Origin of the sequence: Amycolatopsis sp. WAC 01376 (genome assembly GCF_003947415.1) — a bacterium.
Lineage (GTDB): Bacteria > Actinomycetota > Actinomycetes > Mycobacteriales > Pseudonocardiaceae > Amycolatopsis.
Genome location: NZ_QHKL01000009.1, coordinates 168335 through 279404 on the forward strand (window position 1 = coordinate 168335; position 111070 = coordinate 279404).

Genomic DNA, 111070 nt, shown 5'->3' on the forward strand with positions numbered 1-111070 from the left:
GGCGGTCATGGCGACCTCCCTGGATTTGCTTGACACGAGTTTACATGCAGTGACAGCATCTGCTTGCACATACATGTACTTTGAAATCACTTCGGAGGGGATCGCGATGACCGAGGATCGAAGCTTCCTGTTCCTGATCGGGAGCGCCCGCGCGGGCGGTAATACGGAGATCCTGGCGAGGCGGGCGGCGAAGGAACTTCCTCGCGCTGTGAAGCAGCGATGGATCCGGACGGCCGAGCTGCCGTTGGCGCCGTTCGTCGACCGGAAACACGACGGCGAGGACTTCGTCGCGCCCGCCGGGAACGAGCGAGCCCTGTTCGACGCGACCATGGCCGCCACGGATCTGGTGATCGCGTCGCCGGTCTACTGGTACAGCGTGTCGGCGTCGGTGAAGCTGTACTTCGACCATTGGGCGGGCTGGCTGGACCAGCCGGAACTCCGCTTCAAGGAGCAGATGCGCGGTAAGACCTTGTGGGGGGTGAGCGCGCTCGCCGAGCAGCCGGAACAGGCGGAACCCTTGATCGGGACCCTGCGCAAAACCGCCGTATATCTCGGAATGCACTGGGGTGGGCAGTTGACCGGCAACGGGAGCCGCCCTGGCGACGTCCTGCTGGACGAGGGCGCGCTCAAAGCGGCCGAGACCTTCTTCGCCGGGGCGGATCTCGTGCGCGCCTGAGCTTCAGGACGTGTGGACGCCGATGCCGCCCCGGCCGGGAGCGAGGTCGTCGCGCAGGACGAGGTGCTCGTCGTAGTCGCCGCCGTTCTGGGAGCGGAACGGGATCGGGTCGCTGGTGGACAGGGTGTGCAGCCTGTCCCGCAGTGTTTCGGCGGCGACGTCGTACTGCTCGGGCGAAACCCGGTCGGCGCCGCAGACCGTGAGCGGAGGGAGGACGGACATCCCGGCGTACCAAAGGGTTCCGTGCTGCAGCGGGAACAACACGTCGTTGATCTCGCCGTTCACGCCGCGTGGTCCGATGGTGGCTTCCGGCGCGCCCGCGGTCAGCAGGACCATGGCGCGTTTGCCGGCCAGCACCCCTTCGCCATAGCGCGACGTCCGGCCGTCGGGGCGTCGCACGCCGTAAGCGAAACCCTTGACGAAAACGCGATCGAACCAGCCCTTGAGGATGGCGGGCATTCCGTACCACCACAAGGGGAACTGGATGATCACGGTGTCGGCCCACGCCAGTTTCTCGTGCTCGGCACGGATGTCCTCGGCGAGTTCGCCGGTCTCGAAGGCGTTCTTCGACGTCGAGCCGACGACGAGCCGATCTGGGGAAGCGGCCCGGCCGAAGTCGTCGGCGTCGACGACCGCCTTCCACTTCATCGCGTACAGGTCGGATTCCCGGACGTCGGCGCCCTGCGCGCGAAGGGTGCGCACGCCTTCGTCGCGCAGCGAGCCGCCGAGGGAACGGGGTTCCGGATGGGCGAAGATCCACAACACGTTCATGTGTCCACCGTCGCGTGGTCCGGCGGCCGACGCGAGTGGCCCGATGGCCAACATATGCAAGAATCAGGCCATGGGCTTTTTCGGGCATCCCGGCCGTCATCGGGTCGCCGTGCTGGTCCGGCATGGAATGCTGGTGATGGAGCTGGGCATCGTCATCCGGCTCTTCGGCACGGCCAAATCGGCCGACGGCGAGCCGCTCTACGAGGTCGTCACCTGCACGCCGGAACCCGGCCAGATCCGGGCCGACGCCGACGTCACCATCTCGGTCCCGCTCGGCCCGGAAGTGCTGGCCGAGGCCGACACCGTCGTCATCCCGGCCTCGTCCACCGAATACGAACCCTCGGGGCACGACCTCACCGAACCGCTCGCGCGGGCGCTGGAGCTGATCCGGCCGGAGGCGAGGATCGCGTCGATCTGCACGGGTGCCTTCGTACTCGCCGCCGCCGGACTGCTCGACGGCCGGAAGGCGACCACGCACTGGCGTTCGGCGCTGGACTTCCAGGCGAAGTTCCCGAAGGTCGACCTCGACCCCAATGTGCTCTACACGGACGACGGGAACGTCCTGACCGCGGCGGGTGTCGCGTCCGGGATCGACCTCTGCCTGCACATGATCCGGTGCGATCACGGGGCCGCGGTCGCGAACGAGGTCGCGCGCGGCACGGTCGTCTCGCCGCATCGCGAGGGCGGGCAGGCGCAGTTCATCCGGCGTCCGGTGCCGGAGCCGCAGTCCTCGTCGACGGCGGCGGCGCGGGCCTGGGCGCTGGAGAACCTCGACCGGCCGCTGACGCTGCGCGAGCTGGCGGCGAAAGAGGCGATGAGCACGAGGACGTTCACGCGGCGGTTCCGGGACGAGGTCGGGATTTCGGCGCTGCAGTGGCTGACCCAGCAACGGATCGAACGGGCCCGCCAGCTGCTCGAAGAGACCGATCTTCCGGTCGACAAGGTCGCCGCCGAGGCGGGGTTCGGCACGGCCGCGTCGCTGCGCCAGCATCTCCAGGCCGCGTTGGGTGTCTCACCGAGCGCGTACCGGAATACCTTTCGTGAAGCCGTCTAGAAATAGCTGACCGCCTGGTAACTTACCCAGAAATAAGTTCCGGAGGTGGTCAGTGTCAACAGCGAAGGCCCTCAAGCTCGCCGAACGGATCCTGTTCGGCGCCGCCGCGATCGGCACGGTGTACTCCGCCAGGACGGGCAACCGGCGGTTGCAACTGGTGACGAAACCGGCCGCGGTCCCCGTGCTCGCGGCTCGCGTCGCCCGGGCACAAACGCTTACATCAGGGGAGAAGGGGCTGCTCGTCGCCGCCTTGGTCGCGGCAGGCGCGGGCGACCACTTCATGGGCCGGTCGCATGAGGACCGTGAGCTGATCAAGGGCGCGACGTCGTTCGGCGTGATGCAGGTGCTGTATTCCGCGTTCCTGTGGCGCCGCGGCGCACGTCCGCGTGCCGCGACCGCGACGCCCCGGCTCGGGGCGTGGGCTGCGGCCGCCGTCGCGATGACGCTCCCGAAGCCGTCTCCGGTGTCTTCGGTGCTTTCGGTCTACGGAGGCCTGCTGAGCACGACGTCGACCCTCGCGGCCGACCCGGCCTTGGCGCCGAAGGCTCGCGTGTCGGGCGGGATGGTGGTCCCGTCGGGTGACCGCCGGACCTGGATCGCCGCCGGCGCGCTGCTGTTCTCCGCGTCGGACCTGGCGATCCTGATCCGCCGCAACTTCGTCACCAGTGAGCGAGTGCGGGCGAACCTCGAAACCTTCGTGCTGACCTCGTATCTGGCCTCGCAGTGGCTACTCGTCGAAGGCATGACCGCGGAGAAGTAGAAAGTTAAGCAGGTACTTGACTATCGCTCGGCGTGGGCGGATAGTTAAGCATGTGCCTAACCAACAGATGGATCAGGTGTTCAAGGCGTTGTCGGACGGCACGCGCCGCGAAATGATCGAGCGCCTCACCCGGGGGCCCGCCTCGGTGGGGGAGCTCGCGCAGCCGTTGTCGATGTCGTTGCCCGCCGTGATGCAGCACCTCCAGGTGCTCGAAGCCTGCGGGCTGGTCCGGTCGGAAAAGGCAGGTCGCGTCCGCACCTGCCACCTCGAACCGGACGGCCTGCGGATGGCCGAGGACTGGCTCGGCGGGCAGCGCACCGGCTGGGAACACCGGCTCGATCGCCTTGGTGGCTTTCTGAACTCCGATGAAGGGAAACGGTCATGACCGTCAAACACGCCACTTTCACCCTCGAACGCGTCTATCCGGTGTCGCCGGAGCGCGTTTTCGCCGCCTGGTCCGATCCCGCCGCGAAAGCAGGCTGGTTCACCGTGCCGGGCGGTGGGCATTCCTTGGACTTCCGTGTCGGCGGCCAGGAGGTCGCCACCGGTCCTTCCGATGACGGGAAGCGGATGGTCTTCGAAGCGCGCTACGAGGACATCGCCGAGAACGAGCGGATCGTCTACGCGGGCACACTCTCCGCGAACGACGTTCTGGCGACCGTGTCGGTCACGACGGTGCTGCTCGAAGCCGAGGCGGACGGAACCCGGCTGACGCTGATCGAGCAGGGCGCCTTCCTTGACGGGCACGAAGAACCGAGCTGGCGGGAACAGGGAACGGGCGACTGGCTCGACAAACTGGGCAAAACACTGTCGCGATGATTTCCGGCAGGATGGGGACATGCTGACCGCTGAGCTGATCGTCGACAGCCATTTCCCGTCGGAACCCGCGCTTTCCCCCGACGGGAAATGGGTGGCCTACCAGGTCTCGACCATCACGAAAGGTGTCCCCGAGATCTGGCTCGCCGCCGTGGACGGCAGCGAGAAGCCGCGGAAGCTGGCCGAAGGGTCCTCGCCCCGGTGGTCCGCGGATGCCCTCTATTTCCTCCGGGACGGTCGTGTCTGTTCGGGGGACGAGGAGCTGTTCGCCTGGGGGAGTGAGATCACCGGATTCCTGCCGCTGCCCGACCGGATCGTGTTCATCGCCGAAGACGAGACGCCCGCTCCGGCCGTCTGGGTCTGGAGTGAGAGTCTTCGTCCGGCGCGGCTGCGGAGCTTCGATCCTCGGACCGGCGAGATCACGACACTGATCGAAGACCACGTCGTCGACGTCGCCTGCCGCCAGGACGACAAGGCGCTCGCCGTGGTGACGTGGCCGACCCCGGAAGCCGACCCCGGCGGGCTCGAACCCCGGCTTTCCTTGCTGGACCTGGAAACCGGTGAGCGGCACGATCTCGGCCGGGCCGTGTTCGAAGCCTCCAGCCCTGTTTGGTGGCGGGACGAGGGCGGCTGGCACATCGCGTACCTCGGGACTCCGGAACGGGTGGGTGGCCGGGCGGTCTTCGACGTTCCCGTGGGAACTGGGGAACATCGGAACCTGACCGAGGAATCGACCTGCCCGGTCAAGCTCGCGCAGGTCGATTCCGGTGCTCCTCTGGTGCTCGTCGCCGACGGGCTCGACACGGCCCTCCATCGGCTCGGCGGCGGCGAAGTGTCGTTCTGGCGCGGGCAAGCGGACGCGCTGGCCTCGAACGGCGAGATCGTCGTCACCGTGCTGAGTACCGCGTATCGGCCGAAAGATGTCCACTGTGGACCGGTGGGTGGGGCGTTGACGCGAGTCAGCGACACGGCGCCGGAGTTCGCCGGGATTTCGTGGGGCTCCCAGGAACGGTTGTCCTACAAGGCGTCCGACGGCCTCACGTTGGACGGCCTGCTCGTCCTGCCGCCGGGAAAGACTCGCGCCGACGGGCCTTTCTCGCTGGTCACACGGGTTCACGGCGGACCGTACGACCGGCACGCGGACCACTTCATGCTCGGCTGGTTCCCGTCCGCGCAGTGGCTGGCCCTGGCAGGGCACGCCGTCTTCCTGCCGAATCCCCGTGGGGGACAAGGCCATGGGCATGAATTCGCCGCTTCCGTCGCGGGACGGGTAGGCCTGGAGGAATGGAGCGATATCGAGACCGGGATCGATCTCCTCGTCGCCGAAGGAGTGGCCGATCCGGAGCGGCTCGGGATCGTGGGCGGGAGTCACGGCGGATACATGACGGCCTGGGCCGTCGGGCAGACCAGCCGGTTCAAGGCGGCGCTGATGGTCGCCGGGATCTGCGACTGGGGAATGCTCGCCGCGACCGGTGAACTCGGTCCGCTGGTGGAATCCGCGCACAGCGGGAGTATCGGCTGGGAAGGGGCAGGCCCGCACCGGCACGATCAGCTCAGCCCGATCTCCTTCGCGTCGAAGATCGAGACCCCCGTGCTGATCGTGCACGGTGCGGAAGATACGAACGTCCCCTTGTCCCAGGCCGAATTCTTCCACCGCGCGCTACGCCACTTCGGCGTCGAACACGATCTCGTCGTGTATCCCGGCGAAGGGCATTCGCTCCGCGGACGTGATCACCAGCTGGACCTGCTCCGCCGGTCTCGCGAGTGGTTCGCGCGGTTGCTTTAGCTCCAGTCGGTCTGCGGTTCCCCGGGGATGTGCGTGCCGAAAGTCCATTCGTAGCCTTCGAGATCGTCGACGCGGCAGCGGTAGTTGCCCCATTCGGTGTTCTCCGGTTTCCAGACCGAAGTCGCGCCGGCTTCGACGGCGGAAGCGAAGACGGCGTCCACGGCCTCTTGCGTCGGAAGGCTCACGTAGAGGCCGTGGCCGACCGTTTCGCCCTTGCGGGCCGGGCGGTCGTAGGCCTCTTCCGCGCTGAACACGATGATCCCGACGCCGCCGAGCCGCAGCTCCGCGTGCTGGATCAACCCTTTGTCGTCGGCGAACTCCATGGTGGTCTCGAAACCGAAGGCGCGTTCGAGCCAGCGAAGCGCCTTCGGGGCATCGTGGTAGGAGAGGTAGGAATGGAGGGAGGCGAGGCGTTCCGTGGTTTCGGTCATGGGCACAGCCTCGCAACCGATGCGGACAACTACGGTCCTGGATTGCCGGCCATCACCAGAGGAGGCGGAGACCGAGCACGGTGATGAGCGCACTGGACGCCAGCGCGGTCACCAGCCGTCCACGGCGTCCGGTCAACGCCTTGCCGAGCACGGCTCCGCCGCCCGCGAGGAACAGTTGCCAGCTGGCCGAAGCGGCGAACGCCGCGAGCACGAAGACCACGTGCTCCGCGCCGCTCGCCGCGGCCATGTCCTCGCTGCCGAGTACGAGCGCCGCGAAGTAGACGACCGTCGTGGGGTTCAGCAACGTGATCCCGAGCAGGCTCACGTACGCCTTCGCCGGGCCGATCGCGACCGGCTGAGTCACCTCGGTTTTGGCGGAGGCGCGGAAGTTCCGGATCCCGGTGAGTCCGATGTGGACGGCCAGTCCGAGCAGTACCGCCACCGAAACCCAGCGCAACGGTTCGGCGATCGGCTCGATGATCGTGATCAGGCTGCCGCCGCCGAGCACCGCGATCAGGGCGTACAGCCCGTCGGCCGTGGCGACTCCCAAGGCGGCGTACGCGCCGATCTTGAGCCCTGCCCGTGCGGTCAGTACCACCAGATAGGTCGCGACCGCGCCCACGGGGATGGCGATGCCATACCCGGCGAGCAGGCCCGCGACGAGCGCGGCGCTCACGGCAGGACTGGTGTCGGCCTCCGCCAGGACCCGGCCTGCTGCTGCACCCGCACCCGTCGGACGACGGAGGACGGGGACAGGAAGGTGCGGGTCGATGTCATGTGGTGAAGGATGCGAACGGACGGCCCCGCGCGCAACACAATTAACGGCGCAGGACGCTCCGCGGATGTCATGAAAGGGTCGTTCAGGACGTTTTTCGTCCTGAACGACCCTTTCATGACATGACTGACGGCCCCGCCTTGCCCGCTCTAGACGACGGCCTGCTCCAGAACGGCGTCCAGATCGGCAAGCAACTTGGCCTTCGGCCGGGCGCCGACGGTCGTCCAAACCGGACTCCCGTCGCGGAAGAGGATCAGCGTCGGCAAGGACATGACGTGATAATTCCTTGCCGTGAGCGGGTTCTCGTCGGAGTTGAGCTTGCGGATGAGCAGCGCGCCGGCGCGTTCTTCGGCGATCTCCGCGAGCACCGGCGCGATCATGTGGCAGGGCGGGCACCATTGCGCCCAGAAGTCCACCAGGACGGGCTTGTCCTGGTCGAGGACGAGTTCTTGGAAGGTTTCGTCGGTGACGACGGAAAGGGACATTCAGGCCTCCTCGGTTCGCGGCACGACGACGCACGGTCCCGGCGGCGTTTTCAACGCGCCCGCCAGTTTGGTCAGCAGGCTGTCCCGCACGTCGTTGAGCCTGGCAAGACAGGCGTCCACCTCGGCGAGTTTGCGTTGGTAGACCTCGATCGAATCGGCGCACGAGTCGCCGGTCTCGTGCCCGGCGCGCAGGCATTCGACGAACGGCCTGGTGTCCTCGAGACTGAGCCCGACCGCTTGCAGGGTCAGGATCTCGTGCACCAGGCGGTAGTCGTCCTCGTCGTACTCCCGGTAGCCGTTCGACGCGCGCCGTGCGTCGAGAAGCCCTTGTGACTCATAGAAACGCAGCGCGCGCGTGGTGGTTCCGGTGCGCGCGGCGAGCTCGCCGATCCGCATGGTCCGAGCGTAAACCTTGCCCTTGGCGTCAAGGCAAACGTTCAGTCGTCGAGATCGACCCGGATGGTGAGGAGGTCCGTGCCGATCGCCCGCACGGCGGCGCTGTTGAGCCTCGGCAGGGCCTTCAGACGGACGCGGGGGTCGTCGCCGGGGAGCAGGTGCGCCGTGCCGGTGTGCCACCGGCCCTTGAGCCGGACCCGGACGCGCGGATCGGCCTGGATGTTGCGGACGTACTGCGATTTCTCGCCGAACTCGGAGACGATCCAGAACTCGCGGCCCACCCTGCGGCCCCCGATCGGCGTCTGCCGGGGCACCCCGGACTTGCGGCCGGTGGTCTCCAGGACCGGCTGATTCGGCAGGCGGACGAGGATCGGGTTGCCGACGTGGCGCTGGAAGGTCGTGGCCACCCGGTGCTTGATCTCGTGATAGCGGGACATGGCTCCAGGGTGCCCTACGCTCGGCCCATGGTGAACGAGTCCGACGTGGACCTGGGGGACGGGACCACCCTGCACACGTACGACACGGGCGGCGCCGGTCCGGTGGTCTTCTGGCACCACGGCACCCCGAACATCGGCGCCCCGCCCGCCCCGCTGTTCCCGGCCGCCGCGCGGCTCGGACTGAGGTGGGTCTCCTACGACCGGCCCGGTTACGGCGGCTCGTCGCCGCGACCCGGCCGAGACGTCGCGTCGGCGGCGTCGGACGTCGGGAAGGTCGCCGACGCACTGGGGATCGAGCGGTTCGCGGTCTTCGGGCATTCCGGTGGCGGACCGCACGCGTTCGCCTGCGCGGCTCTGCTGCCGGAACGGGTCTCGGCGATGGTCGCCGTCGCGAGCATGGCCCCGTACGACGCCGAAGGGCTGGACTACTTCGCCGGCATGAGTCCAGCAGGAGTGGGCGCTCTGACGGCCGCCTTGGCGGGACGGGAGGCCAAGGAGGACTACGAGGCATCGGCCGAATACGACGCCGAGATGTTCACCCCTTCGGATCACACGGCTCTTGCCGGTGACTGGAAATGGCTCCTCGAGGTCGTCGGCCCCGCGGTCGAGGGCGGCCCCGGCGGACTGATCGACGACGACCTCGCGTACGTCGCGAAGTGGGGCTTCCAGCCGTCCGATGTCACGGCCCCGGTGCTGCTCCTGCACGGCGGCGCGGACCGGATCGCGCCGCCCGCGCACGGCGAGTGGCTGGCCCGGCAGTGCGCCGCGGCCGAGTCGCGCACTTTTCCCGAGGAGGGGCACATTTCGGTTCTTCGCCACGGGGAGGCCGCGCTCGAGTGGCTGGCCGAGCGCCCGTGACTTCGCGTCGGTGCGCGGATGGCGATTTCGCGTGCTTGGACGGACGACACGCGTGATCAGGCGGACGACACGCGTGTTCGGACGGACGACTCGCGGCGGAATCCGGGCGCGCGCGTGTCGTCCATCCAGACACGCGTGTCGTCCGCCTGATCACATGTGTCGTCCGGCGGAACGCCCAAAACACTCACGACCCCACAGCACCGAAGGCGGCGTGCAGCGCCTCTTCGTACTGCTGCCGCGAGAACGTCAGCACACCGATGGCGTCGTAATTCCATTCCCGGTACGTATTGCGAAGACCCGACCAAGTCACCGTCTCGGCGTCGGTCGCGATCTTCACCACCAACGCCCAGCATTCGACGATGCCGCACGAGCACCCCAGCAGCAGGCGTTCGTCGTCTTCGGCGCCGTGCGGAATGTCATCCGGTGCTTCCCCGAGGAGATGCTCGGCGGAACAACCGGTCACGGGACTGTAGTCCCCGGCGAGCAAGGGGGCGGGTTCCGGCGCGAACTCCTCGGCGCGCTCCTGCTGTTCCGCGAGCGCGTCGGGAAGTTCGGCCCGGCGCACCAGTTCCAGGAAGGAGACGCCATCGATCAGCAGCTCGAGCGCGGCTGTCGTTCGCCCCTTGGCCGATCGACTTGTCACGTCGGAGAACCTGCGGAACTCGATCGAACGCATGGGCGCCACGGTAACCGCCGGTGCCGGGGCCAGAGGGTGGTTTGGCCGGTTCAGGCCGCGGGCCGTCCGGCGCCGGTGTAGTCGTCGCCCTTCGAGTGGTAAGTGTGGATCTGGATCGCCTGGCCCTGGGTGGGCGCGTTGATCATCAGGCCGTTCCCGAGGTACAGCCCGACGTGATGGATCCGCGTCGCCGGGTTGCCGTAGAACACGAGATCGCCGAGTTTCGGTTCGCCTGGCACCTGCGGCAGCGCCCGGAACTGGCTGTCCGCGGTCCGCGGGAGCGCGACTCCGGCTTCGTCGTAGGACGCCTTGGTCAGTCCGGAGCAGTCGAAGCCCGCCGCGCCGGCGTCCGGTCCGTTGCCGCCCCACACGTACGGGAGGCCCAGCTGGCCGAGGGCGAACCGCGTCGCCTTCACAGCGGGGCTGGCGGATCGCGCCGGGTCGAGGGACAGGGTCGCGTACAGCTGCGCGTTGCCCAGGACGCGCTGGCGGAACAGTTCGGCCTCGTTGCCCTTGCCGCCCTGGTAGCCGGCGATCGCCTTCCACCAGCCGTTGCCGCCGCCGAGGTCGGCGCCGGAAGCGCACAGTGCGCGGCCGGCGGCGACCGAGGCGGAGTCGGGGTCGGTGAGCGCGGGTTTCGCGATCCCGGGGATCGACGCGCCGTGCTTCTTCCACTGCTGTGCCGTCAGGCCGAGGGGGTTGTCGCCGCCGCGTCCGTGGTTCGAGCTCGCCGCGCCGACCCCGGCCAGGGTGACCCAGGACAGGTGGCAGTTCGGCTGCTCGCCGCGCAGCGCCAGTTCACCGTTCGCGTAGCCGATGAGCGACTTCGCCGGGATGTCGAGCGGCCCGGCCAGTTTCGTCGCCCACTCTTCGAGCGGCCGGACGCCCTTCGGTGTCTCCTGGGCCTTGACCGGCGCGCTGACTTCGAGGACCGACGGACCCGCGCCGCCGCCGACGGTGGCCGGATCCTGTTTGGCGGCCGGGACCGGGACCGGCTGGTTCCCGCCGGCCGGTGCCGGATCGTTGCCGCCGGCGAGCAGCCAGCCCGCCGTCGCGAGCCCCGCGACCAGCGGGAGAGCGACCAGGCCGCGCATCGCCACGCCGTGCGCCCACGACTTCTTCTTGCTGTTTTCGGGCGCGCTCGGGGCGGAATCGGGCTCGGTCACGCCGTCCAGGTTATTGGAGACCACCTCTGCGTAACGAGCGAACGCCTTGCACGTTAGGGGGACTCTCATATTCTGGACGAATGAGTGAGACGGGAGCGCTCGACGCCGGGCGTCTGAGTGCCGCGCTGTCCGGCCGGTACGCCGCGATCCAGGTCGTGGCGAGCACCGGGTCCACCAACGCCGACCTGCGGGAAGCCGCCGCGAAGGGGGCCGAAGACCGCACCGTGCTGATCGCCGAGGAGCAGACGGCCGGCGTCGGCCGCCGCGCCAGGCAGTGGTCCTCGCCGAAGGGATCCGGCCTCTACGTCAGTGTGCTGCTGCGGCCGGACGGGGTTCCGTTCAGCAATTTGGGTTCACTTTCCGTGGTCGCCGGTCTCGCGGTCCGGGAGGTCGCCGCGAGTGTGGGTGTCGACGCCGTCCTCAAGTGGCCGAACGACGTCTTGGCCGGTCCCGGGCGCGCGAAATGCGCGGGCATCCTGGCGGAGGCCGCCGCCGGTGACGAGACCACCGTGGTCCTCGGCATCGGCCTGAACGTGTTGCCGCTCGGCGAGAACGTCCCGGCCGGGCCCGGTGGCCTGCCCGCGACCTCGCTGGCCGAGCAGGGGGCGACGGAGACCGATCGCGCCGAGATCGCCACGCGGCTGCTCACCGGTTTCGACGAGCTCGAACGCCGCTGGCGGCTCGCCGGCGGATCGCTGGCCGAGGCCGGTCTGCTCGGGGACTACCGGCGGCACTGCGCCACGCTCGGCCAGGATGTCGAGGTCCAGCTGCCCGACGGCTCGGCGCTGACCGGCCGTGCCGCCGACATCGATCCCGCCGGCCAGCTCCAGGTCGACGTTCCCGGTGGTGAGCGGTACACGGTGTTCGCCGGCGACGTCGTGCACGTCCGGCCCGCCGGGGCCTGATCCGTGCGTCTCGATTTCCGGCGTCTCCTCTTCCGCCGGGACCGTTCGCCGGTACGGTGAGCTCACCAGCGCCGAACATACTTTTGGGAGCGTCCGCCGTGGCCTATCCGGACGATTTGCTCAGCGAAAACGAGCACGTCGTGGTGCACAGTCACCCGCATTTCAAGATGCTGATCTTCCCGTTCCTCGCGCTGATCGTCACCCTCGGCGTGGGCATCTGGCTGGCCGTGATCGCGAAGGAGGCGACGGCCCCGTGGGACCTGATCTCGGAGATCGCGATCGCCGCGGTCGGGCTCGGTCTCGTCGGATGGCTCTTCCTCGCTCCGTTCGTCCGCTGGCGCACGACGCATTTCATCGTGACCACGGATCGGCTGATCGCCCGTGAAGGTGTGCTCAAGCGGACCGGGATCGACATCCCGTTGTCGCGGATCAACAGCGTCCAGTTCGAGCACGGCCTGCTGGACCGCGTGTTCGGCTGCGGCACGCTGGTGATCGAGTCCGCTTCGGACGAACCGCTGAAGTTCGACGACATCCCCAAGGTCGAGCGCGTGCACACGGTGATCTACCGCGAAGTCAACGACAACCCGTACGACGACTTCGCGCCGCCTGCCGCGGGCGCGCCGCAGCAGACCGAACCCCTGCCGCCGCAAGGGCCCCCGCCGCGCGGAAACCGGCGGCGTTGATGGGCACCCGAGAGCTGGGGCTGCCCGACCGCGTCCCGTCGGCCGCCGCGTTGCCGGAACGGGTGACGATCTGGGAGGTCGGTCCGCGTGACGGCCTCCAGAACGAGAAGGCGATCGTCCCGGTCGAGGTCAAACTCGAATTCCTGGACAAACTCGCCGGTGCCGGGCTGACCACGCTGGAGGCGACCAGTTTCGTGAGCCCGAAATGGGTGCCGCAGCTGGCCGACGCCGAGCAGCTCTTGGCCGGGCTCGAAAAGCGCGAGGGCGTCCGGTATCCGGTGCTCGTCCCGAACGAGCGCGGGCTGGACCGGGCACTGGAAGCCGGGGTCTCGCATATCGCGATCTTCGCCAGCGCCACCGAGACCTTCGCCAAGAAGAACCTCAACTCGACGGTGGACGACCAGTTCGCGATGTTCGAGCCGGTCGTCACCCGGGCGCGGGCCGAAGGTCTCGACGTCCGCGGGTACGTGTCGATGTGCTTCGGCGACCCGTGGGAGGGCGCCGTCCCGGCCTCCCAGGTCGCCGGAGTGGGTAAGCGGCTCCTGGACCTGGGCTGCTCGCAGCTCTCGCTCGGGGACACCATCGGCGTCGCCACCGCGGGCCAGGTCGAGGCGCTGATCGGGCAGTTCGCCGACGTCGGGACCCTGGCCGTCCATTTCCACGACACCTACGGCCAGGCACTCGCGAACACGCTGGCGGCCCTGCGCTGCGGTGTGTCCACTGTGGACTCGTCGGCCGGTGGGCTCGGTGGCTGCCCGTACGCCGAATCGGCCACCGGGAACCTCGCCACCGAAGACCTCGTGTGGATGCTCGACGGTCTCGGCGTCGAAACCGGTGTCGACCTCGACGCGCTGGTGGCGACGAGCAAGTGGATGGCCGGGAAGCTGGGAAGGCCGAGCCCGTCCCGGGTGGTCAACGCGCTCGCCGGATGAGGTTCGCCGAACTCACGGACGAGACCTGTTTTCGCCCTCGTCGAACGCCGCTTGCCCGCGCGGGCCTTGATGCGCTTTCGGGTATCCGCCGACGAGAACGCCGGTCGGCGCTAAGGTCGTAACGCGTCCTGTCCGCTGCCTCCCCCGTCACCGGTGGGGTTCGATTCCTTGGGGGAGGTGCGGTGACCGATCCGAGCGAGGCCGGAACGGGCCCGATCCGGCTGCCCGTCCACTACGACGACGCCCCGACACCACCGCACGGGGCGCGCGCTCCGTACGCGCCTTCGCCGTGGCCGCCCGCGATGGCGCCGTTGCGGGTGCCGTTCCCGCCCCGGCCCGTCGCCCCGCCGCCCATGGGGGCTTTGCGGACCGAACGGGAGAGCGTGATCGCGCTGTTCCTCGTGCACATGTTCCCCATCGGGCATCTGCCGGTCGCGATGGGGAAACCCGCGCGCCAGTTGCCGCTCCCCGAAGGCGGTTCCGGCCCGCAGGATCACCCCGAAGCGGACTTGCTGGACGATCTGGACGCGTTGTCACACGTCAGCAGCGGCTTCCGGCGATCGCCGACGACTCCGGCCGTCGCGCCCCCGCCGGCGTTGACCAGGGGACACGACCCGTGGGGCGGAACGTCCCAAGAGGACTGGACGGCGCGCTTCGCCGGAGAAAACGGTTATCTGTGGCCGCCCGCCGAACTCTTTCCCGAGGGCGGCATCGACCCGGCGACGCCGACGATGCTCGAAGCAGGCACTCATCTCGACCGCTTCGGGGATCAGCACGGCCGGGTGTTCGCCGAGGACGGGACCCTGTTCCCGATGCGCTCGCTGCCGCCAGGCCAGGTCACCACGTACCGGCGTTACCGCGTCGTCCGGCCGCTGCCGGTCTGGCGATCGGTGACCGCCGAATGGTTCGGCCAGCCGGGCGGCGGGGTGCGCTTTCGCACGGTGCTGGGCGCCGATGAACTCGTCACGCTGGGCTACCTGGCGGACGTCACGGGGGAGGTTCGGTGAACACGGGGACGATCCTGCGGTGGCTGGCCGCGTTGGGTGTGCCTGCCGAGGTGGTCTCGGTCGGCGCGGAGACGGACAACGCCTGGTGCCTCATGCGCACCGAGGAAGAAGACGCCGAGCCCGCCTGGGAGGTCTTCTGGCGTGAGCAGGGCAACCGGTACGACTGGGCGCGTTTCACCAGCGAACAGGTCGCCTGCCACTACCTCTTCGGCCGCCTCGCCTGGTCTCAGGTCGCGCGCGGCGCCGTCGGCCTGCTGCCCGGGGCGCAGTGACACGCGCGTTCAGCGCTTCAGGATCGCCAACACCTCGTCGTGGAGCAGGCCGTTCGTCGACAGCGCCGAGCCGTTGTCATAGCGCGCTTCGCCGTCGAGGTCACTGAACCGGCCACCGGCTTCGGTGACCAGTACCTGGGCGGCAGCGACGTCCCACGGGTTCACGATGCATTCCGCGGTGACGTCGAGCGCGCCCTCGGCGACCAGGCAGTGGTGCCAGAAATCGCCGAAAGCGCGGGTTTCCCAGCACGCGTCGGCGAGGTCGAGGTACTTCTCGCGGGAGTGGTACTTCGACCACGAGTTCAGGTCCGTTGTGGACAGATACGCGTCTTCGAGCGACGCGACCTTCGACACCGAGATACGGCGCTCACCGGCGGAGTCGCTCATCCAGGCACCGTCGCCGGCTGCGGCCCACCAGCGGCGGCCGAGCAGCGGCGCGCTGATCATCCCCACCACGGGGGTGCCGTCTTCGACCAGCGCGATCAGCGTCGCCCAGACCGGGACGCCGCGCAGGAAGTTCTTGGTCCCGTCGATCGGGTCGAGCACCCAGGCGCGGCCGGTCGCCGCGGTGCCGCCGCGTTCCTCGCCGAGCACCGCGTCTTCCCGCCGGTCGGTGGCGAGGATCGCGCGGATGGCGTCTTCGACGGCGGTGTCGGCGTCGGTCACCGGCGTCCGGTCGGGTTTGCGCTCCACGGCCAGGTCGAGCGCGCGGAACCGGGCGGTGGTGATGGCGTCGGCGGCGTCGGCCAGCCGGGTGGCGAGTTCCAGATCATTCTCGTAGCCAGGCACGGTCACGATGCTTTCACGCCCGGCAGTCGTAGAGTTGGCCAGGTGAGCATGGTGCTACTCGCCGAGGACGACCCGGCCATCGCCGATCCGCTTTCCCGCGCACTCCAGCGGGAGGGGTATGACGTGCGTGTCGTCGGCGACGGTCCCGCCGCGCTCGATGCGACCGAGAGCGATCGGGTGGACCTGCTGGTCCTCGATCTCGGCCTGCCAGGAATGGACGGGCTCGAGGTGTGCCGCCGCTTGCGCGCCAGCGGCACCGAGGTGCCGGTGCTGATGCTCACCGCGCGCACCGACGAGGTCGATTTCGTGGTCGGGCTCGACGCCGGCGCGGACGACTACGTCGCCAAGCCGTTCCGGCTCGCCGAACTGCTGGCCCGTATCCGGGCGCTGCTCCGCCGCCGGGCCCCCGACGTGCTCGAAGCCGGGGGAGTGCGGATGGACCTCGGTGCCCGGATGGTCACCGTGGACCTGCACGAGGTGCAGCTGGCGAACAAGGAGTTCGAGCTGCTCCGGGTGCTGATGAGCCGCGCCGGGCAGGTGGTCAGCCGCGACGAGATCCTCGCCGAGGTGTGGAACGACCTCGAATCGAAGACCTCGAAGACCCTCGACATGCACATGTCGTGGCTCAGGCGGAAGCTCGCGATCGCGGCCGACGAAGCCGCCGGCCGAGCGGGCAAACCCGGCGGGAACGGCGACGGCGAACGGCGGATCGCCACGGTCCGCGGCGTCGGCTTCCGCTTCAACGCGGAATAGCATGCGCCGTCGCATCCTGCTGGCGATCCTGCTCGCCGTCGCGGTCACCGCGGCGGTGCTGGGCATCCCGCTGGGGATCACCGCCTGGCAGCTGGTCGAGAACCTCAACCGCGAAAACCTCGCTTCGTCGGCCCGCGGGATCGCGGCGACACTGGACAACGAGATCGCCGTCGGCCAGCCGATCAACCTCGACCTGGTCCGGGTCGCCGTTCCGCAGGGCGGTTTGCTGACCGTCCGCGCGCAGGGGCAGATCGAGAAGCGGTACGGCTCCGACCCCGGCTCGGACGTGGTGTCCGAGCGGGCGCCGATCGCGTTGCACGGCGAGGTCGAGCTGGCCGTGCCCGCCGGGCCGATGCGCACCCGCCAGACGCAGGTGACGTTGCTCGTGCTGTTGCTGGTCGTGCTGTCGGTGGGCACCGGAACGGTGGTCGCGACGGTGACCGCGCGAAGGCTCGCGAAACCGCTGAGACACGTCGCGGATCGCGCGGTCAAACTCGGCGGCGGCGACTTCCGGCCGGATCCCAAGCGCTACGGCGTCGGCGAGCTCGACATGGTCGCCGAAGCGCTGGACGCGTCCGGTTCGGCGCTCGCGCAGCTCGTCCAGCGGGAACGCCAGCTCGTCGGCGATGTCTCCCACCAGCTGCGGAGCCGGTTGACCGCGTTGCAGCTGCGGCTCGAACCACTCACCGTCTACCCCGACCAGGACGTCGTCGACGAGGCGAAGGCCGCGCAGGAACAGGCGGACCGGCTCGCCGAGGCCCTCGACGAGCTGCTGGCCGCCGCGCGGGCGGCGCGGGAGGTCGGCGCGGAGCCGGTGAGCCTGCAGGAAGTGCTCCCTGAGGTCTCCGAAGAGTGGCGACAGCTGCTTCGCGCCGAAGGCAGGCATCTGCGGATCCGGGTCACCGACGGGCTGAGAGCGAGGGCGACACCGGGCCGTTTGCGGGAGGTCGTCGGCGTCCTGCTCGACAACGCGCTCCGGCACGGCGCGGGAACGGTCACGCTCGCCGCGCGGCGTGGCGACACCGAGGGCACCGTCGTCATCGAGGTCGCCGACACCGGCTCGGGCGTGCCCGACGAGCTGGCGCCGCACATCTTCGAACGCGGCTTCTCCGGCGGCGGCTCGACCGGCGTCGGGCTCGCGCTCGCCCGCGCGCTCATCGAAGCCGACGGCGGACGGCTGGAGCTGTCGAGCAAGCAACCCGCGGTGTTCAGTCTCTTCCTGAAGGTGCCCCGGCCGGGGGATGTGGCCGAAGTGCGCTGGCCCGCCGAGCGGGTCCCGCGCTAAGACCTCCCCAAGGATCTCCCGATCGGGCAATGCCGCGGAAGCGCGCCGACCTACCGTCGGGGGGTGCGTGCGACGGCGTTCCGGTACCGCCCACCGGTGAGTCCGGTGGCCGCGGCGACCCTGGAGATCGGCAAGGTGGCGATCTCCGTGCGGTTGTCCTTCGACGGCGCGCTGTACGCGTGCCGCAAACCGCCCGGCGTGGTGGAACGGATGGAGGCCGAAGCGCTGGACCTGCTCTCGAAGGGGCTGTTCGTCAGCGGGATCGACACCCCGGTCGCGACCGTCACCGGAGCGGCGGGACACCGGTTCATCCAGGAGAGCGCGGTGTTCCAGCCGCCGGACAGCCGGCTCTACCGGGGCATGTGCGGGGTCGGCGCCAGCCGGAACGGGCTGACGTTGACCGGGATAGTCGGCTATCGCCTCGAAGTCCGCGCGGGGTGGGCCAGCCGGGCGGGTGACTGCGGCCCGCCCGGAACGGCCGCCGAATGGGCCGAACTCTTCGGCGGGCAGCTGGCGTCCATCGGCGGGGTGGTCTTGCGGCGGTCGTCGCTGCTCAGTCTCGGTACTCCGCCGTGACCGTGACGACGAAGGCCGCCCTGGCGGGCAGACCGAGGCTGACCCACAGCCCGGTCGGATCGGTCTCCCCGAGGGCCATCCGCAACGGCTGCTCGCCGACCATGAGGAACTCGGTCCCGAGCAGCGCCCGCAGCGACCGGTCGAGCAGGGTGTGCTCGTCGCGGACCTTGTCCGCCCGCGCCGTGACCAAATAGGACAGTTCGCACCGCTTCGCCCGCACGGCGCCGGTTCCCTGGCCGGCGCCGTGCAGGGCGAAAAGGAACAGATCGACGCTCGACACCCGCGTCTCGGTCTGCCAGGTGGGTTTCGGCGGATCCAGCCGGACCACCGTCCCCTCCGGCAGATGAGGCGCGATGAGCAGGCACAACGCCTCGTCGACCTGGGTGATCACGGGGTCAGATCAATCCCTCACGCAGTGCGTAGGCCACCGCGTGCGAGCGGTTCCGGAGCTGGAACCGGTTGGTCACGTCGTGCAGGATGCTCTTCACCGTGCGCTGCGAGTAGCAGAGCTGGTCGGCGATCTCCTGCGTCGAGAACCCCGACGCGACCAGTTTGAGCACCTCGGTCTCCCGGCTGCTCATGCCACCGAATTGCAGGCCGCGCGGCTGCAGGACCTGGCGTTGCAGCCGCGAGACCCGGTGCAGCAGCCTGCCGAGCAGGTCGGGCGGCAACGCGCCTTCCCCGGCCGCGGCCGCCTTGATCAGCCGGACCAGGACGTCGGCGCCCGCCTCGGAACGGCGGGCGACCGCGCAGACGCCGTGCTCGATGGCGCTGAGGATCTCGTTGTCGTCGACTTCACCCGCGACGAGCACGATGCGGGTGAACCCCTGGTGATGCAGTGCGGACAGCAGTTGCGTCATCGCCTCGTCGAGGCGGTCGGTGACCAGGAGGGCCACCATCGTCGGGTCGGCGGTCTCCCCGTCCACCAGCCAGACATCGTCACGGGAGCGGAGCGTCATGCAGACGCCGTTGTGCAAAATCGGATCGGTGGCGCGGACGACCACGGGCGTCCGGTTCGGTTCGAACATGTGATTCCCATTCCCCTCGAACGGTGCGAGGGTCCCACCCCTCACCCTGCTCACCCTGCCGGGTGAGGTGTCCCGGGCGCATGGGACTCCGGTCCCGACATTGCCCGAAAAGCCGCCCTTATTGGGGTTTTCAAATTCCCAGCCCGGCTTCGCGGGCGCGCACGATGGCTTCGGCGCGGTCGGCGACGTGGAGTTTGCTGAAGACGTTGGAAATATGGTTCCGCACGGTCTTCGGGCTGAGACACAGCGTGCTGGCGATGGCGGTGTTGCTGTGCCCGCCCGCGATGAGCGAAAGGACCTCTCGTTCGCGGACGGTCAGTTCCGGGAACACCGTGTCCGTACTCGGCTGAGTGTGATTGAAGAAGCCGAGAACCCGCGTCGCGATGTCGGGCCCGAAGATCGCTTCGCGCCTCGCGACGGCGTGAACGGCACGAATGATTTCGTCGGGTTCGGCGTCTTTGAGCAGATATCCGCGGGCTCCGGCACGCATCGCGGAGAAAACCGATTCGCTTTCGTCCGCCATCGTCAACATCAGCACCCCGACACCGGGCCGCTCGGCGACGATGTGCCGGGTCGCTTCGGCGCCGCTGATGTCGGGCAGATGCAGATCCATGACCACGACGTCGGGCGCGAGGGCGCTCGCCGCGCTGATCGCGTGCGCGCCGCTCGCGGCCTCGCCGACCACGTCGACTTGCGGCTCGTTGGCGAGCAACGTGCAGACCCCGAACCGGAACAACGGATGGTCGTCGACCACGAGCACGCGAAGGCGTTCGTTCATCTGGTTCCCCCTGTCTCCCCGACGCGGCACGTTAGCGAGAGGGCCGGACGTGGACAACGCGTGGTCCGGACAGCGGACCGCGAGAAATTAAACGCCTGATGAGTGTCGCGTATCGCCGGGGTTCGCCCAACCCATTAACCCTTTCGGCGCAGTGGTGGGTCACAAGTACGCGAAGGGAGTTGCGGGCGGGCGGTAGCAAGGGTCCCTTGCTCTCGCGCCTGCCCCCTCTTGCTCACCGCCGATGCAATGAAAGAGCCTTTCCTTGCAAAATTTGCAAGGAAAGGCTCTTTCATTGCACACGTGGGTCGTGAGGGCCTCCTTCCCTACTCTGAAGGTAGGGAAGGAGGCCTTCACGGACCCTGGGTCCCTCAAGGAGGCCTTCACGGACGCCGGAGCCAGGCGACAGCAAAGGTCCCTTGCTCCCTTTCCGCAGGTCAGGCGAAGGCGGCGGCGTGCTCGCGGGCCCAGTCGGCGAACCTCAGCGGCGCCCGGCCGAGCAGGTCGCGCACGGTGTCGAACACGATCTCCTCGTTCCCGGCGGACTGCCGTTTGAGCTCGAACATCCCGTCGACCGCGGAAGCGGGCCAGCCGTACCCGAGCATTCGGGCTCGAGAATCGGCTTCGGGCTCTTCGACGTACGTCAGCCGCCGCCCGAGCGCGTCGCCGAGGATTTCGACCTGCCGCCGCGTCGTGAGCGCTTCGCCGCCGGTGATCGGGTACGTCCTGCCCGCGTGCCCGTCGCTGGTCAGCACGGTCGCGGCGACTTCGGCGATGTCGCGGGCGTGCACCAGCGCGGACGACGGATCGCCCTCGGGGACGCGGATGACCCCGTCGCCGCGCACGGCGTGCAGCCATGCGAACCGGTTGTCCATGAAGGTGCCGGGGCGCAGGATCGTCCAGCCCGGCCCGGCCTCGCACACTGCCTGTTCGGCCTCGGCGTGCACGAGGGAGATCGGGTCGGTCTGTCCGAAGTGGACTCCGGTGGTGGAGAGTTTGACGATGTGCGCGACATCGGTGGCGGCCTTGAGCACGGTTCGTTCCTGAGTGAGCGGGTCGGAGCCGTGCCCGGAGGTCAGGACGAACACGCGGTCGATGCCGTCGAGCAGTGCCGGGTCGAAGGCGTCGAGATCGCCGGCGGCGACCTCGGCACGCGGGTCGATCCGGGCGCGGGCGGGGTCGCGTGTCAGAGCACGCACGCGGGCGTCCTTGTCCAGCAGCGCGGGAACGAGTTCACGGCCGATTTTGCCGGTGGAACCGAGTACGAGAATCATCGAAAAGACTCCTTCAGTGGTTGCGCCGCAAGGAAACGCGCGGCAGGAAGAGGGAAGCGGCGAGGCCGGCCGCCAACGCGGGGACCATCACCCAGAACACGCCGCCGAGCGCGGACGCGTATCCGGCGGGACTGTCGTCGGTGAACGCGTTCGTGAACACCGCGCCGAAAACGGTCAGCCCGGCCGTGGTGCCGAGTGAACGCAGGAAACCGACGGTCGCCGAAACGGCGCCGAGATCGGTCCGGGCGACATCCTGCTGGGCCGCCATGGAAAGCACCTGCATGTTGAGCCCGGCCGCCGCGCCGAACACGACGAGATAGGCGACGACGAGCGGCAGCGGCGTGGTTTCGTCCATTGTGGACATGGCGAGGGCGGCGGCGAGGCCGAGGGTCATGCTGAGGATCGGCGCCCAGCGATAGGCGCCGGTCTTGGCGATGATCCGGCCCGCGACCATCGACGACGCGGCGACCGCGAGGGTCATGGGCAGCAGCAGGAGCCCGGCTTCCGAAGGTCCGGCGCCGCCTGCGGCCTGCAGGAAGAGCGCCAGATAATTGACCGAACCGAGGAAGACGAACCCGGCCGCGGCACTGGCCAGGACACTCAGGCTGAACATCCTGGCGCGGAACAGCCGGAGCGGGATGACCGGTTCGGCCGCCCGGCGTTCGATGACCAGGAAGGCGACGAGCAGCACGGCGCCGATCGACGCCGAAAGCGGCGTCGCCAGGGTCAGGCCGACGATCGCGCCGGACAGCACGACGATGCCCGCGAAGTCGAACGGCGCGGTTTTGCGGCGTCGTTCCAGTCGCAGGAATCGTGCGACGATGCCGAACGCGACCAGCCCGATCGGCACGTTGATCCCGAAGATCGACCGCCATCCGGCGAGGTCGGTCAGGACGCCGCCGACGACCGGGCCCGCCAGCGAGGAGCCGGCGAAACAGATCGAGAACCAGGCGAAGTAGCGGGCGCCTTCGCGACCCGGGAACAGTTCGCCGATGATCGCGGCGACCGCGACGAACAGGCCGCCGGAGCCGATACCCTGCAGGACACGGGCGGCGATCAGCAGCGGCATCGTCGGCGCGAGCGCGCAGGCCAGGGAGCCGAGGACGAACAACGCGATCGCGACGAGCACGACGCGCTTACGGCCGAAGAGGTCACCGAGTTTTCCGTAGACGGGCGCGCTGACACTGCCCGCCAGCAGGTAGACGGTGGTGACCCAGGCGAACGAGGTCGCGCCGCCGAGTTCGCCGACCATCCGTGGCAGCGCGGTCGCGACGACCTGGGCGTCGAGCATCGCCAGGAACACGGCGGCGAAGAGCCCGACGAGGGCAAGGGTGTTTCGGGCGCGCGGAGGCGCGCCGAGAGCGGTGCTCAAGAAAAGATCCGTTCACTGGAAGAAACGAGGGAACGCGAGGGACGCGGGGCACTGCTCGAAAGCAGCCCCGGATCCCCGCCAAGACGGGAAAAGGCTCAACCGTCATCCGAACCGGATGCGGTCCTCTTCGCGCTTGGCGATCACCCCGAATTCGTCCCGCTCGACCGTACGAACCCGGCCGGCGTCATCAGTGAAGGAACGTTGACATGGATGACCCTAGACAATCACATGTCGTTTGACAAGTACTTAGCGGAGAGGGACGACGTCGTCGTCCGGCTCGTCGCTGTCCCGGCGGCGTTTGCCCAGCTCATCCGGGAAGACCCACTTCTTGAAGCCCCAGAAGCGGAAGAACATCGCCAGGAGCATGCCGATGATCGACCCGCTCGTGAAGTCGGCGAACTCCTGGACGAACCGCGTCACATGCGGCACTTCGAGGTCGAAGATGTAGCGCGACGTGTAGAGCGGGATTAGGTTGACCACCACGGCGATCCCGCTGATCACGAAGAAGAGCGCCGCCTCGTGATGCCGCTCGCGGCCGCCGCGGGTCCGGAAGGACCACTCGCGGTTCAGGATGTACGAGACGATCGTCGCGACGATGATCGCGATCGCCTTCGCCGTGGTCGGCTTCGACTCCAGCACGGTGAGTTTCAGCAGGTACCAGACGCCGTTGTCGACGAGGAACGTCGTGCCGCCCACGATCGCGAACTTCAACAGCTCACGGTGCTTGATCAGCACGGATCGGAACGGCTCGGGCGTCCTCGAAAGGACGGATTCGACCACGGTCACCGGATCAGTCTAATTCGCTTCGCCCGTCGAATGGGCTGGGAGGGGATGGGCAGTGCGTTATATGACGCTTTGGGCGGTTCGGGGAACGGCAAGGCAAAGGTGGCGTGGTCGGTGCCGGGGTCGTGAGTGGCGGCTGCTTCAGTGCTTCCGATGGGGCCGCCGTCGAGCCCTTATGTCGTGAAGGGCCCCTTTGAGACCTTCACCGTCTCAAAGGGGCCCTTCACGACATCCCCAGCCTTTGTCGTTCAGGCGCCCTGACCTGCGGAAAGGGAGCAAGGGACCTTTGCTATCGCGTGACGGTCAGGCAGCGGAGTCGTCGGGAATGTCGGAAATCTCCGGCCCGCCGCCCCGCAGCAGCCGCGGCCGCGCGCCGGCCTCCGGGAAGACCCACTTCTTGAACGACCACCAGCGGAACGCCGTGCCGAGCAGGGTCCCGATGAGCACGCCGCTGACGAAGTCGGCGATCTCCTGGGTCAGCAGCCCGACGTGCGGCTGCTCCAGGTCGAACACGTACCGCGAAACCAGCTGCGGAAGCGCGTTGAGGCCGAGCGCGATCGCGCTGATCAGGAAGAAGAGCGCCGCTTCGTGGGCTCGCTCACGCCCGCCGCGGGTGCGAAAGGACCATTCACGGTTCGCGACGTACGAAAAAACGGTCGCCACCAGCACGCCGATGATCAGCGCGGTCACCGGTTTGTCGGTCAGCACGGTGAACTTCAGGCCGTAGGTGATCGTCATCGTGATGACGAAACTCGCGCCCCCGACCAAGACGAATCGCAGCAATTCGCGATGCTTCCCCCGCATGCGCGCGACGCTACTGGAAAATACGGTCGACCACTCCGTTGGGTCGAGTGGACGGCTTCGTCTTGTCCGGCCGCGGTGGCGCGCTCGTGGTCGTGGTCGGCTCCGCGGGGGCGGGCTGTTGCTTCGCAGGCTCTGAAGGCGTTGCTGACGGCGAAGGCTTCTTCGACGGAGAAGGCCACCCTGGCCGCCCCGGCTTCGTCGTCTCAGGCGTGCCCGAGGGCTTCGAAGTGACCGAAGGCAGCGAAGGCACCGTAGTCGGCGGAAGCAGCGCGTTGTCGTCGCACCAGTGGTGCCAGCAGCCGAAGTAGACCGCGACCGGCTTCGCCTTGGCGACGCCGAGGGTGGCGTTCACCATCACCGGGACGTTCTCCGCCGGGCGGCCCTTCAATCGGACCAGCAGCCCCACCTCACGGCCCGGGGCCAGCGAGCCGCGCGAAGTGCACGACGCGCCTTCGCCGGTCGGGGTGCAGCGGATGCCGTACGCGCTCCAGGAGTTGAGCACGCGGTGGTCGATGGTGATCGTGACCGGCTTCGTCGTCTTGCCGGTGTTCTTCACCCGGATCTTCATCAGCGGATGGTGGTTCCACGGGAACGCCGACAGCCCGTCGCCCTCGGCACTCAGGTCGACGCCGTCCGGCGGGGCGGGCACCTTGACCTTCACCGCGACCGACACCTTGATCTGCGCGCCCGCCGTCACCGAACCGGTCACCACGCTGCCGTCCACGGCCGTTTCGTCCGCGAGCAGCCGGAACGTCAGCACCGCGGACTGTCCGGGTTCGAGACCGGTACCGGTCCGGCAGGTCACCGTGCCGGTGCCGCCGGGGCAGCTGACCGCGATCGGAGCGGGCGCCTGCTGCCGGAAGCCGGTGACGCCCATCGCGCCGCCGCCGGCGGCGGGAACGGCCCGCACACCCTTCGGCAGGTTCAGCGAGACCGCCACGGGCTCGGACTTCGATCCGCCGTCGTTGCGCACGGTGATCGGCAGGTTGGCTTCTTCACCGGGCTGGAGCTGGACACCGCCGGCCGGGGTCGACGCCGTCATCACCGGAGGCGCCGGAATCACCGGCGAGGGCGCGGGCGGCTCGGCGGGTGCCGGGGTCGGCGCCGGGGGTGTGGCCGAAGGCGCCGGAGGCGGCACGGGCTGCGCGGGCGGCACGGGCTGCTGTGCAGGCGGGACGGCCGGGGGCACCACGGGCGGGGCCCCGGGGGTGGGGGCGGGTGCGACGACGGCGGGTGGCGGGACGGCCGCGGCGGCCGGGATCTCCTGCGTGCCGCCACCGGCGGCGAGCGCCACCGCGACCGCGGCGACGATGGCCACGCTCGATCCGGCCACTCCGGCGAACTGGCGCGGTCCGGCCGCGGCCGCACCGGCGGCCCCGCCCGAACTCGAACCCGCGGCGGCGGCCGTCGCGGCCGCGGTGACCGCGCCCGCCTTGCCCGCGCCGGTCGTCGCCAGGTAACCGAGAGCCGCGCCACCGAGCACGATCGGCGCGATGATCCCGCGCAGACCGGTGTTGACGTCGGCCAGTTCCGCGGCCAGCGCGCGGCAGTTCTCGCATTCGTCCAGGTGGCTCTCCACCTGGGCACGTTCGCGTTTGGACAACCCGTCGCGGGTCCACGCGCCGAGCTTGTCCGCGCTCGCGCGGCACCGTTCGGCGGAGTTCTCGGCCAGGTGGACCTGCAGATAAGCCTGCCGCAGACCTTCACGCGCGCGGTAGGCGAGCGCGGAGACACCATTCGCGGTCAGCCCCAGCAGCGGCGCGACCTCGGCGGGCGTCTGCCCCTCGATCTCGGTGTGCCACAGCACCGCCTGCCACCGCTCGGGCAGCCGGGCGAACGCCTTCGCGGCGAGCGTGCGCTCGAGCCCGGCGACGGCGGTGTCGGAGAAGGGGACCGTCAGCGCTTCGCCGACGGCGCCGCCGACGTCGGACATGTCCTCGTTCAGGTCGACGCGCTTGTCCTTGCGCGTCTTGTCGTAGGCGGTGTGCCTGAGCGCGGTCAGCAGGTACGCGCGGAACGCGGCGTCGGGGCCTTTGCCGACGCGCAGCGTGTCCAGCACCTTCGCGAAGGCTTCCGAAACGAGGTCGTCGGCCTCGGAACTGGAGCGGGCGAGCTGGCGGGCGAGATTGTGCGCCGCGCCGGCGTGGCGCTCGTACAGGGTTCCGTAGGACGCGATCTTCCCGTCACGCACCTCGGCGATCAGCTCGGCGTCACTCCTACCGGAGAGATCGGCGGGAACGGTGGACACGGGGCTCCTTCATCTGCTGGTTCGGCGGTCTACTGTCTTAAACGCCCGAACCCGCTCAGTGTGACGGACTGGGCGACGCACGTCACCTCGCGGCCCCGTCGATGACCCGGAGAGCGCAACACCTTCACCCGCACCGGGTTACCGAAGAGTTCGGAAAGATCCTTGGAAAACGCCGTCACGCGCGGCGTGGACCGGCGTCCCCACCGTGAAGCGATCGCAAGATCGAAAAGATCGGAACGGAAAGGGGCGGTGGGCAGTGGACGTACCGGCCACCGGTGCGCCGTCCGGGGGATCCGACGGGCAAACCGCCTGGAACCGGTTCGAACGAGATCGCACGCTCCGCGCACTGCGGGCCCGCTGGCGCACGGCCAGCCTGGCCGCGGGCTGGCGTTTCCCCAGTGACTGGGGCCTCCCCGAGGTCGACGCCGTCTGCGCGGCGGTGATCAAGAACGGCCGGGTCGCTCCCGCCGAGGTGGCGGAGACCGCCCTCGCGGGGCTGGGCCGGGCACGGGCCGCCGCGGGTGCCGGGCTGGCCGAAACGCTCGCGGACCTCGCGGCGTTGCACGCCGTGCTCGCCGATCCGGACGCGGTCGACGGCTTCCTCGAACCGGATGTCGACTCCACACCCTCCCGGCTGCTCCGGGTGACGGCGCTGGCGTGGGCGGACGTCGCGACCGACCAGCTCGTGAACACCGAGGTCACCGAACCGCTCACCGGGCTGCCCACGGCCGCGTACCTGAGGACCCGGTTGAGCGAGCTGTACCGCCAGGCCCGTCGTGACGAACGGCCGGTCGCGGAGGCGCACACGCTGCTCGTGGTGTCGATGGACTTCAGCTCGGTCGCGGGCTGGCCCCGGCTGACCGGGATGATCCTGGTCGCGGACGCCTTGAAGCAGGTGTTCGACGGCGGGGAGAGCGTCGCCTCGATCGGGCCGTCCGTCGCGGGCGTGCTCGTCCCGAAGGACGTGCGGCTCGCTTCGTCCGGCGTCGCGCTGCGAAGGGCACTCAACGAGCGGCTTTCGGTGGACGCCCAGCTGCGGGACACCGGCCGCCCGCAGATCTCGGCCGTCCGGCTCCCGGCGACCTACGATCTGGCGTGCGATCTCCTCGGTAGTCTCGCGCGCTCCTGACGCGGGGTAGCGTAAGACGTTCTCCAGGTCACGGCCGACCCTGTCGACCAGGCACGACCCGGTTCATGATTTCCTGTTTGCGTGACCCGGACTGTTCCCGCCGACGCCAACGGCGACGTTTCGGCGAGCCGCCCGCAGCATCGTCTCTCGCTGCGGAAGTCGCTCGCCCGCTTGTCCGTCCGGCCGAGATCGATTCTGATCCTGTCGGTGATCCCGCTGGTCGCCATCGGTTTCGGTATCTGGGGCTGGCAGCACGAATGGGTGCTGGGCGTGGACAGCGCGGTCTACCGCGCCGGCGCCGAGACGCTGTTGAACGGCGACCCGCTGTACGACGCGAACACGCTTCCGGTGGAACCGTGGTGGGCGTTGTTGCCGTTCACCTACCCGCCGACCGCCGCGCTGCTGTTCATCCCGCTCGCGCTGGTCCCGACGCAGGTCGCCTGGGGGCTCCTGACCGCGGTCTCGCTGCTCGCGCTGGCGCTGTGCGTCCGGATCGCCATCGGCGCGCTGCCGAAGCCCTCGACCGACGGCCCCCGCTGGTGGGCATCGCCCGCCCGCTCGACGATCGCGTTCTTCCTGGTCTTCCTCGGCCTCGAGCCGGTGTGGCGCACGATCTTCCTCGGCCAGATCAACATCATCCTGATGGCGCTGGTCATGCTCGACATCCTCGTCATCGGGGCGAGGGGCAGCCGCTGGGGCGGCGTGCTCGTCGGCGTCGCGGCCGCGGTCAAGCTCACCCCGATCGTGTTCCTGGGGCATCTCTTCATCACCGGCCGCCGGATGGACGCCATCCGCGGGCTCATCACCTTCGTCGTGATGCAGGGCCTGATGTTCCTGATCATCCCGCACGACGCGGCCCGGTACTGGACCTACACGCTGCCCGACACCGGCCGCATCGGCCCGGTGCACTGGGCGGGCAACCAGTCGCTGAACGCGCTGATGAACCGCTTCACCGAGCTCGCGCCCTGGGCGTCGAAAGCGGCGATGGGGATCGGCGCGCTGCTCGCGATCCCCGCGATCTGGCTCGTGCTGCGCTTCCACCGCAAGGGCCAGGCGCTCGCGGCGATGCTCGTGACGGCGTTCTGGATCTTGCTGATCTCGCCGATCTCCTGGACGCATCACTGGGTGTGGGTGGCGCCGCTGGTCGTCCTGCTGGTCTCGCGGCTGCCGAAGACCACGCCCGCCACCGCGTGGAAACGCTGGCTAGGCACCTTCGCGGTGTTCTTCGTCTTCATCAGCTGTGTCCTGCTGATCTTGCCGAACGGCCGGAATGTCGAGCTGCACTGGAAGGTGTGGCAGAACATCCTCGGCAGCGCGTACATCTTCATGCCGCTCGTGCTGGCGCTCGCGCTCGCCGGGCGCTGGTGGTATCTGCGGCGGAAGCGGAGCGACGACGACAAGCATGCTGAAGTCACGGCCGGCGGCTGACCCGCGGGTCGTCGGGGCCACGCTGGCGGGTGTGCTCGCACTGGCGATGCTCGCGCTGGGCGTCGTCGCCTGGCTGGGGAAATGGCACCTCGGCGCGGACAGCGCCGTCTACCGCGCCGGTGCCCTCACGCTGCTGAAGGGTGAACCGCTCTACACCCGCGAGGCGCTGACGACGCTGCCGCCGTGGGTGCTGCTGCCGTTCACCTACACCCCGGCCGCCGCGCCGCTGTTCCTGCCGCTCGCGATCGTCCCCGCCGGGCTGACCTGGGGCGTCGTGGGCGCGCTCTCCCTGGTCTGCCTGAGCGTCGTGATCTCCGTGGTCGCCCGCGCCTGCGGTGCCCCCATCACCCGGTGGTGGGTGCTGCCGCTGGCCACGGCGGGCGCGCTGGCCCTGGAGCCGGTCTGGAAGACGATCTTCCTCGGGCAGATCAACCTCATCCTGATGGCGTTGATCGTCCTCGACGTCCTGGTGCTTTCGGCCCGCGGTTCGCGCTGGGCCGGGGTGCTGATCGGGATCTCGGCCGCGATCAAGCTGACGCCGTTGATCTTCGTGCCGCATCTGCTGTTCACCGGCCGCTGGAAGGACGCGCTGCGGGCGCTCGGCACGTTCGTCGCGCTCGAAGCCGTGATGTTCGCGGTGATCCCCGGCGACGCCGTCCGGTTCTGGACGGAGTCGGCGACCGACCCCAGCCGGGTCGGCTCCGTGCACTGGATCTTCAACCAGTCACTCAACGGACTGGTGAACCGCGCCTCGGAACTCGCGCCGTGGTCGCTGACCGTGGCCATCGCGATCGCCGCCGTCCTCGCCGTACCCGCCGTCTGGCTGGTCGTGCGCCTGCATCGCCGCGGCGATCCCGTCGGCGCGCTGCTGGTGACCGCGTTCTACGGGCTGTTGCTCTCGCCGGTCTCCTGGTCACACCACTGGGTGTGGACGGTGCCGCTGCTCGTCCTGCTCGTCGTCCGCCGATCGTGGGTTCCGGCCGCGGGTGTCGCGGTGCTGTTCGCGAGCGGGGTGATCATGTTCGTGCCCAACGGCGGGGACACCGAGTTCGGCTGGGGCATGGGCTGGTCGCTGCTCGGCAACGTCTACGTCCTCACCGCTGCGATCGCCATCACAGGCCTGGCCGCACGGGAACTGCGACGCGGGTCCGCCCAGGTCGTGGCCGTGGCGGCCAAGTAATCTGCTCCTCGCAGTATGGAATGTGGCCTCAGCGGAAAAGAGAACTTCGGCCAGTGGACAAACGAACCGGTCTTCCGATCGTGGGCATGGTTGGCGGCGGACAGCTGGCCAGGATGACCCACCAGGCGGCGATCTCCCTCGGCCAGTCCCTGCGCGTGCTGGCCGCCGGGGAGAACGAATCCGCCGGCCTCGTCGCGGGTGAGGTCGTGCACGGGCACCACACCGACCTCGAAGCGCTGCGCTCGTTCGCCGCCGGGGTCGACGTGCTGACCTTCGACCACGAGCACGTTCCCGGCGAGCACCTGCTGACGCTCGCGATGGAAGGCGTCACCATCCGGCCCGATCCGGCCGCGTTGTCGATGGCGCAGAACAAGCTCGTCATGCGCGAGATGATGGCCGGACTCGAGATCCCCGGCCCCGCGTTCGCCGAAGTGTCCTCTGTGGACGACGTGATCACCTTCGGCGACAAGCACTCCTGGCCGGTGGTGCTCAAAGCGGCGCAGGGCGGCTACGACGGCCGCGGCGTCTGGATGCTCGACACCGCACAGCACGCCCGCGAGACCGTGCCCGAACTGCTCGACGCCGGAACCCCGCTGCTGGTCGAGGAAAAGGTCGTCATGCGGCGCGAACTGTCCGCGCTCGTCGCCCGGTCGCCGTTCGGGCAGGGTGCGGCGTGGCCGGTGGTGGAAACCGTGCAGTCCGGCGGAATCAACACCGAGGTACTCGCGCCGGCGCCGGGGCTGGGCGTCCAGCGCACACAGGAGGCGCAGGACCTGGCGCTGCGGATCGCCGCGACGCTGAACGTGACCGGGCTGCTCGCTGTCGAGCTCTTCGAGACCGACGAAGGCCTGCTGGTCAACGAACTCGCCATGCGCCCGCACAACTCCGGACACTGGACCCAGGACGGCTCGAAGACGTCGCAGTTCGAGCAGCACCTGCGTGCCGTGCTCGACTATCCGCTCGGCGTGACCGACCTGATCGCCCCGGCCTGCGTGATGGCGAACGTCCTCGGCGCCCCCGAGGCGCCCGAGATGGGGCCGGACGAACGGCTGCACCACCTGTTCGCGCGGTACCCGGACATCCGTGTCCACCTGTACGGCAAGGGCGAGCGTCCCGGCCGCAAACTCGGCCACGTCAACCTCGTCGGCGACCGCATGGAGGAGCTGCGCGACCGCGCGCTGCTCGCCGCGCACTGGCTTTCCCACGCCGTCTGGCTCGACGGCTACGAAATTCACTAGGGAGTAATCGGATATGGCGCCGCAGGTTGGCCTGATCATGGGCAGCGACTCGGACTGGCCGACGATGGAAGCGGCCGGGCAGGCGCTGGCCGAGTTCGGCGTCGAATACGAGGTCGGCGTCTACTCGGCGCACCGCACCCCGCAGCGGATGCTCGACTACGCGACGTCGGCCGCTTCGCGCGGTGTGCGCGTGATCATCGCGGGTGCCGGTGGGGCCGCGCACCTGCCGGGCATGGTCGCGTCGGCGACGGTGCTGCCGGTGATCGGTGTGCCGGTGCCGCTGAAGTACCTCGACGGCATGGACTCGCTGCTCTCGATCGTCCAGATGCCCGCCGGTGTCCCGGTCGCGACGGTCTCCGTCGGCGGCGCACGCAACGCGGGGCTGCTCGCGGTGCGCATCCTCGCCGCGTCCGATGAGGCGCTTCAGGCGAAGATGGCGCGGTTCCAGGCGGATCTGGAACAGCTGGTGCTCGACAAGGACGCCGCACTGCGTAAACGCGTCGAAGGCTGACCGCGTTTCGTCCTCTGAATGCGGTGGTTCGCACTGCCAACTACCGCATTCAGAGGACGAAACGCGTGGCGTCACTCGGCGAGTTGCTTCCGCAGCTCTCGTTTGAGCACCTTCCCGGCGGCCGAAACCGGGATCTGGTCGACGAAGTGGATCGCGCGCAGCCGCTTGTAGGGCAGGACGCGAGCGCCGACGGCTTCCATGAGCTGCTCGGCGGTGACGTTTTCGTCGCTGCGCACCACGAACGCGACCGGCAGCTCGCCGACCTCGGTGTCCGGTTTGCCGACGACGGCCGCCGCGGAGACGCCGGGCAGGGTGATCAGCAGCTCTTCGAGTTCGCGCGGGAAGACGTTGTATCCCTTGTACAGCAGCATGTCCTTCTTGCGATCCACAATGGACAGGTAGCCGTCCTCGTCGAGGATGCCGATGTCGCCGGTGTGCAGCCAGCCGTCGACGAGCGCGGCCGCGGTCTCCTCGGGGCGGTTGCGATAGCCGGTCATCACCTGCGGACCGCGCAGGCACACCTCGCCGCTTTCCCCGGCGGGCAACGAATCTTCGCCGCCTTCGGCCGGGACGATCTTGATCTCGGTGTCGGGTAGCGGAAGGCCGACCGAGCCGACCTTGCGGGTGGCGGAGCGATACGACGGCGCGATGACGGCGCCCATGGTGACCTCGGTGAGGCCGTAGCCCTCGGTGATGATCACCCCGGGGAAGCGATTCTGCAGCGCGCGGATCATCTCGTGGTTCATCGGCGCCGCACCGGAACCGATGGTCAGTACCGAAGACAGGTCGGCCGTGTGAAAATCGGGGCAGGCGAGCAAAGCGGCGAACAGCGCGGGCGCCCCGCCGATGGTGGTGACCCGCAGCAGCTCGGCGTCGGCCACGTACGCGGCCGGGTCGAAGCGGTCGTGCAGGACGACGGTGCCGCCGTCGAGCAGCGGGACGTTGAGCGCGGCGATGGTGCCCATGGCGTGGAACCACGGCGTCAGGTTGAGGGCGATCCCGGTGCCGATCCGGGACGGCCACTCGTCCGGACCGCCGAGCTGGTCGACGATCACTTCTCCCGAGCCGTCGACGGCGGGGACCGCGCCCAGCCGCCAGCAGGAACTCTGCAGGCTGTTGACCACGACGTTCCGGTGCGGCAGGCAGACGCCCTTCGAGCGTCCGGTGGTGCCGCCCGTGTACGCCAGATGGGCGAGGTCGCGGTGGATGTCGATCTCGACGTCCGGCCGCTCGTCGGAGTGACCGGCGTAGAACCGCGTGAACTCGACTTCGTTCTCGCTCACTTCCTCGGGCGGGTGAACGATGATGCTCAGCCGGACCGCCGTCCGGTCACGGACCGCGGCGAGCACGCGTGCGACCGGGCCGACGGTGACGGCGGCGACCGCTCCGGCGTCGGCCAGCTGGAAGGCGAGGTCCTCGGGCGGCAGCAGCGGGTTCGCCGGGCTGAATGTGGCACCCGCGAGCAGCGTGCCGTAATACGCGATCGGGTACGCCAGGCAGTTCGGCAGGTGAAGGGCCACGACGTCCCCGCGGCCGATGCCCTCCGCGCGCAGGGCGTTCGCGAACCGGCAGGCCGCGCTGTACGTCTCGGCGAAGGTGAGGCTCTGGTCTCCGTGGGCGAAGGCGGTTCGGGAGCCCCATCGAGCAGCGGCGCCGGCCAGCACCGAGCCGACCGGGACCTCGGGATATTCGAGCGACCGGGGGAGCGGAGTGAGCTGCATCACTCGAACGTACGGACTTTGCGGTCAAAGACACAAGCGCTCGCGATGTCGCACAATGTGAACGAGCGCTAACATCGGTCGAACTCTCATACGCGTTAGAAGAGGTGACGAAGGTGTCTGACGGCCCGGGTCTTTACCAGCTTGCCGAGGAGCACGAAGAGCTGCGGGCCGCGGTCCGTGCCTTGGCGGAGAAGGAAATCGAGCCGTACGCGGCCGAGGTCGACGAGGACGAGCGCTACCCGATCGAGGCGTACAACGCCCTGGTCAAGTCGGGTTTCAACGCCGTCCACATCGACGAGGCCTACGACGGCCAGGGTGCGGACGCCATCGCGGCCTGCATCGTGATCGAAGAGGTCGCGCGTGTCGACGCGTCGGCGTCGCTGATCCCGGCGGTGAACAAGCTGGGCACGGTGCCGATCATCCTTTCGGCGTCGGAAGACCTCAAGAAGCTGGTGCTGCCCTCGATCGCCTCCGGCGAGGCGTCGGCGTCGTACGCGCTTTCGGAGCGCGAAGCCGGCTCGGACACCGCGTCGATGCGCACCCGCGCGAAGCTCGACGGTGACCACTGGGTGCTCAACGGCACCAAGTGCTGGATCACCAACGCGGGTGAATCGTCCTGGTACACCGTGATGGCGGTGACCGACCCCGAGGCCGAGAAGAAGGCCAACGGCATCTCCGCGTTCGTCGTGCACAAGGACGACCCCGGCTTCACCGTCGGCTCGAAGGAGCGGAAGCTCGGCATCAAGGGCTCGCCGACCCGCGAGATCCACTTCGAGAACTGCACCATCCCGGCCGACCGCATCATCGGCGAGCCCGGCACCGGCCTGAAGACCGCGCTGCGCACCCTCGACCACACCCGCCCGACCATCGGCGCGCAGGCGCTGGGCATCGCGCAGGGCGCACTCGACGCGTCGATCGCGTACGTCAAGGAGCGCAAGCAGTTCGGCAAGTCGATCTCGGAGTTCCAGGGCGTCCAGTTCATGCTGGCCGACATGGGCATCAAGATCGAAGCCGCCCGGAACCTCGTCTACGCCTCCGCCGCGGCGACCGAACGCGGCGACAAGCGCGGCGGCTACATGGCCGCGGCCGCGAAGGCGTACGCGTCGGACATCGCGATGTCGGTGACGACGGACGCAGTGCAGCTCTTCGGAGGCGCGGGCTACACCCGTGACTTCCCGGTCGAGCGCATGATGCGCGACGCGAAGATTACGCAGATCTACGAAGGCACCAACCAGATCCAGCGCATGGTCATGGCGCGCGCCCTGCTCAAGGGCTGATTTCTCAAGTACATGAAGGCCCCCTTCCTTGCGCCTGACGCAAGGAAGGGGGCCTTCATGTACTTCCAGGCTCGCATTCAGGTGACGAAATGCGCAGGTGAGATCGCCCCTCGGTGAGATGCTTCACGGAAGTACGGCGATCATGGCCGCACGGTGTCACTCTCGAAGGATGTTCTGGTTCGCTCCGGTGTCGTGGACACCGCACGACGAGGCCGAGCTGATCGCCGGCTGGCGGTTGTGGCTCGAACTCGGGGATCGCACGTGGCCGTCGGCCGCGTGGGACGGGACGGCGGCCGACGTCGTCAAGCCGCTGCGTGAGCTGGTCGCGGCCTGCGACGACATCGAGACGGGGTACCGCGAGGCCGTCGACGAGCCGTCGGAGGAGTTCATCCGGATCATCCAGTTCCTCGTGTGGACCGTGAGCACGGTGATCGAACTGTGGGCCGACGACGAGGTCCCGCTCGACGCCGAGCGGATAGCGTTGCTGCACGCCGATCTGGCCGGGTTCGCCGAGCAGGCTGAGCGGGTGCTCGAGGTGTTGGCCGTCAGTGGGGGCTGGACGGGTCTTGCCGCGGAGCATCGGCGGACGGATCGCTGAGCGATTCCGGTTTCTCGACCCACGCGAACCGCGAGCCCGCGAGGTGCTCGGTCAACGGGCGGTCCAGCGAGAGCAGGCTCACCGGGGTGCCGTACGGGTCCTCGCCGGGCACGATCTCGTAGCCGGTCTCGAACACCGACTCTTCCTTCTCGTCGGACTCGACGTCGTGCCGCGTGACATCGTTGTCGATCGACCACGTGCCCCCGAGGGTGCGATGGAACTTCAAGACCAGGTCACCCGGCGTCGACCAAGTGAAGCGCGACACCGCGAACTCGGTGCTCCAGCTCGCCCAGTAGAGCCATCCGGAGCCGTCGCGGCGGAACACCAGGTCGACGGTTTCGACGCTGCCCGGATGCAGGATCTCGTCCGACCACCGGCCGGTCAGCCGTTCGTCCGTCACGGTGGGGATTCTGCCGTACGGGGGAGATAACATCCGCGACCTTCCACAGAGGACATGCCGCCGACCGGGTCCGCTTCCTGTCGGGTACCTGTCGATCACGCTCCGGAGGTGCCATCGGAGGCGCCCGGTGCCCTACCGTGATCCGGGTAAGTTGAATATTCACCGACCAGAAAGCTGATACCCGATGTTCGCTCGTTTCAAGGATGTCGCCCTCCTGCTCGGCCGGATCGGTGTCGGTGTGGTCTTCCTCGCACACGGCCTGCAGAAGTGGGAAAACGGGATCGACGGCACCGCGAAGTTCTTCGAGCAGACCGGAATCCCGCTGCCGACGCTCGCGGCGATCTTCGCGATCGCGGTGGAGATCGTGGGCGCGATCTTGTTCATCGTCGGTTTCCTGACGCCGCTGGTCGGCCTCGGCTTCGTCGTGGTCTCCGTCGGCGCCCTGCTTTCGGTGCACCTCGACAACGGCCTCACCGGCCAGGGCGGTTACGAACTCGTCCTCGTCCTGGCGGTCGCCGGGCTCGCGCTCGGCTTCAACGCCGGCAAGCTGTCGCTCGACCACGTGCTCTTCGGACGCAAGCGTGAGGCGAAGCAGCTCCAGGACGCCTGACCCCGGTTGCTATGAAAGGTCCTTTCCTTGCAAAATTTGCAAGGAAAGGACCTTTCATAGCGCGTCAGGAGGGGAGATCCGCGGTCGTCCGCTCGGCTTCGCGCCGGGAAGCGAGTTTGGCCGGATCCGCGTCGGTGACCTGGACCAGATGCGCGCCGGCCGCGAGCGGCGTCAGGAATCCCGACAGAATCCCTTCCTCGCCGGTCCACTCCACAGTGGACAGAACGCGGTCCGCCGCGGACAAGCCCGCCGCCGAAGCGCGGGAACGAGCTTCGGCGAGAACCTCGTCCACAGTGGACGAACCCAGCGCGGGAGTGTCGCCGGGCACGGGGAACAGCGGGCTGAACTGGTCACCCGAAAGCCTGGCTTCGGTCACGTAGTCCACCGCCCCGTCGGGTACGGAACCGGCGGGCAGCCCGAGGCCCATCGGGTGCAGCGAGACGACGGCCGTCGCGTCCGCGTCGGAAGCGCCGCCCGGCGCGACGAACGCCACCCGCGCGCCCGCGGTCTCCGTCACCACCCTGGCGCCGCACCACCAGGCGCCCAGCAGGACACCGGCGGTCTGCCAATGCGACGGCAGCACGACGGCGACCTCGTCTCCCGGTTCGACGTCGAACTCGTCGACCAGCCAGTTCGCCGTTTTGGCGGCCCAGTTCACCGTGGTCGCCACGGACAGTTCGACCCGGCTGCCCTGCTTGTCGTCGTAGTGCGTGATCAGCGGTTTCGCGGGCGACCCGAGCAGGGGCCGCAGCAGCAGTTCGGTGAGGCTCACGCCCCCAACGCTAGTTCACGCAGGGAACGCTCGACGCGGCGAGCAGCGGAGCCGCACCGGGGGCCCCGCCACCACCGCCCCGGCCCACCAGGCCGGACACGAAGGTCCGCACGGCGGCGGGGTCGATCTCGACGATGCTCTGGCCGTCCGCGCTGCGGCCGTTGATGTTCACCACCGGGATGGTCGTGAACGTCAGGTCGCCGGACGCGATCCCCTTCGCCTGCTGCGCGAACTCCAGCAGGTCCAGGCCTTCGTCCAGGACGATCGACCGGCGCACGACGTCCATCAGTCCCGCCATCGTCGACGGGCTGGTCAGCGTGCCTGCCGAGAGCACCTGGTTCAGCGCCGAGGACAGGAACGTCTGCTGCCGCACGATGCGGTCGAGATCGCCGCGCGGCAGGTTCTTCCGCTGCCGCACGAACGAAAGCGCCTCGCCGCCCGACACGGTCTGTTCGCCGCGCCGGAAGTCCGCGCCGGAGTCCTTGTCCTCGGTCGAGTGGTTCAGGCAGACCTTGACGCCGCCCAGCGCCTCGGTCAGCAGGTAGAACCCGAGCAGGTTGACCTCGGCGTAGTGGTCGATGCGGATCTTCGTCAGGTCCTGAACGGTCTGGACCAGCGCCTTGCGGCCTTCCTGATCGGAATCGCGTTCGAGTTTCGCCTGATCGCCTTCGCCGCGATGCGCGTTCGCGTAGTTGGCCTTCGCGGTGCCATACGCCGAGTTGATCTTGCCGAGGCCACGGCCGGGGATGTCGGTCCAGGTGTCGCGCGGGATCGAGACACCGGACGGCTTCCCGCCGTTCTTCGGGATGCGCAGGATGATGATGGTGTCGGTGTTGACGCCCGGCTTCTCCTCGGTGCGCAGTTCCTTGAGCACCCTGAGCGGCAGCGGATTGCCCTGCGCGTCGGTCCGGGCGTCGCTGCCGACGAGGAGAATGTCGTTGGCCCCGTCGTCGGCGGGCGGTGCGGCGGGATCGTCGGCCTTGCTCAGTGCGTTCGTCGTGGGGACGTTGTTCTGCAACTGGTCCTTGGTGACGTACGCGTAACCCGTCGTGCCGAGGGCGAGCAGCGACACGAGGCCGAGCGCGATCCGGCGGGTGATCCGGCCGGCGCGGCGCAGCGGGCGCTCGGGTACGGCGAGCACACCCGAGACCGGTTCGTCTTCGTCTTCGGCCGGGGCGGACGGCTGCGGGAGCGGCGGATTCCGAGGGTACGGCGTCGGAATGAACCGAGGCTTCTCGTCACTCTCGGTGTCCGATTTGGTGTCCTCTTCGGACTTCGGCTCTTCGTTGTCCAACTGCTCAGAACGTTCGTTGACGCCCTTGTCCTCGTCGCCCATCCCTGTTCACCTCCCCTGGCGCTGCCGCTTGTCCGATCGTAGGAGAAGGCTAAGCCACCGTGAGGTCGGCCACGCTCAGTACCCGGACATTAATTGACGCAGGGCACATTGCCCGCGACGATCGGCGTCGTGGTGGGCGCCGCCGGAGCGCTGGCGGGCGGCTGAGCCGGCTTCGAGGGAGTCGACGTCTTCGACGGGGCGGTGGTCGGGGTCGCGCCCTTGAAGTCCTTGCCGAGCAGCACCCGCACCTTGCCGGGCGCGACGTCGCGGTCCGCTTCGGCCGCCACCGCGGTGTCGAAGACCTGCCTGATCAGGGCCAGCGCGGCTTCGTCGCCCGGCGCGTGCCGGATCACCGTCGAGTTGCGGGTGCTGAGCTTGGTGTCGGGCGCGAGTTTGAAACCCTTGCCCTGCAAGAGGTTCCGGGTCTCGGTGGCCATCGTGGGGGAGCCGGATCCGTCGAAGAGTTCGACGGTCACCGCTTCCGCGCCCGGCAGGGTGGGCTGAGTCGAGGTCGGTGCCGTCTCGCCGTCGGCGGTGAGGCGGCTGATTTCGGCCTGCACCTGCGCCGGGTCCACCCGGAGCACGGCGGCGCCGCCGATGGTCGCGTCGCCCTGCGTCGGGATCGTGTGGAACTCGACGTTGCCGCTGGTCAGCCCTCGCATCTGCGCGGCGAACTCCGGCAGATCCCAGCCGGCCGAAAGCACGACCGACTTCTTCACCGCTTCGATCAGGTCCGCGATCTTCGCCGGGTTGATCAGGACGTCGGACGAGAGCACCTTGTTCGCCAGCCCCGACAGGAAGGCCTGCTGCCGCGCGATCCGGTCGAGGTCGCCGTTCTGCAGGTCGTAGCGCTGGCGGACGAACGCGAGCGCCTGGACGCCTTCGACGGTCGACTTCCCGGCGGGCAGGTCCACACCGGACTTCTTCTCCTTGACCGCGTTGTTGAGGCAGACCTCGACGCCGCCGATCGCCTTGGTGATCTCGTAGAAGCTCGACAGGTTCACCTCGGCGTACCGGTCGATCATCTTCGGCTTGCCGATGAACTTCTCCAGCGTCGCGATCAGGTTCTTGCGACCGGCGTCCTTGGCCTTGGCGTCGACGTCCTTGAGATCGGAGTTGCCCTGCTGCTGCAGCGTCTTCGACGTGTCGTTGTAGGCGTACACGTACGCGCTGTTGAGTTTGTGCTTGCCGAAACCGCCGGTGATCTCGACCCACGAGTCGCGGGGGAAGGAGATCGCGACCGCCTTCTTACCGTTCTGGGGGATGTGCACCAGGATCATCGTGTCGGTCTGGCGCTCGCCGTCGGAAACACCGGCGTGCAGCATGTCGAGGACCTCGCGCGGCAGCGGGTTTCCTTGCGCGTCGGTGCGGCTGTCCTGGCCGACGAGCAGGATGTCGATCGCGCCGTCCAGCGGTTTCGCGGGCGGGTGACCGTTGTCCTCGAAGATGTTCGTGGTCGCGAAGCCCTTCGACGGGTCGCCGATGAATTGCCAGCCCCACCAGGTCAGCGCCAGGATCGTGATCGAGACCAGGCTGAACACGACCTTCACCCCACGGCGGGCGAACACCACGACACCGCCGCCACGGCGCGCCGGAATGGGTGGCCCGGGCCACTCGGTCACGTGCGGTCCTCCACGAATCTCCCCAGGGCACCCGCGTGCCTCGCCGGCAACTCTACTGATCCTCGTGTTAGACGTCCGTAGGCTGGTGAAAGGTTGCCCCGGTCGTGACACACTCGGCCGGTCAGGAAGTCGTCAAGGGAGGATCGCGGCATGCGAGTGCTGGTCACCGGGGGTGCCGGGTTCATCGGTTCGCATTACGTCCGGCAGGTGCTGACAGGGGCGTACCCGAGCCTGGCCGACGCCGAGCTGATCGTGCTCGACAAGCTGACCTACGCGGGCAACGAAGCGAACCTGGAGCCGGTGCGCGAGAACCCGCGCTACCGGTTCGAAAAGGGTGACATCTGCGACGCCGCCCTGGTCAGCGAGCTGATGCGGGGCATCGACCTGGTCGTCCACTTCGCCGCCGAGTCCCATGTGGACCGTTCGATCGCCGGCGCGGCCGACTTCGTGCTGACCAACGTGGTCGGCACGCAGACCCTGTTGCAGGCCGCGCTCGAGGCCGAGGTCGGGAAGTTCGTCCACGTGTCCACCGACGAGGTGTACGGCTCGATCGACGAAGGATCCTGGGACGAAGACCGCGCGCTGGAGCCGAATTCGCCGTACTCGGCGTCGAAGGCGTCCTCCGATCTGCTGGCACGTTCCTTCTTCCGTACGCACGGATTACCTGTCTGTGTCACGAGGTGCTCGAACAACTACGGTCCGTACCAATTCCCGGAGAAGGTCATCCCGCTCTTCGTGACCAATCTGCTCGACGGCAAGAAGGTCCCGCTTTACGGCGACGGGCTCAACGTCCGTGACTGGCTGCACGTGGACGATCACTGCCGCGGCATCCAGCTCGTCGCCGACGGCGGCAGGCCGGGCGAGGTCTACAACATCGGCGGTGGCACGGAACTGACGAACCGCGAGCTGACCGAGCGGCTGCTGACCGCGGTCGGCGCCGGCTGGGAGAGCGTCGAGCCGGTCGAGGACCGCAAGGGACACGATCGCCGGTACTCCGTCGACATCACCAAGATCTCGCGGGAGCTCGGTTACGTGCCGCGGAAGTCCTTTGAGGACGGTCTGGCCGACACGGTCGCGTGGTACGGCGGAAACCGAGCGTGGTGGGAGCCGCTGAAGAACCGTGCGGGAGAGTGACGACGTGCTGAGCATTCTCGTACCGGGCGGATCCGGCCAGCTGGGGCAGGACATCGCGGCGCTGGCGGCGGACGCTTCGACGCCGTCGTCATCTGAGTTGAACGTGTGCGACACCGGGCAGGTCGTCGCCGCGGTGACCGAACTGGCAGGCCGGGCGCGGGCGGCCGGGAAGTCGCCGGTGGTGATCAACGCGGCCGCCTACACCGCGGTGGACGCGGCGGAGACCGATGAGGCGCGGGCGTTCGCGGTGAACGCCGACGGCCCCCGGGTGCTCGCCGCGGTGTGCTCGTCGCGCGGAGTGCCGCTCATCCACGTGTCCACGGACTACGTGTTCGCCGGTGACGCGACTTCGCCGTACGAGACCGGTGATCTGCTGGGGCCGCTCAACGCCTACGGCCGGACGAAGGCGGCGGGCGAGGACGCGGTTCTCGGGTCGGGCGCCCGGTCCTGGATCGTGCGGACGTCCTGGGTGTACGGCAAGACCGGGGCGAACTTCGTGAAGACCATGGCGCGCCTGGAAAAGGAACGCGACGAACTGTCCGTAGTGGACGATCAGACCGGTTCGCCGACCTGGTCCCGCGATCTCGCGGCCGGACTGCTGGAACTGGCCGGTCGCGTCGCCGCCGGCGACGGGCCTTCTCAGCGGGTCCTGCACTGCACGGGTGGCGGGTCGACGACGTGGTGCGGATTCGCGCGCGCGATCTTCGCGGAACTCGGCGCGGACCCGGCGCGGGTGAAGCCCTGCACGACGGCGGAGTTTCCGCGTCCCGCGGCGCGTCCGGTGTATGGGGTGCTGTCGAACGCTTCGTGGCGCGAGGCCGGTCTCACGCCGCTTCGGGACTGGTCTGACGCGCTTCGGGCCTACTTCGCCTCCTGACGCCGCTTCGCCTCTGATCACGTGAGTTACGTCTGCGATCACGCGAGTTACGTCTCCAATCACGCGAGTTGCGCGGCCAAGCACGCGAGTTCGCCCTCCCCGCATGGACGGGCACGTGTGCGGATGGGGATCACGCGTGATCAGACGGCGAACTCACGTGATTGAGGAGCGAACACGCGTGATTGAAGGCGTAACTCACGTGATTGGGGGCGGAACACGAGACCAGGTCGCTAGCAGTGCTAGGAAAGCTAGCGATACTAAAGGTCCCTTGCTTCGCTCTGGAGTGACGCGTGGGGCTGTTGTGGTCAGTGTTTCGTGCTGGCCTGGCGGTAGGCGGCGACGGTGAGTTCGGCGCAGGCGCGCCAGGTGAAGTTGGCGACGTGGGCGCGGCGCGCGGCCGAAGTGGCGACGGCGTGCGGGTCGCTGACGGCGATCCGCAGCGCCTCCACGAGCCCGTCGACGTCCTCGTAGGGGACCAGGCTCGCGCAGTTCCCCGCGACCTCGCGCAGCGCCGGGATGTCCGTGCACACCACGGGCACGTCCGACGCCATCGCTTCCAGCACCGGGAGCCCGAAGCCCTCGTCGCGCGACGGCAGCACCAGCGCACTCGCCCCGGCGACGACCCGCCGGAGGTTCACGTCGGACAGGTAGCCCACGTGGCGCGAACGTGAGCCCACCGCGAACGAGCCGGGGCCGACGAATACCAGTTCCGGCAGATCCGGCGCCGCCTCGTGCGCCTGCCGGAGCCAGTGCAGGCCCTTGCGGGGCCCGGGCGCGCCGGCGAAGAGCAAATACTTGTCCGGAAGGCCGAGTTCCTTGCGTCGTTCCTTGTCCGGCGGGCGCGCGGTGAACCAGGCCGGGTTCACGCCGAGCGGGGTGACGATGATCTTGCCGCGGTCCACGTCGAGCCGTTCGGCGACCTGGTCGGCGACGGCGTTGGTGGGCGTGCAGATCGCGCCGCCGAGGCCGGCGCCGCGCCGGACCAGGCGTGGCAGTTCGTGATCGCTCGGCGCGAGTTCTTCGGGAGCGTTCAAAAAGGCCAGATCGTGGATGGTCACCACACCCGCCGCGCGGAACCGGCCGGGCAGCACGAAGTTGGTGCCGTGCACGACATCCGTCGGTCCGGCGAACAGTTCCACCGGCGGCAGCTGCGAACGCAGCCACGCCTTCCGCAGCAACCGCGCCGCCACCGGCATGCCCCGGGCCCGGACGCCGTGCGGGAGCACATGCCGAAGCCGCCGCCAGCCGCGCAACGTGAACGCGACCGCACGAGTGTCCACTTCGGACATCGACGCGAGCTCTTCGGACAGCGCGACCGTGTACCGGCCGATACCCGTCCTGGCACCGAGAAGCGGGGTCCCGTCGAGCAGGACGCGCAAGGGGCGGTCAGCCACGGCCGAGCCTCTGCTTCGCGACCTTGACCACGCGGCCGCCGACGCGCCGCACGAGTTCCTTCGGGCCGCCGTCGGCGAGGTACTCGCGGATCAGGTCGACGTCGCGGCGCAGCATTTCCTTGCCCCGCACCGGTGCGGTGACCACTAGGTCTTCCGAACCGGGCAGCCGGTCCGCGGCGGGCCGCGGGTTCCGGCAGAACTCCACCAACGGCTTCAACGCTTCCGGCCAGGCGTAACGCTGGGCGACCGCGGCCATCCGCTCGACGCAGCCCGCGGCGAATTCTTCGTCGTACAGCGCCTTTTCCAGCGCGTCGGCCAGCGCGTCCACGTCCTCGGCGGGGACGACGACGCCGAGCCGTTCCTTCCGGACCAGGTCCGCGAACGAGTCACCGTCGGTGGTGACGATCGGCAGCCCGGCCCACAGGTAGTCCAGCACCCGGGTGCGGAAGGCGAACGTCGTCTCGACGTGCTCGTAATGCGTGGTGACGCCGCAGTTCGCGTCGAGCAGCCAGTTCTGGCGCTCCTCGTACGGCACCCACTGCTGGTTGAAGAACACGTGCTTGCCGGTGAGCCCGAGCGTGTCGGAAAGCAGCATCGTGCGCGCGCCGATGTCCATCTCGGTGACTTCGGGGTTGGGATGCTTCATCCCGAGGAACACCAGGCGGACGTCGCCGCGGCGCTGCCGCAGCTGCTCGATCGCGCGGACCAGCGTGAGCGGGTCGAACCAGCTGTAAACCCCGCCCGCCCACAGTACGACGTGGTCGGTCTCGCCGATTCCGTCCAAAGTGGACCGGAGGCCGGGGCCGGTGCGGACCGGCGCGTTGGGGGACAGGCCGAACGGGACGATGGAGAGCAGCGACTGGGTGGTCGGGTCCGCGTCGTACAGCCGCGGCGAGAGCCTGCCCATCGCCGCGAGGTGACCCAGCCAGAAGTGCCGCTGGCGCTCCGAGGCGCACAGGAAGAAGTCCCCGCGTTCCAGCTGCGCGTCGAGGACCTTGGTGACCCCGATGAGGTCGAGCGCGCGTTTGTCGTCGGGAACGCCCTTGCCCTGTTCGAGCAGTTCCAGGTGCATCGGGTCGTACAGATCCGCGACCACGATCTTGTGCGCGTACTGCTTCTTGAGCGAGGGCGCGAGTTCCAGCACGTGACCCTGCAGGACGATGATGTCCGCCCAGGCGATCGGGGCCTCGAGCTCGCGCCGGGTCGCCGCGCTGACCCGGAACGGCGCGGGCGGCGGATCGGCGAGCGGATTGACCGTCACCAGGTGGACGTCGTGTTCGGCGGCCAGGGTCGCGGAGATGTTCCACGCGCGGATCGCCGGGCCCGCCATCCGTTCGGTGATCGCGTCGCCGGTGATCACCGCGATCTTCCGGCGCTGCCCGAAGAGCGCGTCGATGCCGAACGTCTCGACCAGGATGTCGTGCGCGGCGAGATAGCGCGGCAGCGGATACGCGGGCTCCAACGCCTTGCGCAGCAAGGGAAGCAGATCGGCGTCGGTGCGGACGCGGGCGGCCTGTTCGACGGCGCGCGACTCGGCCAGCGACGGCAGCAGCTCGACGAACTGGTCGATCGCCAGCACGCCGGCCAATGTCGTCCTCGGCACTTCGACCGGACCGGTTTCGGCCGGGCCGACGCCTTGGGCGAGATCGAGCTGGGTGGCGTCGAGGTCTCCGCGAGCGGTCGCGCGGCGTACGGCCAGCGCCAGCGCCGCGGGCAGCGCGCGCGAGAGTGTCTCGTCGGAAAGGTTCTTGTACAACGCGGCCAAGGCGTTGCGTTCCAGCAGGAACGTCTCGCGCCCGGAGTCCGGAGCGTCCACTGTGGACATCGTGGCGTGATGCTTGTGGTAGGTCAGCGAATCCGGCACGTAGCGCACGCGCCAGCCGCGCAGGTTCAGCCGCCAGCCGAGGTCGACGTCCTCGTAGAACATGAAGAACCGCTCGTCGAACCCGCCGAGTTCGGCGAACACCCCGGCACGGACGAACATCGCCGAACCGGTCGCGAACAGGACGTCCTTGGCGATCTCGTGTTCGGCGGCGGGGACGTCGGCCAGCGGGCTGCCCGCGTGGCGTTTGTAGCCCATGCCGAACCAGGTCAGGCCCGCGTCGACGAAGTCGGTGCCGGTGCCGTCCCAGTCGAGGACCTTGCTGGCCACCGCGGCGACCGTCGGCTGCGCGCGCAGTTCGGCGACGGCCGCGCCCACCCAGCCGGGAGCCGGGCGGGCGTCGTTGTTGAGGAAGGCGAGCACGGTACCTGTCGCGTGCTTCGCGCCCAGGTTGCAGCCGCCCGCGAAGCCGGAGTTCACCGGGGACTCGACGAGCTTGACGCCCGGGGCGGCGGCCTTGATCTCGGCGACGTCGGAGCCGCCGGAGGCGTTGTCGACGCAGATGACTTCGAGGTTCGGGTAATCGTGTTCGGCGAGTGCGCGCAGGCAGGTGACGGTGTCGGCGGCTCCCCGGTAGTTCACCACGATGACCGAGACGACCGGTTGCGTTTCCCCCTGCGCCAAAGCCGTACTCCCTGCTCTCGATTGGGGCAAGCTTAATTGCCCGCCCACGCGTCCCAGACCGCGCCTCGGCCGAGTGTCGCGCGCCGGCCGATGGCCCGCCGCTCGAGCAGTGTGCGCGGCAGGCGGGCGGCGACGGCACCCAGCACCCGGCACCGCAGGCTCGGACGAAAGTTCGGTGCTTTCGGTTTCGCTCGGAAGGGGAGCACCGCGGTCAGGGCGGCGAACTTCAGCAGCTGGCGGAGCGCGACCTCACGCGGAGCACACCGCAGGAGGGTCAGCAGGCGGTTGCGTTCATTCCACAGGTGGAACTGGACCGAACCCGGCCGGGTGCTCGCGCCATGCCGATGGGTGACCTCGGCTTCGGCGCCGACGACGTCCCAGCCCGCCAGCCGGAGCCGCCACGCGGTGTCGGTGTCCTCGTAGTAGCAGAAGTAGGACGCCGGGACGCCGCCGACGGAACGGAGCGCCTCGACGTTCAGCACGGCCGCGCCGCCGCAGAAACCGAAGACCTCTTCGGCGCGTTCCGGCAGGTCGGCGCCGTGGCCGTCGGCGGTCAGGCGGACGCCCGTGGACTGGACGGTGCCGTCGGCCAGCGTCAGCCGGGCGCTCACGGCGGCGGCGAGCGGAGCCTTGGCGAGGGTGTCTTCGCAGGTCGCGAGCCAGTCCGGGGCCGGCGCGGCGTCGTCGTTCAGCCACGCCATCAGCGGGGTGTCCACTTTGTCCAGTGCGGCGGCGATGGCGCCCGCGTAGCCGGTGTTGCGCCGCAGCCGGAGCACCTCGGGCTTCGACGGATGGGCGGCGAGCAGGGCGGCCGTCCCGTCGTCGGAGGCGTTGTCGATGACCAGGGTGCGATGCGGGCGGGACTGCGCGGCGAGGGCGTCGAGGCAGGCGATGATGTGCGCCGCGCCGCGCCAGGTGACCACGACGACGGTGGTGCTGGGCATGCCAGAGAGAATAGAGACCATGCCCGAACTGGTCGTGCTCGCCGAGCAGCTGCTGGCGCCGGTCCCCGGCGGGACAGGCCGCTACACCGGCGAAGTGCTGCGGGCGCTCGCCGAGACCGCGCCGCCGGGCTGGACGGTGTCGAGCGTGGTCGCACGGCATGCCGACATCGAGGCCGCGGTCGTCGAGGGTGTCGAAGGACCACGTGTGCTGCCGATCCCGCCCCGGGCGCTGATCGCCGCTTGGCAGCTGGGCCTGCCGTGGTGGCCGGGTGGTGACGCGGTGCACGCGCCGACGCCGCTCGCGCCCGCCCGCGTGCCGAAGGGGCGGACGCTGTCGGTCGCGGTGCACGACACCGTGCCGTGGACGCATCCCGAGACCTTGACCCCGCGTGGCGTCGCGTGGCACAAGGCGATGATCGCGCGGGCCGCGGCGCGGGCGACCGCGCTGACCGTGCCCACGCGAGCGATTGCGGACGAGCTCACCGGGCTGGTGCCGGTTTCGGCTCCGCTGCACGTGATCCCGCACGGGGTGCGGCCGCCCGCCGCGTTCACCGAGGTCGCGCTGCCCGAGCGCTACGTGGTCGCGATCGGGACGATCGAGCCGCGCAAGGGCATCGACGTGCTGATCGACGCCGCAGGCCGGATCGGGGTGCCGCTGGTGCTGGCCGGTCAGCCGGGCTGGGGCGGGGTCGATCCGGCCGCGCTGGCGCGCGAGCACGGCGCGGACGTCCGGCTGCTGGGGAAGGTGAGCGACGCGGAACTGGCGTTCGCGTTGCGGGGCGCGTCGGTGCTGGCGATGCCGAGCCGGGCGGAGGGTTTCGGGCTGCCGCTGATCGAGGCGATGGCGGCCGGGGTGCCGGTGGTGTATTCGGACGTTCCCGCCCTGGTCGAAGTGGCCGGGGGAGCGGGCGTCACCGTCCCCGTCGGCGAGGCGCAAGCGCTTGCGGATGCCCTTCGCGACGTACTCGACCATCCGGAGCGTGCGGCAGCGCTGCGTGACAGTGGTCTCAGCCGTTCGAGTGAGTTCACCTGGCAGCGTGCCGCTTCGGCCGTTTGGGGCCTCCACCAGCACGATCAGTTTCCCGGTTCCCCACCGCGGAGCCGGTGAGCAGCCGTACCCTCCTAGGGTGACCGATGACCCTCGCGTGCTGATCGACGCGACCGCCGTTCCCGCGGACCGGGGTGGCGTCGGACGTTACGTGGATTCGCTGGTCGCGGCGCTGGACGAGGACGGCGCTCGGATCACCGTCGTCTGCCAGCCGCGGGACGCGGTGCTGTACGACCGGCTGGCGCCCGGCGCGCGGATCGTGCCGACCTCGCCGTCGACTTCGACCAGGACGGCCCGGCTGACCTGGGAGCAGGCGACCCTGCCCCGGCTGGTCCGGCGGCTCGCCGCCGACGTCGTCCACTCGCCGCACTACACGATGCCGCTGGCCAGTCCGGCCGCTTCGGTAGTGACGCTGCACGACGCGACCTTCTTCACCGACGCCGTCCTGCACTCTTCGGTGAAGGCGCGCTTCTTCCGCGCCTGGACCGCGACGGCGCTTCGCCGCGCGACGCTGTGCGTCGTGCCGAGCATCGCGACGGCGGCCGAACTCGAGCGCGTCGGCCAGGTGCGGACAGTGCGCACCTCGGAACTGGAGATCATCCACCACGGCGTCGAACCGGATCGGTTCCATCCGCCCTCACCCGCCGAGATCGAGGCCGCGCGGCAGGCCGTCGGACTGGGGAAGACGCCGTACGTCGCCTTCCTCGGCGCGCTCGAACCGCGCAAGAACGTGCCCGCGCTGATCCGCGGCTTCGCGCACGCCGTGATCGGCAGGCCGAACCCGCCGGCGCTGGTGCTCGCTGGACAACCGGGCTGGGATTCGCAGGTCGAACGCGCCCTCGACGCCGTACCGCATCGGCTGCGCGTGATCCGGGCCGGATACCTGCCGTTCGACACGCTCGCCGGCTTCCTCGGCGGCTCCGATCTGGTCGCGTACCCGAGCCTCGGCGAGGGATTCGGGCTACCGGTGCTGGAGGCGATGGCGTGCGGCGCGGCCGTACTCACGACCCGGCGGCTTTCGCTGCCGGAGGTCGGCGGGGACGCGGTCGCCTACTGCGGGGTCGGCGCCGGAGACGTCGCCGCGGCCATCTCGGAGCTGCTCGACGCTCCCGCGAGGCGGGCCGAGCTGGCCGAAGCCGCGCTTCGGCGGGCGAAGGAGTTCTCGTGGGCGACGACCGCGGAGCGACACCGGGAGGCCTACGCGAAGGCTTGGCACCGGCATGCGCAGCGGCGGGCGAGCTGAGCCTTGCGGATGCTCCCAATGTGGCGTTGGGGGCGCTGAGTGTCCCCAACGCCACATTGGGAGCATCCGCCGGATTCGGAGCTTCGGAGCAGCGGGGGAGCAAGGGACCTTTGCTATCGCCTCGGGGTGGGTGCGGCGCGGTCGCGTTCGGTGACGGGTGGACAATGGCCCCGTGACTGAGCACCCCAGCTACGGCGACGGGATCGCCGTCGTGACCGTGACGTACTTCCCCGGCGAAACCCTCGAGAAGTTCCTCGACACGCTCGAGAAGGCGACGGATCGGGACGTCCAGGTCGTCGTCGCCGACAACGCCTCCACGGACGGCGCCCCGGAGAAGGCCGCCCGCCGGGAGAACGTCAAGCTGCTCAGCATCGGCGAGAACGTCGGCTACGGCACGGCCGCCAACCGGGGGGTCGCGGAACTCGACGACAGCTACGGTTGGGTCGTCGTGGTGAACCCGGACCTCGAATGGGAACCCGGTTCGCTCGACGCGCTGCTTGAGGTGGCCGAGCGCTGGCCGCGCGGTGGCGCGTTCGGGCCGCTCATCCACGACCTCGACGGCACGGTCTACCCGTCGGCCCGGCTGCTGCCGTCGTTCGGCCGCGGGATCGGGCACGCGGCGTTCGGCAAGATCTGGCCGGGTAACCCGTGGACGCGGCAGTACCGGCAGGAGACCGGCACCCCGGTCGAGCGCACGGCGGGCTGGCTTTCCGGGTCCTGCCAGCTGTTGCGCCGCGAGGCCTTCGACTCGGTCGACGGATTCGACACGCGCTACTTCATGTACTTCGAGGACGTCGACCTCGGCGACCGGCTGACCCGCGCTGGCTGGCTGAACGTGTACGCCCCTTCGTCGAGCGTCATGCACATCGGCGGGCATTCGACTTCGCAGGCTTCGGAGAAGATGCTGCGTGTGCACCACGAAAGCGCGTACCGCTACCTCGCGGACCGTCACCGCGGTCTCCTGTGGAAGCCGGTCATGCTCGCGGTGAAAGCCGGTCTCGCGCTGCGGCTCAAGCTCGAAACGCGCCGGAAGTAGCCGTTCCGGCCACCGGAACTCGCGCGACTCCGCTCCCCGCCGTCGTTACCGTCGGTGCATGGACTTCGCCGAACTGGACACCTGGCTGACGGAACGCGCCGGGGAGGATCGCTTCTCCGGGGTCGTGCTGATCCGGCGCGGCGACGAGACGCTGTTCGAACGCGGATACGGCCTGGCCAGCCGCCGCTGGTCGGTGCCGAACACGCCGGACATCCGCTACGACACCGCGTCGATCACCAAGGTCGTCACCGCGATCGCCGCGGTGCGCCTCGCCGACGAGGGACGGCTGGACCTCGATCGCCCGATCGGCGAGATCATCGACCTCGGCGGCACGGCGATCGCGCCCGGTGCGACGACGCGGCACCTGCTCACGCACACGTCCGGGATCGCCGACGACGCCGACGAGGAAGCGGGCGAGAGTTACGAGGCGCTGTGGGTCGACAAACCGGTGTACTCGGTGGTGGACACACGCGACCATTTGCCCAATTTCGCCTACAGGGCACCGAATTTCGCGCCGGGCGAGGGCTGCCGGTACTGCAATTCGGGGTACGTTCTCGCCGGGCTGGTGATCGAGGAGTGCACCGGAAGGCCGTATCGCGACCACGTCCGGGAGACCGTGCTCGACCGCGCGGGGATGACCGATTCGGGCTTCTTCGACCGACGCGATCCGGCGCCTAGGGTCGCCGAAGGCTGGGACCCGATCCTCGACGGCGAGCAGATCACCGGCTGGAAGCAGAACATCTTCAGCTACCCGCCGATCGGGTCACCCGATGGGGGTGCGTACTGCACCGTCGGCGACCTCGTCCGGTTTCTGCGCGCGATCCGCGAAGAACGACTCCTGTCACCGGAGCGCACGAAGGAGTTCCTCACGCCGCAGGTGCTTCACAGCAAAGGCGTCTGGTACGGCTTCGGCCTCGAATTCGTCCTGGAGCCGGACGGCTCGGTGCGGCACTACTACAAGGACGGCGGGAACATCGGCGTCTGCTCGCTCATGCGGCACTATCCGGCCGAGGGGCTGGACGTCGCCATGCTGTCCAACGCCACGTACGGCGGGGGCGCGGCGATCAAGGAGATCGATCGGGTGATCCGGGCCTCCTGAGGCGGGTGCCCGCGCGTGCAATGAAAGGCCCCTTCATTGCAAAATTTGCTATGAAGGGGCCTTTCATTGCACGTGAGAGAGGTCAGATGCCATCCAGACGGCGCGAGAGGTTCGACCGTCCCGAAGGGTTCTGCTTCACCGTCGGCACCAGGCCGCCGACCTCGTTCTCGACGGTCTCCGGCTGCTCGATCAGCGGGCTCTGCACCGGCGCCGCCGGCGGCCGCCGGGTGAGCGGGGTGGTCGCCTGCGGCAGCGGCCTGGTCGGCTGCGTGCCGGGGCGGCGAGGATAAGGCTGCGGCTGAGTCGAACCTTCGCCCCGCGCCGGCGGCAGGTCCAGCCGCGTCGTCGGCTCGGGTCCCGCGAGCGGGTGGTCGTTCTCCGCGATCAGCGAAGCAGGTAGCTGAGTGGTCGTGTCCGGGTCCGATGATCGGTCGATCTCGGCGACCACCGATCGGGGGATCTGCTGGGTGTTCGCGGAGTCCATCGGAGACGTCGCGTTGTCCGGTGTCACGACGAAGGCTCCACGCGCGCTTGCGCGTGCGAGCAAGGCGTCCGCCCGAGCACGGGGGTCCATTCCCCTAGGCCTCCCGACTGACCTGGGGCCCTCTGGGTTCAGGGCCGACTGTGTGATGTCTAGGGTAGGCCCTAGGAGCGGCCGCCGTCAGCAGACCCGCGAACGTCGTCCGACAAAAGTTGGCGGGCCGCCAGGACTCAGGCTTCCATGTCCGAAAGGATCCGGGTGCTGGAGTCCGCCTTGTCCGTGCCGCCGATGCCGTAGAGCAACGCGATGTTGTTGCGGGCCCCGGCCTCGATCTCGTCCGCGGGCAGCTCGTCGACGCTGCGCCTGTCGCCGCCGTTGCAGAACTCGAGCTCCGTGTCGGGGTACGCCGCGCGGATCAGGTCGAACGACTCGTTGATGCCCGGCCCCTGCTCGACGGCGATGTACACGTCGTCGACGATGCGCAGCGCGCGGACGATCCGGGCCCGGATGTCCTCGGTCTGGATCACCCTGCCCTTCTTGAGGACCTGCTGGTGATCGTTGTTGACGATGACGATCAGGTAGCCGGACCGTGCCTGCGCGTCCTCGAACAGGTCGAGATGGCCCTGGTGGAGCGGGTTGAAGTACCCGCTGACGATCGAGGCCTTCGCCGGTCGCTCGGTCATCGTCGGTGTCCTCCATAGGCTTACGGTTTCAGGTGGCCCGCTAACCCTAGCCGAGTGCCGGGTAGTTTCATCGTGTGCTGTTCCGCCCCGGCTTCGAACTGGACCTGGACACGGTCCTCGGTCCGCTGAGCCGTGGGTCACGGTCGCCCAACGTCGTCCGCACCGAGGCCGGGGTCACCTGGCTGGCGGCCAACACCGCGGACGGCGCGGGCACGCTCGCGCTGCTGCGGCGCGCCGACGGCGAGATCGAGGCCGAGGCCTGGGGGCCCGGCGCGGACAGGCTGCTCGACGGCGTCCCGGCGATGCTGGGCGCGCATGACGACGACTCCGAGTTCATCGCGCATCACGACGTCGTCGCGTCGGCGCGGCGCCGGAACCCGGGACTGCGGCTCGGCTCGACCGGCCGGGTGTGGGACGCGCTGGTGCTCGCCGTGCTGGAGCAGAAGGTGACCAGTACGGAGGCGCTGCGGTCGTGGGGTGAGCTGTGCCGCTGGTTCGGCGAGCAGGCGCCGGGGCCGGTGCCGTCGCGGCTGCGTGTGCCGCCGACACCCGTCGCCATCCGATCCATTGTGGACTGGAAATGGCATCGCGCCGGGGTGGACCTGAAACGGCGGACGACGCTGATCGCCGCGGCCCGTGTCGCGACCCGGCTGGAGAAGGCCGTCGAGCTGAAAGGTGTCGAGGGCCGCGCCTGGCTGCGGAAGGTGCCCGGAATCGGCGTGTGGACCGCGGCGGAGATCGCGCAACGCGCCTGGGGCGATCCGGACGCGGTGAGCTTCGGCGACTACAACATCCCGTCGATGGTCGGGCACGCGCTCGTCGGCACGAAACTCGACGACGTCGGGATGTCCGAGGTGCTGGCGCCGTATTCGCCGCAGCGCCAGCGTGCCGTGCGCTACCTGTCGACGGCCGGATTCCGGCGCCCGAGGTTCGGGCCGAAGATCGAGCTCCGCGACTACCGCGCGATGTGATCGCGCCTGCCGGTCAGTTGCCCCAGCCTTGCGGCGGGTAGGGCTGCTGCTGGCTCGGGTACTGCGGCGGCTGCTGCGGGTACTGGTGCGGCGGGTACACCGGGGGCTTCGGCTTGGTGAGTGCCTTCACCAGGAAAAAGATGCCGACGCCGACACCGGCGAGGACCAGAAAGATGATCAACAGCATCAACACGGAGACTCCCATGCGGTGAGGTTAGCCGGTCCACTCCGTGTGACCGGTCGCGCGGAGTGGATCAACCGAGCGCCGCGTCGACGATCGCCTTGGCCTCGTCGCGGCCGAGACCCAGCTTCCTGGTCAGCGCGGCGTAGTCGGCGGCCGCCTGCCTCGCGCGTTCGCGCGTTTCGTCGCCGATGGCGCTGACGAACGTCCCCGCCCGGCCGCGAGTCTCGATCAGGCCCGCTTCTTCCAGTTCGCGGTAGGCCTTGGCGACCGTGTTCGGGGCGATGCCGAGGTCTTCGGCGAGTTTCCGCACGGTCGGGAGTTTCGCCCCGACGGGCAGGGTGCCCTCGTTGATCCGCTCCGCGTAGGCGGTGCGGACCTGCTCGAACGGCGGGACCGAGGAGTTCGGGTCGACCCTGACCATGCGGTTCTCTCCCTGCTGGGGGCTACTGACGGGGCGGGACGACCTGGGTGGCGTCACCGGCGCCACCGGGCACGACCTGCGTCCGGTCACCGCCGCCCGCCGGGGAGACGACCTGCGTCCGGTCGGCGCCCGCGGGTGACACGACCTGCGTCCGGTCGCCGCCGCCTGCGGGCGACACGACCTGGGTGCGGTCGGCGCCGGCGTCCGCCTGCTGTTGGGGGGACACGACCTGCGTGCGGTCCGCGCTGCCGTCGATCGGCGGCCCGGCCTGCGGGGGAGGCGGCGGGAAACCGGGCTGAGCCATGCCGGGCGCGCCGAACGGATTGTGCGCCGGGGCGCCGGGAGGTGGTGCGAAACCCGCGGGGGCGCCGTGCTGCGGCGCGAAGCCTGCGGGCGGCGCGAAACCCGCGGGAGCGGGGGCGGGCGGCGGCGGGAAGCCGGGCGCCTGGCCGTAACCGGGCTGAGGCGGCGGGAAGCCGGGCTGCTGCTGCCAGTTGCCCTGCGGGGCGGGTCCACCGGGCGGCGGGGGCGGCGGGAAGCCCGGAGCCGGGCCGCCACCACCGAAGTTCGGGTTCTGCGGGAACGTCATCGGCGGCTTCTTCGCCTGGTTGACCTTCACGATGATCACCACGACCACGATGATGATGACGATGATCGCCAGGATCAGCAGAAACCAGCCGAAGCCGTCACCGTCTCCGCTGCTGTGGACCCGGACCCGGTCGAGATATGGCGTCAGCGCCGTCAGCATCATTCCCCCTTTAGGACGTCAGCCGACACCCTAACGGCCGGCCGCCACGGGCACGGCGGCTTCCATCAGTTCGGCGAGATCTTCCGACCCTTTCGGCAGGGAATCCACCGGCCACCAACGAAGATCGTCCGATTCGTCGCTTTGGACCGGTTGTGCTCCCCGGGGCGCGCGCACCACGAAACGCACGTCGAAATGCCGCGTCGGCACGCCGAGCGAGCAGGTGATCGGATGGACGTCGAGATGCACCGGGGCCGGCTCGATCACCAGGTCGTCGATGCCGGATTCCTCGCGTGCCTCACGAAGAGCGGCGTCCGCGAGCGTCGCGTCGCCGGGTTCGCAATGCCCGCCGAGCTGCAGCCAGCGCCCGACTCGCGGATGCAGGGTGAGCAGCACGTTTTCCGCGTCGGCGTCGAGAAGGACGGCCGACGCGGTGATGTGCCCGGCCGCGCATTCGCGGCGGCAGACGTCCTCGCGGGCGGCGAGGAAGCCGAGATAGGCCTGGCGCAAGGATTCCTGGGCGGCGTCCGCCGGTCGCCAACCGGACAAAGTGGACACAACGTCGTAGTGCAGGGTCACAGTTCGAGAAGTCCTTCACCGGGTTCGATGGGACCGCGCGCGGGCGGGAGGGCGGCGGGATGACCGATCGCGACCGCGCCGAGCGGTTCCCAGCGCTCGTCCAAGCCGAGCACGTCGCGCACGACGTCCGCCGCGAAGATGGTCGAACCGATCCAGCACGAGCCGAGGTCTTCGGCGGCGAGCGCGACCAGCAGGCCCTGCACGGCCGCGCCACCGGCGACGGTGAACATCGTGTGCTCACAAGCGTTTCGCCGGTCGTCGCGGTAGGTGTGCGCGCCTTCGGCGACGAGGAACGGGATCACGACCTCGGGCGCGTTGTAGAGGATGTCGCCGCGGCTGAGGCGCTTCACGACCTGCTCGGCGGTGAAGTCGTCGCCTTCGAGATCGGCCTGCCAAGACGCCTTCATCGCGTCGAGAAGCTTGCGGCGCAAGCCTTCCTCGCGCAGCCAGACGAACCGGACCGGTTTCGTGTGATGCGGCGCGGGCGCCGTCAGCGCCGTCCCGACCGCGCGGCGCAGCACCTCCGGATCGACCGGTTCGTCGGTGAACGACCGGATCGAACGCCGCGCGAGCACGGCTTCCCGGCGGCCCTGCGCGATGGATTCGTTGGTACCGAGGCGGAACAGGTCCTCCTCGACCGGCCGCAGCAGTTCGCGGGCGGTCGAACCGTCGTCGGTCAGCCGAAGTCCGCGGACGACGGCGACCGGTGTCCCGCCGAGCTTGCCCTTGACCAGATCCGCCGCGGCGGCGAGTTCGTCGGCGATCGCCACCTCGGTGACCGCGAGTTCGTTGCCCTGGCTGTCGACCTCGCCCGCGTACGAGTGCAGCACCCGCAGGCCCGACGCGCCGATCGCGGCGTCGATCTGCCCGACCCGCCACGCCCGCCCCATGGTGTCGGTGACCACGACGGCGACCTCGACGCCCAGCCGTTCACGCAGCCCGTTCCGCAGCGCGAGCGCGGAAGCGTCCGGATCGGACGGCAGCAGCGCGACCTCACCGGAGGCCACGTTCGACGCGTCCACCCCGGAGGCGGCCTGCACGATGCCGAGCTTGTTCTCGGTGATCACCGTCCGGTTGATCCGCGCGATCACGCGGACCGACTCCTCCTCGACCAGCTTGCGCCGGGCGGCGTCGCGCTCCTCCGGGTCGGCGGGGACGCGGATCAGCATGCCCTCGGCCTTGGAGACGATCTTGCTCGTCACGACCAGGACGTCGCCCGACCGCAGCCAGGGAGCCGCCTCGACGATCGCGCCGGTCAGGTCGTCGCCGGGGCGGAACTCCGGCAACCCTTCGACCGGCAGGATCTCGATCTTCGCGGAAGCGTGGTCAGTCAACGGAAACTCCTGCCAGATCGAAAGCCGCACGCACCATGGCCGCCGTGGCGTCCACATCGGACATCAGCAGGGGCACGTCGCGGACGGCGACTCCCGGCACCTCGACGGTTTCGCCCTCGGAGACCAGCCAGCCGTCGAGCACGCCGTCCGGGGATTCCTTGCGGGAACCGTAATGCCGTCCGACGGCCTCGGCCGACGTCTCCACGCCGATCGCGCTCAGGCACGCGTCGGCCATACCGCGCAACGCCTTCCCGCCGATGATCGGCGAGACACCGACGACCTTGGCGCGTGTCTTCCGCAGCGCGTCGCGGATTCCCGGCACACCGAGCGTCGTGCCGACCGAGACCACCGGATTGGACGGCGCGAACAGCACGATGTCGGCACCCGCGATCGCGTCGAGCACACCCGGCGCCGGCTTGGCCTCCTCGGCGCCGACGGCGATGATCGAATGCGCCTTCGGCTCGGCGCGGTACCGCACCCACCACTCCTGGAAGTGGATCGCCTTGCGCTGGTCCGCATCTGTGTCCGAATCGGGGTCGTCGATCACGACATGCGTTTCGACGCGGTCGTCCGACATCGGCAGCAGGCGCACGCCCGGCTGCCAGCGGTCGCACAGCGCCTCGGTGACCTGCGAGAGCGGATAGCCCGCGCGCAGCATCCGCGAACGGATCAAATGCGTCGCGATGTCCTTGTCGCCCAAGCCGAACCAGGTCGGCTCGGCGCCATAGGCGGCGAGCTCCTCCTTGACCGTCCAGGTCTCCCCGGAATGGCCCCAGCCGCGCTCTTCGTCGATCCCCCCGCCGAGCGTGTACATGCAGGTGTCCAGGTCCGGGCAGATGCGCAGACCGTGCATCCACACGTCGTCCCCGGTGTTCACCAGCGCGGTCACCTCATGCGGCGATTCCGGCCCGGAACCGATCGCGGGCAGACCGAGTGCTTGTTTGACCCCCAGCAGGAAGCGGGCCCCGCCCACTCCGCCGACCAAAATGACGACCTTCACGACGGGCGATCCTCGCACGCCCCCGGAGCCGGGGCCCAGTAGCGGTACCTGTGGTGCTCCGTACAGCCCAGGCTTTCGTACAGTTTCAGCGCGCCGGAATTCGCCACCGCGACCTGCAGCACGACGCCGGTGGCGCCCTGAGCGGCCGCCCAGCCGCCCGCCGCGTTCATCATCCCGCGTGCCAGCCCCCGTCGCCGGAACTCGGGCCGTACCTCCAAACGGGCGATGTGCAGCCACTCGTCGACGACGGCCCCGCGGACCGCCCCGGCCGTGACGCCGTCGACCTCCACCACCCCGAAGCCGACCTTGCCGGTGCCGAGGACATGCCGTGGTGCCTCCGCCGGATCCGCGCCGCCCGCGGTCATTTCCCACCATCCGGACGTCGGTTCGTCGAGAACCACCGCTCCCGCCGAGGTCCCGCGCGAGAGCGGCCCGGTCAGCACGCGAACCTCGTGTGCGGGCCGGTGTTCCACATAGTGGACCCAGCCGCAGGCGGCGATGGCGTCTTCGAGCGACGTGTCCTGGATCACCTGAACGACCGGCGGGATGGCATGATCGTGGGCGAAGTCACAGACCGCCCGCAGGGCGTCTGGCAGCGGTTTTCCCGGATCGCCGATGGCCAGGGCACTGTTGGCCCTGGCGGTGAACCCGTCCGCCCAGCGCAGCCTCCAGTCCCCGATCCGGCTCTCCAGCAGGGGAGTCCAAGCCCGGCTACAGGTGAGCTCGAGCATTTCCGCACTGTTCACGGTTAGATTGTGCCAAGGAAGGCAGTGGAGGGACCCCGATGAGCATCGCGCGCAAGGACGACAGGCACAACGAAGACCTGGTCCGCGAGATCTCCGACGGCTTCAACCGGGCATTGGGCACGGAAAAGGCCGTCGAGAAGGACGCGGAAGCGGCGAAGCCCGCCGCGCCGAAGTTCGTCATCACCGGGGACAGCAGGGCCACTCCGCCGCCGCGCCGGAAAGACCGCTGAAAGCCCATACCCGGGGTACGGAATAAGGGTGGCCTAAGCGGGCCGGTCGCGCCCGTGGGCGCGTAATGTCCGTTGCAGACTGGTGAAGCAGAGATAAAGCAGGAGTGCGCAGTGACCTACGTGATCGCCGAGCCCTGCGTCGACGTGCTCGACAAGGCGTGTATCGACGAGTGCCCCGTGGATTGCATCTACGAGGGTGACCGCATGCTGTACATCCACCCGGACGAATGCGTCGACTGCGGTGCCTGCGAGCCGGTCTGCCCCGTCGAGGCGATCTACTACGAGGACGACGTCCCCGACGAGTGGAACGACTACACCAAGGCCAACGTCGACTTCTTCAACGAACTCGGCTCGCCCGGTGGCGCCTCCAAGGTCGGCAAGACCAGCCACGATCCCGCCTTCATCAAGGCTCTTCCCCCGCAGGGCGAATGAGCCGGGTCGCTCTTCCCGATTTCCCCTGGGACTCCCTCGCCGAAGCCAAGGCGAAGGCCCAGGCGCATCCCGGCGGCATCGTCGATCTGTCGATCGGCACGCCGGTGGACCCGGTCCCCGAGAGCATCCGCGCGGCGCTCGCGTCCGTGTCGGAGATCCCGGGGTACCCGACCACGCACGGGATCCCCGAGCTCAGGGCCGCCGCGATCGACGCGCTTTCGCGGCGGCACGGCATCGAAGGCGTCCCCGAGACGGCCGTGCTGCCGACGATCGGTTCGAAGGAACTGGTCGCGTCGCTGCCGCGGCAACTGGGCTTCGGCCCCGGTGACCTCGTCGTCATCCCCGAGGTGGCATACCCGACCTACGAGGTCGGCGTGCTGCTGGCGGGCGCGACTCTGCTGCGTGCGGACAGCACTTTCGCGCTCGGCCCGCAGCGGCCCTCGATGCTGTGGATCAACTCGCCGTCGAATCCGACGGGACGCGTGCTCGGTGTCGATCACCTGCGCAAGGTCGTCGAATGGGCGCGGGAACGCGATGTCGTCGTGGTCTCCGACGAGTGTTATCTGGCGCTGGGCTGGGAAAGCGAGCCCGTGTCGATCCTGCACCCGTCCGTGCACGGCGGCTCCCTCGACGGCCTGCTGGCCGTCCACTCGCTGTCGAAGTCCGCGAACCTCGCGAGCTACCGGGCCGGGTTCGTCACCGGTGACCCGAAGCTCGTCGCCGGGCTGCTCGAGATCCGCAAGCACTCCGGGCTGATCATGCCGCGGCCGGTGCAGGAGGCCATGGTCGCCGCGCTGAAGGACGACGAAGCGCTTGCCGTGCAACGGGAACGCTACGCACGCCGCCGGCTGGTGCTGCGGAAGGCACTGCTGGACAGCGGTTTCGAGATTTCGCACTCCGAGGCGGGGCTGTATCTCTGGTCCACGCGCGGGGAATCCTCGCTTGACACGGTCGACTGGCTCGCCGATCGCGGCATCCTCGCCGCGCCGGGCACGTTCTACGGGCCGACCGGTGGGCGGCACGTGCGGATCGCTTTGACGGCGACGGACGAGCGGATCGACGCGGCTGTGGAGCGGCTCACTTCCTGATCTTGGCGCGGTTTGCGTCCGGTGCGGCGTGCTATGAACGGTCCTTTCCTTGCAAATTTTGCAAGGAAAGGACCGTTCATAGCACGTCGCGACCGGTGAAACCCCGGTAGATGAACCGCGTCAGCGCCTCGACGGCTTCCTCCTCGGAGACCGACGACGGGTCCAGCAGCCACGTGTGCGCGAAGCCGTTGACGAGTTCGCCCATCATCGCGAGCGAGAGCCGTTCCGACGCCGGTAGTTCCATGCCCGCCGCGGTGATGTACCCGAGGTGGCCGAGGAGGTCCTCCGCCTGATCGGCGCCGAAGCGCGCGAAGGTGCGTGCGAAGTCGTCGCTGACCATCGCCGCCTGGCGCAGCGCGAGCATCGTCGCGGCGTTGTCGCGATGGAAGTTCCAGTACTCGCGGACGTGCCAGCGCACGGCGTCCGGGTCGGTGAAGTCGGCTTTGTGCTCCGGCGAGGACGCGTTGACGTCGCTCGCCGCCGCGAGGTCCGCGAGGAGCGCTTCGAGCAGCTCCTCCTTGCTCGCGAAGTGGTTGTAGAACGAGCCCGCCGCGCGTCCGGCTTCCGCGGTGATGTCGGTGATCTTGGTGTTCAGGTACCCCTTCGCCGCGAAGACGCGCTTCGCCGCGTCCTTGAGCGCGGCCTCGGTCTCCGCCGCCTTCTCCTTGCGGCTCGTCGCCGTCATCGGCACCTCCTTGACACGGAAGGCTAGCAACGCCAAACTGAATTTAGATTCACTGAATCATAATTCACTGGAGGCGAAGATGACCGAGGTACTGATCGCGGGAGCCGGGCCGACCGGGCTCACGCTGGCCATCGACCTCGCGCGCCGCGGCATCGGCGTGCGGATCGTGGAGAAGGCCGAGACGTTCTTCGAGGGCTCGCGTGGTGACGGCCTGCAACCGCGCACGCTGGAGGTCTTCGAGGACCTCGGCGTACTGGACGCGGTGCTGGCCGCCGGACAGCCGCCGGTGCCGATGCGGATCCACCTGGGCGGTGAGGTCGTCGGCGAGCGGATGATGGCCGAACCCGGCGACCCCACCCCGGACGTGCCGTACCCGAACGGTCACTTCCTCGGCCAGTCGCGGACCGAAGGGATCCTGCGGGACCGGCTCGCCGAATTCGGCGTCCAGGTCGAGCTCGGCACGCCCCTGCTCGGTTTCGAGCAGGACGCCGACGGTGTGACGGCCGAGCTGCCCGGCGAGCGGGTGCGGGTCGGCTATCTCGTCGGCGCCGATGGCGGCAAGAGCTTCGTGCGCAAGGCGCTCGGGATCGCGTTCGAGGGCACCACCGACGAGTCGATCCGCATGCTGCTGGGTGACGTCCAGGCGGAGGGTCTCGATCGCGCGTACGGGCATTGGTTCGCGAAGCCGGAGGATCCGATGTCGGGGATCGTGCTCACGCCGCTGCCAGGGGTGCCGCACTTCCAGTTCGGCGCGCCGCTGGGCGAGGAAGAGGTCGAGGCGTCACTGGAGACGTTGCAGTCCCGGCTCGACGAGCTGTCCGGGGGCGGCGTCCGATTGCACGATCTCGCCTGGTCGACGGTGTGGCGACCCAACATCCGGCTCGCCGCGCGGTTCCGGGACGGCCGCGTGTTCCTCGCCGGCGACGCGGCGCACGTCCATCCGCCGACCGGTGGCCAGGGCCTCAACACCGGCGTCCAGGACGCGTACAACCTGGGCTGGAAGCTCGCCGACGGTTCACCTGAGCTGCTCGACAGCTACGAGCCCGAGCGGCGCGGGGTCGCCGCGAGAGTGCTGAAGATCAGCACCGAAATCCTCGAGAAGTACAAGAACGGCTCGGAAGACGCGCACGAGCGCGGCGAGAACACGCGTCAGCTCGACATCGGGTATCGCGGCGGCCCGCTCGCACCCGCGGCGACCGGCCGGATCCGGCCCGGTGACCGCGCGCCGGACGCGCCGCTGAAGGACGCGAACGGCAAGTCCGTCCGGCTGTTCGAGCTGCTGCGCGGACCGCAGGCGACCGTGCTGGTGTTCGGGGACGGTCCGGCTCCCGAAGGCGCGCGGCGGATCCTGCCCGCGGGCAGCGCACTGTCCGATGTGGACTTCGAGGACGTCGGCGGGCATGCCTTCGCGGCGTATGAAGCCGAAAACGGGCGGCAGGTGCTGATCCGCCCGGACGGCTATGTCCGCGAAATCACTGCCTGAGCGGCCTCGTCGACCTCCACCCAGACGTCGCGCCACACGGCTCGGACCTCGGCGCGGCGCAGCAGTTCCTTCTCCGCGACCCGGCCCGCGATGAAGGCGAGTTCGGTGTCGGTCGTGTTTAAGGCTCCTCGCATTCGATCGGCGGCGACGCAGGCGTCTTGATGGTCCCCGAGGACGGTCTGGAAGTTCTTCGTGGCCTTGATCAGCCGCTGGATCCGCTCCGCTTGCTTCTTCTTCGCGGCGGGCTTGGCCATCTCGGCGGCGTAGCGGAGTTTCTTGCCGTAGATGCGAAGCGCGTGAAGGTCATCGTCCGGAGGATCGGCGGGAAGCGCCTTCACGGCCTTCGCGAGCTTTCGATGCGGCTTCGCGAGACCGGCGACCAGATCCGCGGAAGTGGACTCGGCGCCGAAAGTGGGTTCTTCAGCGTCGGGCTGCCGGGCGAGACGGCCGATGTCCTGCAACATCGAGGCATACCGCGGGCTGGCGAGCGCACGGGTGAGCCGCCGCTTCGCGCCGCCGCGTTCGGTGACGAACTTCGAGACCAGACGGCGCGCGGCAGGCTGGTCGCGCACCTCGAATTCGGCGACGACCTCGCGGAGATGACCGATCAGGACGTCGTAGTCGCGGACGTCGCCGAGGGACTGGCCGAGCCAGCCGAGTTCGGCGCGCACGGGCTCGGCGTCGGGGCCGACGAGGCGGCCCGAGAGCTTGAGGACGCTCCGCATGCGACGCAGCGCGACCCGCATCTGGTGCAGGTCTTCGGGGTCGGCACCGGATTTGGTGCCCGGTTCGTGCGCGAGGAGCGCGCGGACCTCGACGTCGAGTTTGACCCGGACGTGGGTGGCCGCCGGATCGTCCGGCCCGGCTTGCGCGGGGCGGTCACCGAGCCCGAGCGCGGCCGGTGTGGTCGAAGGGGCGTTCTTGCGCGGCGGGGCCTCGGCTGTCACAAGATGAATTCTAGGTGAACCGGCAAGGTGGTCCAGGCCGTGAGAGAAGCAAGGGACCTTTGCTCTCGCTCTCCGGGGGAGAGTGATAGCAAAGGTCCCTTGCTCTCTTTTGCGCGTGCGCCGTGCCCTCGCCGATGCAATGAAAGGCTCCTTCCTTGCAAATTTGGCAAGGAAGGAGCCTTTCATTGCACGCGTGACCCGGGCTTGCGACACCCAGCCACACCCCAGGGAGACCCGGGCGATAGCAAAGGTCCCTTGCTCTCTTTTCGCAGGTCAGTTGGCGTGCAGGGCCGCGTTCAGCTCGATGCCGACGCCGGTACGCGCGACGACCTCGACGGCGCCGGTCCCGGAGTTCCGCCGGAACACCGCGCCCGAGATGCCGGACAGCTCCAGCGCCTTCACGACCTTGCCCTCGAAGGTGACCTTCGTGCCGGCCGTGACGTAGAGGCCCGCTTCGACCACCGAGTCGTCGCCGAGCGAGATGCCGATGCCGCCGTTCGCGCCGATCAGGCAGCGCTCGCCGATCGAGATGGTCTCCTTGCCGCCGCCGGACAGCGTGCCCATGATCGACGCGCCGCCGCCGACGTCGGAGCCGTCGCCGACCACGACGCCCGCCGAGATCCGGCCTTCCACCATGGAGGCGCCGAGCGTGCCGGCGTTGAAGTTGATGAAGCCCTCGTGCATGACGGTGGTGCCGTTGGCCAGGTGCGCGCCGAGGCGGGCGCGGTCGGCGTCGGCGAGGCGGACGCCGGTCGGCATGACGTAGTCCACCATTCGCGGGAACTTGTCCACGCTGTAGACGGTGACGTTGCCGCGCGACCGCAACCGCAGCCGGGTCGCCTCGAAGCCCTCGACGGGGCACGGCCCGTAGTTGGTCCACACGACGTTCGCCAGCAGGCCGAACATGCCGTCGAGGCTCGCGCCGTGCGGCCGGATCAGGCGGTGCGACAGCAGGTGAAGGCGCAGGTAGACGTCGTGCGTGTCGCCGGGGGCGTCGACGAGGCGGGCGATGGTCGTGCGGACCGCGACGACCTCGACACCGCGGTCGGTGTCCGGGCCGAGCTCGGCGGCGGCGGCCTCGCCGAGGGCCTCGGAGGCCTCTTCGGCGGTCAGCCGCACCGTGCCGGCCTTGCTGTCGGTGCCGTCGATCAGCTTCGGCAGCGGGAACCAGGTGTCCAGCACCGTGCCGTCGGTCGTGACGGTGGCCAGTCCGACGCCGGTGGCGCCGGTCGTTTCGGGATCAGGGGTCTGCTCGCTCACGTCCTGAACGGTAACCCAGTGACCCGTGTCAACCGCCGACGAGGCTCTTCACACTGGTCAGCGCCGTCGCCATGTCGGCGAGTGCCTGGCCGCACGGTCCGCCGGGAGCCGCTTGGTCCTGGCAGTTCGCGGTGCGGAACGCGGCGATCGGGCGATCGAGGACGTCGGCGTGCGACGACAGGTCCGGCCTGCGCTTGCGGACGGTGCCCGCGGCGCTGGAGAGTTCGGTGACGTACTTCTGGCAGCCCTTCGGCGACTCGGTCCCCGGCGCCAGATAGCACTGGTCGGTGGTCAGCGCCTTGAGTTTGATCGGCAGCACGTCCGGCCCGGTGCTCTGGGTCGGCCGGACCTTCACCGGGACTTCGCCCGATCCGCAGCCGCTGAGTACCAGGAGGAGGGCGACCAAGATCGTTCGCATGCGCACTCCTTCACGGTAGCCCCGGGCCCCCGGCGGTACGGTGCGGGCATGCCTTCGCTCGATCTGCACGCCGATCCCGTCGACCTCACCGCCGCGCTGGTGGACATCTTCAGTGTCTCGGAAGAGGAGAAGGTCATCGCGGACACCGTGCAGGCCGCGCTCCAGGCGCAGGCGCCGCATCTCGAGGTGGTCCGCAACGGTGACGCGGTCCTCGCGCGCACGAACCTCGGCCGCCCTTCGCGGGTGTTGCTTGCCGGGCATCTCGACACCGTTCCGGTCAACGACAACATGCCCGTGCGTCGTGAGGGGGCCGGTGACGACGAGATCCTGCACGGTTTGGGCACCGTCGACATGAAGAGCGGCGACGCCGTCTTCCTCCACCTCGCCGCCGCCCTCCGCGAGCCGAGGCACGACATCACCTTCGTGTTCTACGACTGCGAAGAGATCGATGCGGCGAAGAACGGCCTCGGCCGCATCGAGCGCGAGCTGCCCGAGTGGTTGCAGGCCGACCTCGCGATCCTCGGCGAACCGTCGAACGGCGGGATCGAGGGTGGTTGCCAGGGCACGATGCGGATCGAGATCCGCGTCGACGGCGTCCGGGCGCACACCGCGCGCGGCTGGATGGGCGTCAACGCGATCCACGGCCTCGCCGAACCGCTGCGCAGGCTGGCCGAGTACACGCCGAGGGTGGTCGACATCGACGGTTTGACCTATCGCGAAGGCTTGCAGGCCACGAAGATCGGCGGCGGTGTCGCGGGCAACGTCGTACCGGACGCGGCCGTGCTCACGATCAACCACCGGTTCGCGCCCGACCGCTCGTCCGAGGAGGCCGAGGCGCACCTTCGCGACGTCTTCGAGGGCTACGACGTCAAGGTTGTCGACTTGTCGCCAGGTGCCCTGCCCGGTCTGAGCGCCCCGGCGGCGGCCGAACTGGTCGCCGCGGCCGGGGGCAAGGCGGTCGCGAAGCTGGGCTGGACCGACGTCGCGCGCTTCGCGGCTCTCGGGATTCCGGCGGTCAACTTCGGACCGGGCGACCCGACGCTGGCGCACACCCGGCAGGAGAACGTCCGCGCGGGCGAGATCCGGCAGGTGACCGCGGTGCTGCGCGCGTTCCTCAGCTGATCAGGGCGAGCAGCTCGTCGAGCGCCTGCTCCGGGCCGCCATAGGTCAGGTGCGAGATGGCGAACATCGGGGCGACCACCCGGCTCCAGGCGTACAACCGGTCCCCGTCGAGCCCGCAGGCGTCCGCCACCGAATGGCAACGGGCCTCGACGCCTTCGTGCCCGGCGCCGCTCACCACGTAGTCGACGGCGTCGAAGCACGGATCACCCACGCACGCCTTCGGATCGATCGCGATCAGGCCGCGCGAGCCGCTGTCCAAGGCGTTGCCGAGATGCAGATCGCCGTGGAGCAACACGACGCCGGACTGGGTGTCCAGCAACTTCTCGCAGCGCTCGATCGCCAGCTGCCAGGTGTCCGCGCCGATCCTGGCGGCGATGGCCGGTTCGGTGATCCGCTTGCCGATCCGGGCGAAGGACTCCTCGAACCGGCCGCGCAGGCTCCACGGCCAGTCCGCGGGCGGGGCGACGGAATGCAGGGCGGTCAGCAAGTTTCCCCAAAGCCCCGGCAGGGTCGGCAGCGGCAGGTCCTCGGCCGGGGTGCCCGGGCGGATCTCCTCCAGCACCATCGCGCCGGCGTCCGCGTCGGCGGCCAGCACGGCGGGCACCCGGCCCGTCGGCGCGAACACCCCCAGCATTTCGAGCTGTTTGGTCAGCAGCGGGCCATCCGGGCTGAGTTTGAGGACCGCCGGTGTCCCGTCGGTCCATCGGCAGCGCAGCACGACGGACGAGGCGCCGCTGTCGAAGATCTCGCCGGGCACGAAGCCCCATCGGGACGCCAGCCGCTCGACGAGGGCCGGGACACCGGCGAGCCATCCTTCGGCGTCAGCGCCGAATCGGCCCACCAGACGGGTGTTGAGATCTTCCAAGTCCACTTCGGTCACTTCGCGATGTCCTCTTCGGCGCCTAGCAGTAGTAGTCCACGCCGCAGCAGGTCTGCGGCCTCTTCGGTGCGTCCTTGGTCGAGAAGCAGCTCTCCCGCTTTGTCGATCGAAGCGGCCAAGACGCCGCGTGCGTCGCGGAGCGCGGCCACGTCGATGGCGCGCGCGAAGCCCGCTTCGGCTGCTTCGAGGTCTCCGCGGGCCAGAGCCAGCGAGCCTTGCTGGAACGTGAGTGACGCGGAGAGCGGCGAGTCCGCGGGGATGGCTTCGGTCGCTTCGGAGAGTAGCGCGGCGGCGTCGTCGAGACGACCGAGTTCGCGGCAGACGTCGGCCAGTTCCAGGGTGACGGCGTGATCGGGCGCGGCCGCCCTTGACGCGCGAAGGTCCGCGAGCGCGCCTTCGAGGTCGTCGGCACGACGGACCAGAGCCCGTGCAAACAGACACCGGGCCAGCACCGGCCGCAGGGCGCGCTCGTGGAGCAGATCGTGCAGCACCGACACGGCGGCGACGGCGTCGGCCACCCGTCCTTCAGCGAGGTAGGCCTCGGTCAACCGGCGCTGGTGATCGGTGAGTTCGGCCAGGATCTCCTCGCCGCCGCGAGCCAGCCGCAGCGCCTCGCTCGCGTGCTGCGCGGCCTGAGCGGTCTCGCCGAGGCGGGAGTGCCCTTCGGCGAGGTACGCCCGCAGGGTCAGGAGGAGCAGCGGATGCGGATAGCCGTCGAGGCTCGCGTCGAGCGCGGTCCGGAGCAGGTGCATCGCGTGATGCGGCTCGCCCCGGCCGATCAGGACGTTCGCCCGCAGCGCGGCGGCCAGTTCGCGATACGGCGGGATGTCGTCGCCGAGAGCGGCTTCGGCGGCGGCGACCCATCGCGGCTGGGCGTCGCCTTCGGTGAACCGCGCGAGCCACAGCCAGGCGAGCCCGGCCTGGCGAGCACGGCCGATCTTCTCGGCCCGCCGAGCCAGCCGCCGCATCTTCGGAGCCGAGCCGTTCCCCGCGAGGAAGTCCGACGCGGCCGACGCGATGTCCAGATCGAGCCGGACGTCGTCACGCGGCGAGGTCACGCCGAGCAGTTCGCCGGTGTCCACCCCGAGCCGCGCGGCGAAATGACGCAACGCGTCACCGGACGGCGTCCGCGCGCCCGTCTCGACGGACGAAACGTAGGCGGCGGTGTAGTGCGGCTCGGCGAGTTCACGCTGGGTGAGGCCACGTTCGGCGCGCAGCCGCCGCAACCGTCCGCCGACCTCGTCGTCCATGCCCGGGAACGATACGGGCGGGCGCGCCGAAAGGTCACGCACGAGGTCGGGCACCGGCTCGGGCGCGGCAACGAGAAATGTCCCATGCCGATCCCGAGCGGCGAATCGTGAGTTACGCCCTCGATCACGCGAGTTCCGCCTCTGATCACGTGAGTTCGCCGGTTCCGTATGGCGAGCCCGCGTGACCGAACTCGTAACTCGCGTGATCGGACGGCGAACTCGCGTGATTGAAGGCGTAACTCACGTGATCAGACGGACGACACGCGTGATCAGACGGACGACACGAGGGGTCAGCGGCCCTGCAGCGACTTCACGTTCTGCCCGAAGGTCCAGTTTCGCGAACCGTCCCAGTTGAGCGACCAGGTCATCAGGCCCTTGAGTCCTGGGATGCTGCGGTACGCCTGGGAGACCAGGCTCGGCGACATGTAGCCGCCACCGGCGCCCGCCTGCGCGGGCAGGCCCGGAGCCTGCTTGTCATAGGGCACCCGGATCGTCTGGCCCTGGATCACCAGGCCCTTGTCGAGGCAGTTGGTCTGCGCCACGAAGCCCTGAACCGTGCCGGCCTGGTACGAATCGCCGGAGCAGCCGTACATGCTTCCGTTGTAGTACTGCATGTTCAGCCACCACAGCCTGCCGTTGTCCGCGTACTTCTTGATGATCGGCAGGTACGCGCCCCAGATCGAGCCGTAGACGACGCTGCCGCCGGTGACGTACGCGGTCTCGGGCGCCATCGTGAGCCCGAAGTTCGGCGGCATCGCGGCGAGCACGCCGTCGATGATGCGGATGAGGTTCTTCTGCGACGCGGAAAGCGTGGTGATGTTCCCGCTGCCGACGAGGCCGGTTTCGATGTCGATGTCGATTCCGTCGAAGTTGTACTTCTTCAGGATCGGCACGATGGTCGCGATGAATTTGTCCGCCACGGTTGCCGAGTTCAGGTCGATTCCCGCGGTGGCGCCGCCGATCGACATCAGGATCGTCGCGCCCGCGTCCTTGGCGGCGCACATTTCGGCGGGGGTCGCGACCTTCACAGTCGCGTCCATCCCGTCCTCCCATTTGGCCGTTCCGTCGGACAGGATGACCGGAAAGGCGGCGTTGAGCACGTTGTACCCGTTGGCTTTGATGCGGGCGTCGGTGATCGGGATCCAGCCGAGCGGCGGGTGGACGCCGTTCGAAGCGCCGTCCCAGTTCTCCCAATAGCCTTGCAGGACCTTGCCCGCCGGCTTCGATTTGACCGCGCAGACCTCGGCGTCCACCGCGGCCTGTGCCGGGCTCAGGACGACGAGCGTGGTGACGGCGAGTACCGCCGCGCCGGTGATTGCGAGCAGCCGTGAGACGCGACCGAACATACCCAGCTCCCATCTCGAAAGCGGTTTGAACGAACAGGAAGCGGCCGTTCGGCTCAACATAGGTCGCCGCGCACGAGTGGCGCTACCGACGATCGGGTGGTCTAGACCAGATATCGAAAAGTTGTCCGCGAATCCCTCTCACGCACGAAGGCCATCCCACGAGGCCGGGTGTCCTCGTGAGATGGCCTTCGCCATTCGGATGGTCAGACGGTGATGGTCCAGCTGTCGAGCGTGCCGGTGTCCTGCGCGTAGGCGTCGTAAAGCACGAGCGTCCAAGTGCCGGAAGCGGCTTCGTTGGTCACCGGCACCGAGTACGTCCTGGTACCGAGATCGGTGCAGGGCAGGGAACCGGTGGCCTTGACCGAATACGTGCTGCCGTCGGGGGCCTTCAGGCTGATCCGGAGGTCCTCGGAGCAGGTGTGCGTCCCGGTGATCGACACCTTGACCGGCGAGGTCGCCGTACCCGTCGCGCTGGACGTGATCGGGCTGTTGACCGTCGCGTAGTCGTTCAGCGCGAAGTCGGTGCCGTTGGTGAACGTGCGCACGCTGACGTCGCCGACGGTGAGCGTGTACTGCGCGGTGCGGTCCACCGAGGTCCCGTCACCGGTCACCGTGATCGTGCTGGTGCCGTTGGGAGTGCTCGCCGACGTCGCGATGGTGAGTGTCGAGGAACCGCCCGACTGCACCGAAGCGGGGTTGAACGTCGCGGTCGCCCCGGCGGGAAGACCGGCGGCACTCAGCGAAACCGCTTGCGCCGCACCGGAAGTCGTCGTGGTGTTGACCGTGACGGTCGCCGACTGTCCCGCTTGGACGGTGCCGGAGGCAGGCGAAAGGCCGATCGAGAAGTCGGGGCCCGTCGACGTGCCGACGGCGAGCTTCCAGACCGCGTAGCCGATCGCGTCGCCGTTCTTCTCCAGCGGGGTGTCCGGGATGTTGGACAGCGTGTCGCAGGCGCGGTGGTAGCAGCTGTCGAACGCCCTTCCCGCGGTGCCGCCCCATTTCTGTTGCTGCGCGGCGCTCTTCGTGTATCCGGCACCGGTCGCGAGACCGCCGACCGGGATGCCCGCGCTCTTGAACGACGCGTGGTCCGAACGGCCGTCGCCCTCGGTGTCACCCTCGGTCTGGATGCCGATCGTCCTGAAGTACTCGTCGAACACCGCCTTGACCGAAGCGACGTCGTCATAGACGAAGTAGCCCCAGTTGTCGGAGCCGATCATGTCGAAGTTCAGGTAGGTCTTGATCTTCGTGCGCTCGGTCTGCGGCAGGCTGTTGACGTAGAACTTCGAGCCGCGCAGGCCGGACTCCTCGTCGGCCCACCAGCCGAAGCGGACCCGCTTGGCCATGGTGGGGTTCTCGCGGGCCAGGGTCAGCGCGACTTCGAGGATCGAAGCCGAACCCGAGCCGTTGTCGTTGATACCGGGGCCGGCGCTCACGCTGTCGAGGTGCGCGCCGAGCATGATGACCTGGTTGGCGTCACCCTGCGGCCATTCCGCGATGATGTTCTGGTTCGAACCCGCGCAGCTCGTGCAGGACTGCAAGGTGACGTTGTAGCCGGCGTCGCGCAGCTTCTGTGCCACATAGGAAACCGACGCCGGGTAGCCCGGCCGTCCGGACGCGCGGTTGCCGCCGTTCTGGTTGGCGATCGTCTGCAACGCGCTCAGATGCGCCTTGACGTTGGCGAGCGAGATGTCCGGTGCGGCGGCGGCCGTGACCGCCTGCGCGGGCGCCGTGACGACACCCAGTACGGCGGCCATGCCGACGACGGCCGCTCCTAATCGCTTTCCCCACTTCATGCCGGGGTATTCCTTTCTCGGGCGGGCCGTGAAGGCCTCCTTCCCTACTCTCAAGGTAGGCAAGGAGGCCTTCACGGAACGGGGGAGCTAGACGGTGATCGACCAGCTGCTGAGCGTGCCGGTGTCCTGCGCGTAGGCGTCGTAGACCACGAGGGTCCAAGTGCCCGCCGCGACTTCGTTGGTCACGTTGACCGAGTAGTTCCGGGTGCCCAGATCGGTGCAGGGCAGGGAACCGGTGGCCTTGACCGAATACGTGCTGCCGTCGGGGGCCTTCAGGCTGATGCGAAGGTCCTCGGAGCAGGTGTGCGTCCCGGTGACCGTCACCTTGACCGGCGACACCGCGTTGCCGGTCGCGGTCGAGGTGATCGGGCTGTTCACCGTGGCGTAGTCGTTCAGCGCGTAATCGGTGTCGTTGCTGTAGGTGCGCACGTCACCGCCGGTGCCGACGGTCAGCTTGTACTGCGCGGTGCGCGCGCCGCTGGTCCCGGTACCGGTCACCGTGATGGTGCTGGTGCCGTCGGGGGTGCTCGCCGACGTCGCGATGGTGAGCGTCGAGGAGGCGCCGGACTGCACCGAGGCCGGGTCGAACGTCGCGGTCGCGCCCGTGGGGAGGCCGCTCGCGGTCAGCGAAACCGACTGCGCCGCACCGTTGGTGGTCGCGGTGTTCACCGCGACCGTTGCCGACTCGCCCGGCTTGACGGAACCCGCCGCCGGCGTGACGCCGACCGAGAAGTCGTCGCCCTGCGGGGTGCACGAGGCGGGCTCGCCGGTCGCCGCGGTGACGCTGATCGCGTTCCACGCCGCCTTGGTGGTGTTGAACTCGGTGCAGGAACCCGGGTACAGCGCGAGCGCCGCTTCCAGGGTGGCCTTGCGGGCCGCCTTGTGGTTCCAGCTGGAGGTCTTCTTCAGCAGGCCGTTGTAGAAGATCTTGCCTGCCTTCTGGATGCCGATCCCGGTGATCGAGGTGCTGTTGCAGGTCGGGCTGGCGGGCTTGCCCACCGGCGCGGTGCCCTCGGCGAGCAGGTAGAACCAGTGGTTCTGCGGGCCGGCGGCGGCGTGCACCTCGGTGTTCGGGATGGACGACGAGTAGCAGTCGGGGTTGCCGGAGATCCTGCTCGGCTGGTTCATGTAGCGGATCGGCCCGCGGCCGACCAGGTTCACGCCCTCGCCGACGTCGTAGTCGGGGACGTCCTTGGCGTTGTTGGCGTAGTGCTCGGTGATGGCACCGAAGATGTCACCGGTGGACTCGTTGAGGCCGCCGTTCTCGTTGCCGCTGCCCGCGCCGCCCGGCGTGGTCTGGAAGATGGCGTGGCCGTACTCGTGCGCGACGACGTCCATCGGGGTGGCCTGGCGCTGGCTGTCCGACGAGCGACCGTAGGTGGTCGAGGAGCCGTTCCAGTAGGCGTTGGCCTGGTTGAGGCCGACGTAGGCGGGGAAGCCGCCGCCGTTGCCGTTGATGCCGTTGCGGCCGAGCCATTCGCCCAGCATCTTCCACTCGGTCTGGACGCCGAAGAGGGCGTCGACACAGGCGGTTTCCAGGTCGGTGCCGGAGCCGTTGCCCCAGTTGTCGTCCGGTCCGCTGAAGGGCGAGCCGTTCTGGCGGGCACAGCTGATGTTGGTGCGCTGCGGGTCACGCATCGTGTACGTGCCGCCGGAGTTCGTCGTGTCGATCGCGACGTTGCCGACGTAGTAGCTGTTCCCGGCGCCCAGCGTGCCGACCTCGTTCGACGTGGTCTGCGCGGCGGCCGGGAAGTTGGACATCTTGACGTCGTCACGGGTTTCGAGAACCGCGCCGGTGGCGCCGTCCACGAACACGTGCAGGTTGCTCGGGGTGGTCGCCTTGGTCCCGGCGACGACGACCTCGTAGGCGAGCTTGGGCGAGTTCCCCGCCAGCACGACGAGCTTCGGCGCGACGACACTGTCTACTTTGGACAGCTGGCCGCGGGCGACCTCGGCCGCCTTCGCCGCGGTGATCTTGGCCTTGGTGTCGACCGAGATCGCGGCCGTCTCGGCGGCGCTGGTGCCGCGGACGCGTCCGGCGCCGTCGGCGACCACCACCGCGTCCCCGCCGACCACCGGCAGGCCACGGTAGGTTCGTTCGTAAGCGGCGTAGAAGAGTCCGCCGCCACCCGGGGTCAGCCCGACGCGACGGAAGCCTTCCTGTGCCCCCTTCCGCAAGTGGTCCACACCGGCCGCGGCGGCCTGGTCGGCCGCGCTCGCGGCCACGGCGTCGGGGCTCGCGGGTTGAAGGGTGGCGGTGGTCGCGTTCGCCGGGGTCACCGGGAACGTCATGCTCAGGGCAAGGCCGGCGACAGCCGCCAACCCTGTTCTGAGCCCTCGCTGAACGGTCATGGGAAACCTTCCATGGGCAGGACCGGGTACCCGTCAGGCCCTTGGCGCGGCGGGGAATGGGACCGGAGCGGTACACGGCGGGGGACGGGGAGCGTGCCCATTCGGATAACTGGAGTTATCCCGATGGACACGTCCGAGTAAAGGAGGCCGGTCACAAGGGCGTCAATGGGCCGGATGGCCTAGCGGAGCGGGTGAAGATCGACATGCAGGGAATGAAATGCCTGTGTAGTAAGAGTTTTCCCGCCATATGCGATATATGGCGACTTTCGTATGGTTTTCAGCCGGTCGGCCCGGAATCGGACATAGCGGCCGCGCGCACGCCACGCCGATAGGCCTCCGCCGCCTCTTCGATTAATCCGCGAGCGCGCAATGTGTCGCCCAAATGCAGTGAGGTGGCGACGAGCGCGCCACGCAGCTCCGACTTTTCCTGTGCGGTGGCGGCTTCTTCGAGCAACGCGGTCGCCTCCGGCAGATCGCCGCGGGCGCGCGCGATGAGTCCCAGTAGCCGGAGAACCTCCGCCCTGGCTTCGATGTCGGGGGATCGATCCAGAAGCGGCCGGATTCCCTCGGCGAGTTCGGTGGCCTCGTCGAGTTCCCCTTGGCGGCGGCGGACGTCGGCGAGTTCGATGGTCGCGCCGAGTACGCCTTCCCGCGATCCGGCCTTGGCCAAGAGATCGCGTGCAAGTTGCAATTCGGCGTGTGCTTCGTCGAGTTTGCCCAGCCGCCGCCACAGGAAGCCGCGTGCCCAGCGGCTCCGGGCGGCGTCACGGTCGTAGCCGAGGGAAGTGAACAGCCGCAGTGCCCGTGAAAGATCCTTTTCCGCGCGGTCGACCAGGCCGATCTCCTGCCACAGTTGCGCCGCCTGCCGGTGGTACCGCGCGGAGATGTCCTTGCGCCGGGCGGAAGCGAGCGCGCGATGCCCTTCTTCGGCGGCCCGCCGGGCGCGGCGGAGCGCGCCCATTTCGATGAGCGGATGGATCAGCGCGGTCACCAGCGCCAGTTCGGCGTCGGGATCGACGGGTTCCTCGGCACGGAGTGCGGCGAGCGCGGTTTCGACGAGTGCGACCGACGCGCCAAGATCCCCCGACAGCGCGCGGCAGGCGGCAACCCGGTTGACGATCATCGCGCGCAGCCGGGGCGACGCGGTGCCGGCGAGTTCCATGGCGTGGGCGAAACCCTTGTCCGCCAACGGAATGTCATAGCGCTGCCACTGCACTTCGCCGAGATAGAACCGCGCGTGGCACTGGACGTCCGGTAGCCGGTACTCCGCCGCTCGCCGTTCCACGCGGGTGAATTCGCGTTCGGCGGCTTCGAGTCCGCCTTTCTGCAACTCGCGATATGCGGTTTCGAGCGCGTCGGTGAGTTCCTCGGCGGCGCCCGCCGGCCTGCCGAAGCGGAGTTCGTCCGCGGTGAGGCCGAGCCGTCGCGCGAGATGGCTCAGTACGTCGTCCGAAGGCAGGCGCCCGCCCGACTCGACCTTGGCGAGGAAGCCGCGGTCGTAGCGGGGTTCGGCGAGCTCACGCTGAGTCAGCCCGCGTGCCCGGCGCAACCGCCGGATCCGCGCGCCGAGTGGTTCCGCCCCGGACGGCATCGATCCACGGTAGACGATTTCCCGGCGAGGATCCGGCTGAGCTGGACGGATACCCGCCAACAGGGTTCGGATCCGGTGAGTTCCTCCCGGCGAAACGGACATATTGACTGGTGGTGTTCCGGGCGCTAGCGTCCTGCGTCATAAAAAGGAAAGTTTCTTAACTAATTCTGGAGCGGGGCGCCGATGATGGTGAGTTCCTGGTCCCGGGCGGTGGCCGCGGTTTCGGCACTGGTCCTCGGGGGTTTGACGGTTCCGGCGGTTTCGGCCGCGGCGGCGGTACAAGGTGAGGTCCGGGTCGACCAGGTCGGCTACGGCATCACCGAGACCAAGCACGCCTATCTCCTGTCCAGCGCGCCGGGTTCGTTCTCGGTGATCGACGAACGCGGCCGGACCGTCCATCGTGGACGGACCGGTGCCTCGCTCGGCGCGTGGAACGCGAAGTACCCGGCGGTGTACCAGCTCGACCTGTCGAGGGTCTGGCTGCCGGGCAAGTATCGGATCGAGGTCAGCGGCGAGACCAAGGCGACCTCGCCTACGTTCCGGGTGGACACCAAGAACCGGCTCTTCACCCCGCTGGTCCGCGCCACCAACGAGTTCTTCCAGGCGCAGCGCGACGGCGACGACATCATCCCCGGCCGCCTCGACCGCAAACCCTCGCATCTGGCCGACAAACAGGCCACGGTCTACGAATGGCCCGCGTTCGGCGGTGAATTCGGCGACGAGATCACCGAACCGCTGAAGCCGGCAGGCGGGCCGATCGACGTCGAGGGCGGCTGGGTCGACGCGGGCGACTTCGTCAAGTTCACCTCGAACACGGCGTACTCGCTGGCGGAGCTGGGATACGTGCTCCGCGAGGGCCACGACCCGGCGCTGGCCAAGGAGGTCAAGCTCGGCCTCGACTGGCTCGACAAGATGTGGGACGAGAAGAGCAAGACGCTCTACGCCCAGGTGGGAATCGGGACGGGGAGCGACAAGTTCGGCTTCCTCGGCGACCACGACGTCTGGCGGAACCCGCACGACGACGACCCGCTCGACGTGAAACCCGGTGACCCCAAGTACTTCGTCAAGCACCGGCCGGTCTTCCCGGCGAACCCCGGCGGATCCGGGCTCAGCCCGAACCTCGCCGGCCGTGTCGCCGCCGCCTTCGCGCTCGGCGCCCAGGTCGAGGCGAAGCGGAACCCCGCGCTGGCAAGGGAATACCTCGCCGAGGCCTCGTCGGTCTTCGCGCAGGCCAAGACCGAGAACGTCGGCGAACTGGTCACCGCGTTCCCGCACGCGTACTACCCGGAGTCGTCCTGGCGGGACGACATGGAACTCGGCGCGACGCAGCTGGCCCTGGCGGCCAAGGCCCTGCGTGACCCGCGGTCGGCCGACTGGACGCGGCAGGCGGCGCACTGGGCGAAGGCCTACATCGACCTCGAAGAGAAGAGCACGCTCAACCTGTACGACACCAGCGCGCTGGCGCACGCCGAACTGGCGAAGCTCCTGCGGCACGGTGTCCCGGGTGCCGCGCTCGGCCCGAAGGAACTGATCGGCGACCTCCGCCGTCAGCTCGACGAGGGCGTCGCGAGCGCGGCTCAGAGTCCTTTCCGGACCGCCGTCTCGGTGAAGGAATTCGACGCGGCCAGCAAGAGCTTCGGGTTCGCCGCGACCGAGCGGCTGTACGCCGACCTGACCGGTGACCGCCGGTACGCGGCGTTCGGTTCGCAGCAGCGGAACTTCACCCTCGGCGCTAACGCCTGGGGCATCTCGCTGGTCGTCGGCGTCGGCACCACGTACCCGAGGTGCCCGCACCACCAGGCGGCAAACCTCGCCGGCGAGGAGAAACTGCTCTACGGCGCCGTCGTGAACGGCCCCAACGGAGCGGAGAACTTCGAGCACATGGAGCTCCCGCCCGGTTCGAAGGACTGCAGGAAGCCATTCGAAGCCTTCGACACCCCCGAGGCCCGCTACGCCGATGACCTCGCGTCGTGGCCGAGCAACGAGCCCGCCATCGACTTCACCTCGACGGCCATGCTCGCGTTCGCGCTGACCGGACGTTCCTGAGGCGTGATCGCGGGGCCCGCTTTCCGGCGGGCCCCGCGTTCGCGTAGCCGACAACTCCTGTTCGCGGCGATGCCGCCGCTCCGGACGGTGACGACGTCGTAGGCTTGGCGGGGTGAGTGAGACAAGCGAGTTCCCCGACGGCCAGTACCCGGAACGTCCGATCGAGCGCCACAAGGGCCCGGTCGTGCTGCGGCGGGATCGCCGTGACCAGGGCAGCACCACCGACCAGCGCCTGCTGGACTCACGGGGGCCGAGCGACTGGGTGCACACCGACCCGTGGCGCGTGCTGCGGATCCAGGCGGAGTTCGTCGAAGGCTTCGGTGCGCTGGCCGAGGTTCCGCGCGCGGTGACGGTGTTCGGTTCGGCGCGGACCAAACGGGACCACCCGGAATACGAAGTCGGCCGCAAGATCGGCGCCGCACTCGCGACCGCGGGCTTCGCGGTGATGACCGGCGGCGGCCCCGGCGCGATGGAAGCGGTCAACCGCGGCGCCAACGAGGCGGGCGGGTTCTCCGTCGGCCTCGGCATCGAGCTGCCGTTCGAGCAGGGCCTGAACCCGTGGGTCGACCTCGGCGTCAACTTCCGGTACTTCTTCGCGCGGAAGACCATGTTCATCAAGTACTCGCAGGCGTTCATCTGCCTGCCCGGCGGCTTCGGCACGCTCGACGAGCTGTTCGAGGCGCTCACCCTGGTGCAGACGAAGAAGGTCACGAAGTTCCCGGTCGTGCTGTTCGGCAGCGAATACTGGGGCGGCCTGTACGACTGGATCGCCAAGACGCTGCTCGCCGAAGGCAAAATCGGTGAGAAGGACCTCGACCTGCTGCACGTCACCGACGACATCGACGACGCCGTGCGCGTCGTCCAGGAGTCGTACCAGGCATGGGAGGACACCCACTGATGGCGGCGCCGCGCCGGGTTTGCGTCTTCTGCGGCTCTTCCATGGGCTTCGACCCGCGCTATGCCGACGAGGCGCGTGCGCTGGGCACGTTGCTGGCCTCGCGGGGGATCGGGCTGGTCTACGGCGGTGCGTCGGTCGGGACCATGGGCGTCGTCGCGGACGCGGTGCTCGCCGCGGGCGGCGAGGTGATCGGCGTGATCCCGGAAGCACTGGGCAGCGTCGAAATCGCGCACGCCGGCCTGACCGAACTGCACGTCGTCGCCGACATGCACCAGCGGAAGGCGAAGATGGCCGCGCTGTCCGACGGCTTCCTCGCGCTGCCCGGCGGTGCCGGGACGCTGGAGGAGCTGTTCGAGGTCTGGACGTGGGCGCAACTCGGACTGCACGAGAAGCCGATCGGGCTCGTCGACGTCGGCGGGTACTACGCGCCGCTGCTGAAGTTCGCCGACCACATGGTGTCGGAGGGCTTCCTGTCGGCGGGGTACCGGGACATGCTCTCGATCGACTCGGACGCTTCGGTGCTTCTGGACGCCTTCGCGGACTACGTGCCTCCTCCGCGACCCAAGTGGACTAAGTAGGGGTTAGGTGGTGAGTGGCTGGCGTTTCGGGTTCTGGTGGACCTGTATTTGCCTACCCACTGGATGCTGATGTGGGTGAGCGGGGAAGATTCCGGACGTTCAACGTCCCGAATCTTCCACACTCGAACGCGCCGCCGCTGACGCTTCACATTCGCCCTGGTCAAGTGTGGGTAAGCAAATACCGGTCCGCTCTAACCCGAAAAGCCACTCACGACCACCACGACCGGGCTCCTGCTGGCGCTGCTTCGGTCCGTGAAGGGCCCCCTTGAGGGACCCAGAGTCCGTGAGGGCCTCCTTCACTACCTTGAGGGTAGGGAAGGAGGCCCTCACGGCACTCCACCCAGCCGACCGTGCCCGAAATGCGCCAAAAGTCCCTGAAGTCACACTCGCGTGTGCAATGAAAGGCTCTTTCCTTGCAAAATTTGCAAGGAAAGAGCCTTTCATTGCAGTAGCGAGGCAGCGGCGGCGCAGCCGCGAGGCAGGGAGCCCGAGCAGCGGAGGAGCAAGGGACCTTTGCTATCGCCCCGCCCCCCCAACCGTCAGGCAGCGCTCTGATCAGGCCGTTTGTGGTACGAGTCGACGTACTCCTGCCCCGAAAGCTCCAGGATCGTGTACATGATCTCGTCGGTCACCGAGCGCCGGATCGCCGGCGACGAGTCCTGCCCCTCATACCGCGAGAAGTCCAGCGGCGAGCCGTAGGTGACGGTGATCTTCGCCCGCCGCGGGATGCGCTTCCCGGCGGGCTGCAGGTCTTCGGTGCCGGAAAGGGCGACGGGCACGACCTTCGCGCCGGTGGCCAGCGCCAGTGCGGCGACGCCGGTGTGGCCGCGGTGCAGCCGTCCGTCCAGCGAGCGGGTGCCCTCGGGGTAGATCGCGAAAGCGCCGCCCGCGTCGAGCACCTTCCGTGCCGCTTCGAGCGCGGCGAGACCGGCCTGCGCGTTGCCGCGTTCGACCGGGACGTAGCCGAGGCCGCCCAGGAAACCGGCCATCAGTTTGCCCCTGATCCCGCGGCCGGTGAAGTACTCCGCCTTGCCGAGGAACTTGACCTGCCGCATCGCCGTGAAAGTGATCACGCCGGTGTCCAGTGCCGCCCGGTGGTTGGGTGCCAGCAGCACCGGCCCAGTGGCGGGAATGTTCTCCACGCCGCGGATCTCGGGGCGGTACAGCGCCCTGACCAGCGGGCCCAGCACGAATCGGACGAGTAGCGGTAGCAAGGTTCCTCCATCGACAGGGTGTCGGACTCCAGCATGGCACGATCACTACTCATGAGTTGGTTCGAGCGGCGCACCTGGCAGAACCCCGAGTGGACGCTCGACGACATCGTCGCTGCGAAGGGTGACCGGACGGTTTCGGTCGTGCTACCGGCGCTCGACGAAGAGGACACAGTCGCCGAGGTCGTCGGCACGGTCCGGCCCATGCTGGGCACTGTCGTCGACGAGCTGGTGGTGATGGACTCCGGGTCCACCGACGCCACCGCCGAACTCGCCGAGCGCGCCGGCGCGCGGGTGGTGCACCGCGAGGACGTGCTCCCCGAGCTGCCGCCGGTGCCGGGCAAGGGCGAGGTGCTGTGGCGGTCGCTGGCCGCGACGACCGGTGACGTCGTCGTGTTCCTCGACTCCGATCTCGTCGACCCGGATCCGGCGTTCGTGCCCACGCTGCTCGGGCCGCTGCTCTGCGAGGACGGCGTCCACCTGGTCAAGGGGTTCTACCGGCGGCCGCTGCGGCTGGAGAGCAGCGGCGGCGGCCGGGTCACCGAACTGCTGGCGCGACCGGTCCTCTCAGCGCTGCGCCCGTCGCTCTCGGGACTCATCCAGCCCTTGGGTGGCGAGTACGCCGCGACGCGCGAGTTCCTCGAGTCAGTGCCCTTCGCGGCCGGGTACGGCGTCGAGATCGGGCTCATCCTCGACGCCGAAGCGCGCTACGGCCTTGAAGGGCTCGCGCAGGTCAACCTCGGCGTACGCAAGCATCGCAACCGTTCGCTGCTTCAGCTGGGTGTGATGGCACGCCAGATCCTCGGGACGGCGCTCGCGCGCTGCGGCATCAAGTCCGACGATCCGGCCCAGCTCACCCAGTTCGCGCAACTAGGTGACGAATGGCTGCCGGAGGTGGCCGAGGTGTCGGTGAGTGACCGGCCGCCGATGCGCGACCAGCGCGGTTTAACCGAGTCGTAGGACCTCGTCGAACCCGGCCACCTGCGACTCACGATGCGTCACCAGGACGACGGTCCCGCGTGCGGCCGCGAGCACGTTCGCCAGGACGGCGTCGCCGTGCTCCTGGTCCAGCCCTTCGACAGGCTCGTCCAGCACGAGCACCGGTGGCGCGGCCAGCACCGCCCGCGCGAGCACGAGCCGCTGGCGCTGCCCACCTGACAGCGTGTCGCCGTCGGAGCCGACTTCGCGGTCCAGTGGCAGGTCGAAACCCGCCGTCGCGCATGCCGAGAGCAGCTCCGAGTCAGTGGCGCCGGGCTTCGCGAGCAGCAGGTTTTCCCGGACCGTCGTGTGGAAGACGTGCGCGTCCGCGAGCGCGCCGGAGACCACCGTGGGCAGCAGCGCCGGGTCGTACTCGTCGAGTGCCCTTCCGTTCAAAACGGCACGTCCGGACGTCGGCGCCACGGAACCCAGCAGCACGTTCAGCAACGTCGTCTTCCCGGCCCCGCTCGGCCCGACGATGCCGACGCGTTTGCCCGGCGGCAGGTCGAGGTCGACGCCGTCCAGCGCCGGGGCCCTGCCCTCGAAACGAACGCCGACCCCTTCGAGCCGCAGGTGCCCCGGCTCGGGCACCGTGGTTCCGCGTGCGGGCGGCGGTTCGGTCAGCAGTGCGCGCACCCGCGCGGCCGACGCGCGGACCTCGACCCAGCGCTGGGCGGCCGCGGTCAGCGGGAGGACCAGCTCGAACACGGCCAGCGCGCCCAAGGCCAAGGCCGCCGTCTGCGGCGGTGAAACCCCGGCCGTCAGCGCGATCGTGACGCAGGTCAGCAGCTGGACGAGGATCCCGGCCGCGGTCAGCAGGCTGGTGCGGTTGGCAGTCGCCCGGTCCCTCGAAGCGAGGGAGTCGACAGCGGTGTGCGCGGCGTCCACAGTGGACTCATGCACGCCGTAGGCGATCAGCTCGCGTCGCCCGGTGATCAGCTCGACCGACCGTTCGGCGAGGTCGGCGCGTGCCGGGGCGCTCTTCTCCGCGGCCGCGCGGGTGAACCGCACGCACAGCCACGGCAACCCGATCCCCGCCACGGCGAGCCCGAGCGCCAGGACGAGCCCGGCCGCCGGGCTGACGATCAGCGCGATCGCGGTCGACACCGAGCCCACGAACGCGGCGACCCCGGCGGGCAGCAGGCACCGCAGGATCGCGTCCTGCACGGCGTCCACATCGGACACGAGCCGCGTCACGAGATCACCACCGGAATGCCGGGAGACCCGGTGCGGCAGCAACGACGTGTACACGCGGGTCCGCAGGGCGCCGAGATAACGCAGGACGACCTCGTGCCCGGCCAGCCGTTCCGCGTACCGCAATCCGCCGCGCAGCAACGCCAGCGTCCGGACGGCGACGATCGCCACCGTGAGCGACGCCAGCGGCGGCTGTTCGGCCGCCTTCAGCAGCAACCACGCGGCGGTCGCCATCAACGCCAGCCCGGCCAGTTCCGCCCCGGCCCCGATCAACCCGGCACGGACCAGCCGCACAACGTCCTTTGTGGACACACCCCAGACGTTCACACCAGTTCCAATTCTCTTACGGCGCCCTCGTGGACTTCGAGGACGCGGGTGGCCAGCGCGACGATCGCGGGCCGGTGGGCCACGAGCACCGCGGTCCGGCCGGTGAGCAGTTCGCGGGTCGCGCCGAGCACGGCCGCCTCGGTTTCCGCGTCGAGCCTGGCGGTCGGTTCGTCGAGCAGCGCGAGCCCGGCCTCCGTGCGGGCCAGCGCCCTGGCGAGGCCGAGCCGTTGCCGCTGCCCGGCCGAGAGCGGCGCGCCGAGCTCGCCGATCCGCGTCCGATAGCCGTCGGGCAGGCCGCGTACGACCTCGTCGAACGCCGCCGCGCGGGCCGCGGCCTGGACGTCCGGCACCTGGCCCATGGCGATGTTCTCCTCGACGGTCCCGGTGAACAACGTCGGCCGCTGCGGCACCCAAGCCGTCCCGGCCCGCCACCGCGCCGGGTCCAGTTCGCGCAGGTCGACACCGTCGACGAGGACCCTGCCGGAAGTCGGCGTGACGAAGCCCAGCAAAACCGCCAGCAGCGTGCTCTTCCCGGAACCACTGGGCCCGACGAGCGCGACGTGCTCACCCGGCTCGATCGTCATGTCCACTTCGGACAGAACGGTCTCGTCCCCGTACGCGACGCTCACCTTGTCCAACACGATCCGCGGCGCACCGCGGCCGGCCACCCGCGAACCGCCGGCGACGTCCTCCGTGGGGACGGCCAGCGCTTCCCGCAGCGTGGCGAGCCCTTCCGCGCTGGCGTGGAACTTCGCCCCGGCCGCGCGCAGCGGCAGGTACGCCTCCGGGGCGAGCAGCAGCACCAGCACCGCGGTGTGCACGACCATGCCGCCTTCCAGCAGCCGGAAGCCGATCGGCACCGCGACCAGCGCCACCGAAAGCGTCGCCACCAGTTCCAGTACCAGCGCGGACAGGAACGCGACGCGCAACGTGCGCATCGTCGCGTCCGTATGTGCGTCCGCCATCGCCCGCACCGTCTTCGCCTGCGCCTCGGCGCGGCCGAACACCTTGAGCGTGCCGAGTCCGCGCACGACGTCGAGGAAATGCCCGCCCAGCTTGGAAAGCAGCGACCACTGCTTGGCGGTCTTCGCCTTCGTGTGCTGTCCGACCAGGATCGCGAACACCGGGATCAGCGGCAGTGTCGCGAGGATGATCAGCGCCGACGAAAGGTCCGCGGCGAACAGCCGGACGAGCACCGCGACCGGCACGATCGCCGACAGCACCACCGTCGGCAGATAGCCGGTCAGGTAGGCGTCGCTCGCATCGATTCCCTTGGTCACCAGTGTCGCGACCTCGCCGGGGTTCTCCGCCTCCGCACCGAGAAGCCGTTTGCGCAGCCCGGCTTTGACCGTCGCCGCGAACCGGCCGCCGAAGGAACCCTGGACGCCCGCGAGCAGCGCCCGCACCGCGATGGCGGCCACGAGCGTCCAGGTCACACCGCCGCCGGTGAGCAGCGTCGCGAGGCCGTCCGCCTGGACGAGGATCGCCGCGGCGGTCAGCGTGCCGAGGACGGCCAGTACACCGAAATGGCGTCGCAATCCGGGAAGGGGAGGCATCTGGGGCTCCTAGAAGTGCAGCAGCGAACGCTGGTCGACGCGGTCGTCGTTCCGGCGCCAGGTCACCCACTGCACGGCGGCGATCGCCAGCAGCGCGGGCGGCAGGACGACGGTGAGCAGGCCGAGCATCTCGGTGCTGCTGGCCGCTTCCGTCAGGGTCAGTGAGAATCCGCCGTCCACGGAGGACACCAGGGCGTCCGGCAGGCGCAGGGTTCCGACGGCCAGCACCGGCGACGCGGACAGGGTCATCGTGGCGACCAGCGCCGTCTTGTGCCGCCCCGCGCGCAAAGCCGCGTACGCGAAGCCCAAGGCACCGAAGGCCAGCACGATCGCGGGCAGCACGGTCCACGACGCGGTGGTCTCGAAGGCACCCCAGCCGACAGCCACGACCAGGAACGCGAGCGACGGCGCGAGCAGCGCCTTGGCGATCCGGTTCGCGCGGGCAGTGAACTCGGCGGGTGCCCGCACGGCGAGGAAAGCCGCCCCCTGCAAGGCGAACAGCGCGACGAACCCCGCACCCCACAGCAGCGCGTACGGATCGAACGAGGCCAGGACACCGCCGGTCGGTTTCCCGGCCGCGTCGAGCGGGAGCCCGAGGACGAGGTTGCCGAGGAACACGCCCCACGACACCGCCGTCACCCACGCGCCGACGGTGATCGCCAGCGTCCAGGCACCGCGGCCGGCGTCCGGCCGCCTGCTGCGCAACTGCACCGCCGCGGTGAACGTGACAAGGCCGAGCAGCAGGGTGACGACCGGGAGATACGCCCCGGAGAACACTTTTCCTTCCAGATGCGGGAAAGCGCCGAAGAGGACGCCGACCGCGGCCACCAGCCAGACTTCGTTGGCCAGGAAGAACGGGCCGAACGCGCCGAGCACGCGCCGTCGCCCGGCCTCGTCACGGCCGATCCTGCCGAGCAGCATCCCGACGCCGTAGTCGTAGCCCGCCAGCGCGAAATAGCCCGCGGTCAGGAAACCGAGCACACACCACCAGAGGATCACCATCGGTCAGACTCCGCTCAGGACGGGAAGTTCGGTGCGAGGCATGGCCGCCTCTTCGACGGGTTCCGGGCCGCGTTTCGCGACCCGTGACATCAGCACCCAGTCGGCGATCGCCAGCACCAGGAACAACAGCGTGAAAGCGATGAAGGAGAACAGGATCTGGCCGGCCGGGATCGACGCGACGGCGTCGGCGGTGGTCAGCTGCCCGCGGATCAGCCACGGCTGACGGCCGATCTCCCGCACCAGCCAGCCGAGGATCGCCGCGACGAACGGCAGCGGGATGGCCAGCACCATCACGTACAGCAGCGGCCGCACCTTGGTGATCCAGTTCCGGAACAGCAGCAGCGTGCCGAGGATCGAGGCGAGGAAGGCGATGAACCCGATCTGGATCATGAAGCCCAGCGAGACACCGACGAGGGGATCCGCTCCTGCCAGCTTGTCGGGGTGGTACTCCCCGAGCGGGCCGAACTGGGCGAAGCCGAAGCCGATCACCAGCGTGCTGCCGATGAGCGAGGTGAGCACGCCGATCCGCATCGAGCGCCGGAAGAACTCGATCTCCGTGGTGCGCTTGATGAAGTGGTACGCGCTGACGCCGACCACGAAGAAGCCGCCGGTCATCAGCGCCGCGCTCAGCACGTGCGGCAGTGAGGACACGAGTGCCGGGTTGGTGAACAGCGCGCCGAAGTCGTCGAGCTTCAGCACGCCGTTTTCGTTGTGCGTGCCGACCGGGTTCTGCAGGAACGAGTTGGCCACCATGATGAACAGCGCCGAGGCGTAGGCGGTCAGCGTGACCAGCCAGATCAGCGTCAGGTGGACCCATTTGTTCAGCCGCCCCCAGCCGAAGATCCACAGCCCGAGGAAGGTCGATTCGGCGAAGAACGCCACCAGCGTCTCGATGGCCAGCGGGGCGCCGAAGACGTCGCCCGCGACCGCGGACAGGCCGGTCCAGGTGAGTCCGAACTGGAATTCCATCACGATTCCGGTGACGATTCCCAGCGCGTAGTTGATCACGTAAAGCTTGCCCCAGAAGCGAGTCATCCGCGTGAGTTCCGGCTTGCCGCCGAACGCGGAGCGTGTCTGCATCACCGCGACGAGTGTCACGAGCCCCAGTGTGAGCAGCACGAACAGGAAGTGGAACGAGGTCGTCGTCGCGAACTGGAGTCTCGCGATCGGGAGTGCGTCCATGTCGAAGCACTGTATACGTAGGCTGGCTACATGTAGCCACTAAATCTATGAAATCGGGGTGATCTCGGGGACATTCCCTGAGGCCGGTCCGGGAAAGTCCCCGCTACCCTGATATGCGGCGATGTGTAGACTGTCTATCTATGAAGGCCGACAGCCTGCGCGGGCACCTCGACGCGTTGCTCCTCGCCGTCCTCGACGGCCGGAAGCTGCACGGGTACGCCATCATCGAGGCGCTCCAGCTCCGCAGTGACGGTGCGCTCGACCTGCCGACGGGCACCGTGTACCCGGCGCTTCGCCGGTTGGAGCGCGCCGGATACCTCGCCAGCGAATGGGACGTCGTATCCGGCCGCAAACGTCGTACGTACAAGCTCACCCGCTCCGGGCAGAAGGCACTGGCGGCGGAACGAGCGGAGTGGCAGGAGTTCACCACCGTGATCGGTGGTGTCCTCGGGGGGAGCACGGCATGAGCGCGATCGACGGCTACATCGGCGACCTGGGCAGACGGTTGAACGGGCCGGCGAGAGCGAAGGCCGATCTGCTCACCGAGGCCAAGGACGGTCTGATCGACGCCGCCGAGGCGTATCGCGAGGGTGGCGCCGAGGAAGCGGAAGCCGAACGCCGTGCCGTCGCCGACTTCGGCCCGGCCACCGTGATCGCCCGTGATTATCAGGCCGAACTGGCGTTGCGCGGCGACATCGGCACCCTGTGGAAGGTCATCGTCGGTGTCCCGCTGTTCCAGGTGGGCTGGGAGCTGGCGCGGGTCTGGACGTACGGGGACTGGGGCAACGTGGCGGAACCTCCTGGGTGGTACCTGTCCGTCGTCGATCTTTCCGGTGTCTTCGTCGTGGCCTCGCCCGTGATCGGCGCGGCCGCGCTGCTGGGCGCCCGGCGGCTGGGCCGCAGGCTCGACGGCACGCGCCTGGCGCGTTTCGCACGCTGGACCCTAGTCGCCGCGGCGATCGCGAACCTCGTGGCGATGCTCCTGCTCGCGGTCGGCACCGTGGTCCTCGACCCGGCCAGGATGAACATGAGCCTGGCCTGCAACGTCCTCGCGGTCGGCTGGGTGGCGTTCAGTGTCTGGCTGCTCCCGCACGTCTTCCGGTCCCGTCCCTTGCTCGCCGCATGAGCGTCATCGAGGCCTACATCGGCGATCTCGACGGCCGGCTCCGCGGGCCGTCGGCGGCGAAGGCCGACCTGCTCACCGAGGCGAGGGACGGTCTGGTCGACGCGGCCGACGCCTACCTCGCGGGCGGTGTCGACGAGACGGAAGCCGAACGCCGTGCCGTCGCCGATTTCGGCCCTGCCGAGCTGATCGCACGTGACTATCAAGCGGAACTGGGGCTGCGGCGCGACATCCGCGTGCTGTGGGAGCTGATCGCCGGTGTCCCGCTGCTGATCCTCGGCTGGGATCTGGCGCGGGGCTTCGGCGACTGGTCGCGGCTCGGTGCACCGCCTTCCTGGTACCACAGCGCGATCGGCACGGCCGACACGCTGGCGGCGCTGTCCCCGGCCGTCGCGGTCGCCGGGCTGCTCGCGGCACGACTGCTCTCGCGGCGGACGGCCGGTCCGCCGGTCGCCCGCGCGGTCTCGTGGACGCTGGCCGCGGCGGTGGGCTTGAACCTCGTCGCGGTCTTGACGTACGGCGGCGCGACCGGGCTGCTGGAACCGGCCCGCCTGTTCGTCAGCCTGCCGTGCGCGGTCCTGTCCGGAACCTGGATCCTGTTCAGCATGCGGCTCACGGTCGCCGCGAGGAATTTCGGGAGAACCACGGCATGACGGTGATCGAGGCCTACGTCGGTGAGCTGCGCGCCCGGCTCGACGGTCCGGCGTCGGCGAAGCGGGATCTGCTGCGCGAGGCGCGGGACGGGCTCAACGACGCGGCGGACGCGTACCGCGACGGCGGCTGGAGCGAGCACGACGCGCAGCGGCGCGCCGTCGCCGACTTCGGCCCGGTGCACCTCATCGCCCGGGACTACCAGGCCGAACTGGGGATGCACAGCGGCACCCGCACCCTCTGGAAACTGATCCTCGGCGTGCCGCTGATGCAGCTCGCCTGGGAGTTCGCCCGCAAATGGACGTTCGGGGACTGGTCGCAGCTCTCGACGCCGACCCCGGGCTGGTACCTGTACATCGCCCAGTTCGCCCACGGGTCCGTGTTCATCGTGCCGGTGCTGGGGGTGATCGCCCTCGTCTGCATGCGCTGGCTCTCCCGGCGGATGGACGGTGTCCGGCTGGTCAAGACCGCCGGCGTGCTGATCGGCGAGGCCGTCGGGCTGAACCTGCTTTCGGTGGGGATGCTGGTGATCGCGACCGGGGTCATCGACGCGTCGAGGCTGTTCTTGTCCGTGCCGTGCGGGCTGCTGATGTTCCTCTGGGTGGTGGTCAGTGTGCGACTCGCGTTGCTGGCGCGACGATCCTGGCGTTCGTGTGCCACGATCGTGGCGTGACGACCGCCCTGATCTATCTCGTAGTCATGCTGCTGGTGGCCGCCGTGGTGTTTCTGCTGGCCGCCGTGGTGTTCGGCCGGGGCGAGGAGCTGGCCCCGCTGCCGCCCGGCAGCTCGCCGACCAGGCTGCCAGCCGACGACATCACCGCCGAGGACGTCCACGCCGTCCGCTACCAGATGGTGCTGCGCGGCTACAAGATGTCCGAAGTGGACTGGGTGATGCGGCGGCTCGGCGTCGAGATCGAGGACCTGCGGGCCAAGGTGGCCGAACTGCAGGCCGAGCGTGAGGGCGCCAGGTGACGGATGTCGTCGTCTCCGTCGACGTCGCGGTACCGGCCGGGACGGCTTGGCTCGCGCTGACCGACTGGGAACGCCAGGGCGAATGGATGCTCGGCACCGAGGTCAAGGTCGTCGAGGGCAACGGGCGCAGTGTGGGCTCGAAGCTGTCGGCCTTCACCGGCGTCGCCGGCATCGGGTTCACCGACACCATGGAGATCACCAGCTGGGAGCCGCCGCTGCGCTGCGTCGTGCGGCATCTCGGCAAAATCGTGCAGGGCACCGGGGTCTTCCAGGTGATCGAGAAGGGGCCGCATTCGTCGACGTTCGTCTGGGCGGAGCATCTGCGGCCGCCGTTCGGCGTCGTCGGACGGCTCGGCTGGCCGGTCGCGAAACCGGGTTTCGAACTGGGACTGCGGCTGTGCCTGCAGAAATTCGTGAAATACGCGGAGGGGTACCGGGTTGGCTGAGGCGGGTCTGCTGGGCGCGGACGGGATCAAGCGGTGCTCGTGGGGCAATTCGGCCCCGGATTACGTGGTCTACCACGACACCGAATGGGGCGTCCCGCTCCACGGCGACGAGGAGCTCTACGAGCGCCTGTGCCTGGAGTCGTTCCAGTCCGGGCTTTCCTGGATCACGATCCTGCGGAAGCGGGAGTCGTTCCGGAAGGCGTTCAAGAAGTTCAAGCCGAAGAAGGTCGCCGCCTTCACCGACGACGACGTTTCCCGGCTCATGGAAGACGCTTCGATCGTGCGGAACCGGGCCAAGATCCTGGCGGCGATCAACAACGCCAGGGCGATCGAGGAACTCGACGGTTCGCTGGACGACCTCCTGTGGTCGTTCGCGCCCTCGCGGCATAAGCGGCCGCGCACGATGGGCGACGTCCCGGCGACCACCGACGAGTCGAAGGCGATGGCGAAGGAACTCAAGAAGCGCGGCTTCGTTTTCCTGGGGCCGACGACCTGTTACGCGCTTATGCAGGCGACAGGGATGGTCGACGACCACGTGAAGGACTGCTTCCGGGCCGCTTAGATCGCGCGGGCGTGGAGGTCCTCGGCCAGCCGTTGGAGCGTTCGGTAGGTGCCGTCGAACTCGATCACGCCACCGTCACGCAGTTCGATGGTGCATCTCGCGACGTAGGCGAAGGGGACGACGTAGCTGAACCGAAACTCGGTGCCCTGGTAACGCACTGAGCGGACTTCGGCCCACGCGATCGCCTGCCGGACCTTGCGTCCGTAGACCTCCGCGAAACCGCCGGTGAAGACGTAGAGACCTCCGTCGAGACGTTTCCGCGTCAAGGCACACCACCAGAGGAAGAGCGGCGGCCACACGAACAGGGTGATGGCCAGCGCTCCGGTCATGTCGCCTTCGCGGAGCCCGAGCGCGAGAGCGCCCGCTAGTGGCGCGAAGGCGAAGAAGGTCCCGATGGCGCCCGGCCTGCGGCGGTAGCGGCGGACGCAGTCACCGAGGTCGCGCTCGGCGGCTGTCGCCTTGAGGTGGGGCGGGGTCGGGATCACTCCCGGACGCTAGTCGCGGCTGTTCGGTACCGGTCCCGGGCGCGCTATGAAGGACGCTTTCATTGCAAAATTTGCTATGAAAGCGTCCTTCATTGCACGTCGCGAGGGGTTACTTGCCCTGGAAGTCCGGCTTGCGCTTGCCGACGAACGCCTCGACGGCCTCGGTGTGGTCGGCCGTCGCGCCGAGCGCGGTCTGGGCCTCGTCCTCGGCCGCCAGCGCGGTTTCGAGAGACGACTCCGCGGCGACGGACAGGACGTTCTTGATCTTCGCGTACGCGACCGTCGGGCCGGCCGCGAGCTTCGCGGCGACCTTCTGCGCGCGGGCGGCCAGTTCCTCGTCCGGGACGACTTCGCCGACCAGGCCCAGCGTCAGCGCCTCGGCGGAGTCGACGGTGCGCGCCAGCAGCATCAGCTCGGCCGCGCGGCCGAGGCCGATCAGCCGCTGCAGCGTCCACGACGCGCCCGAGTCCGGGCCGAGGCCGACGTTCGCGAACGCCATCAGGAAGTTCGCCGACGTCGCGGCGATCCGGAGGTCGCTCGCATAGGCGAAGGCCGCGCCCGCGCCGGCGGCGGGGCCGTTCACCGCGGCGATGACCGGCTTCGGCATCCCGACGATGGTCTTGACGATCGGGTTGTAGTGCTCCTTGACCGTGTGTAGCGGCGCCGGGTCACCCGCCTGCAGCAGTCCGACGTGCTCCTTCAGGTCCTGCCCGGCGCAGAACGCCTTGCCCGAACCGGTCAGCACGACCGCGCGGACACCGTCGTCGGCCGCCGCCTCGGTCAGGCCCGCCAGCAGCAGTTCCTTGAGTTCGACGGTCAGCGAGTTGTACGCCTGCGGCCGGTTCAGCGTGAAGGTGCGCACGCCATCGGCGTCGGCGGTCAGCAGAACGTCGGATGTGGTCACGGGATCTCCTAGTCGGCGAAACTGCGGTCTGAGAGGAGTCTTTCAGCCTCGCGAGCCGCATACCAGCACCGATACGGCGGCAAAAGATCGGTCCGCGTTCGCGCTCGGCCGCTGATGAGGGACAATGGACAGTAGACCCGGCTGGCTTTGACGAGCGCGACCCGGGCGCGCCGGTTGAGACGGAGGGAGCACGCTATGGCGGCCATGAAGCCCCGGACCGGAGATGGTCCCCTCGAAGTGACTAAGGAGGGGCGGGGCCTCGTGATGCGCGTACCACTCGAAGGTGGTGGGCGCCTCGTCGTCGAACTCTCCGCGGAAGAAGCGAAGGATCTCGGCGCGGCCTTGCAGGAGGTCACCGGCTGAGCCGGACCGCACCACCGTTCAACCACCCGCACCCCGGTCTCCTTTCGGAGGCCGGGGTCGCGGTTCATCTGCGCCCGGAGGTCGCTCACTGTGCGTAACCCGCTACCCCCCGTTCCGGGGAAGCTGCTCGAACTCGAGGTCTCGGATGACCTACGGCGCGGTACGCCGCTGGCCACGCTGATCGCCGCACCGTCCGAAGAGGACGGTGACGCCGGACTCGCGGAGATCGGCGGCGTGCGGCCAACCGGCAAGGCCGGTGACGTGCAGACCGTGCCGACCGGCGGCGTCCGCTGGCTGGCGGGTGTCGGCGACGGTGAGCCGCGGCAGTACCGCAAAGCCGGTGCCGCGCTGGTCCGCGCCGTCACGTCGGCGCTGGAGGACGACGTCAAGGCGGGGCAGAAGGCGTTCCGCGCCTTCGCCGTCGAACTGCCCGAGGACGCGGGTGCCGAGCACATCGAGGAACTCGCCTTCGGGCTGCTGCTCGGCGGATACCGGTTCACCGTGACGGCCGACGAGCCGAAGCCGAGCCTGCGGACCGTGCGCTTGATCACACATCACACCGACGCTTTGGAGCGGGTCCGCGAACTCGCCGCGGCCGCCGCGTTCGCGCGCGACCTGGCGAACACGCCCTCGAACATCAAAACCCCCGCCTGGCTCGCCGACACGGCGGCCCGCGTTTCCGGCGGCATCCCGAACCTGACCGTGACGGCCAGGGACGAGAAGTGGCTGGCGGAGCAGGGCTTCGGCGGCGTCCTCGCCGTCGGCGGCGGCCGGGCCGGGCCGCCGCGGCTGATCGAGCTGGAGTACCGGCCGCGCGGGGCGACGACGCATCTGCTGCTGGTCGGCAAGGGCATCACCTTCGACACCGGCGGCCTTTCGATCAAACCGGCCGACGGCATGCACCTCATGCGCACCGACATGGCCGGCGGCGCGGCGATCATCGCCGCCGTCCGCGCGATCGCCGCGCTGCGCCTGCCGGTCAAGGTGACCGGGCTGGTGCCCGCCGCCGAAAACCACGTTTCCGGTTCGTCGTACCGCCCCGGAGACATCGTCCGGCACTACGGCGGCAAGACGACCGAGGTGGGCAACACCGACGCCGAGGGCCGCATGGTGCTGGCCGACGCGCTCGTCTACGGCATCAAGAAGCACAAACCGGACGCGGTGATCGACGCGGCGACGCTGACCGGCGCCATGAAGGTTTCGCTCGGCGTCCGCACCGGCGGCGTCTTCGCCACCGACGACGCGCTCGCGGAGCGGGTCACGAAGGCGGGCGAGCGGGTCGGCGAGGCGTGGTGGCGGATGCCGCTGCTGGAGGACCTCGCCGAGTCCGTGCAGGGTTCGCTCGGTGACGTCCGGCAGGCGCCCGGCGGTCCCGGCGGCATCGTCGCGGCGCTGTTCCTGCGGGAGTTCGTCGGCGACGTGCCGTGGGCACATCTCGACATCGCCGGACCCGCGCGGGCCGACAAGACCTACGCCGACGTCGTCCCCGGGGCCACCGGTTTCGCGGCGCGGACGCTGGTCGAACTGGTCGCGTCCTACGCCTGACCTGCGGTTACCTGCGGGGCGGTAGCAAGGGACCTTTGCTATCGCCTCGCGGGCGCACCCTGGGCATGGGCTGGGTCGGCGCGTCTCCGGCGTGCGCGGTGAGACGGCGCGCGATCCTGGTCGCCGGGCCTTTCAGGTATCGGAACACGAGCCACGCGGTGACGGAGCCGAGGACGAGTCCGGCGAGCACGTCGTGCGGGTAATGCGCGCCGACGAATACCCGCGAGAAGCCCATCAGCAGGGCGCCTGGGAGCACCCACGGCGCGAGCCGTCGCCAGGCCAGTGCCAGTCCGACGGCGGCCGCCGCGGCGATCGTGGAGTGGTTGCTCGGGAGGGACCAGTCGCCGGTCGGCGGGCATTCGACGAGGGTGACGAGGCCCCGGCAGGGCCGGTCCTCGCGGATCACGCTCTTCGCCGCTTCGCTGATCAGGTACGCGATCGCGGTCGCCGCTGGCGCCAGCAGCGCCACGGCCATCCGGACGGGGGAGCTGCGCGCCCGCCACAACATCCAGGCGAAGAGCGCTGCGAAGGCGAGCAGTCCTGCTTCGGTGAACAGGATTCCTGCTGCCTGAAGCCAGCTCGGGCTCGCGCCCGCCAACTCCACGATGTCGTCGTACATTCACCCGAAGTTAGCGAAAACGCGTCCCGGCCGGAGTGGACGAACGGCAGTGACCGACCCTGACGATCGTCACCAATGCTGTGCGCGGACCCGTTCACGGAACCGCAGCACGGCGGGCGGCAGCACCACGTCGCGACGCCAAGCCAGCCCGATGGTCCGCCCGACCGGCGGCACCAGCGGGACTTCGGCGACGCCCGCCGGGCTGCCGGGTTCGAACCGGGGGAGCAGCGCCACCCCGAGCCCGGCCGCGACCAGCCCGCGGACGGTGTCGGACTCCTGCCCCTCGAAAGCGATCTTCGGCGCGAAGCCGGCCGCGGCGCACAGGTCGTCGGTGATGGTGCGGAGGCCGTAGCCGGTTTCGAGGAGGACGAATTCCTCGTCCTTGAGGTCTTCGATGGCGGCGCTGGGCCGGTCGGCGAGGCGGTGCGACGTCGGAACGGAGAGGAAGATCTCCTGTTCGGCGAGTACGGCGGTGTCGAGCAGCGGGTCGTCCACGGGGGCGGGCGCGAGCAGCGCGAGGTCGAGTTCGCCGCTGGTCAGCCTGTCGACCATGTCCTGACGTGAGCCCTGGACCAGCGTGAACCGGACGCCCGGATGGTCCGCGCGGTAGCCGCGGAGCAGCGTGGGGACCAGCGACCTGCCGAGCAGGTGCAGGAAGCCGAGGACGACGTGCCCGGATTCGGGGTCGACCTCTTCGCGGGCCTGGCGGACTCCGGCGTCGACAGCGGCGAGTGCGCGTTCGGCGGCATCGGCCAGCAACTCGGCGGCACGGGTCAGCCGGATGCCGCGGCCGTCGGGGACCGTCAGTGGCGCGCCGAGGGCCTCGCCGAGTGCCGAGATCCGGCGGCTTACCGTGGGCTGCGGGACACCGAGCAGTTCGGCCGCGCGTGTGACGTTCGTCGTGCGGCGCAGTGCGGTGAGCAACGCGAGCTGGGGGGCTAGCTGGGCGGTCATCCTTTCATTCAGCACGGTATCGATTGTGGCAGATGACCGTATTAGACGTATCGTTTAGCCAGGCTTAGCTTCGGAATCGTGCCTGCCACCGGAACCACCCGCCGCGTGACGATCGCCGTCGCCGCGGCCGGGATCTCGTCGTTCGCGCTGCTCTACGCGCCACAGCCGGTGCTGCCGCAGCTCGCCGAGCAGTACCACCTCGATCCCGGTGGCGCCTCGCTCGCGGTGAGCGTCGCGACCGGCGCGCTCGCGATCGCCGTACTGCCGATCGCGGCGCTCTCCGAGGTCGTGGGACGGCGGCCGGTGATCATCGCCTCGGTGGTCGCGTCGGTGGTGTTCGGCTTGCTGCTGCCGCTGGCGCCCAGCTACCCGGCGCTGCTCGTCCTGCGGGCGCTGCAAGGGGTCGCCATCGCGGGGTTCCCCGGAGTGGCCGCCGCCTATCTCGCGGAACGGCTCGGCAAGGCCGGGCTCGCGGCCGCGGTCGGCGCGATGATCGCCGGGAACACCGTCGGCGGCATGATCGGCAGACTCGCGGCCGGGTTCACCGCCGGGCCGTTCGGCTACCGCGGCGCGCTGCTCGTCGTCGCGGGCATCGGCCTGGTCTGCACGGTGGTCACGGTGCTGGCCCTGCCGCCGGGGGAGCAAGGGACCTTTGCTCTCACTTCGCCGGATCGCCGCAGGTCAGAGCGGCTGCGCGAGCAGGGACGGGCGGTGCTGGCCGGGCTCGGCGCCGCGGTCCGGAAGCCGGTCCTGCTGGTCCAGTACGCGGTCGCGCTGCTGGCGATGGGCTCGTTCGTCGCGCTGTACAACGCCGCCGGATTCCGCCTGACCGGTGAGCCGCTGAACCTCTCTCCCGCGATCGCGTCGCTCGTCTTCCTCGCCTACGCGATGGGCTCGGTCTCGTCGGCGACCGCGGGCAAACTCGTCGGCCGGTTCGGCCGTCGCGGGGCGCTCGCCGGCGCCCTGCTGCTCACGATCGCGGGCGCCGCGCTGACGCTGTCCGACTCGTTGCCGATGGTCGTCGCCGGTTTCGTGGTGCTGACCGGCGCGTTCTTCGCCGCGCACGCCGTCGCCAACGGCTGGGCCGCCGCGGAGGCGCCCGAGAACGCCCGAGGCCAGGTCGGCGGGCTCTACACGCTTTCGTACTACCTGGGCAGCAGCATCGGCGGCGCCGTCGGCGCGACCGTCTACGGCCATGCGGGCTGGACCTGGCTGATCGTGCTCACCGCCGCCTGGCTGGCCATCGCCGCGGTCGCTGTGCTCGCGGTGGTCCCCAAGTCCGTGAAGGCCTCCTTGAGGGACTCAGAGTCCCTCAAGGAGGCCTTCACGGAACAGGCGTTGAGGCGATAGCAAAGGTCCCTTGCTACGCGATCGCGGCGACCAGCAACCCGCCGCCCACCGGCAGCAGCGCCGGAACCAGCCGCTCGTCCTCCCGGAAGGCCCGCGCGACCTCGCGCAGCGCCAGGGTGTCCGGATCGCGTCGTGAGGGATCCGTCACCCTCGTCCCCGAGACGTTGTGGAACGCCAGTATCCCGCCGGGCCGGAGCAACGCGACGGCCTGCTCGTAGCAACTCGGGTACTCGATCGGCGCCGAATCGACGAACACCAGGTCGTAGCCACCGGGGGTGAGCCGGGGGAGGACTTCGAGCGCGCGCCCCAGGATCAGCCGGGTCCGCCCCGGCGGGTAGCCGGCCTCGCGGAACGCCGCCCTCGCCGCCCGGTGGTATTCGGGCTCGATGTCGATCGAGGTGAGGATCCCGTCGTCGACCATGCCGCGGAGCAGGCACAACCCGCTCACCCCGGCCCCGGTCCCGACCTCCACGACGGCCTTCGCCCGCAGCGTCGTGGCGAGAAAACGCAGAGTCGCACCCGCGCCCGCACTCAGCGGACCGCACCCCAGATCGGCCGACCGCGCCCGCGCGGTGGCCAGAACCTCGTCGTCGGGGACGTACCCGTCGACGAGGTCGGCGTCGGCGGCCTCGGCAGGCGACCCCGCATGCGTCCCGGAATTCACACGCGGAGGTTAGCGCTGCCTATCGCCAAAAGAGCGAAGACTCCCTGGTACCGACTTCTCAGCCTCCTCTCAGTCCAGTCTCACTAGAAACATAAGCAGGCCGGACAGACTGGTCCTCGACAACGGGAACACCGTGCTCATCGCCCGCGTTGGGTGGAGTAGTTGGGAGAAGACGCTGATGGAGGTGCCTACTTCCCCGATGCAGGAAACGATGCAGGACCAGCACGCGGACCAGGTCACGCCGGTGACGGTGGACGAGGCCGCATGGACGCCGCCCTCGTGGGACGAGGTCGTGCGTGAGCACGCTGACCGCGTGTACCGGCTGGCATACCGCCTGACCGGTAACGCCCACGACGCCGAGGACCTGACGCAGGAGACCTTCATCCGGGTCTTCCGCTCCCTCGCGTCCTACAAGCCCGGCACGTTCGAGGGCTGGCTGCACCGCATCACCACGAACCTCTTCCTCGACATGGCCCGCCGCCGCTCACGCGTGCGGATGGAAGGCCTCCCCGAGGACACCGACCGCATCGTCGGTGACGACCCGAGCCCGGAGCAGGTCTACTCGGACACCCATCTCGACCCGGACCTGCAGGCCGCGCTCGACGAGTTGCCGCCCGAGTTTCGTGCCGCGGTCGTGCTGTGCGACGTCGAAGGCCTCTCGTACGAGGAGATCGGCGCCACCCTCGGTGTCAAACTCGGCACCGTGCGCAGCCGGATCCACCGCGGCCGCCAGGCGCTTCGCGCTTCTTTGGAGCGTCGTCGCGCCGCGGCGCAGGAGTCTGCGAAGGTGGGGGTATGACCGCACCGCGAGGTTGGGGGCTCCCCGAGTCGCATCTTCTTCCGGACGCCATCGTCGCCTTCGTGGACGGCGAGCTGTCCCTCGGCGCCCAGGACAGGGCTTCGGCGCACCTCGCCCGCTGCCAGGCGTGCGCGGCCGAGGTCTCCGCGCAGCGCCAGGCCGTCAACGCCGTGAAGCAGGCGGGAGCCCCGTCGATGTCGGCGGGTTTCCTGGCCAGCCTGTGCTCCATCCCGCAGAACACCGAACTTCCCGGCACGCCGGACAACCTGGCGATGACCGCCGACGGCCAGCTGGTCGCCATCCAGCGGCCCGACAGGGTCGCCGGCCTTCGTGACACCGGAGTGCTGGGCGGGACCACCCCGTTGGGATCATCGGCGCCACTGGGCCAGTCGCCGAACGTCCTCGGCGGCGGACGTTTCGGCGTCGCCCGGCGGAAGTACGCGCAAGGCGCCGGGGTCGTCGTTTCCGGGCTGGTGCTGAGCGCCCTCGCCCTCGTCGCGACCTCGGGTGACGGCAGCGAAGAACAGCCGAACACCGGCTTCACCCCGCCGCAGGGGGTCAACGCCGGTCTCCTGCCCGCGCAGCTGGGCGGCGGCACCCAACCGGAACCGCCGCGCAGCCCCGCGCCGAGTCCGAGCACGTCGAGCGCGCCCATGCCCGTCTCGGCCCGCTGATCTGCTTCGTCAGGGTTTGACGAAGCAGATCGTCGCGCTCTTGAACTGCGAAGTCCCGTAGCTGGCGTAGGAGATGACCTCCGCGGTGCCTTCCGCACACGGACTGTTCACCACGCTCATCTGCGGGAAGACCTCACTGATCCTCAGCCGCGCCGAGCCGCAGTCCTTCAGCGGCGGCGGCGTCTTGGTCTCGATGTCGTCGAAACACAACCCGACCTTGGCGTTGATCGCCAGGCACAGGGCGACGCCGTCGCCGCGTACCGGCCTCGGGACGGCGTACTTGTAGAAACCGTCCTTGCAGTTCCAATCACCCTTGTCGACGCCGGTGAGGCTCACCGCGTAAGGGGCTTGCGGTGAATCGCACGGCGTCTTGACCGCGTCGGCCTCTTTGCCGGATCCGGTCAGCACGACGCAATCGCCTTCGGTGAGGGCTTTGGCCTGCTTCTCCGGCCCTGCGATGTTGTTCAGCGTGACGATCACGGCGAATCCGCCGACGGCCACGACGAGCGCGAGCACGAGCAGCGTTATCTGAAGCTTCTTGGAATAGCGCTTCTTCTTGGGCGGCTGCTGTGGCCAGCCCTGGTGCTGCGGCCACTGCTGTTGCGGCCATTGCTGCTGCTGAGGGACGTTCTGGGGCGGAAAAGGAGCCCCCGGGTTCTCCGACATGCCCGTTAGACTGCCAGACGTGAGACATGGTTGCCTCAAGTGTCACACTTCTTGGCCGATCCGGGGAATCAACGCGCACTTCACCGTGGTCACGGCAGAATCCAGGACGAGGCTTGGCGTACTCTCGCGTCCGGCCAACCTGATCTCAGCCCCGGGGAATGATGACCGAGCAGCCGAACGCGAATCCGCAGCAGCCTGGTGACCCGGCGGGGGATCGGCTGGCGCCGCGCCCGCTGGCCAGGCCCGCCGTCGATCCGGCGCAGGCGGCCACGTTCGGCAGGCCGCGCGGCGTCGACGGCGCCTTCGACAAGCTGTACCAGCCCGGCACGAACGGGCAGGCCGCGCCGGGTCTGAACCTGGCACCCCCGACGCCGGAATCGCTCGCCGAGGCCTTCCGCCGCCCGCCGGGTGCCGAAGGTGTCGTGCTCGAGCGGCCGCAGGGGACCAACGGCTCCGAGCTGTCCGCGAACGGTTCGGAAGGCCCGCTCTGGACCACGACCTCGGACCCGTGGCGCGACCCCGGCTCGGGTGCGGTGCTCGCCGGACCCGCCGTCCAGCAGGACTCGGAAGAGGACAAGGACGTGAAGCGCCCGCAAGGTGCGCTGCTGAGCCTTCCGGAAGTTCTCTTCGGGCGCCGTGTGCAAACGAAGGCACTCGCGATACTCGCCGCCGTCGCGCTGGTCATCGGTGCCGCCGGCGGGCTGATCGGCTGGTGGTTCGCCGACACCGGCAGCGAACTGACCGGCCAGGCCAGCATCTCCGAAGCCGACGCGGCCAAGGAACGTCCGGCGGGCTCGATCGCCGACATCGCCCACCGGGTGGCGCCCGCCGTGGTGTCGCTCGAGGTGTTCAAGCCCGGCGCCGACGCCGGCCAGCAGGGTTCCGGCGTCGTCATCGACACCCAGGGTTACGTGCTCACGAACGAGCACGTGATCTCCGCCGCGACGGCCGACTCGGCCACCAAGGTCACCGCCGTGTTCTTCGACGGCAGGCGCGTCGAGGCGAAGGTCGTCGGCTCCGACCCCAAAACCGATCTGGCCGTGGTCAAGGTCGACGTCGACAACCTGACCGCGTTGCAGGTCGGGAAGTCGTCCGACCTCGCCGTCGGCGACTCGGTGATCGCCGTCGGTTCGCCGCTGGCGCTGCAGAACTCGGTCACCGCCGGCATCGTGAGCGCGCTCAACCGCCCGGTCACCGCGGGCGGCGACGGCGGCAGCGCGCCGGTGATCTACGAGGCCATCCAGACCGACGCCGCGATCAACCACGGCAACTCGGGCGGCGCGCTCGTCGACGCGACCGGCGCGCTGGTCGGGATCAACTCCGCGATCCGCTCGTCCAGCGCCGAAGGCGGCAGCATCGGCATCGGATTCGCCATCCCGAGCGACTACGCGGTGAAGATCGCGAAAACACTGATCAAGGACGGCAAGGTCGTCCACCCCGACATCGGCATCAACGCTTCGTCCACCGTCGCGGGCTCCAGCACCATGGGCGCGCAGGTCCGCAACGTGGCCCCCGGCGGCCCCGCCGCCTCGGCCGGGATCAAGGAAGGCGACGTCATCACCGAAGTCGGTGGACGGCTCGTGCGCGACTCCGCGGAACTGCTCGTCGCGGTCCGCGCGCGCGAAGTCGGCGAAGTGGTCCCTGTCCGCCTTGTCCGGGATGGGTCTTCGCTTGTGGTTGACGTGAAACTGGCCTCGGACTAGCGAGTTCGGCCGGGGTACCCTGAACGGGGAAGACGCCGAGGCGGAGGTTCACACGGGTGTTCGAGAGTGTCGGCTGGGGCGAGATCCTCATCATCGTCGTCGCGGGTCTTTTCATCCTCGGTCCGGAACGGCTGCCCGAAGCGGCGGCCTGGATGGCGAAGAGTGTCCGCAAGGTCCGGGATTTCGCGACCGGGGCCAAGACGCAACTGCGCGAGGAAATGGGCCCGGAGTTCGATCAGCTGCGCAAGCCGCTGGAGGACCTGCGGGGCCTGCGGAACTTCGACCCGAAGCGGGTCGTCACCCAGCACCTGTTCGACGGTGACACGGATCCGCTGGGGCTCAACAACGTCAACGGCACCAATGGTGCCGCCAACGGTGCTGCGAAGCCCAACGGTCACCCGGCGACGGCTTCGCAGCCGGAGCCGCTGAAGCCGGGTGAGCGCCCGCCGGTCGACCCCGACGCCACCTGACCTCTCACGCACGCTCAAACGCTATGAACGGTCCTTTCCTTGCAAATTTTGCAAGGAAAGGACCGTTCATAGCGTTCGCGGAGGTCACTTGAGCCTCGACTTCGGCGCCCGTCGGAAGCGATAGCAAAGGTCCCTTGCTCCCGGACCACGTGGCGCCACGGGCCCCAGCGGCGACGACTGAAGGCGCACCCTCGCTCAAGCGCAATGAAGGGGCCTTTCATAGCAAATTTTGCTATGAAAGGCCCCTTCATTGCAGCTTCGGGGGTCGCGTGAGCCTCGCCAAGTGTCAGGAAAGGGTCGTTCAGGACGAAAAACGTCCTGAACGACCCTTTCCTGACATCAAGACGACTCGGCTGGCCCCCGCCTCCGCGAAAGCGATACCAAAGGTCCCTTGCTCCCCCCGCCGGAGAAACAGCAGGTCAGCGCCCCGCGGGGGTGACGTTCAGCATCATCCCGGCCAGCCCGCGCGCCCGGACGGTCAGCTTCTTCGCCGCCTCCTTGAGCACGAGCGACGCCGGCGCGTCCGGTTCGGCCAGCACGATCGGTGTGCCCGCGTCGCCGAGAGTGACCACGCGCGGGTCCATCGGGATCTGCCCCAGCAGCGGCACGGTCGAGCCGACCGACTTCGACAGCGAGTCGGCGACGGACTGTCCGCCGCCGGCGCCGAAGATCTCCATCCGGCCGCCGTCGGGCGTTTCGAGCCACGACATGTTCTCGATGACGCCGGCCACCCGCTGCCGCGTCTGCAACGCGATCGCGCCCGCGCGCTCGGCCACTTCGGCGGCCGCCTGCTGCGGGGTGGTGACGACCAGGATCTCCGCGTTCGGGATGAGCTGCGCCACCGAGATCGCGATGTCGCCGGTGCCCGGCGGCAGGTCGAGCAGCAGGATGTCGAGGTCGCCCCAGAACACGTCGGCGAGGAACTGCTGCAGCGCGCGGTGCAGCATCGGCCCGCGCCACACGACGGGCTGGTTGCCCGGGGTGAACATGCCGATCGAGATGACCTTCACGCCGTGCGCCTGCGGCGGCATGATCATGGTGTCGACCTTGGTCGGCTTCTCGTGTGTGCCGAGCATCCGCGGCACCGAGTGGCCGTAGATGTCCGCGTCGACCACGCCGACGGAAAGCCCGCGTTCGGCCATCGCGGCCGCGAGGTTCACCGTCACCGAGGACTTGCCGACGCCGCCCTTACCGGACGCGACGCAGTAGACCCGCGTCATCGAACCCGGCTGCGCGAACGGGATCACCGGTTCCGTGGCGTCACCACGCAGCGATTTTCGCAGTTCCGTACGTTGCTCGTCGTTCATGACGTCGAGCTCGACCTTGACTTCGCTGACGCCGGGGAGCTTCGCGACGGCGTCGGTCGTGTCCTTGGTCAGCGTCGCCTTCAACGGGCAGCCCGCGACCGTCAGGTAGATCCCGACGGTGACCACACCGTCCGAGCCCACCTCCACGCCCTTGACCATGCCGAGGTCGGTGATCGGCTTCTTGATCTCAGGGTCGTACACGGCCTTCAGCGCGGTGCGGACATCGTCGACGCTGGGGAGTTGCTGCGTACTGGTCACCCCACCATGTTACGTACCGGTAGCCGCGCGGTCGGGTTTGGCCTTGCGCGGCTTGGCATCAAGATCCTCACGGAGCCGGTCGAGTTCGCCCCGCAGGAAGTCCCGGGTGGCGACCTCGCCCAGCGCGATCCGCAGCGACGCCAGCTCCCGCGCGAGGTATTCGGTGTCCGCCTTGGTCTGTTCGGCGCGGTTCCGGTCTTCCTCCAGCGAGACGCGGTCGCGGTCGTCCTGGCGGTTCTGCGCCAGCAGGATGAGCGGCGCGGCGTAGGCGGCCTGGGTCGAGAACGCCAGGTTCAGCAGGATGAACGGGTACGGGTCCCAGCGCAGGGAGACCGCGACCAGGTTCAGCACGATCCAGACGATGACGGTCAGCGTCTGCCAGAACAGGTACTTGCCGGTGCCGAGGAACCGCGCGACGCGTTCGGTGAGCCTGCCGAAAGTGTCCGGATCCAGGTTCAGCCGGAACCGGCCTTGGCCACGGGGCTGGTCGAGCCGTCGCCCGGAGGTCAGTTCAGGCACGTTCGGCCTCCTCGCTCTCTTCGGCGGTCTCGCCGGTGATGTCGTGCAGCCCGGTTTCGCGCCAGTCCTCCGGCAGCAGGTGGTCGAGCACGTCGTCGACGGTGACCGCACCGAGCAGGTGGTGCTCGGCGTCCACCACCGGCCCACAGGTGAGGTTGTAGGCGGCGAAGTATCGGGTGACCTCGGACAAGGTCGCGTTCGGCCGTAGCGCGGGCAACTGGGTGTCGACGGCGCTCGCCACCATCTCGGCGGGTGGTTCGCGTAACAGCCGCTGGAAGTGGACGACGCCGACGAAGCGGCCCGTCGGCGTCTCCGTGGGCGGACGGCTGACGAACACCATGCTCGCCAGCGCCACCGGGAGGTCGGCGTTGCGGATGTGCGCGAGCGCCTCCGCGACGGTGGCGTCCGGCGTCAGCACCACCGGTTCGGGGGTCATCAGCCCGCCCGCGGTGTCGGACGAGTACTCCAGCAGCCGTTTCACCGGCGCCGATTCCTCGGGTTCCATGAGTTCCAGGAACCGGTTCTGGTCGGCGGGTGCCAGTTCGGCCAGCAGGTCGGCGGCGTCGTCGGGGTTCATCGCTTCGAGGATGTCGGCGGCCCGTTCCTCGGCGAGGTAGGACATCAGTTCCTTCTGGTCGTCCTCGGGAAGTTCCTCGATGAGGTCGGCGAGATGCTCGTCGTCCATCGCGTCGGCGACCTCGTGCCGCCGTTTCAGCGGCAGATCACGGACCGTGGCGGCGATGTCCGCCGCGCGCATGGTGTCGAACAGCATCAGCAGCTGCGCCGCGCCCTGGGTCTGGCCGGTCAGGTCGGTGAGCCCCAGCCCGGACACCTCCGACCACGGCAGCACCTGCATCGGCGCGCGCCGCCTGCCGAGGCCGAGTCTGCTCGACCGTTCGCGGATCGCGAGTTTCGCGAGCACCCAGTCGCGCGTGCGCGTCGGCTCCATGCCGGCGTCGACGACGGTGACGCGGGTTTGCGAGCCCGCGAGCGTCGCGTACGCGTCGAACAGCTGCCCGACCACCAGCACCTCGTTGGGCCGCTGATGGAAGCGCCGCATGTTCACCGATCCGGTGGCGAGCGTGACCGCGCTGGGCTCGATCGAGGTCACGCGCAACATCGGCACGAACACCCGGCGCCTGGTCGTCAGTTCGACCACGATGCCCAGAATGCGCGGAGGCTGCTGGTCCAGGCGCAGGCCCGCCACCACGTCCCGCACCTTGCCGATCGATTCGCCATCGGGTCCGAAAACCGGCAAACCGGCCAGCTGAGCTGCGAATACCCTGTTCACGGCTGCCATGCCCGAAGGTTATCGGCTCCCGGGGCGGGAGACGATTCGTGTGATCACCGCGATGCCCAGGCGGCGATTCCGGGAACGGCGGCATAGGCCGGATCCTCGGCGAGGGTTTCGGGCGACTCGCCCTCGGCGAGGTCTTCGTGGAGCCAGATCCAGTTCTGCACCGCGCGGACGAGCGTCCACGCGCGCGTGCGTTCGGCGTCCACCTCGGCCGCCGCGGCGAACCACGCGATCTTTTCGTCCATTGTGGACTCGTTCGCCCGGTTCCAGAGGATCGAGATCGCGCCGAACTCGAGATCCCCCGAAAGCGGCTTCGGGTCGATCACCAGCCACGGTTCGCGCGCCCCGGCGAGGACGTTCTCGAAGTGCAGGTCCTCGTTCACCATCAGCTCACCGGCTTCCGGTCCGAGGTTCACACAGACTTCCACGGCCGCGTCGATGTACTTCCGGTCGAACGGTTCGCCCAGTTCGCTCCAGGACTCCGGGAGTTCGGTGACCAGCTCCGCCGCTTCCTCGCGAAGGGAACGCCGCAGCGTTTCGGGAGCGGGGACGGCCAGCCGTCGCGCGATCGCGCCGACCGTCTCGACGGCCTGCCGGATCGGCTCCGTTTCCAGCGACCGGGTGGCGTCGAGCCGTTCCAGGAGCAGCACACCGTCCTCGGGCACGTTGTCGTACATCAGGACCGCGCCCTGACCGGCCCAAGTGGACAGTGCGAGCGGTTCGTCGTCGGATTCCTCGTGCGGCCAGCCGAGTTTGAGGATCGCGGGGGAGCCGTCCGCGCGGCGCACGGGCTGCGCGACGCCGACGAAACCGTGCATGGCCTCGCCGTCGTAGTCGAGCTGCCATTTGGCGGTGTACTTCTCGGCGAGGAACGGCAGCGAATCGAGCCATTCGGCGGCTCCGGGGCCGAGTCCGGCGGCGCGGTCGAGAAATCTGGGCGGGATCTTGAAACCGGTCACGGACCCACCTTGGCAGGTCTGTCCACCGTGTTTCCTCCGTGACCCGCCGGGCGTACCGTGAACAGCGAGAACAACCCCGGGAGCAGCCATGGTGGTGGAGATTCTCAGTGCGGTCGCCGTCGCGGGCGGTGCTTGGCTCGCGGCCAGCCTTCGCGTGGTGAAACAGTACGAACGCGGCCTCGTGTTCCGGTTCGGGCGGGTGCGCGCGAACATCCGGCAGCCGGGGCTCGCGCTGCTGGTGCCGTTCGCGGACAGACTGCAGAAGGTCAACATGCAGATCGTCACGATGCCGGTCCCCGCGCAGGACGGCATCACCCGCGACAACGTCACCGTGCGGGTGGACGCGGTCGTGTACTTCAAGGTGATCGACCCGGTGCTGGCCGCGGTCAACGTGCAGGACTACCGCTCGGCCGTCGGCCAGGTCGCGCAGACCTCGCTGCGGTCCATCATCGGCAAGAGCGACCTGGACGACCTGCTGTCCAACCGCGAACGGCTCAACGAGGGCCTGGAGCTGATGATCGACAGCCCGGCACTGGACTGGGGCATCCACATCGACCGGGTCGAGATCAAGGACGTCGCGCTGCCGGAGTCGATGAAACGCTCGATGTCACGCCAGGCCGAAGCCGAACGGGAACGGCGCGCGCGGGTCATCTCGGCCGACGGGGAACTCCAGGCGTCGTACAAGCTTTCGCAGGCGGCCGCGACCATGGCCGACACCCCGGCGGCGTTGCAGCTGCGGCTGCTGGAGACCGTCGTGCAGGTTTCGGCGGAGAAGAACTCGACGCTGGTCCTGCCGTTCCCGGTGGAGCTGCTGCGCTTCCTCGACGCGAACACGCCGAAGCGGGAGGCTTCCCCTTCGGAAGCCAACGGTCAGGTGGCGCCGTCGCCACGCGAACCGGACGACGTGGAACAGCGCCCGGGCGTCAGCTGAGCGAGATGTCCCCAATGTGGCATTGGGGACACTCAGCGTCTCCAATGCCACATTGGGGACATCGGGCCGGGCCATCGCGCTAATCCAGGTGGCCGTTCATGCCGAGGATGATGAAGGTCCCGCCGAAACCGGCGTACAGCGCGATGACGACGTAAGCGATGATCACCGCCGCGAGCGCCATGCCGCGTCCGCCCGCTTCGCCGCGGTTCGCCTTCGCCAGCCCGATGTGGCCCAGGATCAGGCCGACGATCACGGTCACGCACGAGCAGAGGCCGATGATCGAGCACACCAGTCCGGCGATCGCCATCCCGTTGTCCTGCGATCGCGGGGGCGCCGCCATCGCGTACGGGTTGTACGGCTGCGGCGACGGATACGCGACCGGCAGCGGCGCGGGCGCGTACACCGCGGGAATCGGCGGGCCCGGAGCCGCGAACGGCGGCGGAACGGGCTCGGCGGTCAGCGGGTCGATGGCCTGCCCGTACGTCTCGGCCGGCACCGGAACGGAAGGCGGCTCGGGAGCGGGAACAGGGTCCGGGACAGCGCCCGAAGGCGGTTCGAACGGAGCGGGCGGCTCGAACGGCGCGGGTGGCGTGAAGGGCGCCGGCGGCTGGAACTGCTGCGGTTCCGGGCTCGACACGGTCTCGGACGCCGAAGATGCCGAAGTCGGGTCCGAGAAGGTGTTCGAGTCGGTGTAGGACGACGTCGACGGTGTGTCCTGAGAGTCGGAACTGCTCATCCGGTTGGCCCCCTGGTTCGTGCGGGACACCACCGTATCCGGGGACGGGTCACGACGCGCTCGCGGCTCCGAGCGCGAGTACCGCGACCACGAACCACAGGATGACGGGGATCAGCCACAGCCCGGTGACGACGTACCCGACGATCATCCCGGCCTGCGCCATGCCCTGGCCGCCCGCTTCGCCGCGTTTGGCTTTCGAGAGCGCGATGTGCCCGAAGATGATCCCCAGTATCGCGGGGAAGCACATGACCAGCCCGATCAGCGAGCACACCAGCGACGCCACCGCCATGCCCTGATCCGGCGGCCGCACGTACGCGTAGGGCTGGACGTAGTACTGCTGAGGCGGCGGCTGGTACGGCTGGAGACCGTAGGGCTGCTGCTCGTACGGGTCGTGCGGATTCGTCATGCCGGTCCCCTCGTAGGTCGAGGACCGTATCGCTAACGGAAAGCGCCGTGTTTCGCGGCGATGTTCAACGCGACCGGGATCGCGATCGCGTACAGGATGATGATCAGGTAGCCGACGACGAACGCCGCGAGTGCCATGCCCTTGCCGCCCGCTTCGCCGCGCCGGGCCTTCGCGAAGGCGACGTGGCCCATGACGATCCCGGGGATCACGGACACCAGTCCGATCAGCCCGAAGAGTGAAAAGATCAGCGCGGCCATCGCCAGGCCGGAGTCCTTGCTCCGCGCCGGAGGCTGGTTCGGGAAGGCGTACTGCTGTTGCGGCGGGAATCCGCCAAAGGGCTGCTGAGTCATGTTCGTCCCCCTCGGACTGTGATCGGCTTGTCACTGTAGTGCCATGGTCACGGATGGCGTACGCGTGACTGCGCTCATAGCGAGGTCCCCGCTCAGGCGTCATACTCACCGGTAACCCAGCGCCGGGAGCCCGGTGCGCGCGAATTTAGGAGCAGCGATGGCTCGCCTCGCCCAGACCGCCGGCTTGACCGACGTGCAGTCCGAGATCCTGGCCACGGTCCGCCAGTTCGTGGACAAGGAGGTCATCCCGCGCGCGCAGGAGCTCGAGCATTCCGACACCTATCCCGCCGACATCGTCGAGGGGATGAAGGAGATGGGCCTGTTCGGGCTCACCATCCCGGAGGAGTACGGCGGCCTCGGTGAATCGCTGCTGACCTACGCGCTCGTGGTCGAGGAGATCGCGCGCGGCTGGATGAGCGTCTCCGGTGTGATCAACACGCACTTCATCGTGGCGCACATGATCAAGCAACACGGGACGCCGGAGCAGAAGCAGCACTTCCTGCCACGCATGGCGACCGGTGAGGTCCGCGGCTCGTTCTCGATGTCCGAGCCGGACCTCGGTTCCGACGTCGCCGCGATCAAGACCCGCGCCCGCAGGACCGACGACGGTTACGTCATCGACGGTTCGAAGATGTGGCTGACCAACGGCGGCAGCTCCAACCTGATCGCGCTGCTCGTCAAGACCGACGAGGGCGCCGAGAAGGCCCACCAGAACCTCACCACGTTCCTGGTCGAGAAGCCCGAGGGCTTCGGCGAGGTCGCTCCCGGCCTCACCATCCCCGGCAAAATCGACAAAATGGGCTACAAGGGTGTCGACACCACCGAAGCCGTGTTCGACGGCTTCAAGATCGGCGCGGACAAGGTCCTCGGCGAAGCGCCGGGCAAGGGCTTCGCGTACATGATGGACGGTGTCGAGATCGGCCGCGTGAACGTCGCCGCGCGCGCCTGCGGCATCGCGATCCGCGCGTTCGAACTCGCCGTCGAGTACGCCCAGCAGCGCAAGACCTTCGGCAAGGCGATCGCCGAGCACCAGGCGATCGCGTTCAAACTCGCCGAGATGGCCACCAAGGTCGAGGCCGCGCACCTGATGATGGTCAACGCCGCCCGTCTCAAGGACTCCGGCGAACGCAACGACGTCGAAGCGGGCATGGCCAAGCTCATCGCCAGCGAATACTGCGCCGAGGTCACCCAGGACTCGTTCCGCATCCACGGCGGCTACGGCTACTCCAAGGAATACGAGATCGAGCGCCTCATGCGCGAAGCGCCGTTCCTGCTCATCGGCGAAGGCACCAGCGAGATCCAGAAGACCATCATCAGCCGCGGCCTGCTCCGCGAGTACAAGTCCCGCTCCTGAACGTTCGCGCCTTTCGCCCGTCCTTGAGAGGATGGACAGGGACGGGCGAGAGGTGATTACGTGAGTGCTCCCTTTGGCGGAAGCGGCCGGGCCGCGGGTGGGCTGCCCAGGCTGCCGACACCGCCTTCCGGCTGGCCGATCGGTTCCTACGCGACGTACGGCGAAGCCCAGCAAGCCGTCGGTTTCCTCGCGGAGAAGGAGTTCGGGGTCGCCGACGTGACCATCGTCGGCGTCGACCTGATGCTCGTCGAGCGCGTCGTCGGCAGGCTGAGCTGGGGCCGCGTGCTGGGCACCGGCGCGGTGTCGGGCGCGTGGTTCGGCCTGATCATCGGGCTGCTGCTCGGCATGTTCAACGACCAGGGTTTCGCCTGGCAGCCCATGATCGGCGGCCTCGTGCTCGGCATTCTGGCGTGGACGGTCTTCGCGGCGATCAGCTACAGCATGTCCCGCCGCGACTTCTCCTCCGCGAGCCAGCTGGTCGCCGGCCGCTACGACGTGCTCTGTCAGCCGCGTTCGGCCGAACGCGGCCGCGAGCTCCTCGCCCAGCTCGCGTTGGGCGGCCGGCCCATCCGGTGACATTCGGCGGTACTCGTTCACCTGTTCGTCGTGCGGTCCGCTGAATCGTTACCGATACTGCTTGCGGGCGGTGATCGCCCGGAATAGGTTGCACAACACCAGTCGGGCGGTCGCGTACTCCAGCGTGTCCGCCTGAGCACTAGCACGTCGGGGTGCTGGCGCGCGGGCTTCTTCAACGCGTCCTAGTGCCGCCGCTCCCCAAGCGTGCGCGGGTGAGGAGGCCTCATGGGGAAGAGGATGAGCGCGAGCCGGAGGGGCCGCTCACCAGGCCGCGCCGGCTCGTTATTGGGCGCGACAGCGCTGACGGCCGGTTTACTGGCGGGCTGCGGTTCGGATGCCGGACTCAAGATCAACGTCTACTACGCGCCGGAAGACAACTTCCAGTCCGTTGTGGACGATTGCACCAAGGCCTCTGGCGGACGCTACGAGGTCGTCTACAACAAACTCCCGCGACCGGCCGACGGCCAGCGGGAACAGATGGTCCGGCGCCTGGCCGCCGGGGACGAGTCACTCGACGTACTGGGGTTGGACGTCACCTGGGTCTCCGAGTTCGCCGAGGCGGGCTGGGTCGACGAATGGACAGGTGAAGCCAAGGCGGAGGCGACCGCGGGTGTCCTGCCGGGACCGCTCGAAACCGCCACGTGGAACGGAAAGCTCTACGCGGCGACCAAGAACACCAACGTCCAGCTGCTCTGGTACGACGACCGGCTGACCCCGACACCGCCGAAGACCTGGGACGAGATGATCCAGCAGGCGCA

At 69.1% G+C, this 111070-nt stretch carries 120 protein-coding genes (2 of these 120 cut by a window edge); 57 read left to right on the plus strand and 63 right to left on the minus strand.

The window, feature by feature from the left end; all coding sequences use genetic code 11:
• On the minus strand, nt 1-9 hold the 5' portion of the coding sequence (locus tag DMH03_RS36200) for a MarR family winged helix-turn-helix transcriptional regulator (RefSeq protein ID WP_125796511.1). The gene continues 408 nt to the left of window position 1, outside the view; 9 of the gene's 417 nt are visible here — the first part of the coding sequence; it begins with the start codon at nt 7-9; its stop codon lies off the left edge, out of view.
• A 97-nt stretch (nt 10-106) separates the two neighbouring features.
• Between DMH03_RS36200 and DMH03_RS36205 the strand changes: the two genes are divergently transcribed.
• The gene (locus DMH03_RS36205) at nt 107-676 is read left to right on the plus strand and encodes a flavodoxin family protein (protein ID WP_125796512.1); all 570 of its coding nucleotides are present in this window, start codon (nt 107-109) and stop codon (nt 674-676) included.
• A 3-nt stretch (nt 677-679) separates the two neighbouring features.
• Here the strand turns inward: DMH03_RS36205 and DMH03_RS36210 are convergent, their stop codons facing one another.
• Nucleotides 680-1447 carry an NAD(P)H-dependent oxidoreductase gene (locus DMH03_RS36210; RefSeq protein ID WP_125796513.1) on the minus strand — a complete coding sequence of 256 codons (768 nt, stop codon included), beginning with the start codon at nt 1445-1447 and terminating at the stop codon, nt 680-682.
• A 43-nt stretch (nt 1448-1490) separates the two neighbouring features.
• Here DMH03_RS36210 and DMH03_RS36215 point away from each other — a divergent pair, with 43 nt between their 5' ends.
• The 5 genes from DMH03_RS36215 to DMH03_RS36235 all read left to right on the plus strand — a co-directional run bounded on the left by DMH03_RS36215 (nt 1491) and on the right by DMH03_RS36235 (nt 5863).
• Nucleotides 1491-2501, plus strand: coding sequence for a GlxA family transcriptional regulator (locus tag DMH03_RS36215; RefSeq protein WP_199749158.1), 1011 nt, complete (start codon nt 1491-1493; stop codon nt 2499-2501).
• Between the two features lie 52 nt (nt 2502-2553).
• Nucleotides 2554-3261: a lysoplasmalogenase family protein gene (locus DMH03_RS36220; protein WP_125796515.1), complete on the plus strand. Its 708-nt coding sequence runs from the start codon at nt 2554-2556 to the stop codon at nt 3259-3261.
• Between the two features lie 67 nt (nt 3262-3328).
• Nucleotides 3329-3646 (plus strand): helix-turn-helix transcriptional regulator, encoded by a 318-nt coding sequence (locus DMH03_RS36225; RefSeq protein ID WP_125789100.1) that lies wholly within the window; start codon nt 3329-3331, stop codon nt 3644-3646.
• Complete coding sequence (locus DMH03_RS36230; protein WP_125796516.1) at nt 3643-4080, plus strand: SRPBCC family protein; 438 nt, start codon at nt 3643-3645, stop codon at nt 4078-4080. The genes DMH03_RS36225 and DMH03_RS36230 overlap by 4 nt, the downstream gene beginning before the upstream one ends.
• A 19-nt stretch (nt 4081-4099) precedes the next feature.
• Nucleotides 4100-5863: a S9 family peptidase gene (locus tag DMH03_RS36235; RefSeq protein WP_125796517.1), complete on the plus strand. Its 1764-nt coding sequence runs from the start codon at nt 4100-4102 to the stop codon at nt 5861-5863.
• Here DMH03_RS36235 and DMH03_RS36240 read toward each other — a convergent pair.
• The 5 genes from DMH03_RS36240 to DMH03_RS36260 all read right to left on the minus strand — a co-directional run bounded on the left by DMH03_RS36240 (nt 5860) and on the right by DMH03_RS36260 (nt 8387).
• Nucleotides 5860-6294, minus strand: a complete 435-nt coding sequence (locus DMH03_RS36240) for a VOC family protein (RefSeq protein WP_125796518.1) — start codon at nt 6292-6294, stop codon at nt 5860-5862. The genes DMH03_RS36235 and DMH03_RS36240 overlap by 4 nt on opposite strands.
• 52 nt (nt 6295-6346) lie before the next feature.
• Complete coding sequence (locus DMH03_RS36245) at nt 6347-6970, minus strand: LysE/ArgO family amino acid transporter (protein WP_125796519.1); 624 nt, start codon at nt 6968-6970, stop codon at nt 6347-6349.
• Nucleotides 6971-7218: 248 nt separating this feature from the next.
• Entirely contained in the window at nt 7219-7554 is a 336-nt protein-coding gene (gene trxA / locus DMH03_RS36250; RefSeq protein WP_125796520.1) for a thioredoxin, read from the minus strand.
• Nucleotides 7555-7950 (minus strand): MerR family transcriptional regulator, encoded by a 396-nt coding sequence (locus DMH03_RS36255; RefSeq protein ID WP_125789024.1) that lies wholly within the window; start codon nt 7948-7950, stop codon nt 7555-7557. It abuts the gene before it with no gap.
• A gap of 41 nt (nt 7951-7991) precedes the next feature.
• Nucleotides 7992-8387, minus strand: coding sequence for a nitroreductase/quinone reductase family protein (locus DMH03_RS36260; RefSeq protein WP_125796521.1), 396 nt, complete (start codon nt 8385-8387; stop codon nt 7992-7994).
• Nucleotides 8388-8414: 27 nt separating this feature from the next.
• Here DMH03_RS36260 and DMH03_RS36265 point away from each other — a divergent pair, with 27 nt between their 5' ends.
• Nucleotides 8415-9245: an alpha/beta fold hydrolase gene (locus DMH03_RS36265; protein ID WP_125796522.1), complete on the plus strand. Its 831-nt coding sequence runs from the start codon at nt 8415-8417 to the stop codon at nt 9243-9245.
• Nucleotides 9246-9429: 184 nt separating this feature from the next.
• Here DMH03_RS36265 and DMH03_RS36270 read toward each other — a convergent pair whose 3' ends face one another.
• Together DMH03_RS36270 and DMH03_RS36275 are read right to left on the minus strand one after the other, a co-directional pair.
• Nucleotides 9430-9921, minus strand: a complete 492-nt coding sequence (locus DMH03_RS36270) for a hypothetical protein (RefSeq protein ID WP_125796523.1) — start codon at nt 9919-9921, stop codon at nt 9430-9432.
• Nucleotides 9922-9971: 50 nt separating this feature from the next.
• Entirely contained in the window at nt 9972-11087 is a 1116-nt protein-coding gene (locus DMH03_RS36275; RefSeq protein WP_199749159.1) for a C40 family peptidase, read from the minus strand.
• A gap of 80 nt (nt 11088-11167) precedes the next feature.
• On the opposite strand from DMH03_RS36275, the gene DMH03_RS36280 reads away from it, so the two are divergent.
• The 5 genes from DMH03_RS36280 to DMH03_RS36300 all read left to right on the plus strand — a co-directional run bounded on the left by DMH03_RS36280 (nt 11168) and on the right by DMH03_RS36300 (nt 14886).
• Entirely contained in the window at nt 11168-11992 is an 825-nt protein-coding gene (locus DMH03_RS36280) for a biotin--[acetyl-CoA-carboxylase] ligase (RefSeq protein WP_125796524.1), read from the plus strand.
• 98 nt (nt 11993-12090) lie between these two features.
• Nucleotides 12091-12675, plus strand: a complete 585-nt coding sequence (locus DMH03_RS36285) for a PH domain-containing protein (protein WP_125796525.1) — start codon at nt 12091-12093, stop codon at nt 12673-12675.
• Nucleotides 12675-13607, plus strand: coding sequence for a hydroxymethylglutaryl-CoA lyase (locus DMH03_RS36290; RefSeq protein ID WP_125796526.1), 933 nt, complete (start codon nt 12675-12677; stop codon nt 13605-13607). The genes DMH03_RS36285 and DMH03_RS36290 overlap by 1 nt, the downstream gene beginning before the upstream one ends.
• 182 nt (nt 13608-13789) lie before the next feature.
• Nucleotides 13790-14614, plus strand: coding sequence for a TNT domain-containing protein (locus tag DMH03_RS36295; protein WP_125796527.1), 825 nt, complete (start codon nt 13790-13792; stop codon nt 14612-14614).
• Nucleotides 14611-14886, plus strand: a complete 276-nt coding sequence (locus tag DMH03_RS36300; protein WP_125789032.1) for a hypothetical protein — start codon at nt 14611-14613, stop codon at nt 14884-14886. The genes DMH03_RS36295 and DMH03_RS36300 overlap by 4 nt, the downstream gene beginning before the upstream one ends.
• Nucleotides 14887-14895: 9 nt before the next feature.
• On the opposite strand, the gene hisN is transcribed toward DMH03_RS36300, so the two are convergent.
• The gene (hisN, locus tag DMH03_RS36305) at nt 14896-15681 is read right to left on the minus strand and encodes a histidinol-phosphatase (protein ID WP_125796528.1); all 786 of its coding nucleotides are present in this window, start codon (nt 15679-15681) and stop codon (nt 14896-14898) included.
• A gap of 42 nt (nt 15682-15723) precedes the next feature.
• Here hisN and DMH03_RS36310 point away from each other — a divergent pair, with 42 nt between their 5' ends.
• The 3 genes from DMH03_RS36310 (at nt 15724) to DMH03_RS36320 (ending at nt 18289) form a co-directional block, all read left to right on the plus strand.
• Nucleotides 15724-16428 (plus strand): response regulator transcription factor, encoded by a 705-nt coding sequence (locus DMH03_RS36310; RefSeq protein WP_034304815.1) that lies wholly within the window; start codon nt 15724-15726, stop codon nt 16426-16428.
• Nucleotide 16429: 1 nt separating this feature from the next.
• Nucleotides 16430-17713 (plus strand): ATP-binding protein, encoded by a 1284-nt coding sequence (locus tag DMH03_RS36315; RefSeq protein WP_125789034.1) that lies wholly within the window; start codon nt 16430-16432, stop codon nt 17711-17713.
• A 63-nt stretch (nt 17714-17776) separates the two neighbouring features.
• Nucleotides 17777-18289: a hypothetical protein gene (locus tag DMH03_RS36320; protein ID WP_233611808.1), complete on the plus strand. Its 513-nt coding sequence runs from the start codon at nt 17777-17779 to the stop codon at nt 18287-18289.
• Here the strand turns inward: DMH03_RS36320 and DMH03_RS36325 are convergent.
• From DMH03_RS36325 to DMH03_RS36360, 8 genes are all read right to left on the minus strand, one after another.
• The gene (locus DMH03_RS36325; RefSeq protein ID WP_125796529.1) at nt 18267-18680 is read right to left on the minus strand and encodes a hypothetical protein; all 414 of its coding nucleotides are present in this window, start codon (nt 18678-18680) and stop codon (nt 18267-18269) included. The genes DMH03_RS36320 and DMH03_RS36325 overlap by 23 nt on opposite strands.
• Before the next feature lie 4 nt (nt 18681-18684).
• Nucleotides 18685-19317, minus strand: a complete 633-nt coding sequence (locus DMH03_RS36330; protein ID WP_125789036.1) for a response regulator transcription factor — start codon at nt 19315-19317, stop codon at nt 18685-18687.
• A gap of 130 nt (nt 19318-19447) precedes the next feature.
• Entirely contained in the window at nt 19448-20095 is a 648-nt protein-coding gene (locus tag DMH03_RS36335; protein WP_125796530.1) for a response regulator transcription factor, read from the minus strand.
• 434 nt (nt 20096-20529) lie between these two features.
• Nucleotides 20530-21366: an NAD(P)H-binding protein gene (locus DMH03_RS36340; protein ID WP_125796531.1), complete on the minus strand. Its 837-nt coding sequence runs from the start codon at nt 21364-21366 to the stop codon at nt 20530-20532.
• A 13-nt stretch (nt 21367-21379) separates the two neighbouring features.
• The gene (locus tag DMH03_RS36345; RefSeq protein ID WP_125796532.1) at nt 21380-22738 is read right to left on the minus strand and encodes an MDR family MFS transporter; all 1359 of its coding nucleotides are present in this window, start codon (nt 22736-22738) and stop codon (nt 21380-21382) included.
• Between the two features lie 246 nt (nt 22739-22984).
• A complete protein-coding gene (locus tag DMH03_RS36350; protein WP_125789040.1) occupies nt 22985-23524 on the minus strand; it encodes a GtrA family protein in 540 nt (179 codons plus the stop codon).
• A 300-nt stretch (nt 23525-23824) separates the two neighbouring features.
• Nucleotides 23825-24325 carry a GtrA family protein gene (locus tag DMH03_RS36355; RefSeq protein ID WP_125796533.1) on the minus strand — a complete coding sequence of 167 codons (501 nt, stop codon included), beginning with the start codon at nt 24323-24325 and terminating at the stop codon, nt 23825-23827.
• Nucleotides 24326-24335: 10 nt separating this feature from the next.
• Nucleotides 24336-26573: a sigma-70 family RNA polymerase sigma factor gene (locus tag DMH03_RS36360; RefSeq protein ID WP_125796534.1), complete on the minus strand. Its 2238-nt coding sequence runs from the start codon at nt 26571-26573 to the stop codon at nt 24336-24338.
• A 256-nt stretch (nt 26574-26829) separates the two neighbouring features.
• Between DMH03_RS36360 and DMH03_RS36365 the strand changes: the two genes are divergently transcribed.
• The 5 genes from DMH03_RS36365 (at nt 26830) to purE (ending at nt 32059) form a co-directional block, all read left to right on the plus strand.
• Nucleotides 26830-27702 (plus strand): GGDEF domain-containing protein, encoded by an 873-nt coding sequence (locus DMH03_RS36365; protein ID WP_125796535.1) that lies wholly within the window; start codon nt 26830-26832, stop codon nt 27700-27702.
• A gap of 81 nt (nt 27703-27783) precedes the next feature.
• Nucleotides 27784-29130 carry a glycosyltransferase 87 family protein gene (locus tag DMH03_RS36370; protein WP_125796536.1) on the plus strand — a complete coding sequence of 449 codons (1347 nt, stop codon included), beginning with the start codon at nt 27784-27786 and terminating at the stop codon, nt 29128-29130.
• A complete protein-coding gene (locus DMH03_RS36375) occupies nt 29105-30310 on the plus strand; it encodes a glycosyltransferase 87 family protein (RefSeq protein WP_125796537.1) in 1206 nt (401 codons plus the stop codon). The genes DMH03_RS36370 and DMH03_RS36375 overlap by 26 nt, the downstream gene beginning before the upstream one ends.
• A gap of 53 nt (nt 30311-30363) precedes the next feature.
• Complete coding sequence (locus DMH03_RS36380; protein WP_125796538.1) at nt 30364-31548, plus strand: 5-(carboxyamino)imidazole ribonucleotide synthase; 1185 nt, start codon at nt 30364-30366, stop codon at nt 31546-31548.
• A 13-nt stretch (nt 31549-31561) separates the two neighbouring features.
• Nucleotides 31562-32059 carry a 5-(carboxyamino)imidazole ribonucleotide mutase gene (purE, locus tag DMH03_RS36385; RefSeq protein WP_125796539.1) on the plus strand — a complete coding sequence of 166 codons (498 nt, stop codon included), beginning with the start codon at nt 31562-31564 and terminating at the stop codon, nt 32057-32059.
• Nucleotides 32060-32130: 71 nt separating this feature from the next.
• Here the strand turns inward: purE and DMH03_RS36390 are convergent, their stop codons facing one another.
• On the minus strand, nt 32131-33780 hold the full coding sequence (locus tag DMH03_RS36390) for a class I adenylate-forming enzyme family protein (protein ID WP_125796540.1): 1650 nt from the start codon (nt 33778-33780) through the stop codon (nt 32131-32133).
• 104 nt (nt 33781-33884) lie between these two features.
• Here DMH03_RS36390 and DMH03_RS36395 point away from each other — a divergent pair, with 104 nt between their 5' ends.
• Nucleotides 33885-35057, plus strand: a complete 1173-nt coding sequence (locus DMH03_RS36395; RefSeq protein ID WP_199745652.1) for an acyl-CoA dehydrogenase family protein — start codon at nt 33885-33887, stop codon at nt 35055-35057.
• Between the two features lie 169 nt (nt 35058-35226).
• A complete protein-coding gene (locus DMH03_RS36400) occupies nt 35227-35655 on the plus strand; it encodes a hypothetical protein (RefSeq protein WP_125789919.1) in 429 nt (142 codons plus the stop codon).
• On the opposite strand, the gene DMH03_RS36405 is transcribed toward DMH03_RS36400, so the two are convergent.
• Nucleotides 35603-36055 carry a hypothetical protein gene (locus DMH03_RS36405; RefSeq protein ID WP_125796541.1) on the minus strand — a complete coding sequence of 151 codons (453 nt, stop codon included), beginning with the start codon at nt 36053-36055 and terminating at the stop codon, nt 35603-35605. The genes DMH03_RS36400 and DMH03_RS36405 overlap by 53 nt on opposite strands.
• Before the next feature lie 184 nt (nt 36056-36239).
• Here DMH03_RS36405 and DMH03_RS36410 point away from each other — a divergent pair, with 184 nt between their 5' ends.
• Complete coding sequence (locus DMH03_RS36410) at nt 36240-36665, plus strand: DoxX family protein (RefSeq protein ID WP_125789921.1); 426 nt, start codon at nt 36240-36242, stop codon at nt 36663-36665.
• 64 nt (nt 36666-36729) lie between these two features.
• Here DMH03_RS36410 and DMH03_RS36415 read toward each other — a convergent pair whose 3' ends face one another.
• The 3 genes from DMH03_RS36415 to DMH03_RS36425 all read right to left on the minus strand — a co-directional run bounded on the left by DMH03_RS36415 (nt 36730) and on the right by DMH03_RS36425 (nt 40395).
• Nucleotides 36730-37437 (minus strand): TIGR03089 family protein, encoded by a 708-nt coding sequence (locus DMH03_RS36415; RefSeq protein WP_125796542.1) that lies wholly within the window; start codon nt 37435-37437, stop codon nt 36730-36732.
• 10 nt (nt 37438-37447) lie between these two features.
• Nucleotides 37448-38773, minus strand: coding sequence for an LCP family protein (locus DMH03_RS36420; RefSeq protein ID WP_199749160.1), 1326 nt, complete (start codon nt 38771-38773; stop codon nt 37448-37450).
• An 89-nt stretch (nt 38774-38862) separates the two neighbouring features.
• Entirely contained in the window at nt 38863-40395 is a 1533-nt protein-coding gene (locus tag DMH03_RS36425; RefSeq protein WP_125796543.1) for an LCP family protein, read from the minus strand.
• A gap of 150 nt (nt 40396-40545) precedes the next feature.
• Here DMH03_RS36425 and rfbB point away from each other — a divergent pair, with 150 nt between their 5' ends.
• Together rfbB and rfbD are read left to right on the plus strand one after the other, a co-directional pair.
• Nucleotides 40546-41529, plus strand: coding sequence for a dTDP-glucose 4,6-dehydratase (gene rfbB / locus DMH03_RS36430; RefSeq protein WP_125796544.1), 984 nt, complete (start codon nt 40546-40548; stop codon nt 41527-41529).
• Nucleotides 41530-41533: 4 nt separating this feature from the next.
• Nucleotides 41534-42406 (plus strand): dTDP-4-dehydrorhamnose reductase, encoded by an 873-nt coding sequence (gene rfbD / locus DMH03_RS36435; protein WP_125796746.1) that lies wholly within the window; start codon nt 41534-41536, stop codon nt 42404-42406.
• Between the two features lie 305 nt (nt 42407-42711).
• Here the strand turns inward: rfbD and DMH03_RS36440 are convergent, their stop codons facing one another.
• The 3 genes from DMH03_RS36440 to DMH03_RS36450 are packed head-to-tail and all read right to left on the minus strand — an operon-like array spanning nt 42712 to nt 47250.
• Nucleotides 42712-43800, minus strand: coding sequence for a glycosyltransferase family 1 protein (locus DMH03_RS36440; RefSeq protein ID WP_125796545.1), 1089 nt, complete (start codon nt 43798-43800; stop codon nt 42712-42714).
• A complete protein-coding gene (locus DMH03_RS36445) occupies nt 43793-46306 on the minus strand; it encodes a glycosyltransferase (RefSeq protein ID WP_125796546.1) in 2514 nt (837 codons plus the stop codon). Before DMH03_RS36445 ends, DMH03_RS36440 begins: the two co-directional genes overlap by 8 nt.
• A 32-nt stretch (nt 46307-46338) precedes the next feature.
• Entirely contained in the window at nt 46339-47250 is a 912-nt protein-coding gene (locus tag DMH03_RS36450) for a glycosyltransferase family 2 protein (protein WP_125796547.1), read from the minus strand.
• Between the two features lie 19 nt (nt 47251-47269).
• On the opposite strand from DMH03_RS36450, the gene DMH03_RS36455 reads away from it, so the two are divergent.
• The 4 genes from DMH03_RS36455 (at nt 47270) to DMH03_RS36470 (ending at nt 51676) form a co-directional block, all read left to right on the plus strand.
• Nucleotides 47270-48358 carry a glycosyltransferase family 1 protein gene (locus tag DMH03_RS36455; protein WP_125796747.1) on the plus strand — a complete coding sequence of 363 codons (1089 nt, stop codon included), beginning with the start codon at nt 47270-47272 and terminating at the stop codon, nt 48356-48358.
• Nucleotides 48359-48395: 37 nt separating this feature from the next.
• Entirely contained in the window at nt 48396-49541 is a 1146-nt protein-coding gene (locus DMH03_RS36460) for a glycosyltransferase family 1 protein (protein WP_125796748.1), read from the plus strand.
• Nucleotides 49542-49713: 172 nt separating this feature from the next.
• On the plus strand, nt 49714-50577 hold the full coding sequence (locus tag DMH03_RS36465; RefSeq protein WP_199749161.1) for a glycosyltransferase family 2 protein: 864 nt from the start codon (nt 49714-49716) through the stop codon (nt 50575-50577).
• 58 nt (nt 50578-50635) lie between these two features.
• Nucleotides 50636-51676: a serine hydrolase gene (locus DMH03_RS36470; protein WP_125796548.1), complete on the plus strand. Its 1041-nt coding sequence runs from the start codon at nt 50636-50638 to the stop codon at nt 51674-51676.
• A gap of 82 nt (nt 51677-51758) precedes the next feature.
• Here the strand turns inward: DMH03_RS36470 and DMH03_RS36475 are convergent, their stop codons facing one another.
• Nucleotides 51759-52187 carry a hypothetical protein gene (locus tag DMH03_RS36475; protein WP_125796549.1) on the minus strand — a complete coding sequence of 143 codons (429 nt, stop codon included), beginning with the start codon at nt 52185-52187 and terminating at the stop codon, nt 51759-51761.
• Between the two features lie 200 nt (nt 52188-52387).
• Entirely contained in the window at nt 52388-52840 is a 453-nt protein-coding gene (locus tag DMH03_RS36480; RefSeq protein ID WP_125780810.1) for an adenylyltransferase/cytidyltransferase family protein, read from the minus strand.
• 74 nt (nt 52841-52914) lie between these two features.
• Between DMH03_RS36480 and DMH03_RS36485 the strand changes: the two genes are divergently transcribed.
• The gene (locus tag DMH03_RS36485) at nt 52915-53811 is read left to right on the plus strand and encodes a DNA-3-methyladenine glycosylase (RefSeq protein ID WP_125796550.1); all 897 of its coding nucleotides are present in this window, start codon (nt 52915-52917) and stop codon (nt 53809-53811) included.
• Between the two features lie 13 nt (nt 53812-53824).
• On the opposite strand, the gene DMH03_RS36490 is transcribed toward DMH03_RS36485, so the two are convergent.
• The 7 genes from DMH03_RS36490 to DMH03_RS36520 are packed head-to-tail and all read right to left on the minus strand — an operon-like array spanning nt 53825 to nt 58805.
• Nucleotides 53825-54016, minus strand: a complete 192-nt coding sequence (locus DMH03_RS36490; RefSeq protein ID WP_158633152.1) for a hypothetical protein — start codon at nt 54014-54016, stop codon at nt 53825-53827.
• Nucleotides 54017-54065: 49 nt separating this feature from the next.
• The gene (locus tag DMH03_RS36495; protein ID WP_125796552.1) at nt 54066-54416 is read right to left on the minus strand and encodes a GntR family transcriptional regulator; all 351 of its coding nucleotides are present in this window, start codon (nt 54414-54416) and stop codon (nt 54066-54068) included.
• 22 nt (nt 54417-54438) lie between these two features.
• Entirely contained in the window at nt 54439-55167 is a 729-nt protein-coding gene (locus tag DMH03_RS36500) for a hypothetical protein (RefSeq protein WP_125796553.1), read from the minus strand.
• Nucleotides 55168-55194: 27 nt separating this feature from the next.
• Nucleotides 55195-55740, minus strand: a complete 546-nt coding sequence (locus DMH03_RS36505) for an NUDIX hydrolase (protein WP_125796554.1) — start codon at nt 55738-55740, stop codon at nt 55195-55197.
• The gene (locus DMH03_RS36510; RefSeq protein WP_199749163.1) at nt 55737-57074 is read right to left on the minus strand and encodes a coenzyme F420-0:L-glutamate ligase; all 1338 of its coding nucleotides are present in this window, start codon (nt 57072-57074) and stop codon (nt 55737-55739) included. Before DMH03_RS36510 ends, DMH03_RS36505 begins: the two co-directional genes overlap by 4 nt.
• Nucleotides 57067-58074, minus strand: coding sequence for a 2-phospho-L-lactate transferase (gene cofD / locus DMH03_RS36515; protein WP_125796556.1), 1008 nt, complete (start codon nt 58072-58074; stop codon nt 57067-57069). Before cofD ends, DMH03_RS36510 begins: the two co-directional genes overlap by 8 nt.
• Nucleotides 58071-58805, minus strand: a complete 735-nt coding sequence (locus DMH03_RS36520) for an N-acetyltransferase (protein WP_125796749.1) — start codon at nt 58803-58805, stop codon at nt 58071-58073. Before DMH03_RS36520 ends, cofD begins: the two co-directional genes overlap by 4 nt.
• A 53-nt stretch (nt 58806-58858) precedes the next feature.
• On the opposite strand from DMH03_RS36520, the gene DMH03_RS36525 reads away from it, so the two are divergent.
• The 3 genes from DMH03_RS36525 to dapC all read left to right on the plus strand — a co-directional run bounded on the left by DMH03_RS36525 (nt 58859) and on the right by dapC (nt 60570).
• A complete protein-coding gene (locus DMH03_RS36525; protein ID WP_125796557.1) occupies nt 58859-59050 on the plus strand; it encodes a hypothetical protein in 192 nt (63 codons plus the stop codon).
• A gap of 111 nt (nt 59051-59161) precedes the next feature.
• Nucleotides 59162-59482 carry a ferredoxin gene (gene fdxA / locus DMH03_RS36530; RefSeq protein ID WP_125780827.1) on the plus strand — a complete coding sequence of 107 codons (321 nt, stop codon included), beginning with the start codon at nt 59162-59164 and terminating at the stop codon, nt 59480-59482.
• Nucleotides 59479-60570, plus strand: coding sequence for a succinyldiaminopimelate transaminase (gene dapC, locus DMH03_RS36535; protein WP_125796558.1), 1092 nt, complete (start codon nt 59479-59481; stop codon nt 60568-60570). The genes fdxA and dapC overlap by 4 nt, the downstream gene beginning before the upstream one ends.
• A gap of 76 nt (nt 60571-60646) precedes the next feature.
• Here dapC and DMH03_RS36540 read toward each other — a convergent pair whose 3' ends face one another.
• A complete protein-coding gene (locus DMH03_RS36540; RefSeq protein WP_125796559.1) occupies nt 60647-61255 on the minus strand; it encodes a TetR/AcrR family transcriptional regulator in 609 nt (202 codons plus the stop codon).
• A gap of 79 nt (nt 61256-61334) precedes the next feature.
• Between DMH03_RS36540 and DMH03_RS36545 the strand changes: the two genes are divergently transcribed.
• Nucleotides 61335-62738, plus strand: a complete 1404-nt coding sequence (locus DMH03_RS36545) for an FAD-dependent monooxygenase (protein ID WP_125796560.1) — start codon at nt 61335-61337, stop codon at nt 62736-62738.
• Here DMH03_RS36545 and DMH03_RS36550 read toward each other — a convergent pair.
• The 3 genes from DMH03_RS36550 to DMH03_RS36560 form a co-directional block, all read right to left on the minus strand.
• A complete protein-coding gene (locus DMH03_RS36550) occupies nt 62714-63685 on the minus strand; it encodes a CHAD domain-containing protein (protein ID WP_125796561.1) in 972 nt (323 codons plus the stop codon). The two genes, DMH03_RS36545 and DMH03_RS36550, sit on opposite strands and share 25 nt — an antisense overlap.
• A 273-nt stretch (nt 63686-63958) precedes the next feature.
• Nucleotides 63959-64945 (minus strand): 2,3,4,5-tetrahydropyridine-2,6-dicarboxylate N-succinyltransferase, encoded by a 987-nt coding sequence (dapD, locus tag DMH03_RS36555; protein WP_125796562.1) that lies wholly within the window; start codon nt 64943-64945, stop codon nt 63959-63961.
• A gap of 28 nt (nt 64946-64973) precedes the next feature.
• Entirely contained in the window at nt 64974-65363 is a 390-nt protein-coding gene (locus DMH03_RS36560) for a hypothetical protein (protein WP_233611809.1), read from the minus strand.
• A 48-nt stretch (nt 65364-65411) separates the two neighbouring features.
• Here DMH03_RS36560 and dapE point away from each other — a divergent pair, with 48 nt between their 5' ends.
• Complete coding sequence (dapE, locus tag DMH03_RS36565; protein ID WP_125796564.1) at nt 65412-66485, plus strand: succinyl-diaminopimelate desuccinylase; 1074 nt, start codon at nt 65412-65414, stop codon at nt 66483-66485.
• Here the strand turns inward: dapE and DMH03_RS36570 are convergent.
• The 6 genes from DMH03_RS36570 to DMH03_RS36595 all read right to left on the minus strand — a co-directional run bounded on the left by DMH03_RS36570 (nt 66478) and on the right by DMH03_RS36595 (nt 75697).
• The gene (locus tag DMH03_RS36570) at nt 66478-67365 is read right to left on the minus strand and encodes an aminoglycoside phosphotransferase family protein (RefSeq protein WP_199749164.1); all 888 of its coding nucleotides are present in this window, start codon (nt 67363-67365) and stop codon (nt 66478-66480) included. The genes dapE and DMH03_RS36570 overlap by 8 nt on opposite strands.
• A complete protein-coding gene (locus tag DMH03_RS36575) occupies nt 67362-68615 on the minus strand; it encodes a helix-turn-helix transcriptional regulator (protein ID WP_125796565.1) in 1254 nt (417 codons plus the stop codon). The genes DMH03_RS36570 and DMH03_RS36575 overlap by 4 nt, the downstream gene beginning before the upstream one ends.
• Nucleotides 68616-68905: 290 nt before the next feature.
• Nucleotides 68906-69961: a chitinase gene (locus tag DMH03_RS36580; RefSeq protein WP_125796566.1), complete on the minus strand. Its 1056-nt coding sequence runs from the start codon at nt 69959-69961 to the stop codon at nt 68906-68908.
• 203 nt (nt 69962-70164) lie between these two features.
• The gene (locus DMH03_RS36585; protein ID WP_125796567.1) at nt 70165-71754 is read right to left on the minus strand and encodes a M28 family peptidase; all 1590 of its coding nucleotides are present in this window, start codon (nt 71752-71754) and stop codon (nt 70165-70167) included.
• Between the two features lie 87 nt (nt 71755-71841).
• Nucleotides 71842-74106: a M4 family metallopeptidase gene (locus DMH03_RS36590; protein WP_125796568.1), complete on the minus strand. Its 2265-nt coding sequence runs from the start codon at nt 74104-74106 to the stop codon at nt 71842-71844.
• Between the two features lie 277 nt (nt 74107-74383).
• Nucleotides 74384-75697: a helix-turn-helix transcriptional regulator gene (locus DMH03_RS36595; RefSeq protein WP_125796569.1), complete on the minus strand. Its 1314-nt coding sequence runs from the start codon at nt 75695-75697 to the stop codon at nt 74384-74386.
• Nucleotides 75698-75880: 183 nt separating this feature from the next.
• On the opposite strand from DMH03_RS36595, the gene DMH03_RS36600 reads away from it, so the two are divergent.
• From DMH03_RS36600 to DMH03_RS36610, 3 genes are all read left to right on the plus strand, one after another.
• Entirely contained in the window at nt 75881-77743 is a 1863-nt protein-coding gene (locus DMH03_RS36600) for a glycoside hydrolase family 9 protein (protein ID WP_125796570.1), read from the plus strand.
• Between the two features lie 112 nt (nt 77744-77855).
• Nucleotides 77856-78641, plus strand: coding sequence for a TIGR00730 family Rossman fold protein (locus tag DMH03_RS36605; protein WP_125796571.1), 786 nt, complete (start codon nt 77856-77858; stop codon nt 78639-78641).
• Complete coding sequence (locus DMH03_RS36610; RefSeq protein WP_125796751.1) at nt 78641-79219, plus strand: TIGR00730 family Rossman fold protein; 579 nt, start codon at nt 78641-78643, stop codon at nt 79217-79219. The genes DMH03_RS36605 and DMH03_RS36610 overlap by 1 nt, the downstream gene beginning before the upstream one ends.
• A 539-nt stretch (nt 79220-79758) precedes the next feature.
• Here DMH03_RS36610 and DMH03_RS36615 read toward each other — a convergent pair.
• A complete protein-coding gene (locus DMH03_RS36615) occupies nt 79759-80433 on the minus strand; it encodes a 1-acyl-sn-glycerol-3-phosphate acyltransferase (RefSeq protein ID WP_125796572.1) in 675 nt (224 codons plus the stop codon).
• A gap of 51 nt (nt 80434-80484) precedes the next feature.
• On the opposite strand from DMH03_RS36615, the gene DMH03_RS36620 reads away from it, so the two are divergent.
• Nucleotides 80485-81390, plus strand: a complete 906-nt coding sequence (locus DMH03_RS36620; protein WP_125796573.1) for a glucosyl-3-phosphoglycerate synthase — start codon at nt 80485-80487, stop codon at nt 81388-81390.
• Here the strand turns inward: DMH03_RS36620 and cydC are convergent.
• From cydC to DMH03_RS36640, 4 genes are read right to left on the minus strand one after another with little or no spacing between them, the layout of a single operon-like run.
• Nucleotides 81376-82929 carry a thiol reductant ABC exporter subunit CydC gene (gene cydC, locus DMH03_RS36625; protein ID WP_125796574.1) on the minus strand — a complete coding sequence of 518 codons (1554 nt, stop codon included), beginning with the start codon at nt 82927-82929 and terminating at the stop codon, nt 81376-81378. The genes DMH03_RS36620 and cydC overlap by 15 nt on opposite strands.
• Nucleotides 82926-84485 carry a thiol reductant ABC exporter subunit CydD gene (gene cydD / locus DMH03_RS36630; protein WP_125796575.1) on the minus strand — a complete coding sequence of 520 codons (1560 nt, stop codon included), beginning with the start codon at nt 84483-84485 and terminating at the stop codon, nt 82926-82928. Before cydD ends, cydC begins: the two co-directional genes overlap by 4 nt.
• A 9-nt stretch (nt 84486-84494) precedes the next feature.
• Nucleotides 84495-85487: a cytochrome d ubiquinol oxidase subunit II gene (locus DMH03_RS36635; RefSeq protein WP_125796576.1), complete on the minus strand. Its 993-nt coding sequence runs from the start codon at nt 85485-85487 to the stop codon at nt 84495-84497.
• Nucleotides 85488-85490: 3 nt separating this feature from the next.
• Entirely contained in the window at nt 85491-86669 is a 1179-nt protein-coding gene (locus tag DMH03_RS36640) for a cytochrome ubiquinol oxidase subunit I (protein ID WP_125796577.1), read from the minus strand.
• A gap of 140 nt (nt 86670-86809) precedes the next feature.
• Between DMH03_RS36640 and DMH03_RS36645 the strand changes: the two genes are divergently transcribed.
• From DMH03_RS36645 to DMH03_RS36675, 7 genes are read left to right on the plus strand one after another with little or no spacing between them, the layout of a single operon-like run.
• Nucleotides 86810-87136 (plus strand): helix-turn-helix transcriptional regulator, encoded by a 327-nt coding sequence (locus DMH03_RS36645; RefSeq protein ID WP_016331437.1) that lies wholly within the window; start codon nt 86810-86812, stop codon nt 87134-87136.
• Complete coding sequence (locus DMH03_RS36650; protein WP_125796578.1) at nt 87133-87795, plus strand: permease prefix domain 1-containing protein; 663 nt, start codon at nt 87133-87135, stop codon at nt 87793-87795. The genes DMH03_RS36645 and DMH03_RS36650 overlap by 4 nt, the downstream gene beginning before the upstream one ends.
• Nucleotides 87792-88445, plus strand: a complete 654-nt coding sequence (locus tag DMH03_RS36655) for a permease prefix domain 1-containing protein (protein ID WP_125796579.1) — start codon at nt 87792-87794, stop codon at nt 88443-88445. Before DMH03_RS36650 ends, DMH03_RS36655 begins: the two co-directional genes overlap by 4 nt.
• Nucleotides 88442-89116, plus strand: a complete 675-nt coding sequence (locus tag DMH03_RS36660) for a permease prefix domain 1-containing protein (RefSeq protein WP_125796580.1) — start codon at nt 88442-88444, stop codon at nt 89114-89116. The genes DMH03_RS36655 and DMH03_RS36660 overlap by 4 nt, the downstream gene beginning before the upstream one ends.
• Entirely contained in the window at nt 89113-89415 is a 303-nt protein-coding gene (locus DMH03_RS36665; RefSeq protein WP_125796581.1) for a DivIVA domain-containing protein, read from the plus strand. The genes DMH03_RS36660 and DMH03_RS36665 overlap by 4 nt, the downstream gene beginning before the upstream one ends.
• Complete coding sequence (locus DMH03_RS36670; RefSeq protein WP_125796582.1) at nt 89412-89861, plus strand: SRPBCC family protein; 450 nt, start codon at nt 89412-89414, stop codon at nt 89859-89861. The genes DMH03_RS36665 and DMH03_RS36670 overlap by 4 nt, the downstream gene beginning before the upstream one ends.
• Entirely contained in the window at nt 89854-90423 is a 570-nt protein-coding gene (locus tag DMH03_RS36675) for a DNA-3-methyladenine glycosylase I (RefSeq protein ID WP_125796583.1), read from the plus strand. Before DMH03_RS36670 ends, DMH03_RS36675 begins: the two co-directional genes overlap by 8 nt.
• On the opposite strand, the gene DMH03_RS36680 is transcribed toward DMH03_RS36675, so the two are convergent.
• Nucleotides 90420-90908: a hypothetical protein gene (locus DMH03_RS36680; protein WP_125796584.1), complete on the minus strand. Its 489-nt coding sequence runs from the start codon at nt 90906-90908 to the stop codon at nt 90420-90422. The two genes, DMH03_RS36675 and DMH03_RS36680, sit on opposite strands and share 4 nt — an antisense overlap.
• Before the next feature lie 109 nt (nt 90909-91017).
• Nucleotides 91018-91812: an enoyl-CoA hydratase-related protein gene (locus DMH03_RS36685; protein ID WP_125796585.1), complete on the minus strand. Its 795-nt coding sequence runs from the start codon at nt 91810-91812 to the stop codon at nt 91018-91020.
• A 195-nt stretch (nt 91813-92007) separates the two neighbouring features.
• Here DMH03_RS36685 and DMH03_RS36690 point away from each other — a divergent pair, with 195 nt between their 5' ends.
• Both DMH03_RS36690 and DMH03_RS36695 read left to right on the plus strand, forming a co-directional pair.
• A complete protein-coding gene (locus DMH03_RS36690; protein ID WP_005155393.1) occupies nt 92008-92175 on the plus strand; it encodes a DUF3117 domain-containing protein in 168 nt (55 codons plus the stop codon).
• A gap of 90 nt (nt 92176-92265) precedes the next feature.
• Nucleotides 92266-93720 carry a M17 family metallopeptidase gene (locus tag DMH03_RS36695; protein WP_125796586.1) on the plus strand — a complete coding sequence of 485 codons (1455 nt, stop codon included), beginning with the start codon at nt 92266-92268 and terminating at the stop codon, nt 93718-93720.
• Nucleotides 93721-93727: 7 nt separating this feature from the next.
• Here DMH03_RS36695 and DMH03_RS36700 read toward each other — a convergent pair whose 3' ends face one another.
• Entirely contained in the window at nt 93728-94339 is a 612-nt protein-coding gene (locus DMH03_RS36700) for a phosphatase PAP2 family protein (RefSeq protein ID WP_125796587.1), read from the minus strand.
• A 69-nt stretch (nt 94340-94408) separates the two neighbouring features.
• On the minus strand, nt 94409-95293 hold the full coding sequence (locus DMH03_RS36705; protein ID WP_199749165.1) for a LysR family transcriptional regulator: 885 nt from the start codon (nt 95291-95293) through the stop codon (nt 94409-94411).
• A 105-nt stretch (nt 95294-95398) separates the two neighbouring features.
• Here DMH03_RS36705 and DMH03_RS36710 point away from each other — a divergent pair, with 105 nt between their 5' ends.
• A complete protein-coding gene (locus tag DMH03_RS36710; protein ID WP_125796752.1) occupies nt 95399-96643 on the plus strand; it encodes an MFS transporter in 1245 nt (414 codons plus the stop codon).
• A gap of 13 nt (nt 96644-96656) precedes the next feature.
• Here the strand turns inward: DMH03_RS36710 and DMH03_RS36715 are convergent, their stop codons facing one another.
• Entirely contained in the window at nt 96657-97307 is a 651-nt protein-coding gene (locus DMH03_RS36715) for an O-methyltransferase (protein WP_125796589.1), read from the minus strand.
• A gap of 178 nt (nt 97308-97485) precedes the next feature.
• Here DMH03_RS36715 and sigE point away from each other — a divergent pair, with 178 nt between their 5' ends.
• Both sigE and DMH03_RS36725 read left to right on the plus strand, forming a co-directional pair.
• On the plus strand, nt 97486-98106 hold the full coding sequence (gene sigE / locus DMH03_RS36720; RefSeq protein ID WP_034313360.1) for an RNA polymerase sigma factor SigE: 621 nt from the start codon (nt 97486-97488) through the stop codon (nt 98104-98106).
• Nucleotides 98103-98780: an anti-sigma factor gene (locus tag DMH03_RS36725; RefSeq protein ID WP_125780891.1), complete on the plus strand. Its 678-nt coding sequence runs from the start codon at nt 98103-98105 to the stop codon at nt 98778-98780. Before sigE ends, DMH03_RS36725 begins: the two co-directional genes overlap by 4 nt.
• 9 nt (nt 98781-98789) lie before the next feature.
• Here the strand turns inward: DMH03_RS36725 and DMH03_RS36730 are convergent, their stop codons facing one another.
• Nucleotides 98790-99446, minus strand: coding sequence for a hypothetical protein (locus DMH03_RS36730; protein ID WP_125796590.1), 657 nt, complete (start codon nt 99444-99446; stop codon nt 98790-98792).
• A gap of 161 nt (nt 99447-99607) precedes the next feature.
• Between DMH03_RS36730 and DMH03_RS36735 the strand changes: the two genes are divergently transcribed.
• Both DMH03_RS36735 and tatB read left to right on the plus strand, forming a co-directional pair.
• Nucleotides 99608-101149 carry a S1C family serine protease gene (locus tag DMH03_RS36735; RefSeq protein ID WP_125796753.1) on the plus strand — a complete coding sequence of 514 codons (1542 nt, stop codon included), beginning with the start codon at nt 99608-99610 and terminating at the stop codon, nt 101147-101149.
• Nucleotides 101150-101205: 56 nt separating this feature from the next.
• Complete coding sequence (gene tatB, locus DMH03_RS36740; RefSeq protein WP_125796591.1) at nt 101206-101619, plus strand: Sec-independent protein translocase protein TatB; 414 nt, start codon at nt 101206-101208, stop codon at nt 101617-101619.
• Nucleotides 101620-102038: 419 nt separating this feature from the next.
• Here tatB and DMH03_RS36745 read toward each other — a convergent pair whose 3' ends face one another.
• Genes DMH03_RS36745 through DMH03_RS36760 form a run of 4 tightly spaced genes read right to left on the minus strand, consistent with a single transcriptional unit; the run spans nt 102039 to nt 105959 of the window.
• Nucleotides 102039-103184: an Mrp/NBP35 family ATP-binding protein gene (locus DMH03_RS36745; RefSeq protein ID WP_125796592.1), complete on the minus strand. Its 1146-nt coding sequence runs from the start codon at nt 103182-103184 to the stop codon at nt 102039-102041.
• Between the two features lie 9 nt (nt 103185-103193).
• The gene (locus DMH03_RS36750; protein ID WP_125780901.1) at nt 103194-103703 is read right to left on the minus strand and encodes a DUF1003 domain-containing protein; all 510 of its coding nucleotides are present in this window, start codon (nt 103701-103703) and stop codon (nt 103194-103196) included.
• Nucleotides 103696-105003: a magnesium transporter MgtE N-terminal domain-containing protein gene (locus DMH03_RS36755; RefSeq protein ID WP_125796593.1), complete on the minus strand. Its 1308-nt coding sequence runs from the start codon at nt 105001-105003 to the stop codon at nt 103696-103698. The genes DMH03_RS36750 and DMH03_RS36755 overlap by 8 nt, the downstream gene beginning before the upstream one ends.
• Nucleotides 105004-105047: 44 nt before the next feature.
• The gene (locus tag DMH03_RS36760) at nt 105048-105959 is read right to left on the minus strand and encodes an aminoglycoside phosphotransferase family protein (protein WP_125796594.1); all 912 of its coding nucleotides are present in this window, start codon (nt 105957-105959) and stop codon (nt 105048-105050) included.
• Nucleotides 105960-106047: 88 nt separating this feature from the next.
• Here DMH03_RS36760 and DMH03_RS36765 point away from each other — a divergent pair, with 88 nt between their 5' ends.
• Nucleotides 106048-106890, plus strand: coding sequence for a slipin family protein (locus tag DMH03_RS36765; RefSeq protein ID WP_125796595.1), 843 nt, complete (start codon nt 106048-106050; stop codon nt 106888-106890).
• Nucleotides 106891-106969: 79 nt separating this feature from the next.
• Here DMH03_RS36765 and DMH03_RS36770 read toward each other — a convergent pair whose 3' ends face one another.
• Genes DMH03_RS36770 through DMH03_RS36780 form a run of 3 tightly spaced genes read right to left on the minus strand, consistent with a single transcriptional unit; the run spans nt 106970 to nt 108382 of the window.
• Nucleotides 106970-107626, minus strand: coding sequence for a DUF4190 domain-containing protein (locus tag DMH03_RS36770; protein ID WP_125796596.1), 657 nt, complete (start codon nt 107624-107626; stop codon nt 106970-106972).
• Nucleotides 107627-107675: 49 nt separating this feature from the next.
• The gene (locus tag DMH03_RS36775) at nt 107676-108032 is read right to left on the minus strand and encodes a DUF4190 domain-containing protein (RefSeq protein WP_125796597.1); all 357 of its coding nucleotides are present in this window, start codon (nt 108030-108032) and stop codon (nt 107676-107678) included.
• Nucleotides 108033-108064: 32 nt separating this feature from the next.
• Nucleotides 108065-108382 (minus strand): DUF4190 domain-containing protein, encoded by a 318-nt coding sequence (locus DMH03_RS36780; protein WP_125796598.1) that lies wholly within the window; start codon nt 108380-108382, stop codon nt 108065-108067.
• A 157-nt stretch (nt 108383-108539) separates the two neighbouring features.
• On the opposite strand from DMH03_RS36780, the gene DMH03_RS36785 reads away from it, so the two are divergent.
• The 3 genes from DMH03_RS36785 to DMH03_RS36795 all read left to right on the plus strand — a co-directional run.
• Entirely contained in the window at nt 108540-109736 is a 1197-nt protein-coding gene (locus tag DMH03_RS36785; RefSeq protein ID WP_125796599.1) for an acyl-CoA dehydrogenase family protein, read from the plus strand.
• Between the two features lie 60 nt (nt 109737-109796).
• Nucleotides 109797-110312 (plus strand): general stress protein, encoded by a 516-nt coding sequence (locus DMH03_RS36790; protein ID WP_125796600.1) that lies wholly within the window; start codon nt 109797-109799, stop codon nt 110310-110312.
• 225 nt (nt 110313-110537) lie between these two features.
• Nucleotides 110538-111070: the start of an ABC transporter substrate-binding protein gene (locus tag DMH03_RS36795; RefSeq protein ID WP_125796601.1), read on the plus strand. The gene runs 790 nt beyond the window's last position; the window shows 533 of its 1323 coding nt (coding positions 1-533); the start codon lies at nt 110538-110540; its stop codon lies off the right edge, out of view.

Coding starts and splice junctions, on each gene's coding strand:
- DMH03_RS36205 (WP_125796512.1), top strand. CDS start 107: ATGACCGAGGATCGAAGCTTCCTGTTCCTGATCGGGAGCGCCCGCGCG.
- DMH03_RS36210 (WP_125796513.1), bottom strand. CDS start 1,447: ATGAACGTGTTGTGGATCTTCGCCCATCCGGAACCCCGTTCCCTCGGC.
- DMH03_RS36215 (WP_199749158.1), top strand. CDS start 1,491: ATGGCCAACATATGCAAGAATCAGGCCATGGGCTTTTTCGGGCATCCC.
- DMH03_RS36225 (WP_125789100.1), top strand. CDS start 3,329: ATGGATCAGGTGTTCAAGGCGTTGTCGGACGGCACGCGCCGCGAAATG.
- DMH03_RS36230 (WP_125796516.1), top strand. CDS start 3,643: ATGACCGTCAAACACGCCACTTTCACCCTCGAACGCGTCTATCCGGTG.
- DMH03_RS36235 (WP_125796517.1), top strand. CDS start 4,100: ATGCTGACCGCTGAGCTGATCGTCGACAGCCATTTCCCGTCGGAACCC.
- DMH03_RS36240 (WP_125796518.1), bottom strand. CDS start 6,294: ATGACCGAAACCACGGAACGCCTCGCCTCCCTCCATTCCTACCTCTCC.
- trxA (WP_125796520.1), bottom strand. CDS start 7,554: ATGTCCCTTTCCGTCGTCACCGACGAAACCTTCCAAGAACTCGTCCTC.
- DMH03_RS36255 (WP_125789024.1), bottom strand. CDS start 7,950: ATGCGGATCGGCGAGCTCGCCGCGCGCACCGGAACCACCACGCGCGCG.
- DMH03_RS36260 (WP_125796521.1), bottom strand. CDS start 8,387: ATGTCCCGCTATCACGAGATCAAGCACCGGGTGGCCACGACCTTCCAG.
- DMH03_RS36265 (WP_125796522.1), top strand. CDS start 8,415: ATGGTGAACGAGTCCGACGTGGACCTGGGGGACGGGACCACCCTGCAC.
- DMH03_RS36270 (WP_125796523.1), bottom strand. CDS start 9,921: ATGCGTTCGATCGAGTTCCGCAGGTTCTCCGACGTGACAAGTCGATCG.
- DMH03_RS36280 (WP_125796524.1), top strand. CDS start 11,168: ATGAGTGAGACGGGAGCGCTCGACGCCGGGCGTCTGAGTGCCGCGCTG.
- DMH03_RS36290 (WP_125796526.1), top strand. CDS start 12,675: ATGGGCACCCGAGAGCTGGGGCTGCCCGACCGCGTCCCGTCGGCCGCC.
- DMH03_RS36310 (WP_034304815.1), top strand. CDS start 15,724: ATGGTGCTACTCGCCGAGGACGACCCGGCCATCGCCGATCCGCTTTCC.
- DMH03_RS36315 (WP_125789034.1), top strand. CDS start 16,430: ATGCGCCGTCGCATCCTGCTGGCGATCCTGCTCGCCGTCGCGGTCACC.
- DMH03_RS36330 (WP_125789036.1), bottom strand. CDS start 19,317: ATGTTCGAACCGAACCGGACGCCCGTGGTCGTCCGCGCCACCGATCCG.
- DMH03_RS36335 (WP_125796530.1), bottom strand. CDS start 20,095: ATGAACGAACGCCTTCGCGTGCTCGTGGTCGACGACCATCCGTTGTTC.
- DMH03_RS36340 (WP_125796531.1), bottom strand. CDS start 21,366: ATGATTCTCGTACTCGGTTCCACCGGCAAAATCGGCCGTGAACTCGTT.
- DMH03_RS36355 (WP_125796533.1), bottom strand. CDS start 24,325: ATGCGGGGGAAGCATCGCGAATTGCTGCGATTCGTCTTGGTCGGGGGC.
- DMH03_RS36375 (WP_125796537.1), top strand. CDS start 29,105: ATGCTGAAGTCACGGCCGGCGGCTGACCCGCGGGTCGTCGGGGCCACG.
- purE (WP_125796539.1), top strand. CDS start 31,562: ATGGCGCCGCAGGTTGGCCTGATCATGGGCAGCGACTCGGACTGGCCG.
- DMH03_RS36390 (WP_125796540.1), bottom strand. CDS start 33,780: ATGCAGCTCACTCCGCTCCCCCGGTCGCTCGAATATCCCGAGGTCCCG.
- DMH03_RS36400 (WP_125789919.1), top strand. CDS start 35,227: ATGTTCTGGTTCGCTCCGGTGTCGTGGACACCGCACGACGAGGCCGAG.
- DMH03_RS36410 (WP_125789921.1), top strand. CDS start 36,240: ATGTTCGCTCGTTTCAAGGATGTCGCCCTCCTGCTCGGCCGGATCGGT.
- DMH03_RS36420 (WP_199749160.1), bottom strand. CDS start 38,773: ATGGGCGACGAGGACAAGGGCGTCAACGAACGTTCTGAGCAGTTGGAC.
- rfbB (WP_125796544.1), top strand. CDS start 40,546: ATGCGAGTGCTGGTCACCGGGGGTGCCGGGTTCATCGGTTCGCATTAC.
- DMH03_RS36450 (WP_125796547.1), bottom strand. CDS start 47,250: ATGCCCAGCACCACCGTCGTCGTGGTCACCTGGCGCGGCGCGGCGCAC.
- DMH03_RS36455 (WP_125796747.1), top strand. CDS start 47,270: ATGCCCGAACTGGTCGTGCTCGCCGAGCAGCTGCTGGCGCCGGTCCCC.
- DMH03_RS36470 (WP_125796548.1), top strand. CDS start 50,636: ATGGACTTCGCCGAACTGGACACCTGGCTGACGGAACGCGCCGGGGAG.
- DMH03_RS36480 (WP_125780810.1), bottom strand. CDS start 52,840: ATGACCGAGCGACCGGCGAAGGCCTCGATCGTCAGCGGGTACTTCAAC.
- DMH03_RS36490 (WP_158633152.1), bottom strand. CDS start 54,016: ATGGGAGTCTCCGTGTTGATGCTGTTGATCATCTTTCTGGTCCTCGCC.
- DMH03_RS36495 (WP_125796552.1), bottom strand. CDS start 54,416: ATGGTCAGGGTCGACCCGAACTCCTCGGTCCCGCCGTTCGAGCAGGTC.
- DMH03_RS36500 (WP_125796553.1), bottom strand. CDS start 55,167: ATGATGCTGACGGCGCTGACGCCATATCTCGACCGGGTCCGGGTCCAC.
- DMH03_RS36520 (WP_125796749.1), bottom strand. CDS start 58,805: ATGCTCGAGCTCACCTGTAGCCGGGCTTGGACTCCCCTGCTGGAGAGC.
- DMH03_RS36525 (WP_125796557.1), top strand. CDS start 58,859: ATGAGCATCGCGCGCAAGGACGACAGGCACAACGAAGACCTGGTCCGC.
- dapC (WP_125796558.1), top strand. CDS start 59,479: ATGAGCCGGGTCGCTCTTCCCGATTTCCCCTGGGACTCCCTCGCCGAA.
- DMH03_RS36540 (WP_125796559.1), bottom strand. CDS start 61,255: ATGACGGCGACGAGCCGCAAGGAGAAGGCGGCGGAGACCGAGGCCGCG.
- DMH03_RS36545 (WP_125796560.1), top strand. CDS start 61,335: ATGACCGAGGTACTGATCGCGGGAGCCGGGCCGACCGGGCTCACGCTG.
- DMH03_RS36560 (WP_233611809.1), bottom strand. CDS start 65,363: ATGCGAACGATCTTGGTCGCCCTCCTCCTGGTACTCAGCGGCTGCGGA.
- dapE (WP_125796564.1), top strand. CDS start 65,412: ATGCCTTCGCTCGATCTGCACGCCGATCCCGTCGACCTCACCGCCGCG.
- DMH03_RS36575 (WP_125796565.1), bottom strand. CDS start 68,615: ATGGACGACGAGGTCGGCGGACGGTTGCGGCGGCTGCGCGCCGAACGT.
- DMH03_RS36580 (WP_125796566.1), bottom strand. CDS start 69,961: ATGTTCGGTCGCGTCTCACGGCTGCTCGCAATCACCGGCGCGGCGGTA.
- DMH03_RS36585 (WP_125796567.1), bottom strand. CDS start 71,754: ATGAAGTGGGGAAAGCGATTAGGAGCGGCCGTCGTCGGCATGGCCGCC.
- DMH03_RS36590 (WP_125796568.1), bottom strand. CDS start 74,106: ATGACCGTTCAGCGAGGGCTCAGAACAGGGTTGGCGGCTGTCGCCGGC.
- DMH03_RS36595 (WP_125796569.1), bottom strand. CDS start 75,697: ATGCCGTCCGGGGCGGAACCACTCGGCGCGCGGATCCGGCGGTTGCGC.
- DMH03_RS36600 (WP_125796570.1), top strand. CDS start 75,881: ATGATGGTGAGTTCCTGGTCCCGGGCGGTGGCCGCGGTTTCGGCACTG.
- DMH03_RS36610 (WP_125796751.1), top strand. CDS start 78,641: ATGGCGGCGCCGCGCCGGGTTTGCGTCTTCTGCGGCTCTTCCATGGGC.
- DMH03_RS36620 (WP_125796573.1), top strand. CDS start 80,485: ATGAGTTGGTTCGAGCGGCGCACCTGGCAGAACCCCGAGTGGACGCTC.
- cydD (WP_125796575.1), bottom strand. CDS start 84,485: ATGCCTCCCCTTCCCGGATTGCGACGCCATTTCGGTGTACTGGCCGTC.
- DMH03_RS36635 (WP_125796576.1), bottom strand. CDS start 85,487: ATGGTGATCCTCTGGTGGTGTGTGCTCGGTTTCCTGACCGCGGGCTAT.
- DMH03_RS36640 (WP_125796577.1), bottom strand. CDS start 86,669: ATGGACGCACTCCCGATCGCGAGACTCCAGTTCGCGACGACGACCTCG.
- DMH03_RS36645 (WP_016331437.1), top strand. CDS start 86,810: ATGAAGGCCGACAGCCTGCGCGGGCACCTCGACGCGTTGCTCCTCGCC.
- DMH03_RS36650 (WP_125796578.1), top strand. CDS start 87,133: ATGAGCGCGATCGACGGCTACATCGGCGACCTGGGCAGACGGTTGAAC.
- DMH03_RS36655 (WP_125796579.1), top strand. CDS start 87,792: ATGAGCGTCATCGAGGCCTACATCGGCGATCTCGACGGCCGGCTCCGC.
- DMH03_RS36660 (WP_125796580.1), top strand. CDS start 88,442: ATGACGGTGATCGAGGCCTACGTCGGTGAGCTGCGCGCCCGGCTCGAC.
- DMH03_RS36690 (WP_005155393.1), top strand. CDS start 92,008: ATGGCGGCCATGAAGCCCCGGACCGGAGATGGTCCCCTCGAAGTGACT.
- DMH03_RS36700 (WP_125796587.1), bottom strand. CDS start 94,339: ATGTACGACGACATCGTGGAGTTGGCGGGCGCGAGCCCGAGCTGGCTT.
- DMH03_RS36705 (WP_199749165.1), bottom strand. CDS start 95,293: ATGACCGCCCAGCTAGCCCCCCAGCTCGCGTTGCTCACCGCACTGCGC.
- sigE (WP_034313360.1), top strand. CDS start 97,486: ATGGAGGTGCCTACTTCCCCGATGCAGGAAACGATGCAGGACCAGCAC.
- DMH03_RS36725 (WP_125780891.1), top strand. CDS start 98,103: ATGACCGCACCGCGAGGTTGGGGGCTCCCCGAGTCGCATCTTCTTCCG.
- DMH03_RS36730 (WP_125796590.1), bottom strand. CDS start 99,446: ATGTCGGAGAACCCGGGGGCTCCTTTTCCGCCCCAGAACGTCCCTCAG.
- DMH03_RS36735 (WP_125796753.1), top strand. CDS start 99,608: ATGACCGAGCAGCCGAACGCGAATCCGCAGCAGCCTGGTGACCCGGCG.
- DMH03_RS36755 (WP_125796593.1), bottom strand. CDS start 105,003: ATGGCAGCCGTGAACAGGGTATTCGCAGCTCAGCTGGCCGGTTTGCCG.
- DMH03_RS36765 (WP_125796595.1), top strand. CDS start 106,048: ATGGTGGTGGAGATTCTCAGTGCGGTCGCCGTCGCGGGCGGTGCTTGG.
- DMH03_RS36770 (WP_125796596.1), bottom strand. CDS start 107,626: ATGAGCAGTTCCGACTCTCAGGACACACCGTCGACGTCGTCCTACACC.
- DMH03_RS36775 (WP_125796597.1), bottom strand. CDS start 108,032: ATGACGAATCCGCACGACCCGTACGAGCAGCAGCCCTACGGTCTCCAG.
- DMH03_RS36780 (WP_125796598.1), bottom strand. CDS start 108,382: ATGACTCAGCAGCCCTTTGGCGGATTCCCGCCGCAACAGCAGTACGCC.
- DMH03_RS36785 (WP_125796599.1), top strand. CDS start 108,540: ATGGCTCGCCTCGCCCAGACCGCCGGCTTGACCGACGTGCAGTCCGAG.